The organism is Amycolatopsis mongoliensis, assembly GCF_030285665.1.
GTDB lineage: Bacteria > Actinomycetota > Actinomycetes > Mycobacteriales > Pseudonocardiaceae > Amycolatopsis > Amycolatopsis mongoliensis.
Window position 1 is genome coordinate 3084786 of record NZ_CP127295.1, and the last position, 113521, is coordinate 3198306.

The 113521-nt window shown below is 69.9% G+C and carries 110 protein-coding genes and 1 tRNA gene (1 of these 111 running past the window's edge); 64 read left to right on the top strand and 47 right to left on the bottom strand.

All coding sequences use genetic code 11. The features are described from left to right. Positions 1-109 precede the first annotated feature (109 nt). The 7 genes from QRX60_RS15080 to QRX60_RS15110 all read right to left on the bottom strand — a co-directional run bounded on the left by QRX60_RS15080 (position 110) and on the right by QRX60_RS15110 (position 5992). A complete protein-coding gene (locus tag QRX60_RS15080) occupies positions 110-1258 on the bottom strand; it encodes a DUF3631 domain-containing protein (protein WP_286001395.1) in 1149 nt (382 codons plus the stop codon). 35 nt (positions 1259-1293) lie between these two features. Beyond that, the gene (locus tag QRX60_RS15085) at positions 1294-1653 is read right to left on the bottom strand and encodes a hypothetical protein (RefSeq protein WP_286001396.1); all 360 of its coding nucleotides are present in this window, start codon (positions 1651-1653) and stop codon (positions 1294-1296) included. A 234-nt stretch (positions 1654-1887) separates the two neighbouring features. Beyond that, positions 1888-4137 (bottom strand): FtsK/SpoIIIE domain-containing protein, encoded by a 2250-nt coding sequence (locus tag QRX60_RS15090; protein ID WP_286001397.1) that lies wholly within the window; start codon positions 4135-4137, stop codon positions 1888-1890. Further along, positions 4137-5039: a hypothetical protein gene (locus QRX60_RS15095; RefSeq protein WP_286001398.1), complete on the bottom strand. Its 903-nt coding sequence runs from the start codon at positions 5037-5039 to the stop codon at positions 4137-4139. Before QRX60_RS15095 ends, QRX60_RS15090 begins: the two co-directional genes overlap by 1 nt. Beyond that, entirely contained in the window at positions 5036-5353 is a 318-nt protein-coding gene (locus tag QRX60_RS15100; RefSeq protein WP_286001399.1) for a hypothetical protein, read from the bottom strand. Before QRX60_RS15100 ends, QRX60_RS15095 begins: the two co-directional genes overlap by 4 nt. A gap of 1 nt (position 5354) precedes the next feature. Beyond that, positions 5355-5711 carry a hypothetical protein gene (locus QRX60_RS15105; protein WP_286001400.1) on the bottom strand — a complete coding sequence of 119 codons (357 nt, stop codon included), beginning with the start codon at positions 5709-5711 and terminating at the stop codon, positions 5355-5357. After that, positions 5708-5992 carry a hypothetical protein gene (locus QRX60_RS15110; protein ID WP_286001401.1) on the bottom strand — a complete coding sequence of 95 codons (285 nt, stop codon included), beginning with the start codon at positions 5990-5992 and terminating at the stop codon, positions 5708-5710. Before QRX60_RS15110 ends, QRX60_RS15105 begins: the two co-directional genes overlap by 4 nt. A gap of 119 nt (positions 5993-6111) precedes the next feature. Here QRX60_RS15110 and QRX60_RS15115 point away from each other — a divergent pair, with 119 nt between their 5' ends. From QRX60_RS15115 to QRX60_RS15130, 4 genes are all read left to right on the top strand, one after another. Beyond that, positions 6112-6438 carry a GntR family transcriptional regulator gene (locus tag QRX60_RS15115; RefSeq protein ID WP_286001402.1) on the top strand — a complete coding sequence of 109 codons (327 nt, stop codon included), beginning with the start codon at positions 6112-6114 and terminating at the stop codon, positions 6436-6438. A gap of 186 nt (positions 6439-6624) precedes the next feature. Next, positions 6625-8097, top strand: a complete 1473-nt coding sequence (locus QRX60_RS15120; protein WP_286001403.1) for a helix-turn-helix domain-containing protein — start codon at positions 6625-6627, stop codon at positions 8095-8097. 50 nt (positions 8098-8147) lie between these two features. Further along, the gene (locus tag QRX60_RS15125; protein ID WP_286001404.1) at positions 8148-9320 is read left to right on the top strand and encodes a DUF262 domain-containing protein; all 1173 of its coding nucleotides are present in this window, start codon (positions 8148-8150) and stop codon (positions 9318-9320) included. A 79-nt stretch (positions 9321-9399) separates the two neighbouring features. Continuing rightward, entirely contained in the window at positions 9400-10077 is a 678-nt protein-coding gene (locus tag QRX60_RS15130) for a HEPN domain-containing protein (RefSeq protein ID WP_286001405.1), read from the top strand. Positions 10078-12295: 2218 nt separating this feature from the next. Here the strand turns inward: QRX60_RS15130 and QRX60_RS15135 are convergent. Next, positions 12296-13611 (bottom strand): IS3 family transposase gene (locus tag QRX60_RS15135; protein ID WP_408630231.1). Its coding sequence is split into 2 segments (ribosomal slippage): positions 12296-13317 and positions 13317-13611, totalling 1317 coding nucleotides; the frame shifts between segments, so codons are not numbered across the junction. Between the two features lie 211 nt (positions 13612-13822). Here QRX60_RS15135 and QRX60_RS15140 point away from each other — a divergent pair. Further along, positions 13823-14578 carry a class I SAM-dependent methyltransferase gene (locus QRX60_RS15140; protein ID WP_285995162.1) on the top strand — a complete coding sequence of 252 codons (756 nt, stop codon included), beginning with the start codon at positions 13823-13825 and terminating at the stop codon, positions 14576-14578. 539 nt (positions 14579-15117) lie between these two features. Here the strand turns inward: QRX60_RS15140 and QRX60_RS15145 are convergent. The 6 genes from QRX60_RS15145 to QRX60_RS15170 all read right to left on the bottom strand — a co-directional run bounded on the left by QRX60_RS15145 (position 15118) and on the right by QRX60_RS15170 (position 20333). Next, positions 15118-16626 carry a hypothetical protein gene (locus QRX60_RS15145; protein WP_286001407.1) on the bottom strand — a complete coding sequence of 503 codons (1509 nt, stop codon included), beginning with the start codon at positions 16624-16626 and terminating at the stop codon, positions 15118-15120. Between the two features lie 614 nt (positions 16627-17240). Next, positions 17241-18749: a ricin-type beta-trefoil lectin domain protein gene (locus QRX60_RS15150; RefSeq protein ID WP_286001408.1), complete on the bottom strand. Its 1509-nt coding sequence runs from the start codon at positions 18747-18749 to the stop codon at positions 17241-17243. 91 nt (positions 18750-18840) lie between these two features. Beyond that, a complete protein-coding gene (locus tag QRX60_RS15155; RefSeq protein ID WP_286001409.1) occupies positions 18841-19041 on the bottom strand; it encodes a hypothetical protein in 201 nt (66 codons plus the stop codon). Then, on the bottom strand, positions 19038-19508 hold the full coding sequence (locus QRX60_RS15160; protein ID WP_286003891.1) for a hypothetical protein: 471 nt from the start codon (positions 19506-19508) through the stop codon (positions 19038-19040). Before QRX60_RS15160 ends, QRX60_RS15155 begins: the two co-directional genes overlap by 4 nt. Beyond that, positions 19418-19603, bottom strand: a complete 186-nt coding sequence (locus QRX60_RS15165) for a transposase (RefSeq protein ID WP_286001410.1) — start codon at positions 19601-19603, stop codon at positions 19418-19420. Before QRX60_RS15165 ends, QRX60_RS15160 begins: the two co-directional genes overlap by 91 nt. Before the next feature lie 199 nt (positions 19604-19802). Further along, the gene (locus tag QRX60_RS15170; protein ID WP_286001411.1) at positions 19803-20333 is read right to left on the bottom strand and encodes a hypothetical protein; all 531 of its coding nucleotides are present in this window, start codon (positions 20331-20333) and stop codon (positions 19803-19805) included. A gap of 251 nt (positions 20334-20584) precedes the next feature. Here QRX60_RS15170 and QRX60_RS15175 point away from each other — a divergent pair, with 251 nt between their 5' ends. From QRX60_RS15175 to QRX60_RS15185, 3 genes are all read left to right on the top strand, one after another. Then, positions 20585-24346, top strand: a complete 3762-nt coding sequence (locus tag QRX60_RS15175) for an ALF repeat-containing protein (RefSeq protein ID WP_286001412.1) — start codon at positions 20585-20587, stop codon at positions 24344-24346. Then, positions 24343-24690, top strand: coding sequence for an Imm8 family immunity protein (locus tag QRX60_RS15180; protein ID WP_286001413.1), 348 nt, complete (start codon positions 24343-24345; stop codon positions 24688-24690). The genes QRX60_RS15175 and QRX60_RS15180 overlap by 4 nt, the downstream gene beginning before the upstream one ends. Before the next feature lie 535 nt (positions 24691-25225). Next, complete coding sequence (locus QRX60_RS15185) at positions 25226-25474, top strand: hypothetical protein (protein ID WP_286001414.1); 249 nt, start codon at positions 25226-25228, stop codon at positions 25472-25474. 124 nt (positions 25475-25598) lie between these two features. On the opposite strand, the gene QRX60_RS15190 is transcribed toward QRX60_RS15185, so the two are convergent. From QRX60_RS15190 to QRX60_RS15220, 7 genes are all read right to left on the bottom strand, one after another. Next, the gene (locus QRX60_RS15190) at positions 25599-26135 is read right to left on the bottom strand and encodes a hypothetical protein (protein WP_286001415.1); all 537 of its coding nucleotides are present in this window, start codon (positions 26133-26135) and stop codon (positions 25599-25601) included. Positions 26136-26262: 127 nt separating this feature from the next. Beyond that, positions 26263-26817 carry a hypothetical protein gene (locus tag QRX60_RS15195; protein WP_286001416.1) on the bottom strand — a complete coding sequence of 185 codons (555 nt, stop codon included), beginning with the start codon at positions 26815-26817 and terminating at the stop codon, positions 26263-26265. Between the two features lie 1083 nt (positions 26818-27900). After that, on the bottom strand, positions 27901-28491 hold the full coding sequence (locus QRX60_RS15200; protein ID WP_286001417.1) for a DUF3558 family protein: 591 nt from the start codon (positions 28489-28491) through the stop codon (positions 27901-27903). Further along, positions 28488-29243 carry a WXG100 family type VII secretion target gene (locus QRX60_RS15205; RefSeq protein ID WP_286001418.1) on the bottom strand — a complete coding sequence of 252 codons (756 nt, stop codon included), beginning with the start codon at positions 29241-29243 and terminating at the stop codon, positions 28488-28490. Before QRX60_RS15205 ends, QRX60_RS15200 begins: the two co-directional genes overlap by 4 nt. Then, the gene (locus QRX60_RS15210) at positions 29240-29617 is read right to left on the bottom strand and encodes a hypothetical protein (protein ID WP_286001419.1); all 378 of its coding nucleotides are present in this window, start codon (positions 29615-29617) and stop codon (positions 29240-29242) included. Before QRX60_RS15210 ends, QRX60_RS15205 begins: the two co-directional genes overlap by 4 nt. Then, positions 29614-29925, bottom strand: coding sequence for a YbaB/EbfC family nucleoid-associated protein (locus QRX60_RS15215; RefSeq protein ID WP_286001420.1), 312 nt, complete (start codon positions 29923-29925; stop codon positions 29614-29616). The genes QRX60_RS15210 and QRX60_RS15215 overlap by 4 nt, the downstream gene beginning before the upstream one ends. Next, positions 29922-30383, bottom strand: coding sequence for a YbaB/EbfC family nucleoid-associated protein (locus QRX60_RS15220; protein ID WP_286001421.1), 462 nt, complete (start codon positions 30381-30383; stop codon positions 29922-29924). The genes QRX60_RS15215 and QRX60_RS15220 overlap by 4 nt, the downstream gene beginning before the upstream one ends. A gap of 1417 nt (positions 30384-31800) precedes the next feature. Between QRX60_RS15220 and QRX60_RS15225 the strand changes: the two genes are divergently transcribed. The 3 genes from QRX60_RS15225 (at position 31801) to QRX60_RS15235 (ending at position 34118) form a co-directional block, all read left to right on the top strand. Beyond that, positions 31801-31883: transfer RNA gene (locus tag QRX60_RS15225), tRNA-Tyr, on the top strand. A gap of 186 nt (positions 31884-32069) precedes the next feature. Next, positions 32070-32936 (top strand): alpha/beta fold hydrolase, encoded by an 867-nt coding sequence (locus tag QRX60_RS15230; protein ID WP_286001422.1) that lies wholly within the window; start codon positions 32070-32072, stop codon positions 32934-32936. A gap of 162 nt (positions 32937-33098) precedes the next feature. Then, a complete protein-coding gene (locus QRX60_RS15235; protein ID WP_286001423.1) occupies positions 33099-34118 on the top strand; it encodes an SEFIR domain-containing protein in 1020 nt (339 codons plus the stop codon). Between the two features lie 15 nt (positions 34119-34133). On the opposite strand, the gene QRX60_RS15240 is transcribed toward QRX60_RS15235, so the two are convergent. Further along, positions 34134-34367, bottom strand: a complete 234-nt coding sequence (locus tag QRX60_RS15240; protein WP_286001424.1) for a hypothetical protein — start codon at positions 34365-34367, stop codon at positions 34134-34136. Between the two features lie 210 nt (positions 34368-34577). Between QRX60_RS15240 and QRX60_RS15245 the strand changes: the two genes are divergently transcribed. Beyond that, positions 34578-34832 (top strand): hypothetical protein, encoded by a 255-nt coding sequence (locus tag QRX60_RS15245; RefSeq protein ID WP_286001425.1) that lies wholly within the window; start codon positions 34578-34580, stop codon positions 34830-34832. A 9-nt stretch (positions 34833-34841) separates the two neighbouring features. Here the strand turns inward: QRX60_RS15245 and QRX60_RS15250 are convergent, their stop codons facing one another. Beyond that, complete coding sequence (locus QRX60_RS15250) at positions 34842-37040, bottom strand: helix-turn-helix domain-containing protein (RefSeq protein WP_286001426.1); 2199 nt, start codon at positions 37038-37040, stop codon at positions 34842-34844. Between the two features lie 371 nt (positions 37041-37411). Between QRX60_RS15250 and QRX60_RS15255 the strand changes: the two genes are divergently transcribed. The 3 genes from QRX60_RS15255 (at position 37412) to QRX60_RS15265 (ending at position 40487) form a co-directional block, all read left to right on the top strand. Continuing rightward, positions 37412-38392: a hypothetical protein gene (locus tag QRX60_RS15255; RefSeq protein WP_286001427.1), complete on the top strand. Its 981-nt coding sequence runs from the start codon at positions 37412-37414 to the stop codon at positions 38390-38392. Between the two features lie 381 nt (positions 38393-38773). Further along, the gene (locus QRX60_RS15260) at positions 38774-39352 is read left to right on the top strand and encodes a TerD family protein (protein ID WP_286001428.1); all 579 of its coding nucleotides are present in this window, start codon (positions 38774-38776) and stop codon (positions 39350-39352) included. Positions 39353-39398: 46 nt separating this feature from the next. Beyond that, positions 39399-40487, top strand: coding sequence for a DUF475 domain-containing protein (locus QRX60_RS15265; RefSeq protein WP_286001429.1), 1089 nt, complete (start codon positions 39399-39401; stop codon positions 40485-40487). A gap of 43 nt (positions 40488-40530) precedes the next feature. Here QRX60_RS15265 and QRX60_RS15270 read toward each other — a convergent pair whose 3' ends face one another. Then, positions 40531-41733 (bottom strand): IS110 family RNA-guided transposase, encoded by a 1203-nt coding sequence (locus QRX60_RS15270; protein ID WP_286003603.1) that lies wholly within the window; start codon positions 41731-41733, stop codon positions 40531-40533. A gap of 224 nt (positions 41734-41957) precedes the next feature. Between QRX60_RS15270 and QRX60_RS15275 the strand changes: the two genes are divergently transcribed. The 9 genes from QRX60_RS15275 (at position 41958) to QRX60_RS15315 (ending at position 53104) form a co-directional block, all read left to right on the top strand. Then, positions 41958-42533: a TerD family protein gene (locus tag QRX60_RS15275; protein ID WP_286001430.1), complete on the top strand. Its 576-nt coding sequence runs from the start codon at positions 41958-41960 to the stop codon at positions 42531-42533. Between the two features lie 41 nt (positions 42534-42574). Further along, positions 42575-43795, top strand: a complete 1221-nt coding sequence (locus QRX60_RS15280; RefSeq protein ID WP_286001431.1) for a toxic anion resistance protein — start codon at positions 42575-42577, stop codon at positions 43793-43795. 4 nt (positions 43796-43799) lie between these two features. Then, a complete protein-coding gene (locus QRX60_RS15285) occupies positions 43800-44234 on the top strand; it encodes a hypothetical protein (RefSeq protein ID WP_286001432.1) in 435 nt (144 codons plus the stop codon). Next, positions 44234-44785 (top strand): TerD family protein, encoded by a 552-nt coding sequence (locus tag QRX60_RS15290; protein WP_286001433.1) that lies wholly within the window; start codon positions 44234-44236, stop codon positions 44783-44785. Before QRX60_RS15285 ends, QRX60_RS15290 begins: the two co-directional genes overlap by 1 nt. Before the next feature lie 302 nt (positions 44786-45087). After that, positions 45088-45834 (top strand): hypothetical protein, encoded by a 747-nt coding sequence (locus QRX60_RS15295; RefSeq protein WP_286001434.1) that lies wholly within the window; start codon positions 45088-45090, stop codon positions 45832-45834. Next, positions 45831-48512 (top strand): tetratricopeptide repeat protein, encoded by a 2682-nt coding sequence (locus QRX60_RS15300; protein ID WP_286001435.1) that lies wholly within the window; start codon positions 45831-45833, stop codon positions 48510-48512. Before QRX60_RS15295 ends, QRX60_RS15300 begins: the two co-directional genes overlap by 4 nt. A 21-nt stretch (positions 48513-48533) precedes the next feature. After that, positions 48534-50324 (top strand): protein kinase domain-containing protein, encoded by a 1791-nt coding sequence (locus QRX60_RS15305; RefSeq protein ID WP_286001436.1) that lies wholly within the window; start codon positions 48534-48536, stop codon positions 50322-50324. Positions 50325-50329: 5 nt separating this feature from the next. Beyond that, a complete protein-coding gene (locus tag QRX60_RS15310; protein WP_286001437.1) occupies positions 50330-52213 on the top strand; it encodes an ATP-binding cassette domain-containing protein in 1884 nt (627 codons plus the stop codon). Between the two features lie 36 nt (positions 52214-52249). Beyond that, positions 52250-53104, top strand: a complete 855-nt coding sequence (locus tag QRX60_RS15315) for an ion transporter (RefSeq protein WP_286001438.1) — start codon at positions 52250-52252, stop codon at positions 53102-53104. On the opposite strand, the gene QRX60_RS15320 is transcribed toward QRX60_RS15315, so the two are convergent. Continuing rightward, complete coding sequence (locus QRX60_RS15320) at positions 53093-53782, bottom strand: TioE family transcriptional regulator (protein WP_286001439.1); 690 nt, start codon at positions 53780-53782, stop codon at positions 53093-53095. The genes QRX60_RS15315 and QRX60_RS15320 overlap by 12 nt on opposite strands. A 29-nt stretch (positions 53783-53811) precedes the next feature. On the opposite strand from QRX60_RS15320, the gene QRX60_RS15325 reads away from it, so the two are divergent. Further along, the gene (locus tag QRX60_RS15325) at positions 53812-54789 is read left to right on the top strand and encodes an erythromycin esterase family protein (protein ID WP_286001440.1); all 978 of its coding nucleotides are present in this window, start codon (positions 53812-53814) and stop codon (positions 54787-54789) included. Between the two features lie 68 nt (positions 54790-54857). On the opposite strand, the gene QRX60_RS15330 is transcribed toward QRX60_RS15325, so the two are convergent. Next, positions 54858-57185, bottom strand: a complete 2328-nt coding sequence (locus tag QRX60_RS15330) for a chitobiase/beta-hexosaminidase C-terminal domain-containing protein (protein WP_286001441.1) — start codon at positions 57183-57185, stop codon at positions 54858-54860. A gap of 267 nt (positions 57186-57452) precedes the next feature. Between QRX60_RS15330 and QRX60_RS15335 the strand changes: the two genes are divergently transcribed. Then, positions 57453-58685: a S53 family peptidase gene (locus tag QRX60_RS15335; protein ID WP_286001442.1), complete on the top strand. Its 1233-nt coding sequence runs from the start codon at positions 57453-57455 to the stop codon at positions 58683-58685. On the opposite strand, the gene QRX60_RS15340 is transcribed toward QRX60_RS15335, so the two are convergent. Then, positions 58674-59822 carry a DUF2716 domain-containing protein gene (locus QRX60_RS15340; protein WP_286001443.1) on the bottom strand — a complete coding sequence of 383 codons (1149 nt, stop codon included), beginning with the start codon at positions 59820-59822 and terminating at the stop codon, positions 58674-58676. The genes QRX60_RS15335 and QRX60_RS15340 overlap by 12 nt on opposite strands. Positions 59823-59890: 68 nt before the next feature. On the opposite strand from QRX60_RS15340, the gene QRX60_RS15345 reads away from it, so the two are divergent. Next, complete coding sequence (locus QRX60_RS15345; RefSeq protein WP_286001444.1) at positions 59891-60511, top strand: hypothetical protein; 621 nt, start codon at positions 59891-59893, stop codon at positions 60509-60511. Here QRX60_RS15345 and QRX60_RS15350 read toward each other — a convergent pair. Further along, a complete protein-coding gene (locus QRX60_RS15350; RefSeq protein ID WP_286001445.1) occupies positions 60500-63340 on the bottom strand; it encodes an alpha-L-fucosidase in 2841 nt (946 codons plus the stop codon). The genes QRX60_RS15345 and QRX60_RS15350 overlap by 12 nt on opposite strands. A gap of 151 nt (positions 63341-63491) precedes the next feature. Here QRX60_RS15350 and QRX60_RS15355 point away from each other — a divergent pair, with 151 nt between their 5' ends. Continuing rightward, positions 63492-64373, top strand: coding sequence for a sigma-70 family RNA polymerase sigma factor (locus QRX60_RS15355; RefSeq protein ID WP_286001446.1), 882 nt, complete (start codon positions 63492-63494; stop codon positions 64371-64373). 42 nt (positions 64374-64415) lie between these two features. Here the strand turns inward: QRX60_RS15355 and QRX60_RS15360 are convergent, their stop codons facing one another. Further along, complete coding sequence (locus QRX60_RS15360; RefSeq protein WP_286001447.1) at positions 64416-67538, bottom strand: SpvB/TcaC N-terminal domain-containing protein; 3123 nt, start codon at positions 67536-67538, stop codon at positions 64416-64418. Positions 67539-67721: 183 nt separating this feature from the next. Between QRX60_RS15360 and QRX60_RS15365 the strand changes: the two genes are divergently transcribed. The 6 genes from QRX60_RS15365 to QRX60_RS15390 all read left to right on the top strand — a co-directional run bounded on the left by QRX60_RS15365 (position 67722) and on the right by QRX60_RS15390 (position 74461). Then, positions 67722-69356 (top strand): S8 family serine peptidase, encoded by a 1635-nt coding sequence (locus tag QRX60_RS15365; RefSeq protein WP_286001448.1) that lies wholly within the window; start codon positions 67722-67724, stop codon positions 69354-69356. Continuing rightward, a complete protein-coding gene (locus tag QRX60_RS15370; protein ID WP_332845833.1) occupies positions 69353-69928 on the top strand; it encodes an RNA polymerase sigma factor in 576 nt (191 codons plus the stop codon). The genes QRX60_RS15365 and QRX60_RS15370 overlap by 4 nt, the downstream gene beginning before the upstream one ends. Next, positions 69925-70410, top strand: a complete 486-nt coding sequence (locus tag QRX60_RS15375; protein ID WP_286001450.1) for a hypothetical protein — start codon at positions 69925-69927, stop codon at positions 70408-70410. The genes QRX60_RS15370 and QRX60_RS15375 overlap by 4 nt, the downstream gene beginning before the upstream one ends. Positions 70411-70665: 255 nt before the next feature. Then, complete coding sequence (locus QRX60_RS15380) at positions 70666-73212, top strand: CHAT domain-containing protein (RefSeq protein ID WP_286001451.1); 2547 nt, start codon at positions 70666-70668, stop codon at positions 73210-73212. Positions 73213-73343: 131 nt separating this feature from the next. Continuing rightward, positions 73344-73832: a DUF4232 domain-containing protein gene (locus QRX60_RS15385; RefSeq protein ID WP_286001452.1), complete on the top strand. Its 489-nt coding sequence runs from the start codon at positions 73344-73346 to the stop codon at positions 73830-73832. Positions 73833-73858: 26 nt separating this feature from the next. Continuing rightward, positions 73859-74461: a DUF4232 domain-containing protein gene (locus QRX60_RS15390; protein WP_286001453.1), complete on the top strand. Its 603-nt coding sequence runs from the start codon at positions 73859-73861 to the stop codon at positions 74459-74461. A 103-nt stretch (positions 74462-74564) separates the two neighbouring features. On the opposite strand, the gene QRX60_RS15395 is transcribed toward QRX60_RS15390, so the two are convergent. Further along, entirely contained in the window at positions 74565-75170 is a 606-nt protein-coding gene (locus QRX60_RS15395; protein ID WP_286001454.1) for a hypothetical protein, read from the bottom strand. Positions 75171-75233: 63 nt separating this feature from the next. Here QRX60_RS15395 and QRX60_RS15400 point away from each other — a divergent pair, with 63 nt between their 5' ends. Beyond that, positions 75234-76070, top strand: coding sequence for a maleylpyruvate isomerase N-terminal domain-containing protein (locus QRX60_RS15400; protein ID WP_286001455.1), 837 nt, complete (start codon positions 75234-75236; stop codon positions 76068-76070). On the opposite strand, the gene QRX60_RS15405 is transcribed toward QRX60_RS15400, so the two are convergent. Both QRX60_RS15405 and QRX60_RS15410 read right to left on the bottom strand, forming a co-directional pair. Continuing rightward, positions 76067-76639 (bottom strand): dihydrofolate reductase family protein, encoded by a 573-nt coding sequence (locus tag QRX60_RS15405; RefSeq protein WP_286001456.1) that lies wholly within the window; start codon positions 76637-76639, stop codon positions 76067-76069. The two genes, QRX60_RS15400 and QRX60_RS15405, sit on opposite strands and share 4 nt — an antisense overlap. After that, positions 76636-77610, bottom strand: coding sequence for a small ribosomal subunit Rsm22 family protein (locus tag QRX60_RS15410; protein ID WP_286001457.1), 975 nt, complete (start codon positions 77608-77610; stop codon positions 76636-76638). Before QRX60_RS15410 ends, QRX60_RS15405 begins: the two co-directional genes overlap by 4 nt. 145 nt (positions 77611-77755) lie before the next feature. On the opposite strand from QRX60_RS15410, the gene QRX60_RS15415 reads away from it, so the two are divergent. Genes QRX60_RS15415 through QRX60_RS15430 form a run of 4 tightly spaced genes read left to right on the top strand, consistent with a single transcriptional unit; the run spans position 77756 to position 80635 of the window. Beyond that, positions 77756-78178, top strand: coding sequence for a YciI family protein (locus QRX60_RS15415; RefSeq protein WP_286001458.1), 423 nt, complete (start codon positions 77756-77758; stop codon positions 78176-78178). Next, entirely contained in the window at positions 78178-78525 is a 348-nt protein-coding gene (locus QRX60_RS15420) for a YciI family protein (RefSeq protein WP_286001459.1), read from the top strand. The genes QRX60_RS15415 and QRX60_RS15420 overlap by 1 nt, the downstream gene beginning before the upstream one ends. 39 nt (positions 78526-78564) lie before the next feature. Then, the gene (locus tag QRX60_RS15425; protein WP_286001460.1) at positions 78565-79830 is read left to right on the top strand and encodes an RNA polymerase sigma factor; all 1266 of its coding nucleotides are present in this window, start codon (positions 78565-78567) and stop codon (positions 79828-79830) included. A 4-nt stretch (positions 79831-79834) separates the two neighbouring features. After that, positions 79835-80635: a hypothetical protein gene (locus tag QRX60_RS15430; protein ID WP_286001461.1), complete on the top strand. Its 801-nt coding sequence runs from the start codon at positions 79835-79837 to the stop codon at positions 80633-80635. Here the strand turns inward: QRX60_RS15430 and QRX60_RS15435 are convergent. The 3 genes from QRX60_RS15435 to QRX60_RS15445 are packed head-to-tail and all read right to left on the bottom strand — an operon-like array spanning position 80609 to position 83645. Continuing rightward, positions 80609-81160: an HD domain-containing protein gene (locus QRX60_RS15435; protein WP_286001462.1), complete on the bottom strand. Its 552-nt coding sequence runs from the start codon at positions 81158-81160 to the stop codon at positions 80609-80611. The two genes, QRX60_RS15430 and QRX60_RS15435, sit on opposite strands and share 27 nt — an antisense overlap. Positions 81161-81169: 9 nt before the next feature. After that, the gene (locus QRX60_RS15440; protein WP_286001463.1) at positions 81170-82861 is read right to left on the bottom strand and encodes an L-lactate permease; all 1692 of its coding nucleotides are present in this window, start codon (positions 82859-82861) and stop codon (positions 81170-81172) included. Position 82862: 1 nt separating this feature from the next. After that, on the bottom strand, positions 82863-83645 hold the full coding sequence (locus QRX60_RS15445) for an IclR family transcriptional regulator (protein WP_286001464.1): 783 nt from the start codon (positions 83643-83645) through the stop codon (positions 82863-82865). A 481-nt stretch (positions 83646-84126) separates the two neighbouring features. On the opposite strand from QRX60_RS15445, the gene QRX60_RS15450 reads away from it, so the two are divergent. The 12 genes from QRX60_RS15450 to QRX60_RS15505 all read left to right on the top strand — a co-directional run bounded on the left by QRX60_RS15450 (position 84127) and on the right by QRX60_RS15505 (position 91518). Continuing rightward, positions 84127-85320 carry a MurT ligase domain-containing protein gene (locus tag QRX60_RS15450; protein WP_286001465.1) on the top strand — a complete coding sequence of 398 codons (1194 nt, stop codon included), beginning with the start codon at positions 84127-84129 and terminating at the stop codon, positions 85318-85320. Beyond that, positions 85313-86020, top strand: a complete 708-nt coding sequence (locus QRX60_RS15455) for a type 1 glutamine amidotransferase (protein ID WP_286001466.1) — start codon at positions 85313-85315, stop codon at positions 86018-86020. The genes QRX60_RS15450 and QRX60_RS15455 overlap by 8 nt, the downstream gene beginning before the upstream one ends. A 29-nt stretch (positions 86021-86049) precedes the next feature. Further along, complete coding sequence (locus tag QRX60_RS15460) at positions 86050-87438, top strand: sensor histidine kinase (RefSeq protein WP_286001467.1); 1389 nt, start codon at positions 86050-86052, stop codon at positions 87436-87438. Next, positions 87438-88118, top strand: a complete 681-nt coding sequence (locus tag QRX60_RS15465; RefSeq protein ID WP_286001468.1) for a response regulator transcription factor — start codon at positions 87438-87440, stop codon at positions 88116-88118. Before QRX60_RS15460 ends, QRX60_RS15465 begins: the two co-directional genes overlap by 1 nt. A gap of 185 nt (positions 88119-88303) precedes the next feature. After that, entirely contained in the window at positions 88304-88633 is a 330-nt protein-coding gene (locus QRX60_RS15470) for a gas vesicle protein GvpO (RefSeq protein ID WP_286001469.1), read from the top strand. 17 nt (positions 88634-88650) lie between these two features. Next, positions 88651-88944, top strand: a complete 294-nt coding sequence (locus QRX60_RS15475) for a gas vesicle protein (protein WP_286001470.1) — start codon at positions 88651-88653, stop codon at positions 88942-88944. Further along, positions 88941-89672: a GvpL/GvpF family gas vesicle protein gene (locus QRX60_RS15480; RefSeq protein WP_286001471.1), complete on the top strand. Its 732-nt coding sequence runs from the start codon at positions 88941-88943 to the stop codon at positions 89670-89672. Before QRX60_RS15475 ends, QRX60_RS15480 begins: the two co-directional genes overlap by 4 nt. Then, the gene (gene gvpJ, locus QRX60_RS15485) at positions 89665-89823 is read left to right on the top strand and encodes a gas vesicle protein GvpJ (protein WP_285476983.1); all 159 of its coding nucleotides are present in this window, start codon (positions 89665-89667) and stop codon (positions 89821-89823) included. The genes QRX60_RS15480 and gvpJ (QRX60_RS15485) overlap by 8 nt, the downstream gene beginning before the upstream one ends. Beyond that, a complete protein-coding gene (locus QRX60_RS15490) occupies positions 89820-90041 on the top strand; it encodes a gas vesicle protein K (RefSeq protein ID WP_286001472.1) in 222 nt (73 codons plus the stop codon). The genes gvpJ (QRX60_RS15485) and QRX60_RS15490 overlap by 4 nt, the downstream gene beginning before the upstream one ends. Continuing rightward, the gene (gvpJ, locus tag QRX60_RS15495; protein ID WP_286001473.1) at positions 90042-90359 is read left to right on the top strand and encodes a gas vesicle protein GvpJ; all 318 of its coding nucleotides are present in this window, start codon (positions 90042-90044) and stop codon (positions 90357-90359) included. Beyond that, positions 90356-90916 (top strand): GvpL/GvpF family gas vesicle protein, encoded by a 561-nt coding sequence (locus QRX60_RS15500; protein WP_286001474.1) that lies wholly within the window; start codon positions 90356-90358, stop codon positions 90914-90916. The genes gvpJ (QRX60_RS15495) and QRX60_RS15500 overlap by 4 nt, the downstream gene beginning before the upstream one ends. A gap of 74 nt (positions 90917-90990) precedes the next feature. After that, positions 90991-91518, top strand: coding sequence for an NHL repeat-containing protein (locus QRX60_RS15505; protein WP_286001475.1), 528 nt, complete (start codon positions 90991-90993; stop codon positions 91516-91518). On the opposite strand, the gene QRX60_RS15510 is transcribed toward QRX60_RS15505, so the two are convergent. Genes QRX60_RS15510 through QRX60_RS15520 form a run of 3 tightly spaced genes read right to left on the bottom strand, consistent with a single transcriptional unit; the run spans position 91515 to position 93072 of the window. Beyond that, on the bottom strand, positions 91515-91916 hold the full coding sequence (locus QRX60_RS15510) for a CoA-binding protein (protein WP_286001476.1): 402 nt from the start codon (positions 91914-91916) through the stop codon (positions 91515-91517). The two genes, QRX60_RS15505 and QRX60_RS15510, sit on opposite strands and share 4 nt — an antisense overlap. Positions 91917-91939: 23 nt before the next feature. Continuing rightward, positions 91940-92512, bottom strand: coding sequence for a hypothetical protein (locus tag QRX60_RS15515; RefSeq protein WP_286001477.1), 573 nt, complete (start codon positions 92510-92512; stop codon positions 91940-91942). Between the two features lie 56 nt (positions 92513-92568). Continuing rightward, the gene (locus tag QRX60_RS15520) at positions 92569-93072 is read right to left on the bottom strand and encodes a VOC family protein (protein ID WP_286001478.1); all 504 of its coding nucleotides are present in this window, start codon (positions 93070-93072) and stop codon (positions 92569-92571) included. A gap of 139 nt (positions 93073-93211) precedes the next feature. On the opposite strand from QRX60_RS15520, the gene QRX60_RS15525 reads away from it, so the two are divergent. Both QRX60_RS15525 and QRX60_RS15530 read left to right on the top strand, forming a co-directional pair. Then, on the top strand, positions 93212-94012 hold the full coding sequence (locus tag QRX60_RS15525; RefSeq protein ID WP_286001479.1) for a 2-keto-4-pentenoate hydratase: 801 nt from the start codon (positions 93212-93214) through the stop codon (positions 94010-94012). Continuing rightward, the gene (locus tag QRX60_RS15530; RefSeq protein ID WP_286001480.1) at positions 94009-94770 is read left to right on the top strand and encodes a 2-keto-4-pentenoate hydratase; all 762 of its coding nucleotides are present in this window, start codon (positions 94009-94011) and stop codon (positions 94768-94770) included. The genes QRX60_RS15525 and QRX60_RS15530 overlap by 4 nt, the downstream gene beginning before the upstream one ends. Positions 94771-94826: 56 nt before the next feature. Here the strand turns inward: QRX60_RS15530 and QRX60_RS15535 are convergent, their stop codons facing one another. The 5 genes from QRX60_RS15535 to QRX60_RS15555 all read right to left on the bottom strand — a co-directional run bounded on the left by QRX60_RS15535 (position 94827) and on the right by QRX60_RS15555 (position 99966). Further along, positions 94827-95711 (bottom strand): alpha/beta fold hydrolase, encoded by an 885-nt coding sequence (locus QRX60_RS15535; protein ID WP_286001481.1) that lies wholly within the window; start codon positions 95709-95711, stop codon positions 94827-94829. Beyond that, a complete protein-coding gene (locus QRX60_RS15540) occupies positions 95711-95980 on the bottom strand; it encodes a WS/DGAT domain-containing protein (protein ID WP_286001482.1) in 270 nt (89 codons plus the stop codon). Before QRX60_RS15540 ends, QRX60_RS15535 begins: the two co-directional genes overlap by 1 nt. Next, positions 95863-96879, bottom strand: a complete 1017-nt coding sequence (locus QRX60_RS15545; RefSeq protein ID WP_286001483.1) for a wax ester/triacylglycerol synthase domain-containing protein — start codon at positions 96877-96879, stop codon at positions 95863-95865. Before QRX60_RS15545 ends, QRX60_RS15540 begins: the two co-directional genes overlap by 118 nt. 209 nt (positions 96880-97088) lie before the next feature. Next, positions 97089-99125 (bottom strand): ABC transporter ATP-binding protein, encoded by a 2037-nt coding sequence (locus QRX60_RS15550; RefSeq protein WP_332845858.1) that lies wholly within the window; start codon positions 99123-99125, stop codon positions 97089-97091. A gap of 373 nt (positions 99126-99498) precedes the next feature. After that, entirely contained in the window at positions 99499-99966 is a 468-nt protein-coding gene (locus tag QRX60_RS15555; RefSeq protein WP_286001485.1) for a DUF1579 family protein, read from the bottom strand. A 49-nt stretch (positions 99967-100015) separates the two neighbouring features. On the opposite strand from QRX60_RS15555, the gene QRX60_RS15560 reads away from it, so the two are divergent. Beyond that, positions 100016-100462: a MarR family winged helix-turn-helix transcriptional regulator gene (locus QRX60_RS15560; protein ID WP_286001486.1), complete on the top strand. Its 447-nt coding sequence runs from the start codon at positions 100016-100018 to the stop codon at positions 100460-100462. 3 nt (positions 100463-100465) lie between these two features. Here the strand turns inward: QRX60_RS15560 and QRX60_RS15565 are convergent, their stop codons facing one another. Then, positions 100466-100921 (bottom strand): winged helix-turn-helix transcriptional regulator, encoded by a 456-nt coding sequence (locus QRX60_RS15565; protein ID WP_286001487.1) that lies wholly within the window; start codon positions 100919-100921, stop codon positions 100466-100468. Between the two features lie 89 nt (positions 100922-101010). Between QRX60_RS15565 and QRX60_RS15570 the strand changes: the two genes are divergently transcribed. After that, complete coding sequence (locus tag QRX60_RS15570; protein WP_286001488.1) at positions 101011-101598, top strand: dihydrofolate reductase family protein; 588 nt, start codon at positions 101011-101013, stop codon at positions 101596-101598. A gap of 13 nt (positions 101599-101611) precedes the next feature. Next, the gene (locus tag QRX60_RS15575; RefSeq protein WP_286001489.1) at positions 101612-101995 is read left to right on the top strand and encodes a TIGR03618 family F420-dependent PPOX class oxidoreductase; all 384 of its coding nucleotides are present in this window, start codon (positions 101612-101614) and stop codon (positions 101993-101995) included. Between the two features lie 2 nt (positions 101996-101997). On the opposite strand, the gene QRX60_RS15580 is transcribed toward QRX60_RS15575, so the two are convergent. Continuing rightward, a complete protein-coding gene (locus QRX60_RS15580; RefSeq protein ID WP_286001490.1) occupies positions 101998-102579 on the bottom strand; it encodes a TetR/AcrR family transcriptional regulator in 582 nt (193 codons plus the stop codon). Positions 102580-102653: 74 nt separating this feature from the next. Between QRX60_RS15580 and QRX60_RS15585 the strand changes: the two genes are divergently transcribed. The 7 genes from QRX60_RS15585 to QRX60_RS15615 all read left to right on the top strand — a co-directional run bounded on the left by QRX60_RS15585 (position 102654) and on the right by QRX60_RS15615 (position 112147). Beyond that, a complete protein-coding gene (locus QRX60_RS15585; RefSeq protein ID WP_286001491.1) occupies positions 102654-105080 on the top strand; it encodes a beta-glucosidase H in 2427 nt (808 codons plus the stop codon). Positions 105081-105234: 154 nt separating this feature from the next. Next, positions 105235-106137 (top strand): GNAT family N-acetyltransferase, encoded by a 903-nt coding sequence (locus QRX60_RS15590; protein ID WP_286001492.1) that lies wholly within the window; start codon positions 105235-105237, stop codon positions 106135-106137. A gap of 89 nt (positions 106138-106226) precedes the next feature. Continuing rightward, complete coding sequence (locus QRX60_RS15595; RefSeq protein ID WP_286001493.1) at positions 106227-106664, top strand: hypothetical protein; 438 nt, start codon at positions 106227-106229, stop codon at positions 106662-106664. A 32-nt stretch (positions 106665-106696) separates the two neighbouring features. Further along, positions 106697-108316 carry a 2,3-epoxybenzoyl-CoA dihydrolase gene (gene boxC, locus QRX60_RS15600; RefSeq protein WP_286001494.1) on the top strand — a complete coding sequence of 540 codons (1620 nt, stop codon included), beginning with the start codon at positions 106697-106699 and terminating at the stop codon, positions 108314-108316. A gap of 5 nt (positions 108317-108321) precedes the next feature. Then, positions 108322-109743: a benzoyl-CoA 2,3-epoxidase subunit BoxB gene (gene boxB, locus QRX60_RS15605; protein WP_286001495.1), complete on the top strand. Its 1422-nt coding sequence runs from the start codon at positions 108322-108324 to the stop codon at positions 109741-109743. A gap of 8 nt (positions 109744-109751) precedes the next feature. Beyond that, positions 109752-111296 carry a benzoate-CoA ligase family protein gene (locus QRX60_RS15610; protein ID WP_286001496.1) on the top strand — a complete coding sequence of 515 codons (1545 nt, stop codon included), beginning with the start codon at positions 109752-109754 and terminating at the stop codon, positions 111294-111296. Continuing rightward, the gene (locus tag QRX60_RS15615) at positions 111293-112147 is read left to right on the top strand and encodes an amidohydrolase family protein (RefSeq protein WP_286001497.1); all 855 of its coding nucleotides are present in this window, start codon (positions 111293-111295) and stop codon (positions 112145-112147) included. Before QRX60_RS15610 ends, QRX60_RS15615 begins: the two co-directional genes overlap by 4 nt. A 52-nt stretch (positions 112148-112199) precedes the next feature. On the opposite strand, the gene QRX60_RS15620 is transcribed toward QRX60_RS15615, so the two are convergent. Together QRX60_RS15620 and QRX60_RS15625 are read right to left on the bottom strand one after the other, a co-directional pair. Continuing rightward, entirely contained in the window at positions 112200-112580 is a 381-nt protein-coding gene (locus QRX60_RS15620) for a VOC family protein (RefSeq protein ID WP_286001498.1), read from the bottom strand. A 53-nt stretch (positions 112581-112633) separates the two neighbouring features. Further along, positions 112634-113080: a MarR family winged helix-turn-helix transcriptional regulator gene (locus QRX60_RS15625; RefSeq protein ID WP_286001499.1), complete on the bottom strand. Its 447-nt coding sequence runs from the start codon at positions 113078-113080 to the stop codon at positions 112634-112636. A gap of 83 nt (positions 113081-113163) precedes the next feature. On the opposite strand from QRX60_RS15625, the gene QRX60_RS15630 reads away from it, so the two are divergent. Next, positions 113164-113521, top strand: partial view of a ring-cleaving dioxygenase gene (locus tag QRX60_RS15630; RefSeq protein ID WP_286001500.1) — the 5' end (the start) only. 608 nt of this gene lie beyond the right edge of the window; the window shows 358 of its 966 coding nt (coding positions 1-358); it begins with the start codon at positions 113164-113166; its stop codon lies beyond the right edge, outside the window.

Consider the following 113521-nt stretch of genomic DNA (forward strand, 5'->3'; position numbering starts at 1 on the left):
GGCAGTGACGGTGGTACGGCTTGAGCCGTACCAGGCGGGGAAGCCGTACCAGGGCTGACCTGCGAAAATGAGGCTGGTACGGCTGGTACGGCTACCCCGCCCGGCGGTGTCAGGCCGACCGCGCCCGGCGGAGCGGGATCGCACCTCCGGTGGCCTCGTCGCCGTCGCGTTTGGCCGGCGGATCGGCGCAGTAGCGCTCCCACGAGTCGGCGAAGTCGGCGCGGCGGTAGCCCTTGGCCTGCCCGGCACCGGGGAACCGCATGGTGTCTGAGCGGATGCCGTACTCCTTGAGCAGACTGCCGAGCTTCATGGCGGTGAGCCCGGTCGCGCCGTACTCGCGCCACGGCGACTCGTCCAGCGCGCGTAGCCGGTGCAGCAGCTCGGCGGTGGGCAGGGCGAGTTCATCACCGAACGCGGTGCGGCAGTCGGTGAGCAGACGTTGCCGGTCGTTGCTGTCGTTGTCCTCGTCGGCGGCAGCGGTGAGGGCGAGCACGGCGGTCCGGGAGCGGTCGCTCCAGGTGCCTCCGGCGTGGTCGGCGACGGCGATCAGGGGTTCCCAGGTGTCGGCGGCGCGGTCTTCCACGGGCATCTCCGGTTCGGCGGTCTCCAATGTGGACAGGTCGGCGCGTAGCCACGCGTGCAGGTTGTCGGCGAGCAGCCGCAGGGCGGGCCGGTCGCGGCGGTGCCGGTACGGGGCCACGGTTTCCCCGGGCGCGCGGCGGCGCATCCGGGCGATGACAGCGCGGTCCTCGATGGTGTCCGGCATCGCGCCGATGCCGGCGAGGGCGGCCATGGCGAACGTGGGGATGGACTCGACGCGCTGGTTGGTGGCGTCGTAGCGCTTGGCCGGCCGGTTGCGCTGGTGCCCGGCATTGAGCAGCCCGCGCAGGTCCTCGTTCCCGTCGGCCTTCGGCCCGAAGATGGTGTCCGCCTCGTCAACGAGCAAGGTGGGCGGGTCCTCGGACACCGACCGGTAGACGGCGGCCGGGCTGCTGTTGACGGTGATGAACGGGTTGTGGCAGGTGGCCTCGACGATGTCGAGCAGCCGGGATTTCCCGCAGCGCTTCTCCGGGGCGCGGATCACGAGCCGGGGCGCGTGCGCCCACGCGGGTTGTGCGTGGGTGGCGGCGATCCAGAGGGCGATCGCGTCGGCGGTCTCGGGATTGGGCAGGGCCACGTAGCGAGTGAGCGCGGTCCGCAGCGAGTCGAGCAGGGCGGCTCCGTCCAGGGTGGACGGTTCGATGTCGTAGGTGCCCATCGGTGCTCCCCCGTCGTTCGGTGTCGTGGTGGTCATCAGGCGGCCTCTCGCGTGGCGATCCAGGCGTCGACCCGCGCCCAGGACGCGGCGGCTTGTGCGCGGATCTGGTGCGGCGTCAGGGCGGGCCGAGTGGTGACGGCGCGGCGGCGTTCGAGTTCGGCGTAGGTCGGCGCGGCGGCCAGCGCGCGCCAGTCGGCGGCGGCCGACACGGCGTGGGAGGTCTCGCGCAGCGTGCGGCGGCGGTCCCACTCGATCCATTCGGCGAGGAGTTCGGCGACGTGCGGGCTGGTGTTGAGGAGGCGCCAGGCGGCGGCGTCCAGGGTCAGCGCGCGGTACTCGGCGAACGGGATGGTGACCCGGATGGTCGGGCCGGCGGCGGTGGTGTGCGGGGTCAAGGCGGGTCCTCACGTCGGTCACACGGGGTGACGGTGTGTGGGCGTGTTCGGCCGGGGCTAGGGCCGGGTGGCGAGGGCGCTAGCCTGGTTTTCCGGGTGTTTCCGCAGGTCGGAGCGAGGTGGGTCTAGGGCACTAGTGCGCTGGTCACGACCGCTGCGAGTGTCTAGAGGAGGGGTCTAGGTCTAGGGGCGGTCCGGTCTAGGACGCGCACCGCCCCTAGCCTCCACGACTGGTTACGCTCGGTTGTTCTTGGCGGTGGTGAGGGCGTCGCGGGTGTAGCCGTTGCGGTTGGCTCCCTTGCCCGTCTCCGGGTCCGTGTCCCACACCTGCTTGGGCTTCACGCCATACGGCTTGAGCGCGGTGGCGAGGTTCTGCGCGGTCCACCCCCGGTACTGGCCGGGCCGCAGCTCGGCCAGGCGGGTCACGATGGCGTCGGACCAGAGCTTGTCCTCCCCGCGCTGGAACACGGCGATGGTGTCGGCCAGCGGGTCCAGGCGCGCGGCCTCGACGTCGACGGCCTCGCCGGCGGCGTAGCCGGTGATGTTGCCCAGCGCTTCCCGCCGCGCCCGGGCACCGGCGGCGATCTTCTTGGCGTCGGTGGCGTCCTTGTAGACGCTGCGCACGATCTGCGCGTCGTCACCCTCGCCGGCGAGGTAGCCGATGCCCCGGTCGGAGCGGGCGAACATCGTGGCCCGCACCCCGGACTTGTACTGACTGGTGCCGAGAACCATGTCGTTGGCCTGCTGCCCCATCACCTTCAGGCAGAACCGCAGGATGGCGTTCGCAGAAATGCCCGTAGGCAGCGACTTCGCGTCCGGACGCTGCGTGGCCAGGATCAACGTGATCCCCAACGCGGGGCCGCGCTTGACCAGGTCAGTGCAGATCTCCTCCAGCTCCTCACCGTGCTCGGGGTGCTCGAACCACACCTGGCACTCATCCACCCCCACCACGATCGGCGCGAGCCGCAAGTCCTTGCGCGCGGCCAGCTCCGGTGTGACCTTGTTGTCCGGGCACACCGACTCCGGCAGGTTGCGGATCACCTTGGTGCGGCGGCGCATCTCCTCGCGAAGCTCCCGCATCTCCACCACCATGCGTTCGATGTCCTCAGGGTCATCGCCCACGCCATAGCCGTGCGCGCACTGCCCCAGCGGCGAGAGGTCGCCGGTGCCCTTGAGGTCGTAGGCATAGAGCACCGCGCGCGGGTCCAGGGCGGCGATCAGCAGCAGTTCCCGCAGCGTGACCGTCTTGCCCATGCGCGGGACCGCGCCGATCACCATGGACGCGAACATCAGCGTGATGGGCACCCAGCGGCCGCGCTGGTCGGTCCCGAACGGCTGCGCGGTGAACAGGTCGACCGTCGCGCCTGGCTTGGCCAGCGGCCACGGCTTCTGCTTGGCCTTGGACATGTCGACGTCGCCGACCCACAGCACCAACCGTCCTTCGTGGACCTTCGCGTCCCCCTCGGGCCACACGCACCCGATCTGGCGGCGCAGCGCGGAGGACAGCTCGTCGCGCTTGGCGATGATGTCGCCGGCCGTGACACCCAAGGGCAGGTCGACATCAGCGCGCCAGCCGTCGCCGTCCCGGGCGATCGGGTTCGGGAACTCGATGCGCTTGCCCTTGGCGTAAGCCTGGTTCAGGCCACCGATGCCCAGGGAGCAGAGCGCGTCCTCGATCATCGACGACGTCAGCTTGGGTGTCTTCACCGAGTCCACCGCGCGGCCGGCGACCGGCTTGTCCGCCGGCGCGCCCCACCAGCCCACGAGCGTCATCGCGACGACCAGGCCGGTCCAGTTCCAGAATGGCGTGACGAACGTGATGCACAGGTACACGATCGCCAGCAGCACGCACACGGCGAACATCACCGGTCCCATGCGGCGGCGCACGGTCTCGTTGCGGATCTCGCGCAGCTTCATGTACAGCTCCGCGTCGGACCGGTCGCGGGCGTTCATGCGCACCGGGTGGGACTCCGCGTCGTACACCCACGCCCGCAGCCGGGCGACCAGGCGGCCGGTCGCGCCGAACGAGCGCAGGAACGCGGTCGGCACGTACACCGGCACCCGCAGCGCGTGGAACGCGGTGGTGTGGGCGGCGTAGCGGACCAGGAACCGGGCCCGCGACTTGAACTCTTCGGCGGAGGTCAGCCAGCGCGCGACCAGCGGCCGGGCGGTGGCGTTGCCGGCGGACTCCCACCACGTCGCCTTCGTCGCCGGCGGGTCGACCAGCCGTACAACCGTGCCGTCGTCGGCGGCGGGCCGGTCCTGCTCCGGGATTTCCTCGGGGGTGCGGGCGGTGTCGGGGCGGATCGGGACGACGTTCCCACCCCGGGTCACGGCGGTGTTCGCGGTGTCGTCGCTGGTGGCGTTCACGGGCGTGGCGGCCGGGGTGTTCGTGGACGGGTCGGGCGTGCTGTTCACGGAGAGGGGCCCTTCGGGGTCGGGTCCGTTCACGGACTCGGGGGTGTGGTCGGCGGTGGTGGACATCAGGCGGCCTCCTCCTGGTCGACGGTCACGGGCTGGTCGGCGGGCACCGGCGCGACGGCCGGGCGGGCGGTTTCGGCGATCAGGTCGTCGGCGACGTTCTTGCTGGTGCCGCGCGAGATCTCCGGGCAGACGGACCGGACCCAGGCCGGGGTGATCTCGATGCCCGGTGCCCACGCGGCGCGGGCGTCGGCCAGGTAGTCCCCGCGCAGCTTCCGCGCGGGCTTGGCTGCGGGCTTGCGGGCCGGACGGCGACGCGGCCGGACGACCGGAGTGGGCGTCTCCCCCGCGCTGTCCTCCACCGGAGCGGGCGCGGCGGCCGGAGCGTCGGCGGTGGGCTGGCCGGTGAACGCGGTGCCGGCGGCGGCCATGACGGCTTCGGTGAGCTTGTCCCGCAGCACCGGCGCGGTCTCGGCGGCGAGGAACACCAGCACCGGCGGAACCGAGTGCAGCACCACCCCGGCCACGTCCAGGTGCGTCCAGGACTTCCAGGTGTTCATGACGTAGGTGGCCAGGAATGCGAACCACTTCGTGCGGTGCGCCCACCGGCCGGTGTCGACCTGGTACCGAGCGGTCACCTGCTCCGCCCGCAGCACCGCCACGAGCACCAGCGAGACCATCGGGTCGAGCAGCCATCCGGCCAGCCAGCCGAGCGACCAGGTGGCCGCGCCGGCGGCGGCGAAGGACTGGACGTTGACCATGGTGAAGGCCAGTCCGAGGAAGATCCCGAGCCAGATCACCGCGTCGATCTGGGTGCGGACCTTCTCCACTCGCAGCGCAACGACGTCGGGGTGGTTGGACAGCCGCCGGACCTGCGCGGCGGTGGCGGCGTCCTGCGCGAGCTTGTCGGCTTCGGACAGCGGCTGGTGCCGGGCGTCGGTCGGGGTGAGTGCGGTGGTGGTCATCGACGGCCTCCCCGGGTGGTGTGGACGATTTCGGTGATGGCCATCAGCCGCACGATCGTGGCGGCGGCCAACAGCGCCGGGACGACCAGCGCGATCCACGTGGCGGTGGTGTCCTGGATCTTCACGATCACCAGCCACTGGACGAACGCGATGATCGCCGTGGCCAGGACCAGACGGATCGTGTTGCCGGTCATGCGGGTGATCTCGCGGACGCCCGTCCGGGCCCGGATCGCGGATTTGCGGCCGGAGCGCCACACGGAGAACACGCCGACCAGCGCGAGGCCACCGAGGACCATCAGCATCTGCGTGGACATCTCAGGCCACCTCCGGCACGTCGAACAGGTCGGTCTGGCCGGGTGCCTGCCAGCCACCGCCGTGCCAGACAGCGTCGAGCGCGATGCCGTGTTCGGCGCGGATGACCGGCTCGACTTCCGCGAGCCAGGTCCGGCGCGTGGCGGCCGGGGCCTTGGCCCACGACCGGCCCGTGTCGGTGAACCGGCGGATCGCCAAACGCTCGATCGCACGGGGAGTCAGGGTGCTTACCATGGGAGACCTCTCCGAGTAGCTACCTGCGTGGTGGTTGTTGGCGAGACCCGACGCGGCGTGCGCGTTCTTGGCGGAGTGAGCCGCCGTGTCGGGGCCAATCGCGGGGATGACGAGTCGGACAGTCATGCGGCCTCCCCGCTCTCGGCCGTGTCGAGCCGGAGCGGCAGGACCCGCAGCGCTGCGCGGCTGGTGCGCCGGCGAGTGCGGTGGGCGTGCTGTGGGTCGGTGAACGCATGCCGGGTGCGGGTCTCCGCCACCGCCGTCGCGGTGGTCAACTCCTGGTCGACCTGGGCGATCAGCGCGTCGATGGCGGACTCGTCCAGGCCGTCCGGGCAGTGCTGGTGAGCAGCGGAGACGCCGTCAACAGCAGCACGGACAACGCGGTTGGTGATGTGCGCGGACTTCATGAGGGGCCTTTCGGTTGAGTGCCTTGCTGTGCCTTAGTGCACCCTATAGCGTTCAGGTAAGTCAAGGTCGCACGTGTGGCGCATTAGGGTGATGTTGGTTTTCTGCGTACCCTGGCGAGATGCCTATCGATCAGCAGGGAGCGCAGCCGCTAGGCGCACAGATCAGGGATGACCTGGTCCGACGCATCCGAGCCGGCGAGTTCGCGCTCGGCGAGAAGATCCCGTCGCTCAAGGCGTTGGCCGGGACGTACAACGTCGCCGAGCTGACCGTCCACAACGCCATCCGCGAGCTGCAGCACGCCGGCGTGCTCGAGTCCGCTGCCGGGCGAGGCACGTTCGTCCGGAGCCTCCCGGATGAGAGCGCGCCCGCCGATGACGTCGCCGCTCTCCGAGCCGAGGTTGCCGACCTCCGCCGGCGGGTAGAGGAGCTTGAGAAGCGGTCGTGATGTCCGGCCGTTCGGTCCGTGGTTCGTGATCATGGAGCTAGCTTCGCCCGTGAGCACCACCGCAGTCCAAGGCCGGACAGTCCTAACGCCGCTCCCGCATGACAGCCAGGCATAACCGCAGGTCAAACACCACCTAGTCCGCCCGATCGCAGTCGAAAAAGATCGAAACGAAGGGACTTGCCCCCAGTGGAAGCAGACCAGCCGTGGCTCTCGCCGAGGTCGTCAACCGAGGTCGAACTGAACACCGGACTGCTTGCCGAGGTCTTGAAGGAGTACCGGAAGGCCAACGGGCTCAACCAGGCAGACTTGGCCCAGATCCTCAACATGGACCAGTCGTACATCTCGAAGATCGAGACCGGCCAACGGCAGGTCCGAGACCTGGACACGCTGCTGCGGGTCGCTAACCAGCTCAGCATCTCGCCCGCGCGCCTCGGGCTGTCTAAGGAGTTGCTTCAGCCGGTCGCACCGCCGTCGACGTCCGCGCTGGTCAACGAGGTCGACCCGGTCGCAGTGAGCCAAGAGGAGTGGCGTCGGATGCGGCGCGAGCTCAACGGCCGGCGGCGCGAGCTCGCCGAGGCGGCCGCGTCGCTCTACCGGCCGGAGGCGCGCATCGGCAAGGCCCCGCTGATCGCCCGGCGCGAGTGGATGCCGCCGGCACCGGTGCGCCTGGAGGACATTAAGCTTGAGTGGTCGGACCACCGGGTCCCGATCACGGTCACCGGCACCGAACCCGAGGCAGACAAGGCGCTGCCACTCCGCGCGTCTGGCCGCCGCTTCGAGCGGTACACGTCGGCGATCAAGTACCTGGACCCGCCGTCGCTATTCGAGAACCGCACGAGCTACCGGCTGCTGGACGTCGACCTGTCGCCGTCGAACGAGCGCATGACGTTCGGTCTCGCCACGTACTTCGACAAGCTCGACTTGTCCGAGGCCATCGCGCACGAGCTGGCCGCCGCACAGGCACCGAACCGGAAGACGCCGCGCGCCGACTGGTCGGAACTTCCGCTCCGCAGCCTGATTGGCGACCCGTTCGACCTGGAGCGGCGGCCGGTCATGCCCGCAATCGAGACGCTGACGCTCCGCCGTCAGCGCGACACCGGCAAGGCGACGTTCCTTTTGCACTGGCGCGACCCGGCCAAGGTCGCTACGGCCGCCGGCATCTACGGCCTCATCCCGGCCGGTGAGTTCCAGCCGTCGTCCGTGGCGGCGTGGGACAAGGAGAATGACTTCGACCTGTGGCGCAGCATGGTCCGGGAATACTCTGAAGAGATCCTCGGCGAGCCGGAACGCGACGGCAGTCAGGGCGAGCCGCTCGACTATGAGAACTGGTCGTTGTATCGCGACCTTCAGACCGCGCGGGAGAAGGACCGGGTTACCGCCTACTGCCTCGGAATCGGACTAGACACGCTCACGCTCACGGCCACCATCTTGACGGTGGCCGTGATGGACGACGACGTCTTCGATGACCTATTCGGCAACGCAGTAGACGTCAATGCCGAAGGCGTACTGGTGACAGCTTCTGAAGCATCGTCCGTATCCGAGGGTGTTCCCTTCACCGAGGACAGTGTTACCAGGCTGTTGACGAAAGAGCCGATGGCTTCACCTGGCGCATGCATTCTTGAGCGCGCATGGCGCTTCCGCAAACAGTTGTTACAATAGCAAGCACGACAACCGAACGAAAAAGACGACACCTCAACACAGGAGAAATTTTGACCAAAGAGGATCCGAGTGACGAAGTTGCTCTTATTACCGATGTCGACGATGAGTTCGATGAAGATTACGAAGACCCGGGCTCACTAACCGCCGGAAATGTCGGCGGAACGGTGATCTACACTCTAGACTGGGCCGTTAGCACCGTCGTTCAGCAGATTGATGCAAATCCAGAGGATCCAGAATCCGTAGGCGTTCTGGTAACTGACCCACCATTTCAGCGCCGCACTGCGTGGACCGCAGAAAAGCAGGGGTTATTCCTAGAGTCCCTTATGCTCGGCCTACCCGTTCCTCCGCTTGTTCTCGCAGAAAGCAAGGCCAACGAGGGACAGTTCTACGTCCTAGACGGCAAGCAGCGCCTCACCTCGCTGAAATCTTTCTTCGACAAGCAAAATCCACTCAAGCTTCGCGGCCTGGAGCTCCTAAAGAGTGAACTGGCCAATAAGACTTACGGCGAGATCCGGGAGAGTAAGGATCTACGCAAGTACACTAAGTCGCTGCTAGCTCAACCGATACGGACAATTGTCGTCAGAAACTGGGAATCGCCAGCACTTCTGCACCTTATTTTCTCACGTCTCAACAAAGCCAGCGCCCCACTTGCTTCCCATGAACTTCGACAAGCCATTTACCCAGGCCCATTCACCAACTATGTGAACAAGACCAGCGCGGAAAGTGTCCAGATGCTTAGGGCGCGTCGTATTACAAAACCCGACTTCCGACTCCGCGACGCCGAAATGCTTCTCAGGTATTTCTCCTTCAAGACAAATCTGCCGAAGTATGGAGGGGTACTGCGCGACTTCCTGGACCGTGTCCTCAAGGGTGGCAACGACCACTTCGAGGAGATTGAAGGCGAGATCGATCGAATGTTCCAAGACCTTGAGTTCGCCATTGATGCGACCTTCAAGGTTTTCGGAAAGCTCGCCTTCCTTCGCTTCGACGCCGAGCGGGGCGAGTTCATGCCACGGTTCAATGTGTCTGTTTTCGAGATCATGACCTGGTACTTTGTTGACCCGACCCTGGTGGCCAAGGCAATAAAAAAACGGGAAGCAGTAAAAGAAGCCTTCAAGGAATTGTGTGTAACAGACGGCGACTTCGCTCAATATTTGACCTCTACAACGAAGACGAAGACCGCGGCCATTGGGCGGCTCAAGAAATGGGGAAGCTCTCGGTGAAACTCTAGACGAGGATATCGAGTACGAGAACTACTTTGAAGAAGTGATCCCCATTGCCGCCCGGGGCGGCAGGTGAGCAATGCAGCTCGGCGAAGAAATTCAGTATCCATGCAAACGCGGTCGTGCGGCAATTCAGCTAAGAGCGCGCATCCATGAGCTAACCACCAGCCTTAGCGTAACACCACACACGGTGCCACTAAGTCAACGCGAAGTTGACCTATTGCACGGCCTTCGAGTACTCGCCCACTCAGAGATACAAGCGTTCATCGAGAGCGTGGCTTCTACCATCCTAGAGGTAACCGAGGACAACGCCACACGCGGCCGACTGACCCACGCGGGTCATCAACTCATGGTTCACGATATGGCGGATCGCTACTTCCGCGCCACAGCATTCTCTCGCTACCCGACATACGACACCAAGCTCATAATTGCGAACTTTCAGTCAGATCCGATCCCTCTTGCGGAAGCCATCAAGCGACATAAGAAGGTAGTTAAGGAAAATAATGGAGTGAAGGAAACCAACGTCAGGCGACTTCTCCTCCCGCTCGGCTACAGAGAGTCGTTCTTCGTGCCTGGATTACTTAATGACCTCAACAACTTTGGCGCCGCCAGAGGGGACGTTGCACACGGCCCCGGCAGCACGGTAGGCCTCCAGCACAAACCTTCCGGGTCAACGGAAATTACGAGAATCAAAAAATTGGAGCACGGCCTTGAGATGCTGGAGAGATTCGCCCCTCGCCTACTGACTCCTTTGTGAGGTCCGTTCCATGTCGCAACCGAGGGAGAGTCGCCGGCGGCACTGGCTCCAACGAAGGGTTTTGAGGCGGGGGGTCACATAGTTGGCCCCCTATGGCCCCCCAGCGCCACGGCTTGGCAGTCGCTGTGCAGGTCAGCGCCAGGCTCGCTGGTCCGTTCAAAATTCGTCCAGTGCGAGCTTGAGTCTTGCTGGGTGCTCGTGACCGCCAGTGGAAGCGACGCCTGACCAGGCGTTACCTGGGCGAGCTCGATCTTAGGCGGCGTCGCGTTGGTGCCCGGTGTTCAAGGCTCCGCTCATCCTTGTATCAAGAGTGTCCTTGGCGCCGACTTGTCTGGTGTGAGCTCTCAAAAAGATTCGACGACGTCCTCGCAAGCTGTGAACCGCCAAGCGCCTGCCGTGGGTGGCGCCGAGATCGATGTGCATGGAACGGGCGACCTTTGGCGCACTCGCGGCGAGCGCTTGCTCTCGGTTCTGGCATCGCTCGTCCCGGGACTGTTTACGTACATGTTGCTCACGAGCGTACTTAGGCCGCAAGAGCGCCAGTATTTACGCGACCTGGGGGTCGACTCGCGCGACATACATGGAATTTTCACTGCCTTGTGGGGGCAGGGTAGTGTTGTTGTGTTGTGGATGTTTGCTTTTATGGGTGGCTCCTTTGGTTTCGACGTAGCTGGCTTGGGGCCTGCGCTTTTTCCGTCAATTTTCGTGCCTTTGCTGACAATTCCGGCAGTGGTGATTACAGTTGGAAGCTCCCTGCCGCGCTCCCGACTCTTGGCCTCTACTGCGAGGTGTACTCGACTGTTATGCGTTCTCGCTCCAGATAGACGACTTGTCGGTCTGGATTTTGAATTTGCCAGATCGATGAAAAATCCGATATACCAACGTCGACGAGTTGCTGGCGTCGCGTGGGCTTTAACTCGTGACACCAAGCGGCTTACGGGAGAGTCCATATCTACCGGAGCAACAGTCGGAGAGCTGCTGCTATGGTTCGGCGAGAACCCAGCAGACAAGCGTCGACGTCCAATAGTGGGTTCTTACCTGGCGGAACTGGTTACTGCTGTGGCGCAGGGAAAATCGATACCGCACGCGCAGTTTGCGCCCGCAGCACGGTGTCAGACCCGCCAACCGCGGGCGGCAGTCCTGCGACGAGTTCGCACGGTCACCACAAGCGCTCTTGTGACAGGCGTAGCCCTGGCTCTCGTCGCGGCCCTGCTGAGGGTGTGGCTCAGGTAGAAAGCGCTACTACTACGAGTCGGGACCACGGATGCCCAGGCCGATGAACCCCGACATGCGCCCCATGGGATCGTCGCAGGGGCACTTCCGTGCTGGCCAGAGGCGGTCTGGGTGTCCGTCTGCAGACCGGTTGGCTTACCTGCGGTCGTCTCAGTTTTAGTCTCGTTCGTCGGAAGCCACTGGCGGCCGCGCGAGGCTAAATGCCCCCGTGACCTGCGGTTTGTCACCTAACGAACCCCTGTGAACGACCGACCTGACAGCTTGTAAACAGAAGGTCAGGGGTTCGAGCCCCCTTGGCGGCTCCGAAAGACAAGCGTCTGGCCTGCCCGTTTCGAAGATTCGGGCAGGTTTGCTGTGGTAGGGGTTCCGGTTGGGGGCTCCGATGCGTCTCCGTTTTCACTGGCGTGCCGAACTGGTCGCCGGAGAAACGGCCGCTGCCGGCTTGGTCAGCTGGCTCGGGGATCACCGCGACTATGCGGCGGGCGCGAAGATGTCCGTGAATCGCTCTCTTGAGGAGTAGGCCTTGTCGCCGCGGACACGGTCGGGTCGAGTGGGGGCTCGGCCGCGTCCGGCCCGAGGAACGTACAGGTGACGCATGTGATGCGGGAACATCGGTGCGTCACCGGGCCTGGCCGGGCCCGACCAGAATCACCAACTGCTGGCCGTTGCCGTCGGCGGGTGGTGCACCTTGGTGCTCCACCCGCCGCGGGAGCGGCCGATGGCTTGGTTAGGCGGCTCGGCGAGTAGATCCGTTAGTTCGACCCAGCCTCTGTGGGGGTGGGTGATGTTCGTGGCGTGCTGATGCGTCCGCGCGATCGTGGATCCGCCGACACCGACCAATCGATCAGACCGGCCGAGTCTGTGGCGGTGAGCATGTCGCCTGCCAGCGTTATGGGACCACCACGTTGCCAGTCGTGGGGCCACCGACGGCAGCGCAGAAGTGGAACATGATGCGCCCCGGGTCTGGTGCAGGTCTCGTTGTCTGTCACTGAGCCCGGGCGGGCTCGAAGGGCTGATCGTAGCGTGACGCTTGGTGGCTGGCTTCGGCCTGGGCTGGAGTGCGCTGGCCGAGTTCGCCGTGGACGCGGCGATGGTTGTACCAGTCGACGTATTCGGCGACGGCGATCTCGACATCGCGAACTGATTGCCAACCGCGGCCACAGGCAGCAGGGTTATGGATCAACTCTCCCTTGAACAGTGAATTGAATGCCTCGGCCATCGCGTTATCGTAGGAATCTCCGCGCGAACCGACCGAGGCGACCACTGCTGCTTCCGCCAAGCGCTCGGTATAACGAATCGCTCGATATTGAACTCCGCGGTCGGAATGGTGGACGAGTCCGGTCACGTCTTGCCCGGCCCGTTTCCTGGCCCAGATCCCCATCTCCAGCGCGTCGAGGGCGAGATTCGTGTGCAACGAAGTCGACACCTGCCAGCCCACGACCATTCGTGAACACACATCGATGACGAACGCGGCATACACCCATCCCGAAAACGTCCGGATATAGGTGATGTCCGCCACCCAGAGCTGGTTCGGCTGGTCGGCAGTGAAGCGGCGGTCGACCAGGTCCGCCGGCGAAGGCGAGGCGGCAGCGATGGTGGTCCTGGGCCGCCTGCCTCGCCGTAGTCCCTGCAACCCCTTCTGGCGCATCAGCCGCTCGACCGTGCAGCGAGCCACGCGGATTCCCTCACGGTTGAGTTGGGCATGGACTTTCCGTGCTCCGTAGACGTCGTAATTCCCGCGGAAGACGCGCTCGATCTCGACGAGCAGTTCCGCGTCTCGCGCGGCACGTTTCGACGGTCTGCGCTTCTTGGCTGCCCAGAAACTTCTCGGGGCGATCCGCACATCCGCAGCGTTCAAGACTGCGCAGATCGACTCGACCCCGAGTTTCTTCCCCTCGACAACTCGCTCGCGGTGGTCGTCGATATAGTCGATGACCACCGCGAGCGGAACCTCCCGCTGAGGTGTGGAATCGTCAGGAGTTACTTGATTTTGCGGTCGAGCTCCGCGGCGGCGAAAAACGCCGAGGCCGTCTTCAGGATCTCATTCGCCCGCCGCAGCTCACGCACCTCGCGTTCCAGCTCGGCGATCCGTGCGGCATCATCGCTGGTGCGGCCGGGTGCCGTGCCGGCGTCGATCTCGGCGCGCTTGACCCACGTCCGCAACGCCTCCGGGTGCACGTCCAACTGGCTCGCGACACGGCGGATCGCTGCCATCCGCTGCCCCTCGGCCGCGATCGCGTCCAACGCCATCCGCGTCGCCCGCTCACGCAGCTCGTCGCTGTACTTCTTCGGTGCCGGCATGCTCTGCATCCTCCCTGGGATCAGAGCCTGCACAGAACCCGGGGCGCATCAACAGGTTACCGCGCTGACGATTGGCGAACGCTGCGTTCCCGTACGACCGAAATGCGGCATGCGCGGACGCGTTGCCCTTGCGAAAACCATTGGTGACCGACTTGCTCCGCTGATGTACTGATGGCCACCGTGAGTCTGCTGCGTGACGGAGGTAGTAGGTGTGAGCAGCTATAACGTGCTTGCCGAGGTATACGAGTGGCTCATCTCCGATGCGAAGCTGGCTCCGGCCGAGTTCGCTGCGTCGTTCGATGATGTCCTCAGTCTTCTGCCGTCGAACGCTCACGTCCTCGATTGTTCGTGCGGGGCCGGACAGTTGGCGGTTGGCCTCGCCGGTCTTGGCATGCACGTTGTCGCAACTGACGCCAGCGAAGCGATGGTTCGTCGGACTGCGGAGTTGTCTGAGGAGTTCGGGGCATCTGTTCGGACAGTGCGGGCGGACTGGGAAGAGTTGCCTGACCATTTCGATGACGCCACCTTCGACATGGTGTTCTGCGTTGGCAACTCGCTGCACCATGCCGAGGGCGCGCGAGGCAGGGTTGCTGCTCTGGAGTCGATGTCACGGCTTCTGCGCCGTGGCGGGCGCTTGGTGCTCACCTCCCGCACGTGGGAACTCGTGAGGGCCAGAGGTTCCCGACTGGACATCAGTGACCGACTCGTTCGCCGGAACGGTCGCGATGCCGTCGTGGTCTACCGCTGGGACATTGCGCCGAACTGGGAGGACGAGCACCACATCGAGATTGCGATCGCGCAAGTGGATCCGGCTGGGTCGGTTCTTGCCCGCTCGGAACTGCTTTCGAGCTGGCCCTACCGATACGACCAACTCGAAGCCGAGTTGCACCGGGTCGGACTCCAGACGGAAATGAGCACGTTCAACCTTGAGGCCGAGAACTACATGGTGGTGGCGAGCAAGGTATAGACAACGGGCTCTCAGTCCGTGGCCGGACCGCGCGGTTGCAACCAGGAGGCTTGCGTCCTCTCGTTGGCATTTCCGGACGTTTGGGTTGCCGTCGCCGTGACCTGGCTAACGCAGATCTGGAACCTGTTCTCTCAGTGGATCACCTGCAGTCGGTGGTCCACTGACTGGCAACGTGGTGGTCCCACGACGGTGGCAAACGACAGTGAGCAGGCGTTGCAGCACGGTGTCCCAGGTGCCGCCGCCGACCATCCGGCGATGCCAGCTCTAGATCTACCACGGACCGAACACCGCCGGCACATCCCGCCATGCGATCCCATACTGATACCGGTAGATGGTCTCCTCGACCATCAACCGCGCGGAGGAGTTTGGAGGGGCTGCCCGGTTGAAACGTCGTCAGGATGTATCGAACAAGGTCGACAGCCCTGAAGGGCGAGACGTGATAGCTGACCGAGGAAGGCGGCCGCTCGATCGGAATTCCAATGACCTGTTCCACTCGGCGTCGCCATCATGACGAGTTCACTGCAATGGTTGCTGGCTGGCTATCCCATCCCGGAAAGAAACGGGAAGTCGGCGAGGTGCCGGCGCAGGATCACGGCGTCGGAGGCCTCGTTGGGCACGGAAGCCCGGTAGGCGGCCTCGAACTTCTGCTGCAGGCCCGCGTCGGCCCAGTCCTTGCTCATCCAGTAGTTGAGGTGGTACTTCGACGCGAATACTGGTCCGGAGCCGGCGACGAAGGACGGTCCCTTCGCGGTCACCCAGTCGTAGGCCACGCCGGACAGGTCGATGGAGCGCACCTCGTCCGGGTCGGGGCCGGACGAGATGAGCACGACCAGCTTGACGTTGCTGCGATCGAGGAAACCGGCGTCGAGGGTGCCGTGCGCCGCCTCCACGGTGCCCAGCCCCGAGATGTCGATGACCTGGTTGCCGACTTGGTAGGGGAACACACCGACGTCCCCGACCACGATCGCGCCCGGCGGCAGTTTCGTGGCCGCCACCGCCGCGCCGAGGGCCTGGTGGGCGGACTCGAGCCGGTAGCGGTAGGCCAGCTGGCTGAGCAGGTCGCGCGGCTGGCCGAAACCGACGACCGTGGCGAGGCCGACCGCGGCGGCGAGCACCGCGACGTGAGTGCGGCGGGAGACACCGACCACGACCGCGGCGGCGACGATCCCTGCCCCGACGACGATCGCGTTGGTCGGCTGCGCCAGGTCCCAGACGAGCGCGGTCACGGTGGCCAGGGCGAGCCCGAGCAGAGTGAGGTTGCGGCGCTGGGAGTCGCTGCCGTCGTTACCGCCGGCCGAGCGGGTGATCGGGCGGCTCAGGGCGACGAGCGCGACGGGGAAGAGCAACTGCCAGTAGAAGCGGTGACCGGGATCCATCACCAGGTTCGACGGGCGGTAGACCCCCAGCACGACGAAGGCGGCGACCACCGAGAGGAGCAGCGGGACCGCGTCACGGAGCAGGTCGGCGAGCGAGCTCGTCCGGGTGGCCGCGGTCCGCCGGTACCAGGCGACGCAGATGGCGATCCCCATCAACACGGGCACCAGCAGCGGTGCGATCGCGAGGCTGAGGTCGGCGAGCTTCTGCAGCGCCGGGATGTGGTCGGTGGTTTTCTTGTAGTACGTGTTCGGGAAGAACTGGCCGAAGTACCACCAGCGCAGGCACCAGTAGGCGACCCAGCCACCCAGGACGAACACCGCGCCACGCCACGTGGCCTTGTCGCGGCGGTCGATGAGCAGGGCCCAGGCGATGGCGACGCCGGAGAAGACGATGCCTTCCGGCCGGCTCACCGCGAGCGCGGCCGCCACGACGAACCCGAGCGGGCCGAGTTTGCCGCGCCGGTGGAGCATCCCGTAGAGCCACGCGATCAGCAGGGCGAAGCTCGCGGTCTCCAGTCCCAGGTAGAGCTGGAGGAAGAAGACCGGGCTGGCCAGGGCCAGGGCCAGCAGGAGGAACTCCTGTGCGCGAGGCAGGCGGGCCTTGCGCACCACCACGACGTATCCGGCCACGATGGCGATGGACACGAGCTTGAAGAACAGTTCCGCCGACATCCCGAGCAGGGCCGGGATGATCGACAGGACGGCGTAGAGCGGGTTCGTGTAGGCCTCGACCCGCGGGCCGGAGGGGTTCCAGGAACGTCATGCCGAGCGCGGTCAAGGCCAGCAGCGAGTAGGCCACGCGCCACAAACGGCTCTGCCTGGCCCGGGTGTGCGGTTCCGGAGCCGGTCCGGAGGGTGTGCGTTCGTCGAGCGAGGCGGAAGTCATGCCGGTCTCGCCTCGTCGCGCGCCGAACCGTCGTCAAATAACACCATTGTTTCCCCCCTACGCTCCGAGGGCGGCGATTCGCCGTCGGAGAACCAGAATCAATCGAGTGCCGGAGGTCAGTGTGCTGGTCACTCACTGTGGATACTTACTGTGGTCAGCTTGGGCAGAATTCCTTACCGGCGGGTCTACGGCCTAATTCGCAGCGACGGGCTGTGACCGTGCCGGGTCGGCAGGCGTGGACCTGCCGACCCGGGGCCATCGGCACTACCCGGAGCAGTCCGGAGACGGAACGGCTCCTTTCGCCGTCGTCGACGTCCGCAGGCGGACTGCGCGGCGCAACTGACGAAAGCGCGTTCACAACAGGTACCGCATCGCGCTGGAGCGTGGACGCGCGCGGCGGTCAGTTCTGTTCGGTGAGGGTCCATTGCTGGCTGAGATTGCCGGGCTGAGTGGTGGCGATGATCACGGGCGTGCCGGCTGCGTTGGTGCGGATGTCCATGACCAGGCCGTTGTAGTTGCGGATGGTGCCGTCGGACAGCAGGCGCCACTGCTGGCTGGTCCAGCCGCCTGCCTGGCAGGTGGCGGTTCCGATGGGTGTGCCGGGGGCGTTGGAGCCCAGGTCGAGGCACAGGCCGTTGGCATTGCGGATCGTGCCGTCGATCGGGGCGGTCCACTGCTGGCTGGCCCAGCTGGCCGGCTGGCAGGTCGCGGTGATCATCGTGGTGCCGGGTGCGTTGGAGGTCAGGTCGGCGCAGAGGCCGTTGTGGTTGCGGATTTTTCCAGTGATTGCGTGCAGTTCGCCTGCTGTCCACTGCTGGCTGGTGTTGCCGGCGGCGCAGGTTGCTGTGCCGACCGGGGTGCCGCCGGCGTTGGCCCCGATGTCCGCACACAGGCCGTTGTGGTTGCGGATGGTGCCATCGGCCGCGACTTGCCATTGCTGGCTGGGGTTGCCCGCTGCCACGACGGCAGTGACCACCAGTTCACCGGGGGTGTTGGAGCCGATGTCCATGGCGAGGCCGTTGTAGTTGCGGATGGTGCCGTCGGCAAGGACACGCCACTGCTGGCTGGTGAAGCCGGCTTGACAGGTGACGGTGACGACCTTGGTGCCGGGGGCGTTGGAGCCGAGGTCCAGGCAGAGGCCGTTGGCGTTGCGGATGCTGATCGTCGCGGTCTGCTGCCGGATCCAGTCGGTGATGTTGTCGACACGGGCTTCAGTGCTGCCTTGGCGGGTTTCGTGGCTGACCAGGCAACCGTGCTGCCACGATGCGCTGTGCAGCGCGACGAGTTCTAGGGCGGCCGCGTGCTGACGGAGGGCGGGGCCGCCCGCGTCACCTTGGCAGGTGTCGACACCGTCTGCGCTGGTCAGGGCCGCTGTCGTATCTGTGGTGGTGTTCACCGTGAACGGCGCGATGCGGGCCTGGTCGGGGACCCAGGTGTCGGTGGTGCGGCCGTAGCCGACGGTCAGCAGGTTTTCGCCCGCGGCGGGCGCTGTGGTGCTCACGGTGGCCGGTGTGATTCCGGGGACCGGTGCGTTCAGCAGTCCCAGGGTGACGTCCCGGTCGGTTTTCGGGGCCACGTAAGTCACTTGGGCGATGTAGCCGGCGTTGGTGGCGGTGCGTCCCAGGGTGAATGTCGTCGGTTTGGGTGGCGCGCCAGCTTGAAGACCTGTGCCGCCGAAACACGAGGTGGCGGTGAGGATCCAGGAGCTGTCGATGAGGACGGCGCTGCAGCCGTGACCGTCGATGCCGGGCGTCCCGACCTCGAGTCGACCGGTGAACGCGTAGGTGCTGTCGGAAACCGGGGTGCCGCCGCTGAGAGCGGAGGCCGGAGCACAGGTCAGTAGAACCGCGCCCAAGACTGCGGCCAGGGCTACTGTGGCGGCTCTGCCCCGGTGACGAAGAAATGACATGAAGATCCCTTGTGTCCAGAGTTGTTGGACTGGCCGTCCGGTCGCAGCACGGATCTGCGGGCGCGATTTCCGCGCCGGATTCGCGCTGTCGTCAGGATGTGACGACCAGTTGCAGCAAAGTGGTCGGGTTGCCGTTCGGATCGGCGCCGACGCCGACCTGCGTCGTGCTGTCGGAAGGGACGTCGACAGTCGAAAGCACGCCCACACCGGCGGTCAGTGACGCCCTGAGCTTGTGTCCTTGTCCCGCGAATAGACCGTCACCGCGGATCGAATACACGGCTGGGATCTTCATGGACAGCTCGCCGCTGGCGCCCAGGACCTTGAACAGACACGGCCGTTGAGCGAGGAGCCGACTGATTCCGTCGTCTTCACCTGGATCACGCCGACGGTGTCCTGCCCGGTGGGGCAGGGCGCGTACACAATGTGGGCGTCACCGCTGATGAGCTGGACATGGTCGTTGGCGAGGATTGTCGCCGCGCCAGGATAGCTGAAATCCTCGACCACGGACGGTTGTTGCTCGGCGGTCCCGCTTTCCGACCCTTGCGCCGTGACCATATCCGCTGCGCTGGCGAGGCTGGCGGCGGTAATAACGAGAATTCCCGACAAAGCGTTCGCATTATCCCCTCTTCGATTATTTGAAATAAGTAGTTCCCTCACCTTCAATGCGGTCAATATCCGCTTCCAGATGCCATCCGCTGCCGCCGCCGAAACAGCCCATACGCCGCCTGCGAGCCATATCCAGCGGAGATGTCGCGCCACGGCGCACCGGCACGCACCCGCCACCGGATCGCGTCGATCAGCTGACGCTTGGTCCACGTCGACGGTCGTCCAGGCCGCCTCGGCTCGGGCAGCAACGGCTCCGGCGCTGCCCGCTGAGCGTCGGTCAGGTCGAACCGCCGCCCGCCACCGCTAGGGCGTCCACGAGGTCTCCGGTGTTCAGGTTCTTCTTGGTCGACGAACCCACTGCCGGAGACCTCACCTATTCGACCGCCGACACGCCCAGCACACGCTCAACGCCAGCTCAACCTTGCCGAAGCCAACTTCGATATAGCCCTAGGTCGAGGCGTCCAGCTGCAGCAGCGTGGTCGGATCTCCGGACGGGGTCGTGGCGATCCCGACCTGTGTAGTGCCGCTCGGATTGACGTCGACTGTCGAGTGTTGCCCCGCGTCCGTGGTCAGGCCGGCTTTGAGCTTGTGTCCTTGCCCAGGACTGAGGCCGTCTCCCCTGATCGAATAGACACCCGGGATCTTCAACGTCAGGTGCCCGCTCGGGCCGGTGACCTGGAAGCAGACCCACGTCGAGCGTGAACCGACCTCTTCTGTGGTGCGGACGATGATGAGACCGACCGTGTCCGGGCCTGGCGGGCAGGTGGTGTAGAGGATGTGGCCGTCGCCACTGATCAGCTGCACGTGGTCAGTAGCAAGAATTCTGTCGGCGTCCGGGTAGCTGAAGTCCTCCACCACGGACGGTTGACTGTCAGCCGCGGTTTCGGTGCCGCTGGCAGTCATGGCCGCCAGCGTGCCGATCGTGGTGGCGCCGGCTACCGCGGCGATGACGAGTAACGCTCGATTGAGTAAGCGCATAGCTCCCCCTGCTGAATGACTTCTTGGAATCTCGCAAATGCGACATTCCGCCACAACGATTTGTGTCATGTTGCTTGCTGTCGACACGGCGATCTGACAGTAGGTCACCGAATCCCAAGTCGTTCCTGTGATGTCGGAAACAGCTATTTGGCCGTTGACGGGACAGCTGTGCGTTTGGTAATTCTGAATCAGAAGGAATATTCCGGTTGTCGGCCGTTTCCTTCTTGTGGGCCAAATGAGGGGGACTCCACGTGCTTGCGGCAGGTCTCAGATTTCGTGCTGTCCTGATTCTGGTATTGACGGCGACGGTGGCCGCCGGCATGCTCACCGCTCCGCGGTCCGCTGCTGCGGCGCCCACGCACATGGAGAGCGCTCGGATCGCTGCGGCGGCGGGCGTGGGTTCGGATCGTGCGAAGGTAGCGCTGCTGTGGCGATTCGGTGGCCCTGTCACCCGCCGCGACGCGGCGCTGGCGTTGGCAGGTACCGACGCGGACGTGGCGCGATTCTTGACTACGCAGAAGGATCCCGACGCGGCAGTCGACCGGGACATTCAGGTCAACCAGCTGATGTCTGCCGGGGGCCCGGCCACCCGTAGTGCGGCACAGCAGGCGTTGAACGCGGGGACCGACGACGCGTTGAAGGCGTTCCTGGACGCCGGATGGGAGACGCCACACGGCACCGACCTCGATGTTCGGGTCAACCAGGTGATGTCGGCTGGTGGCCCGCAGCTGAAGAAAGTGGCGCAGCAGGCGCTGAACGCGGGCACGCCAGAGGCGTTGCAAAACTTCCTGGATTCCGGGTGGCAGATCTCGTTTGAGACCGACCAGACCGTGAAGGTCAACCAGGCGATGTCCGGCGGCGGACCCGAGGTGCGGAAAGCCGCGCAGCAGGCGCTGAACGCGGGCACCCTCGACGCGCTGAACCAGTTCCTCGGCATCGATCTGCCGGTCGCGCAGGCGCGGGACGCCGAAACTGCGTCGATCACGCAGCTGGTGTCCACGGCGCAGGCGGCGTCGGCGCAGGCGGCGACCGAGACACAGGCGGCGAAGCAGGAGTCGGACCGGGCGGTGGTCGAGGCGGCGGCGGCGCAGGCGGCGGCGCAGGCGGCCAAGGACGCGGCGACCTCGGCGCAGGGTCATGCGGGTCAGGCCACTGACGCGGCGAACCGAGCGGCATACGCGGCGGATCAGGCGGCGTTCACCGCGCGGCAGGCGATCGGCGCGGCGAACGCGGCTTCGAACGCGGCACACACGGCGGCGGTGGCGGCGGCGCGGGCGGCGGGCGCGGCGTCGCAGGCCGGTCGAGCCGCCTCGCGGGCGTATGATGCGGCCGCGGCGGCGATCGGTGACGGCACCAAGGCCAACGATGCGAAGGTCGCCGCGCAGACCGCGCGGGCTGCGGCGGTGAGCGCGGCCACGGCGGCGGATGCGGCGAAGTCTGCCAAGACCGCTTCACAGCAGGCCGAAGCTGCGGGATCGGCGGCCAAGGACGCCGCGACGCAGTCCCGTACCGCGGCTTTTGCTGCGGCCGACGCGGCGGACGCAGCAGGGGCCGCGGGCGCGGACGCCCGGCAGGCGAAGGCCGCCGCTGCGACCGCCCGGACACAAGCTGATCGCGCGACGGCTGCGGCGAACGCGAGCCAGGCATGGGCGCACCAGGCCTCTGATGCCGCCGGGCAGGCAGCTGACCTCGCGGCCGCGGCCGCGACCGATGCGACAAACGCGGCGGGGGCGGCGGAAGACGCGTTCGTCCATGCCGGTCAGGCCGCGGATGCGGCGGCGCAAGCCACGGCGCACGCGAACGCGGCGACGGCGGCAGCGAACGCGGCGGTCACTGCGGCGAACCAGGCGACGCAGATCGCCCAAGCCGCGCGTAAGGCCGACGACGACCGGATCACCCTGACTGGGCAGACCGCCGATGACGCCGCCAAAGCGGCGTTGTCCGTCTACGTGAACCGGCAGGTGCCGCTGCGCTGGGACCTGGACCAGGTCAGCACCTGGGACAGCGAAACCAATCGGCTGATCGGTGAGGCGACAGCGCCCGGGACCGAGCGCGCAACAGTGGTGAGCGATGCGCGCAAGGTCGCGCTCACGCTGGCAGACAAGGGCGGGTCCTGGACGAAGACCGCCGCGACCGCGGCGCTCTCGGCGACCGACGACGAGGTCGTCGACTTCATCACCACCGGCCTGGCCGCGGCCGCCGGCCAGGACGACCGGGTCATCCTCGGCGAGCTCCGTGACGCCGGCACCCCGGCGTTCAAGACTGCGGCGGACACGGCGCTGGCCGGGTCGGACACTGCGGTACGGGACTTCTTGCGCAGCCGGGACTACCCCGGCCGGGAGCAGGACGACTCGATACAGGTCAACCAGATCATGTCGGCTGCCCGCGCGTCCGGGCGGACAGTGGTGGTGCAGCAGGCCCAGCACGCGCTGGACGCGAACAGCGACCAAGCACTGCGGGCATTCCTGGACACCGGCCAGTACACCGCCCTCAGCACGGACGACAATGTCAAGGTCAACCAGGTCATGTCGGCCGCCCGCGCCGCCGGCGCGCGCGAAGTCATGGCTGGCGCGCAGGCCGCGCTGGACGGGCCGCCGATCCTGGTGCGCGAGTTCTTGACCGTTGGGCAGTACTCCGCGGCGCGGCGCGACCAGAACACGGCCGCGCACAACGCCGCGATCGACGCTCTGCTGGCCCAGGCGGCAAGCGCGGCTGCGACCGCCACACACGACGCCAACGAGGCCCAAGCCACCGCCGCCCGGGCGCGCAACGCCGCCCAGGAAGCCCAGGGCTACGCCGACCAAGCCGCGGCTGCTGCCACCCAGGCCAGTGAATATGCCAACCAGGCCCAAGCCGCTGCGGATCGGGCTGCGGTCTCGGCCCAGCAGGCGCAGGCGTCGGCCAACACCGCCAGTGCTGCTGCGGCGTCCGCGGTCGCCTCCGCCGATAAGGCCAGCCGCTCCGCAGCCTGGGCGCAACGCTCCGCGCACGATGCTGCCGGATTCGCTCAGGATGCCGCCTCCTCGGCGAAGAAGGCCTACGACACTGCGGTCCAAGCTGGCTTGGACGCCCATGACGCCGCCCTGGCGGCGCAGGACGCCTGGCAAGGCGTCGTCACCAAAGCCGAGGCCGAAAAGCAAAAGGCCGTTCAGCAGCGAAAGGCAGACTGCGACGACAACGCACGGGACCCCGAGGCAGTCAACCTGCTCAGCAACCAGGACTGTGTGCTGCTGTTCAACGGCACCAAAGCCGATCAGGAACGGGTGATCACCCACCTACAGGACATCTGCAGGCAGCACATTCCTCAGGGTGACCCCAACCTCGGTCGGTGCTTGGACCCGAACAACCTCCTCAGCCCCAACTTCATGGCCGACCTCCGAGACGGTTTCACGAACTACGTGACGTCCGGCGATGGCTCGGGTCTCGCCTTGCTTCTCAATCTGCTGAGTGTTCTGGCGTGTCCGGAATGCGAACTGGCAGGCATCTTGGGGGGTGCGGGTACCGAACTCGGTGAATCCGCAGGAGCGGCCGAACTCGCGGGTGTGGTCGACGCCGCGGCCGCGGGCAAGGGCCTGCTCGATGCCGCGGAGGCCAAGGTCGTCGCCGAACTCGGCGAAGCTCAGAGCCTGGCGCGAGAATCCTACGTGATGGACGGCCGGCTGGCTGAACAAGCAGGAGGATTGGCCGGTCCCTCTCTCGAACGAGAGATGGAGATGGGGCGAATGCTCAGCGACGCTGCCCGCCACAAGGGTTACACTGGTATGGGAATTGCTACCCAAGAAGAAGCTGCTAGAATGGGGGAAGCCTGGGTGGGGCCAGGGTATACTTTTGCCAGTGACGGGAAAATCATGATTAGCGCAAATAAGCTTCGGCAGTATCGGCCTCCTTCATTCAAGCCGCGTCGTCCTGCCAAGTTCGGCGGCCCGGGTTATCAGGCAAACTTCTCATGGCGAAATATCCCCGAGAAGGAGTGGCAAGCCAATGCTCACCTCGACATCATCGACATGCCATGAGGGCTGTCGTTCGTCACTTCATCAGTCCGGACATCGACCTCGACGACTTCCGGCCAGAGGAACCAGCCGACTTCTCCTTTCTTCTCCAAGTGCTAGTCGGGCCAAGCGACTCAGAGGGTGAGGAGTCTCTCGAGCTGATTGTCTGCACGCCCCGTGCACTGGAGCGACGTGTCGCGTCGGAGGGGGTTGTTTTCGGTCGTCCGCTGGTAATTGTCGAGTCGCCGGACATCTCTCGGATATTGAAGGCGGTAAGGGGCGCGGTGGAGCGCCTCGAGGCTCCGTCTTGGGATGCGTTGTGTGGGAAACTGGAGCGTCTGGGAATCTACGAGTTCGAAGACTGCTGATGAGTGATGTTACGTTGAGTTATTGGCGATGGCATCCGATTCTCTGTGCGTTGAAGGATACGGGCGACCGCGACCGATGACGTCGTTCCTAAGTGGGGCGAAACCGTGAAGGTGAGCGGCGCTCGATGTGAAGCCGTCGACGTGGCGGCGAAGGCCGCCGAGGTTCGTAACGGCGCTCGACGCAGCCACCACGCGACGGCATGACGCTCGAAACGACGTCGTTGTCCATCCAGGTGAGCCCGCAAGCCGCCGCGGCGCTGCGGTTGCCGGGGCGTCGGGATCGACCTTTCGGCGGTCGCGATCGAGCATGCCCGGCGCGTGTCCGTGCAAACTACCAAGCAGTAGTGGTGCTCGGCTGCGAAGACCTGCGCCGAGCCGGTTATCGACCGTTCACGCCGGTCGTTCAGGCCCGCACACGCACGGGACGGGTCAGCACAGGTGTGACGCCCCTGCTCCCCGTTCACGCGTAGTCGCGCCTACCCGGCATCGCGGGCGGGCCGCTGCTTACTCGAACGACGCAAAGGCTACGATGCCCGTGTCCGAGTTCACCTGGATGAGTCCGGGAATGCCGTCGCGGCTGCGCAGAGCGATCTCCTGCACCAAGGCTACCGCGGTGGCCTTTCTGCCCGTCGTCACCGCCGTAGATGCCTTACCAGTGAGTTTCGGCGAACCACCGATCCTCGCCCAGTTTCTCGATGTTGCTCGGGACGATCGCAGTGTTGACGCTCATCAACGGTTTCGCCGTGTCGACGTGCACGATCTGATCGGCCCGGACGGGCCTTGATGGGTTTCCACCCACAGGTCAGAAGCAGCCACGATACCCACGGTTCCCAACCGGGCTAACCGCCCTCACCCTGCTGCATGGTTGCTGGATCAGGCGTTTGGCCACCTCATCGCGGCCAGCGCATCTAGACCAGATATGTTTTGACCTCGGCCATTCGCAGGGCGACCTCGATGACAAATCCCTGGCAGTAACTGAAGTGCTCCCCGGTGGGCGCGTAGCCGTCGGGGTAAGACCGAGCCAATGGATCGCCGTAGGTTCCATCGATCGACGGCGTCAGGTTGTCGAACCGCAGGTAGCGGGGGAAGTCGATGCCCAGCGCCATGACGCGTAGCGCTGTCTGTGCTGTGGCCGCGAATTCGATGGTCGCGTCGAGCTGAGTTGCCAGGCCGCGTGGGTCTTCGTAGCCGCCGCCTTTCGAGTCGCCTCTCAGCCAGTACAGAACTGCAGCGGTGTCCCCGCCGTGAAGGCGGGCAATCGACGTCAGGTTCTCCCCGAACCTCAGCGGTGACGGGTCGACGTAGGCGTGGTGATGCGGGTTGAACAGTTCGTCGAACGCCTCCGCCAGCAAGCCCATCGCCTCGATGCGGTCACCGCTAGCCTCAGCTGCCGCTGCGGCGTGCAACTTGTCGCGAACCGGCGGCTGTGGCACGACATCTGCCATCCTGCCCGGTGGCGGGCATGGCGTTGTTCGGGCTAGCCATCGCGGTGAACGGTTGTCGGCGGCGGCAGGCCACGTGGGTGTCTGCTTCAGTCGCAATGAGATTTCGGCAGCGCCGGCGCCGCAGCTGTCACCATGGCGTGCCGCCGAGGCTGGCTGGCCCATTATCGACCACGATCAGCTTGTGGCTGGGCCATTCATGAGAGTAGGAATCAAGGTCAGCGGTCAGCCACGACTCGCCCGGCCTCGCCCGATGGAACCGGAACGTCCCGTTCGTGGTGTTCGTGCCAACGATGCAGCGCACTGCCACCGGCTTGTCCAGCCCGTTCACGAGCCGGACCACTTCCAATGCGAAGCCAAGCCCGTGCCGAAGCATCAACGCTTGGTCTTCCTCGGAGATCACCGGCTCACCATCCGGCGACGATCTGACCTTGACCGGCACTGCATCGTCAAGATGGAGGCTACTGACAAAGCACTCCCAGCCCGTCAGGTCCGGAAACCTACCCGGAGGTTCGTCAGCCCAACCAGAATATCCCGCGAACAGCAGGACCTCGCCGCGCCGAACGATGCCTTCACGGAGAGTTTCGCGCAGCATGGGCGCGAGCTCGGCCGGTGGCATGACAGCACCGGTCCCGCTCGCCTTGAGCGCGCTGGCTGCGACATCGTTCATACGTACCGTCAACACGGACGAGAGTTTCTCATCCCGTACAAACCATTATCCGCCTGTGCCCTTGGCTACGATCGCCTTACCGGATGCAACCTTGAGCCACGCGTGCGGATCGGCGAGTTCTTGACGCAGGGCGTCTTGTCCCGCGGGCATCCTCGATCTGCTCGTCGTGTCGGCCCTCCCCACGATGCCAGTCTCACACGACCTGGATGTGGCCCGCGAATCCAGGCGCACCGTTCGCTCGTCGGAATGACAGGACGTCGACTCGCACCTTTCGCCCGAGTATCCTCATCGTCCAATGAAGGCGCGGCTCTGCGGGGCCCGACGGCCTACGTGCTCAGCTGTGCACCCCGGCGAGTCGAAGATAACCGGTACGCCCAGGTCGACAGGGTCAGCCGGACCACGGTCACGAGTTCGGACGAGGCTGATCAACTTCCGGGAAGCTTCGTTGAGATTGGTCTGCAGGCCGGCGATCTCGCCGAGCCAGCCGTTGAGTTGGGTTTCCTGGACGCGGTCCCGGAGGTTGGCGATGATCTCTACGAGCCGTGGCCGGGCTGACGGTTCAGACGCAGGCTGGGGCGCGGATGCAGGCTTCTCTGAACTTCTTCCAAAGCCTCGGATCTATAGCTCCTTGAAGCCGAATTGGTGACGGCAGCGCTATCCTGAGATCCAAAAGAATCCGTCGATGGCTTTGGAGATGCTTGCGACCGTCTTTGAGACTTCGTCGACAATGGACTCGCCTGAAGGTGACGTGGAAGAAAACGAACAAGATTTGAAGCCTTAGATTGAAGCTCTTGGGTGATAGGACAACAGCAGAAAGTCCGAACCTGCTAGGCTGAGCGTATCCAGGACGTTCCAGGTGTCGGACGCCGACGGACTCACACTGGGTTAGCGGCCGCTGAGATCATCATCGCGATGAAGTTCGCTCTTCGGCATGAGCGCGCGTCTTGGCAGCCTTACCCAGCAGTAGAGAGCGTTGGTCTTGAGCCGTGCGATCTCCGCCCGGCCGCCCCGCCCTCCGTGGCTGGATGGAAATCAGCCGGCGCTTGGGGAATCCCGGTCGGTCGAGCCGGGAAACAGGCAGAGGAAAGCGCGGCGCGTTTACGCAGTCAGATTGTTGACAGTGAGGGCGGCGACCTTTTTCGCGGCGCCGCACGGGTCGTGCTGCCAAGGGCCGGCTTCGGGCTCGTCAGCGGTGGCGGCGTTGATGTAGACAAGGGTGGTGTCGTCGGCGGCGAGTGCGAGTGTGCAGCCGAGCGGGCCCTCGGTCTGCTTGCTGGGGACGTTCTCCTCGACGGAGACGATGACCGCGGGATAGATGGTTTCGACGGTGATCGGCTCCCAGTGATTGCCGGTGTCGTGGCCCAAGGCATGCTCTTGATACAGGATGCGCAGGCTGTCACCTCGCTTCGCGGTGCTGACGCTGGCGACGGCACCGAACGTGGTGACGCATCGGTTCCCGTCGCGGCGGCGTTCGCCGCCGGAGAAGCCGATAGCGGTGAGCTGCTCGACGGTGACCGCGGCGCACGGATCGGCGCGGAACCGCCCGGCCCCGCTCATCCCGATCCCGGGGATCGGCGGAATCGACACCGACGGCCCAGCCGGAGCCGGCGACCCACCGGGAGAGCAGCCGGCACCCAGCCCCAGACCCAGCACGGCGACGACAACACAGAAAGTCCGGCGACCTGTCATGAGTGAGTCGCTCCTGGCTTGACCCGCCAGCGACCCGGGTCGTCGATGACCTCGTTGCTGTCCCCGACGTCGGGCAGCCTGGCGAAGCTGGCTTCGATCGTGGTCAACTGGATGCGGTTGCCGACCAGTTTGCCGATATTGGTCATCAGCCCGCCGAGCAAGGTCAGGCAGTCGTTCCAGAATGTCGCGAACGCGGAGTTGATCGCGTCGGCGACGTCTTTGAACTCGATGATGGCCAGCGGGGGCAGGGCAGCCGATTCCACGACGGCGATGCCGATCTTCCCGCCGAGCTGGGCGAGGTTGATCGCGCATTTGCCGATGGTCATGAGCAGGTTCTTGTAGGTGTCGATGATCGTCTCGGCAACCGAGGACATGGTGCTGGTCAGGCTGATCATCGAGCTCTGGTTCTGGCCCAGGGTGGTCACGGCCTTGCCGGCGTAGGCGTTGAACTGGTCGGCGGCGTCGCCGTGCCAGGCCTTCGCCAGGGTCAGCTGGGCGGCGTTGAGCTGCTCAGCCGCTTTGGTGAGGGCCGTTTCGGTGGCGAACGTGTCGGCGAGGTGGAGGACCTTGCCGATGTCGCCGGCGATGAAGACTCGAAGCTTGTCCAGCAAGGTGATGATGCCGTGTGCACCGATGAAGTCGGCCCAGTATCGGATCTTTGCGTCGGCGTCGGTGGGGTAAGGCATCTCGGCCTGCGGCGGTGTGACCGGTGTCGGCGGGGCGGTCGACCATGACGGGGGAAAGGCGCTCACGGGAGGCCTCCTTCGAGCTTCTTGAGCCGCTCGTACTCGGCGGCATCCTGCTGTTCGTAGTAGGAGGCAGCGGTCTGCAGAGCGTGGGCCAGCTGGTGCAGTGTCTCTGCGTTTTTGCTCGAGATCCCGCGGATGGTCTCGATGGCCCGGTTGTACTGCTCGACGGTTCCCGCGCCGTTTCTGTTGGGCATGATCGTCGTCAGTGTCCCGGGCAGCCCGAGATCGAACTCGCCGAGCAGTGTCCCGGCCAGGTCCTGCTGAGCGAACGTGGTGACGAGCTCGGCGGCGGTGGTGACGTCGTCGGCGGCTTTGCGCAGGGATTCGGGGTAGACGCGGTAGCCGCGGCCGGTGATGTCGTGGGGGTCGAAGGTCATGCCAGCCCCGTTTCGGTGACAGCCGCGGCGATGGTGTCGACGCGGCGGCGTTCGGCCTGGGTCTCGGCGTCCTGGATGGCTCGCAGCAGGGTGCGGGAGAGGGCGTCGGCGGAGTATTGGTGCAGCACGGTGCCGTCGAGGGTGACGGCGGTGAGCTCGCCGGCGCCGGACACGGTAATCGACCCCAGATCACCCGGTAGCGGCACCTGCAGCGGCTGGTGCTCGATCTGCTGGGCGGTCTGCGCGACCGCCGTCGCGGCGGCGTCGATCTCGCGCGCCAAGTGGTAGAGCTCGTCCTGGTAGTTCACCAGCGCCCCCGGTCCTCGTCGTCGCTGTCGTCGTCGGTCAAGAAGTCCAGCTCGCCGAAATCCTCTTCGCCGACCTCCTCCCGCGGCCGCCGTTCGGCAGCCGGGGACACCGCCGGTGGCGGGTAATCGCCCGCGGGCGCGGGCTGGTCCGGACGGGCCCCGGCGGATTGGGGCTGCCATACCTGGTCTTTGTCCAGGACGGCGCGCATCTTCGCGAGAGCGGGGCCGGCGGCGGCGCGGCGGGCGGCCGACACCGCCTCCACCACGTCGGGACCCACAGTCTGCGGGTGCGCTCCGCGCATCACCGCCGCGCTGATTCTCAGGTCGATCAGGCGGCCGTGCCCGCTGACGACCGCGGTCACCGCGCCGTCGCGGGACTGGCCGGTGAACCGGACCTGTTCGAGCTCGGCGTCCAGCTCGTCGGCCTGGCGCCGCATCACGTCCGCGTTGAACACCACGTCGGCATCGCCTCCCCACGCTCCCGACACGCATCTGAGCACCGCTACCTGCAGCAACCACGTTTCGTCGCAGTGTAGCCAGCCTCGAGGGCAGCGTAACTGATCGGCTACTGGCCAGACGGCAAGTTGGCGGTGAAGTGGCTCGCCCACCCGCGGACGGTGTGCCGGTTTCGCTGGTAAGAACCTGCTCCGACAGCGCGATCGTGGGCCGCGACCGGATCCCACGACCGGTGATGAGAAGACGGATCGCCGAGCGCCGCAGCGTCGCTGCCTGCCGAACGGGGTGATCGGCAGCTTGTGCTGGACCGAGAAACCGCACGCCCAAGCCGCTTGGCGCTGGGCCGCCCGGCGAGACGGACAACGAATGCCGACCGGGGATTGCCGGCACACTGTCTCTGACCGTGATGAAGCGCTACCCTCCGTAGAGGCTCACGTGACGATCGCGAGGGGGCGACGGTGACCCATCGGATGATGGCCTGCCAGGTGCTGGCCGGCGCGTCTCCGATGGGGCTCCGTTGCTGGATCAGTGCGCGACACTGTGCGGTACCGCGTGGCACCCGATCGCGATGAAGGGGTCGGTTGACCTGCACTTATTGGCAGAGTGTGACCTCGGGTGACACCTGTCGCCATCGTTTTCGGGCGGACTTGTAAACAGAAGGTCAGGGGTTCGAGCCCCCTTGGCGGCTCAGACGGGAAGCCCCCTCGTGGCAGGGGGCTACCAGACGGAGATCAGGAAGCTCGGCCGGCGTAATCAGGCGGAGGAGCGCGAGGCGAAGGCCGAATGACCGTGTTGCGCCCGGATCTGACCGTCCTGCTCGCGGACGCCGGTTTCGTCGACGAGGCCGTCGCGGACGAGCACGTGCGATCGTCCGCCTACCAGCGCGTGGTCGAAGTGGCCGCTGCTTCCGAGAGCCGCGAAGGGGATCGGGCGCTCGTGGCCGCGCTCGTCCGCGACCCCGACGAGATGACGGCCAGGACGGCGGTGGTCGCGCTCGTCGACAGGATCGCGGCGAAGATGACCGACCCCGCCGAGTTCCGGCGCTGCTCGCCGAGTCCGGCCGTACGAAGAAGATCCGGAACGTCGCGAAGAACCGCGGGCGGGGAACGAGCTGAACCGCGGCCCCGGTGCATTAACTCGTTGACTCCGCTCGACGGGGTGGGCGATGATGTTTTCCGGCGAACCGGACCGAGGAGCTGGCGTGACGTATCTGCGGGAACACAATCTTCGAGGGCTCCCTCTCGTGACGTAGTGCCGTCGTCATGCCACGGGAGCCGCCCATCGGGAAACCGGTCCGGGCGGCTTTTTTCTTGGAAACTTTCCAGGGAGAGCAGACTTTTTTCCCGCGCTCGTCTCGGCCGCAATCAGTGCGGCCGACGCGAGTGCGCCCCGGCCGGGGTGTCGACCCGGCCGGGCAGCGGTGGAGACGGAGCTGTGGAGCTCCAGCCGGCCGTAACCCGGACGTCCTTGTGACACAGGGGGTTCGACTCCCCCCTCCACCACGCTCGGCACGGTGAACGCACGATTTCGCCACCCGCGCGCGGTTCGGCAACCAGCGGGACCTCATAAGTCCCGCCGACGTGGATCGACACCACGGCGCGCGACCACCTGTTCCGCTTCCGTGGAACGCCGGAACAGTCGGTACCCCGGTCTACGCTTCCCCCGAGTCCCGAACCGGGGAGGAGCCCATGACCACCACCCACGTACTGGAAACGCCCGAGGCCGACATCGTCTACGACGTGCACGGGCCCGCGCCGGCCGACAGCCCGCGGCCACCCCTGCTCATGGTCGGGCAACCCATGGACGCCGCCGGGTTCGGCACGCTGGCCTCGTACTTCCCCGACCGGACCGTCGTCACCTACGACCCGCGCGGGCTGGGGCGCAGCGTCCGCAAGGACGGCCGGGAAGACCACGTGCCCGCCACGCAGGCGGGGGACATCCACGGCGTCATCCAGGCGCTCGGCGCCGGCGCGGTCGAGGTGTTCGGGAGCAGCGGGGGCGCCGTCGCCGCACTCGCGCTCGTCACCGCCCACCCGGGGGATGTCAGCACCCTCGTCGCCCACGAACCGCCGCTCGTCGGGGTGCTGCCGGACGCCGCCGCGGCCGAGCGGGCCGCGAAGGCCGTCCGGGATGCGTACCAGGCGCGGGGCTTCGGTGCCGGCATGGCCGCTTTCATCACGATGACCTCGTGGAAGGGCGAGTTCACCGACGACTACTTCGCCCTGCCCGCGGCGGACCCGGCCCGGTTCGGCATGCCGGCCGAGGACGACGGCCGCCGCGACGACCCGTTGCTGACCGAGCGCTCGCTGGCGGTCACGGCGTACCAGCTGGACGTCGACGCGCTGAACGCGGCGCCGACCCGGATCGTGATCGCGGTGGGCGAAGAGTCCGTGGACGTGATGACCGGACGTGCCGCGCTCGCCACGGCCGAACGCCTCGGCCAGGAGGCCACGGTCTTCCCCAGTCACCACGGCGGTTTCCTCGGCGGTGAGTTCGGCTATGCCGGTCAGCCCGAGGCCTTCGCGCGGAAGCTCCGGGAGGTCCTCGAAGGCTGAAGCCCCCTCGCGCCCGGGGAGGCCGGAAAAGCTCGTCCGATGCCTCGGCGTCGGTTCTGGACAATCCCTGGACAGAACGCGGAATGTGCGCCGGATCGGCCTTCCCGATCCGGGTCCTGAGGTTCAATCGGCGTAACCAGCCGTCGCCTCGAGGGAAACGTCATGACGAGGGAGCAGCAAGAAACAACCACACCGGGTGCGGGAAAACCGCCCAGGGTCTTCGTCACCTATTCCCACGACGACGAACGGCACCGCGACCTCGTTCGTGAATTCGCGACGTTCCTGCGCGCCGAGGTGGGGATCGATGTCCGGCTCGACCAATGGGCCGACGACGGCCGCCGGGACTGGTCGCTCTGGGCTGTCGAGCAGCTCACCGAAGCGGACTTCGTGCTGGTGATCGCCTCACCCGACTACAAGCGGCGCGCGGAAGGCACCGAAGTGCCGCACCTGGGGCGCGGTGCGCAGTTCGAAGCCGCGATGATCCGCGACAACATCACCCAGGACCTGCCCCGGGCCACCCGGCGGATCCTGCCCGTCGTGCTGCCGGGCCGCCGCGTCGAGGAAATCCCGGCCTTTCTCAACGCGCACTCCACCACGCGGTACGAGATCGAAGAGTTCACGATGGACGGTGTCGCGGAACTGCTGGTCGCGTTCACCGGGGTGGCTCGCTTCGCACTGCCCGAAATCGGCACGTTCGTGGGCGCGCGGTCCCGACCCAGCTCACCGAAGGCGGCCCTGCTGACCTCTGCGCTACGCCCGGCCGCCTGCAGTTCGGACGTCCGCATGACCGGCGCGGAGATCGACGGGATGCACCGGGGCGACAGCATCGTTTACCGGCCCTCCCTCTTCGCGCACGAACCGCGCGCGGTGGTCGAATACAACCTCGGCCGCCGCTACACGGGCTTCGAGGCCGTCGCCGGGGTGCTCGACGACGCCGCCGACGCCGACCAGAGCGGCTGTTTCCAGGTCTTCCTCGACGGTGTCCCGCAGGGCCAGGTCGAGGTCCGGATGGGACGGCCGGCGTGGATGCGCCACGACGTCGTCAACGTGCTGCGGCTCAAGCTCGTCGCCTACAGGCCGGGAACCACCGCGAGTCCGCTGCTGGCGGGCGTACTGGCCGCCGGCGGGCAGTCGAACAAGCTCCCCGAGCTGGCTTGGGGGAACCCGATGCTCTTCGAGTAGCGGGTTCCACGGTGGTCAATGCTCGACGGGCTCGCTGGTGGAGACCGCCGATCCCTGGCCGGGCGTGCTCGCCGGCGCGGTGGGACCCGCCAGGGCCAGCCCGGCCACCAGTGCCAGCGTGACGAGGAACAGTGCGGTGCGGACCAGGGCGGAAAAAGAACAGACGACCATCATGGCAGGCTCCTCGACATTTCCCGGATGACCGGGGATTTCGACGGTTCCGCGGTATTCGCGGAATTCGGTCTGCATCAATGGTGCGGGCCGGGATGCCGTTGCCACAAGGCGTTTCCGTTGCCCGAAGCGGCGGAAACCGCCGACGGTGAGAACCCCACCGCACGGTGGTTCGGTGCCTGTCGAACGCGTCAGAAAGCGGACAATGCGCGGCCCGTCGCAACGCGTTCCGCCGGCGCGGCGACTGGTGGGCAGGAATGCCGAATCCAGCGTGCGGAGGAGAAACCCATGAGTTCGGAAGCGCAGTCACCCGCGGGCCCGGCGGCCGAAGTCCGCCCCTACAGCCAAGGCCGCCGTACCGGCTACAGCCTCCTCTGGGCGGCCTGGACCGTCGTCCTGACGATCGGCGGGTTCGTCGCCCTCGCCAACGGCTCGGTCTTCGCCGGGCTCATCGGCCTGACCCTGGCCGCGCTGGCCCTCCGCTACGTCTGGCGGATCTGGACCTGGCAGGCGAAACGGCTCATCTTCTTCATCGTCTTCTGAGTGTGCTGATCACTCCGCGACGGCGAGGCTGTTCCGGTACGCGGCCTCGCCGAGCACGGTCGGATCGAGCGTGACCCGGTACGCGGCGGCCTCCGCCCACCAGCGAGCCGCCGCCTGGTGGTCGCCGCGGCCGGCTGCCGTGTTGCCCAGGCCCGTCAATGCCCGCGCGCGTTCGTATTCGCTGCCGGCGTCGTCCGCCAGTTCGGCCGCGAGGCGATAACAGCGCTCGGCGTCGTCCCACTGCCCGGCGCGGAACCGCACCCACGCCTCGCCGTTGACCGACATCGCCCGGTCGACCGGCAGCTGAGCGAGCTCGACGGCCTCCCGTGCGCTGGACAGCGCTTCCGGAAACCGGTCCAGTGCCGTCGAAGCGAGCGCGATGCCGCGCAGGGCGATGACGACGTTCCGGGTCCGGCCGGTCCGGCGGTAGACGTCCAGCACCGTCGTCAGGTCGGTCAGCGTCGCTTCGGCTTCGCCGCGGTACAGGCGCGCCCACGCCAGGCTGGACAGCGCGTCGATCGCGCCGCGGTCGTCGCGGGCCTGGGCGAAGCACTCCTGGGCCTGCTGATGGAACCGGATCGCCTCGTCGACGCGACCTGACTCGATGTGCGCCATGCCCAGGTTGTTGAGAATCATCCCGGTCGCGCTGAGGTCGCCGGTCGCCCGCGCCGCCTCGAGCGCGCGCTCGTGCGTCCGGATCCACGGCTCGAACAGCTTCTCGCGGAAGAAGAACGCGCGGAGCACGAACGCGAGCTGCCAGCAGCGGTCGTGCAACCCGTGCCGGAACGCCGAGTCGACGATCTCGGCCAGCATCGGCCACTGCGCGGTCAGCCAGGCGAGCGCGCCGTCCGCGTCGGCGAACGGAACCGTGGACGACGCCGGGAGTCCCGTGTCCGGGCGGAACCGGTAGGGCTCCGCGAGTTCGTCGGCCGCGAGCGTCGTCGTCAGCGCGTGGTCGACCAGCCGGCTCACGGCGACTTCGCGGTCGTCCGGTGCGAGGCCGGGAAGCGCGTGGGTCGAGGCGAACATCCGCATCAGGTCGTGGAGCTCGACGTACCCCCGTTCGTCGCGGACGACCAGGTGGGCGTCGTGCAGCCGGTCCACCAGCCGGTCGGCTTCGCCGGGGCCGAGGCCCGTGAGCGCTTCGACGGCGGCGATCTCCGCGGTGGTCGCGGGGTGGAGGGCGAGCAGGCCGAGCAGCCGCCGCTGGTCGCCGGGCAGGGAATCGTAGGAGACGGCGAACGCGGTGGCGACGCTGCGCTCGCCGTCGTCCAGGGTGCCGAGCCGGGTCTTCTCGTCGGCGAGCCGGTCGCGCAGCCTCGTCGCCGTCCAGCCGCCGGCGACGAACCGGGCGGCCACGATGCGGATCGCGAGCGGAAGGCGCCCGCAGTGCCGGACGAGCTCGGTCGCCACACTGTCGTCGGCCGGGGCGTGCTCGCCCGCGACGGACCGCAGGAGCCGAACGGCGTCCTCGAGCGGCAGCACGTCGACCGGGAAGTGCCAGGCGTCGTCGAGCGCGGGGAGCCGGCCCCGGCTGGTCACCAGGATCCGGGACGGCGTCTCGCCCGGGACGATCGCGCGGACCTGGTCGGCGGACCGCACGTTGTCCAGCACGAGGATCATCCGCCGGCCGCGCAGCTGGTCGCGGACCAGGTTGGCCAGGCCGTCCTCGTCGGCGGGCAGCTGGCCGGCCGAGACGTCCAGCAGCCGCAGCAGCCGGCCGAGGGCTTCACCGGGCGAAAGCTCGGTCGCGCCCGGCGTGTGCCCGCGGAGGTCGAAGAAGAGGCAGCCGTCGGGGAAGGCCCGCTCGACGCGGCGGGCCGCGGCGACGGCCAGCGTCGTCTTGCCGGCGCCCGCCATTCCGTGCACCACGCCGACCCGGGCATCGTCCGGGTCCAGCAGCAGCGCGGAAAGCGCCTCGAGTTCGGTTTCCCGCCCGACGAAGAACCGGCCGCCGTCCGGCAGGCCGACAATGCCACCGGCGTTGCGGCGCGCGGACATTCCCCGTTCCGCGACCAGGGCGAGCAGTTCGCCCTTGGCGTCGAGCGCTTCGTCGCAGGCCTTGGCCAGCTCCCGGTTCACCCGGGCCTTGCCGTTCTCCACCTTGCTGAGATAGCCCTTGGTGAAATGCACGGCGGCCGCGAGTCCGGTCAGTGACATGCCGACCGACGTCCGTCGACGTTTCAATTCCGCTCCAAAGTCCTGCATCGGTCAATCATCCTGTATTCGGCGATGGGAGGGAAGGACGGCCGGCGGCCCGGGCCCGCCGGCCTGTTCCTGGTCAGCCCAGCAGGGAGACCAGCTGGCCGAGCACGATGATGAGGTGCGTGTGCATCGCGTTCACCTTTCCGGATCGAATTGCCTGGTTGTGCCGAAGGATTTCGGCGACCCAAGCTTCACCCGGCGAATTCGGTGAAGACAGATGTTTCCCGTTGCCAGGTCGGGAGTAAACGGCGCCGACCGGTTCGACCTGCCCTGTTTCCCGATTTCGGAAACAGTCGGAAACGGGTGACGTCCCCGTGGCAGGCGGGGGACGATGAGTACACTTCCCCGCAGGCGACCAACACGGAGGTGGCGGCTTGGCTCAGGAGGCGGCCGACGCGAAGATCAACACTCTCTCAACGGAGCTGAAACTGCTTCGCAAAGGTCTCGGCGTCCAAGCGAAGAACCTGCCCGGGGTCGTCGGCGAAGAGTTGCGCGCGGTGTGCGGCGTCCGCGAAGACGACAGCCCGGGAACGGTCCGCGCCAAGGTGGTCACCAGACTTCAGGCCCTGATCGGAAAACTGCCCGAATCGCAGCGGGAAACGGCGCGGATCGTGCTGGGCTTCGGCACCGGCGCGAACGAGCGTTACACCGCGCGCCTCGAACTGCTGGGCACCGGTGCCGACCGCAACATCCGCACGATGCAGCGCCGCGCCGACGACGTCATCTACCTGATCGCCGAAGCCGCGTACGAGGCGCCGGCGGCGTTCGGAGCCTCGCCGGTGATCAGCCGGGGGCCGTGGCACACGTCGGCGCTGGCGGTCCGGCTGAGCCTCGCCGGTGCCGCCGCCGAGGTCTTCGAAACCCGGCGGATCGTCAGCCACGTCGCCGGGCTCGCGGAGATCGAGCACGGGGTCTCCCTCGCGCGGCCGGCCAGCCCGGCCGGCGAGCCCGAGCTCTCCGGTCTCGGCATCGACGTCGTCTCGGGCGGGGAGGTGCATTCCGTGCGGATGGTCTCCTCCACCCGGGTGGCGTTCCGCCTGCGGCCACCGCGGGTCCTGGACGCCGGTGACCAGCACGAGTTCTTCTTCCGCATCCGGCTGGAGGAGATGCCGGCGCCGTTCTACTGCTGCACCCCGGAATTCCCGTGCGAGAGTTTCGAGCTCAATGTCCGGTTCGATCGGCGGGAGCCGCCGCAGCGGATCTGGCGCATCGACGGGGACCTCTCCAAGGACGCGGGAGACCCGGTGCCGGCCCGCAAGCCGCTCTTCCTCGACAACGCGGGCGAAGTGCACACCAGCTTCCGCGACCTCCAGCCCGCGAGGTCCTACGGCGTGGGCTGGCAGCCGGCCCCCTGACCGGCCGCGCCGGGTGCGCGCCATGCTTCTCCTTCGCGTGAGCGCCTTCTGCCACGATGCCGTATCCGGCCGGGGAAAGCCACGTCCGATCCGCGACAAAAACGCGACACTTCCCCCCGCCCGTCCGGAGGCAACCGGATGATGCCGGTTCCCGGTTCACGTCCACCGATTCGGAAATGGTGACGATCCGGTCAAGCGCTCCGCTGCCGGTAACGTGCCGAGCGGATCCCGCGACTGGGGGTGGTATCCACTGTCGATCGGTGGTACCCGGAAATGCGAAAGCGCCTTCCGGGATGTAACGGGAACCATTCTTCTGCCGACATCGGCGGGCGTGCGAATTCGCGCGGTACCGCGGGTGAATTCGGCGACCGAGGAGGAAAAATGGGCGTGAGCCTGACCAAGGGTGGCAACGTTTCGCTGACGAAGGAGGCGCCCGGGCTGAGCGCGGTCACCGTCGGCCTCGGCTGGGACGAGCGGACCACGAGCGGCGAGGAGTTCGACCTCGACGCGAGCGCGATCGCCCTCGGGACGGACGGCAATGCCTTGTCCGAGAAGCACTTCGTCTTCTTCAACAACCTGACCACACCGGACGGCGCGGTGCGGCACACGGGCGACAACCTCACCGGCGGCGGGGACGGCGACGACGAGCAGATCACCGTCGACCTCGCGAACCTGCCGGCCGAGATCGACAAGATCGTGTTCCCCGTTTCCATCTACGAAGCCGAATCCCGCGGCCAGGCCTTCGGGCAGGTGCGCAACGCCTTCATCCGCGTCGTGAACCAGGCCGACGGCGCCGAGCTGGCCCGGTACGACCTTTCCGAAGACGCGTCCACGGAGACCGCGATGGTCTTCGGCGAGCTCTACCGCAACGGCGGCGACTGGAAGTTCCGGGCCGTCGGCCAGGGCTACACCTCGGGCCTGGCCGGAATCGCCAAGGACTACGGGATCAACGCCGCCTGATCGGCCGCTGCCGGCCAAGCGGGAACACCACGGACACGGGAGTGAAATGGTGCTGAAGACATTCGGCGGATCGCTGGCGATCACGGCGGCCGGCCTGCTGCTGGCGTTCTGGTACGGCGGAACGCTCGGCCTCGCCGTCGTGGCCGTGCTCGCGGTGCTGGAGATCTCCCTGTCGTTCGACAACGCCGTCGTGAACGCCGGCGTGCTCGGGCGGATGAACCGGAAGTGGCAGCGGCTGTTCCTGACGGCCGGGATCCTGGTGGCGGTCGTCGGGATGCGGCTGCTGTTCCCGGTCGTGGTCGTGTGCCTCACCGCGAAGCTGTCGCCGGCCGAGGCCTACCACCTCGCGATGGCCGGCGGCGACATCCACACCCCGGGCACGTACGCCTTCGTCCTGCACGAAGCGCACCCGGCCATCGCGGCCTTCGGCGGCGTGTTCCTGCTCATGCTCTTCCTGAACTACATCTTCGAGGAGCGCGAGCTCACCTGGCTGTCGTGGCTGGAGCGCCCGCTCGCCCGGATCGGCCGCCTGAAGCAGATCTCGGTGGTCGTCGCGGCCGGCGCGCTCCTGCTGACCGCGGACTTCCTGGCCCCGGCGGGAAAGCCGGTGAGCGTCCTCGTCTCCGGCGCCCTCGGCCTCATCACCTACCTGCTCGTGAACGGGCTGAGCGAGCTGTTCGAACCGGCCGAGGCCGATGGGCGCGGCGGACGCCCGGTGGCCGTCGCCGGCAAAGCGGCCTTCGCCCTGTTCCTCTACCTCGAGGTGATGGACGCGAGCTTCAGCTTCGACGGCGTCGTCGGGGCGTTCGCCATCACGTCCGACCCGGTCGTCATCGCGATCGGCCTGGGCATCGGCGCCGCCTACATCCGTGCACTGACGGTGTTCCTCGTCCGCAACGGCACCCTGAACGAATACGCCTACCTCGAACACGGCGCGCAGTGGGCGATCGGGGCGCTCGCCGTGCTCCTGCTCTGCACCATCCGCTACGAGGTGCCCGAGATCGTCACCGGGCTGGTCGGCATCGGGTTCATCGGCACGGCGCTGCTGTCGTCGGTCGTCCGCAACCGGCGGCTGTCCCGGACGGGCCCGCCGGCCGCCGACCTCGGCACGCCCCGGCTCACCTCGGCCCACTGAACCGAACTTCCCTCGAAAGGACTTCCCAATGGGGATTGTCAAGTCACGCAGCCGCCGGGATCGGAGGTGAAGCGTGGTAGCGGCAGTCGTCGCGGAGCATGGCCCACAAGACGTTGAGGCGTCGGCGGGCGAGGCAGAGCAGCGCCTGCTCGTGTCGTTTGCCCTCAGCTCGTTTGCGCTGGTAGTAGGCCTTCGAGGCGGGACAGGCCGGCAGGCTGGCCATGGCGGCAAGGTAACAGGATCGCAGCAGGCCGCGGTGGTAGCGGCGAGGCCGTCGCAGGTTGCCGCGGATGCGGCCGGAGTCGCGGGGCACGGGCGCGAGACCGGCGTAGCCGGCGAGACGGTCGACCGAGCCGAACGCGCTCATGTCGCCGCCGGTGGCGGCGAGGAACTCCGCAGCAAGAGTCGGCCCGAAGCCGGGCAGGGTGAGCATCACCTCGGCGTGGCGGTGCCGGCGAAACCGCTCTTCGATCATCGCGTCGATCTCGGCGATTTCGGTGTTGAGCGCGATCACCCCCTTGGCCAGCCGTTCGACCATCGCCGCGGCCAGTTTCTGTCCGGGCAACGTGGTCTGCTGCGCGGCGGCGGCCTCGATCGCCAGATGCGCGACGATGTCGGCGTTGCGGGCCTTGCGGTGGCGCAGCCAGTGGGCCAAGCGCTGCTCGCCCAGCCTGCGGATCGCGTCGGGGGTCTGGTAGCCGGTGAGCAGCAGCAGATGTCCTTTGCGGGACAGGTCAAGGCTGCGTTCCAGCGCGGGGAAGTATTCCAGCAACTGGTGCCGGATCCGGTTGATCTGGCGGGTGCGGTCGCAGATCAGGTCGGTGCGCCGGTTGGTCAGGGTCCGCAAGTCGACGGCGATCTCGTCCCCGGCCCGCAGTGGCCCGAGATCGCGGCGGATCCGGGCCTGGTCGGCAATGACGAACGCATCCTTGGCGTCGGTTTTGCCTTCGCCCCGGTAGGTTCCGGCGGCGCGGTGGACTTTCAGCCCGGTGATGTAGACCAGCGGCTGGTCGTGGTTGACCAGCAACCCGATCAGCAGCGCCGCACCGCCGCAGTTCAGATCGATCGCCCACAGCGCATCGGCGTCGATCGCGAGAACGTCAGCGATCAAGGCCAGCAGGTCGGTTTCGTCATTGCGGACCCGCCGCGACAGCAGCCGCACACCGCTGTCGTCGATCACCACGCAGTGGTGGTGTTCCTTGCCGATGTCCACGCCGGCCCAGATCCGGGGCACGACCACCTCCATCACTTGAGCTCCGCAGTTCACCCACAGACGACCACGCCGACGCTGTCCTACACAGCGATCCCATCGCATATCCCAATCAGCGGTCGTGCCGTCACGGGAGCCCAGGCGGCCAAGTCCTTTCAGCCTTAACACCGGCGTGAGCATGAAAGCCATACCTGAGCCCCAGGGCCCACCGATCCTACGAATGACCAGTTCAGACCCAACAAAGAAGGTAGGACACGGAAATGACTGTGACACTGAGCAAGGGCGAGCGCGTCTCGCTGACCAAGGCCGACGGTCACACGCTCACGCGGGTCCGGATGGGCCTCGGCTGGGACGCGATGCGCAAGCGCGGTCTGTTCGGCAGCCGGGCGCAGACCATCGACCTCGACGCGTCCGCGCTCCTCTTCGACGCCGGCGACCGGCTCGTCGACCAAGTCTGGTTCAAGCAGCTGAACAGCACCGACGGCTCGGTGCGGCACACCGGCGACAACCTCACCGGCGAGGGCGAAGGCGACGACGAGTCGATCCGCGTCGACCTCGGGCAGGTCCCCGCCCAGATCACCACGATCGTCTTCACCGTCAACTCCTTCACCGGCCAGGACTTCTCGCAGATCGAGAACGCGTACTGCCGGCTCGTCGACGAGACGAACGAGGGCGAGATCGCCCGCTACGACCTCTCCGGGTCCGGCCGGCACACCGCCCAGATCATGGCGAAGCTGACCCGCGAACCCGGCGGCTGGGCGATGACCGCGATCGGCGCGGCCGCCACCGGCCGGACGTTCCGCGACCTGCTGCCCGCCGTTTCCCGGCACCTCTGACCGCGGCCGGCGACCCAGACCCCAGACCAGGAGGTGTTCCGATGTCGGATCTCGAGCTCGGCGGGCCACCGTCGCCGCCGTCCGCCACGCAGGCGGCCGGGAGCGGGCTGTTCCTCGCGCCGCCGGCCCCGGTCCGGGTCGTCGACCAGCAGGAGGCGGCCGGCGCGGTGCCGATGGACCCCGCGAAACGCGCGGAGCTGCGGCAGAAGGCCCGCGCGTTCGTCGCGGAGCTGGCCGAACTGGACTTCCATTCGCCGGTCTACGCCCAGAAGATCCAGGGCATCACCTCGATGGGCGATCGGGACATGCGGGCGGCGGCGGGGATGTCGAACCGGATGCTCGACCGGCCCGCCGCCAAGCTGCCCGGCAAGGGTGTGCCCCGCGACGACGCGCAGACCCGCGTGTCCGCGACGCTCATCGACCTGCGCTCGACGATCAGCGAGCTCGACCCGAACCGGGCCGACCTCAAGGGCGTGCGCAGGCTGCTGAAGTTCCTGCCCGGTGGCGACCGGGTCGACCGGTACTTCGCCAAGTACCAGACCGCGCAGTCGCACATCGACGCCATCATCCGGTCGCTCGACTCCGGTCAGGACGAGCTCCGCAAGGACAACGCGAGCATCGACACGGAAAAGGCCAACCTCTGGGCCACGATGGGCAAGCTCACCGAGTACAACGAGCTCGCCGGCGCGCTCGACGCCGAGATCGAGCGGAAGGTCTCGGACCTCCAGGCACTCGGCCGGACGGAGGAAGCGGACACGCTCAAGTCGGACGCGCTCTTCGGCGTCCGGCAGCGGCGGCAGGACATCCTGACCCAGATGGCGGTCGCCGTGCAGGGGTACCTGGCCCTCGACCTGGTCCGCCGCAACAACGTCGAGCTCATCAAGGGCGTCGACCGGGCGCAGACGACCACCATCTCGGCGTTGCGCACCGCGGTCATCGTCTCGCAGGCGCTGGCCCGCCAGAAGCTCGTCCTGCAGCAGGTCACGGCGTTGAACGCGACGACGTCGGACCTGATCGAGGCGACCTCCCGCCAGCTCCAGCAGCAGGGCGCCGAGATCAACCAGCAGGCGGCGTCCTCCACGATCGAGATCGGGAAGCTGCAGGCGGCGTTCGACAACGTCTTCGCGACGATGGACGCGCTGGACACGTTCCGGGCTCAGGCGACGGACTCGATGGCGGACACGGTCGCCGCGTTGCAGGGCCAGCTCGACCGCGCCAAGCCGTACCTCGAGCGCACCCGCCGGCACGAGGGCACGAGGTGAGCCGATGGCCTGGCTGCGCAGGGAAACCGGGCTCGTCCCCGGCCCCGAGGAGGCGCCTCCGGACGACACCCCGGAGGCGCTGCGGGCCGGGCTCGCGTCGCTGAACCGGTTCGTCAACGCGCGTTCGGGGCGGCTGCCGCCGTCCGCCGTCGTCACCGCGCGGGAGATCACCGACGTGCTGGCCGAACTGGTCGGCGAAAGCGCGATGCCGGACATCCACACGCGGGTGGCGGTCGCCGGAATCGTGACCGACCACCTGCCGACGACCCTGGAAGCGTTCCTCCGCGCCGGCGACACCGCGAGCGGATCCCTGCTCGAATCGCTGCTGGACGAGGTGATCCTGCTCCAGGAAGCCGAGCGCGGACGGGCCACCGACGCCCTGCGCACTCAGGAGACGTTCCTCCGCACCAAGTTCTCGAACTCCGACCTGGACCTGTGATGGCTGCTCTCAGACGCGGCTCGAACGTCGAGCTGACCCGCGAAATCCCGGGCCTGCCGGGCATCGTCCTCGATGTCCGGTGGGAAGCGGGCCCGGAACCGGCACTGGCCGACAGCCTGGTCATGGCCGCGATCCTCTGCGACGGCGCGCGCCGGGCCCGCTCGGCGGAGGACTTCGTCTTCTTCAACCAGCTGACCGAACCGAGCCGGTCGGTGGTGCTGACCGGGGACGACGTCGAGCAGGTCGAGGTCGTGTTCGGCGAGGTGCCCGACGAGGTCTCGCGGATCGTCGCGGTGCTCTACGCCAACGAAGGCAACGGACTGAGGCGCGGACTCGGGCGGCTCCGGACGCTGACCGTGCGCGGCCTCGACCCCCGCGACGACCGGGAGCTGGTCCGGTCGGAGAACCTCGCGCTCGCGCTCGACGGCGAGACCGCGCTGGCGCTGGGCGAGGTCTACCGGCACCGCGGCGGCTGGAAGTTCAAGGTGCTGGGCGAGGGGTACCGGGCGGGGATCACGGCGCTGGCCGAGGACTACGGGGTCCTGCGATGACCCCCGACTTCACGACTGCCGGTAGCGCGGGTGCCCGGCCCGATCTGGCATTTCTCCGGCGGCGTCGCAGGGCGGCTGCACCGGTGCCGGGCAGTGCCCCGCCGGATTCCGGCGGTGGGCGGGCGGTGCCGGGCTTTGTGTCGCTGGACCTCGATGGCGGGGCGCCGGCCGGAGGGTTGCTGGATTTGGCGGGTGCTCCGGCGGTGCCGGGTGGGGGTTCGCTGGATTTGGCGGGTACTCCGGCGCTGCCGGGTCGGGATTCGCTGGATCTGGCGGGCGCGGCGGCAGTGCCGGGTGGGGATTTGCTGGATCTGGCGGGTGCTCCGGCGCCGCCGGGTGGGGGTTCCCTCGATCTCGCGAGTGCTCCGGCGCCGGGCGGGGTTTCGCTCGACCTCGGTGGCGGCGAGATCGGCAGCGTTTCGCTCGACCTCGCCCCGCCACCGCCACTGCCCCCGCCGGACAGCCGGCCCGCGCCGCCCGCTCGCCGGGCCGGGCGGCCCGGCCGGCCGGTGGTGCGGCTCGGGGCCGGGCGCCGTCTTCAACTCGGGCCGAAAACCCCGGCCGTCACCCTGGACCGCCTGCAGAGCGCAGTCGGCCTGCTGACCGTCGAAGCGATGTGCGCGGCCGCCACACCCGCACTCGGCTGTGCCTACGACCTGGCCGACGGCCGGTCCGCGTTCCTCGGCTCGGGGACGACTGCGTCCCGCACCCCGTTCCTGGCGGTGCGCCGGCGTTCGGTTTCGGCCGATCTGCGGCAGGTCCGGCAGCTCGTGCGGCTGGTCGTGGTCGCGGTGTTCCCGCCGGCCGCGGCTCCGCCCGGGTTGCTCGTCGTGTCCACTTGGGACGGAAGCAGGCTCGAACTCCCCCTCGGGAAGCCCGCCGGCGGCCGCGTGACGGTGCCGCTCTCGATCCACAACGTGGGCGGAGAGCTGGTGCTCCGGGCAGAAGCCGGGGAAGGGCTTTCGTCGCCGCGCGCTGCCGCCGAAGCGTTCGGTTTCCACCGGATCGGCTGGCTGGACGACTTCACGTGCGCGGGAGGTGTGGCGTGACCGGGTCCTACGACATCTTCCTCAGCTTCACCTGGGCGGACAGCGTCGAGGTGAACGCGCTCCAGGATGCCCTCGAAGCCGCCGGGCTGCGGGTCTTCCGGGACAAGGAGATCCGGCGGTTCGAGGGCATCACGGAGAAGCTCGACACCGCTCTCGCCGAGTCGAAGGTGCTGCTCGCCTACTACTCGCGCCGGTTCCCGACCCGGTACGCCTGCCAGTGGGAGCTGACGTCCGCTTTTCTCGCGGCGCAGCGGCTCGGCGATCCCCGGCGGCGGGTGCTCGTGGTCAACCCCGAATCGGACGGCAACCACATCGCGCCGGTCGAGCTGGAGGATGCCGCTTACTGCGCCCCGCCGAAGAACGACCAGGAGCGCGCGATCACCGTCAAGCGGGTCGCCGAGATGGTCCGGGCGGCGGGCACGCCGCTGGGCTCGGTGCGCAGCACGGCACCGGTGCTGCCCCGGCTGCTGCGGCCTCGGCGGTTCGTCGGCCGGTACCGGCAGCTCTGGGCGATCCACAGCGCGCTGCACGCCCGTGAGCTGCCGGCCACGACGCTCCGGACGTCGTCCGCGCTCGCCGTCGTGCGGGGGATCGCCGGGCTCGGGAAGACCAGCCTGGCCGAGCAGTACGCGTTCCTGTTCCGGGACGCCTTCCCCGGCGGCGTGCGGTGGCTGGGCCTGTACGGGTCGGACGACCCCGTCGGTGCGGTCGCGCGGTTCCACTCCCAGGTCCGCGCGATCGGGGAAGAGCTCGGTGCGGATGTCGGCGACCTGCCGGCGGAGCAGGCCCGATCCGCGGTCGCCCGGCGCGTCGAAGCCGCGGGGAAACCGCAGCTGTGGATCATCGACGACGTCCCGTCGGAGCTGTCGGGTGAGGTGCTCGACCAGCTCGTCATGCCGACGTCGTTCGTCCGGACCGTGCTCACGACGAGGTCCGGCAACCCGGACTGGCCCGCTCCGGTCGTCGAGCTGACCGGCCTGTCCGAGGACGAAGGTTCCGCGCTGTACACGGAAATCGTGGGCTCCGACGACCCCGAAGAGCTCGCGGCCGCGCGCCGGCTCGTCGAGCGGTGCGGCGGCCACCCGATCGTCCTCACGAGCGCGGTGACCGCGTTGCGCGACCGCCGGGGCGCGGTCGACCCGGCCGGGTTCGCCGAGGTCCTCGACGAGGTGAAGGGCACCGGCGTGCTGGCGGACGCGGTGGCCGGCTGCGAACCGACCGCGCAACGGATCCTGCGCATCGCCGCGGCGATCTCCCGGGCACCCGTGCCGGCCGAGCTGGTGCGGCGCGTGCTGCCCGGCGAACCGGTCGACCAGGCGGTCGCCGAGCTCGCCCGGCGCGCGTTGCTGATCCACCTCGGGACCGAATGGGACATCCACGCCCTGGTCCGCGACGCCGCCGGGCTCGACGACGACCTCACGCGCACCACCGCGTCGGTCGTGCTCGAGCTGACCGGGAACACCGGACGCCTGCACCAGCACGCGGCGGCGCTCGCCGAGCACGACTGCGTGCCCGCCGAACAGCGGGCCCGGTTGCTGCGGATCGGGCTCGACTGGTTCCGCGGCCAGGGTGACGTCGTGGCCGCGCGGGAAGCGGCGAAGCGGCTCCTGGCCGCGGACGCCGGCCCGGCCGACCGCGTGGCCGCGGCCGCGGCGCTGGTCGACGCCGGCGACTTCGCCGAGGCTGCTGAGGTCTGCCGTCCGCTCGTGGACTCCGCCGACGCGTTCCACGCCCGGCTCACCTGCGCTCGTGCGCTCGACCAGCTGGGCCGGTTCGCGGAAGCCGACCCGATCTGGCCGGAACCCTCGCCGGACGACGAACGGACCGACGCGCGGGTCTTCATGGTTGTCGCGAAGCGGATGCGCGGGCGCTTCAGAGAAGCGCTCGACCTCCTCGACCCCGATGATCCGAACCCGAGGGCCCGGCTCGAAATCGCGCGGCTACGGGGTATCACCGGCGATCTCAAACCGGCACGGGCGATTGCCGAGGGAGTCATCCGCGAGCACGACTCCCCTGATCACGAGCGGCACCCGGTGCGCCTGGAGGCGATCGGCGTGCACACCGAAGTCGAAATGGCGGTCGATCTCACCGAGTTCAAGGTGCGCGACGAGAACTGGGACGCGCTGGAAGCGCAGCTGCGGTCCGCTCGCGACGAGCTGACCGGGCTGCTGGGTGCCGAAAGCCCGCTGGCGCTGGCCGCCGGCGTCCGGTGCGCGCGCACGTCCATCACCCGCGGCCGCCCGAAACGGGCCCTGCGGGAGTTCGGGGACCTCGAACCGCGGGTGCGGGAGGTCTTCCGCGACCACCACCCGCTGCACCACTGGCTGAGCTATTCCACCGCGCAGGCCCACGCCCAGCTCAAGCGGTACGACACGGTCGTCGGCATCCTGCGGCCGTTGCTGGACCGGCAGCGGGACTCGATCGGGCGGCACCACCCGGACACCATGCGGACCCAGCTCGACCTGGGCATCGCGCTCATGCTCACCGGCGACAAGGCCGCCGCCGTCCCGCTCGTCGCCGAGGCCGAGCGACGGATCGGTGAGGCACTCGGCTGGCGGGCCGAGCTCCGGAACCGCGCCTGGGTCACCGGGCTGCTGATGAACCTGCCGGTCGTCGTCTGGCAGCTCTTTCCCCACCTCGACAACCTCTTCGGGAAGAAAAGCCCCGAAGAAGACTGAACAGTTCTGGAGGTCTTCGACATGGAAAAGGCGTTGGGCAGCCGGTACCGGCTGGGCGACCAGCTGGGCATGGGTGCGATGGGGCGGGTCTTCGCCGGTTCCGACGAGCAGGGGAAGGCCTACGCCTTCAAGGTGCTGCGGGACGAACTCGTCGAGGACCCGGAACTGGTGGCGCGGTTCCTGCAGGAACGGTCCATCCTGGTCGGGCTGCGGCACCCGAACCTCGTCGGGGTGCACGACCTGGTCGTCGAGGGCGAGACCGTGGCGATCGTGATGGACCTGGTCGGCGGCGGCGACCTGCGGGCCCGGCTGACCGCGGAGAAGTCGTTGCTGCCCGCCGAAGTCGCCCGCATCGGCGCCGGGGTGGCGGCGGCGCTCGGGGCCGTGCACCAAGCCGGCGTCGTGCACCGGGACGTCAAGCCGGAGAACGTCCTGATGGACGGAACCGTGCCGCGCCTGACCGACTTCGGCATCTCGCGGCTCGCGACCGCCACCGATCTGGGGCGGCGGTCGCTGCTGGTCGGGACTCCGCAGTACCTCGCGCCGGAACTGGGCAAGGGCCTCGAAGCGACACCCGCGTCGGACCTGTATTCGCTCGGCATCTTGCTGTACGAGCTGTGCTGCGGGGTCACGCCGTTCGCCGGGCAGTCGACGTTCGCCGTGATCCGGCTGCACGAAAGCGCCCTGCCGGGGCGGCCCGCCGGGGTGCCCGACCAGCTCTGGGACGTCCTCGCCTGGTTGATGGCGAAGCGGCCGTCGGACCGGCCCGACTCGGCCCAGCAGGTCGCGACCATCCTGGACGCGCTGGTGCTGGAGCTGATGAAGGAGCCGCTCGTCCTCCCGCTCACCACACCGCCGCCCCCGGTTCCCCTCAACGAGACGGGCTTGGGCACGGAGACCGTCTTCGGCACGGCGCCGCCTCCACCACGCCGTCCCGTCGCGACCACCTCACCGAGCATGCCGACAGGAGTGACCGTGTCCCCTCCGAAACGCCGCCGCCGCGGCCGGGTCGTGCTGACCCTGGTCGTCGTCCTGGCCCTGCTGACCGGTGGCTGGTTCGCCTTCCGGCCCTCGTCGAACGCCGGTCCGGCACCGATCGCGGCGCCGACGACCTCCGCGCCGGCGAGTGTCGCGCCCGCCGTCGATGCACCTTCGGTGACCACCACGGCGAAACCCAGCGTGATGCCGGACGTGACGGGCAAGAAGCTCGCGGCCGCCCAGGACGCCCTGCCGGGCATCCAGGTGACCACAGTGGACAAGATCGACGCGACGGCCGACGACGGAACGGTGATCGCGCAGGACCCGGCGGCCGGAGCGGCGATCGGCGACACCGTGAAGCTGACGGTGGCGCGCCAGGCCCAGCTGGTCTACCTCGACTCGGGACATCCCGCGTCCGGTGAATGGAGCAGCAGTGTCCAGAACGCCAACATCGCTGGCAAGAGCTACTTGCACGCTGTTGGCATCGAGGTGTCAGCGAACACCGACACGCACGGCGTCGAATACAACATTTCGAAGGGGTTCCGTCGGTTCACCGCCACCGCGGGCGTCGACGACAACGCGGTCGACTCGACGCTGAAGATGCAGCTGGAGGTCTTCGCCGACGGCCGCGAGATCTTCAACAAGCCGGTGCCGTACGGCACCCCGGTTCCGGTCGACCTCGACATCAGCGGGGTCCTTCGGCTGCGGATCCAGTGGGAGGCGGTGTCCGGCAACCGGGACATCTGTTGTCGCAGCAGCTACCTCGTCCTCGGTACCGCGGAGCTGCTGGGCCTGCCCGGCGAGGTGCCGACGTCCCCGACCACGACCGGCTGACCGGCGTGTGGATCGGCAACCGGGTCCGGATCACCATCGGCCGGGCCTCCGACAACGACATCGTGCTGGGCGACCTGCAGGTCTCCCGCCGGCACGCCCGGCTGGAACGCGTCGGCGGGGCGTGGCGGCTGACCGACCTCGGCAGCCGGAACCCGACGCTGGTCAACGGCGTCCCGGTCGCCGGGCGGTCGCCGATCGCCGACGGGGACCGGATCACCGTCGGGGCCACCGATCTGCGGGTCGACGGCGACAACCTCGTCGCGACCGGCGGGGAGCGGACCCGGCTCGTGGCCGACGACGTCGGGTTCGCGGTCGGCGGCCGGTCGCTGCTGTCGGGCATCTCGCTCGACCTGCGACCCGGGCAGCTGGTCGCCGTCGTCGGGCCGTCGGGCGCCGGGAAGTCGACGCTGCTCAAGGTGCTCTCGGGCGAGGTGGCGCCGACCAGCGGGCGCATCACCTACGACGGCTACGACATGCACCGGCAGCGGTCGGCGGTGGCGCGGCGGGTCGGGGTCGTGCCGCAGGACGACGTCGTCCACACGCGGCTGACCGCCCGCAGTGCCCTGTCCTACGCGGCGAAGCTGCGGTTGCCCGACGACACCGGTGCGGCGGCCCGCCGGCGCCGGGTGACCGAGACGCTCGCCGAAGTCGAGCTGACCGAGCACGCGCGCAAGCCCATCCACCGGCTGTCCGGTGGGCAGCGCAAGCGGGTGTCGATCGCGCTCGAGCTGCTGACCGCGCCGTCGCTGCTGATGCTGGACGAGCCGACGTCCGGCCTGGACCCGGCGCTCGACAAGCAGATCATGGGCAGGCTGCGCGAACTCGCCGACGCCGGCCGGACGGTCGTGGTGGTGACGCACAACGTCACCAACCTCGACGGCTGCGACCTCGTGCTGCTGCTCGCGCCCGGCGGTGTCCCGGTGTTCAGCGGGCGGCCCGCGGAACTGCGGGCGCGGTTCGGCACCTCCGACTGGGCCGACATCTTCCAGCGGGTGGTCGCGGGGACCGCGCCGCCGCACCAGCCGGCCCCGGTGGGGCCCGCGCCGGCGCCCGAAGCGGCCGCCGAGCCGCCGCCGGTGCACGCCGGGCTGGGCCACCAGGTCGGCACGCTCGCCGCCCGGCACCTGCGGCTGATCTTCGCCGATCCGGGGTACGCCCTGTTCCTGCTGCTCGTCCCGGTCGTCCTGGCGGTGCTCGCGTTGGCGGTGCCCGGCCACGAAGGGCTGCGGCGGTCCGCGCCCGAGCATCCGACGGAGGCCGCGCAGATGCTCGTCCTGGTCTTCGTGGGCGCGGCGTTCATGGGGGCGGCGGCGTCGGCGCGGGAGGTCGTCGCCGAGCGGGCGATCTTCCTGCGTGAACGGGCGGTCGGCCTGCGGCCCGGTGCGTACGCGCTCGCGAAGGCCGGGGTGTTCGCGCTGGTCGCGGTCGTGCAGTCCGCGGTGCTCGTCGGCGTCGTCACGACGGTCAAACCCGGGCCGGTCGACGCGGTCCTGCTGTCCCGGCCGGTCGCCGAGCTCGCGGTCGCGGTCTGGCTGACCGCGCTGGCGTCCTGCCTGCTCAGCCTGCTCGGCTCCGCGCTGGTGCGCTCGCTCGAACAGACGACGCCGGTGCTCGTCGTGACGGTGATGGCCCAGCTCGTGCTGTGCGGCGGGATGATCCCGGTCGCCGGGCGGCCGGTCCTGGCCCAGCTGTCCTGGCTGGCTCCCGCTCGGTGGGGCTACGCCGCCGGGGCTTCCACAGTGGATCTGCCGCGGATCGGGTCGCCGGACCGCCTGTGGACCCACGACTGGCCGTGGTGGCTGGGCTCGGTCGCCGCGCTGCTGCTCTCGGCGGTGGCCTGCACCGCGCTGCTCGCGGTCCGGACAAGGCGGCTGCGGCCGGAGCGGTGAACCGGCTGACCGGCACGGTGCGTGCCATCATCGGGCATGACCACCCTTCGCGACGCCCGCGAGCCGGAGCTCAACAGCGGGATCCTGCCCGGGAACGTGCGGGCCGACGACTGGATCATGCTCGCCCTCGCCGCCGGGTCGGTCGGGTTGCTCGGGTTCATGCTGCTCAGCCCGCCCGCGCGGGACATCGGGCTGGTGATCTTCTACGTCGACTGCGGGATCTGCGGGGTCTTCCTCGTCGAATTCCTCTGGCGGTGGCGGAAACGCCGGTGGGCCAAGAAGTTCCTGGTGCGCAACTGGTACGAGCTGTTCGCGATGATCCCCGTCGCGCACCCGGTGATGGCCGCGCACAAGTTCGTCAGCGTCGTGCTGCTGCTGGTGCGGGTCGGGCGGGCCGCGGACCGGGCCGTCGGGGAGCAGTTCACCTACCGGCTCGTCGACAAGCTGTCCGATCCGATCGTCAAGGCGATCAAGAAGCCGGTGACCATCGCCGTGCTCGACGAGGTCGTCAAGGTCCTCGAAACCGGCAACTACCCCGAAAACCTGGCCAAGTCGCTCGGCGGCAACAAGGACGAGCTGCGCACGATCATCGCCGAGAAGATCGCCGAGGACCCGCAGCTGCGGAAGCTCAAGCGGCTCCCGTTCCACGACGAGATCGTGCGGACCGTGGTCGACACGTCGTTCCGCGTGCTGCTCGAGGTCCTCGTCGACCCGCGGATCGACGACTTCTTCTCCGCCGTCGTGCGCGACAACCGCGAGCAGATCCGGCAGGCCGTGCAGCTCGGCCTGCACGAAACCGACGACGAGGAGCAGGAAAAGGCCCTGCGCGTGCGCACCCAGCACTCGGCCGCGCTCGAGTACGACCGGCTGCACCCGAAGTCACGGCCGTGACCGCAGGTACGCGCCCAGCAGGCCCGCCGCGTCGAGCATGGCCACGCCCCGGGCAGTGAGCTTCGCCTGCCAGGTTTCCAGGGCGTCCACCAGGGACTCCGTGCCGCCGGCCGTGCGGACCTGGCCGACCACCGTCGCGATGTGGTCGAGGGGGTAGCCGCCGCGGCGGAGCAGGTGCGTCAGTTCCGCGTCCCGGATGTCGGCGGCGGTGAAGACCCGGTAGCCGGTGGCGGGGTTGCGGCGCGGCACGAGGATGCCGGCGCGCTCCCACGCGCGCACGGTCGCCGCGGTGACGCCGAGCCGGTGGGCGAGCTCGCCGACGGACCAGTCGGTCCCGGCCGGTTCCGGCGCCGGCCCGGCCGTCAGGGGGCCGATGGCCTTCCGCACCGCGTCGAGGGTTTCCCGGTCGCGGAGCAGCCGCAGGTGCCCGCGGTCGACCAGCGTCAGGGCGCGGCCGAGGTCGTCGTCGTGGACGGCGGTCATGATCCCGCCGGCCGTCGCGTGCCCGTACGCCGCCACCAGCGAGAGGAACGCGCGCAGCGCTGCCGCGTGGACCTCCGTGTAGACCCGGTAGCCGCTCGGTGTGCGCGCAGCGGGCGGGAGGAAGCCGTCCTGCTCGTAGTTGCGGACCGCCTGCGTGGAGATGCCGTGCTCACGGGCGAGGTCCGCAGGTCTCAACCGAGTGTTCAAGGATACGATTCAACCACATGGACATCACGGACTTCACGGCCGAACTGCTCGCGTTCGGCGAGCCCACGCACTTCGAACCGGCCTTCGCGCGGATCCGCAACGAACTGTTCGCGCAGCTGGCCGCCCACGGCTTCCGGTCGATCGCGCTGGAGACCGACCGCGTCGCCGCGCTCGACGGCGGGTTTTCGCACGGCCTGGGCGAGGTCGAAGCCAACCAGCAGCTGCTCGCTTGGCTGCACGAGTACAACGAGACCGCAGACGAACCCTTGGCCTTCCACGGCTTCGACGCCCCGACCGAGATGTTCAGCGCGCCCAGCCCGCGCCGCTACCTCGAACACGTCCGCGACTACCTGGGTCTCGACGCCGACATCGCGGCACTGACCGGTGACGACGAGCGGTGGAGCCGCTCCGAAGCGATCCTCGACCCGGCGGCTTCACCCGGCGCGTCACCCGACGCCCGCGAACTGCGGGTCATCGCGGACGACCTGCTCATGGCCCTCGACGCCCGCGTGGAGACGACGGCACGCGCAGAATGGGACCGCGCCCGGATCCACGCCACCGCCGGGCTCGACCTGCTGCGCTACCACGCGGCGTCGGCCCGGCCCGGCGACCGGGACACCAGGATCGCGCGTCTCGCGGGTGCCCGTGCGGTCATCATGGCCCGGAACCTCCTGGACATCCACGGTTCCCAGCCCGGCCGGACCCTGGTGTTCGCGCACAACGCCCACCTGGGGTCCGGCGCGGGCGCGATCGTCGCGTCACGGCTCGGCGACCGGTACGCCTTCGTCGCCGGCAGCCTCGGCCACAGCGAAGCCCTGGGCCTCGGGGAGCCGGCCGCGGACACCTACGAAGGCCAGCTGCAGCGCGACACCGAAACCTGGAAGCTGACCACGGAAATCCCGGCCGGTCACACCCGGGACGACACCGACCGCAGGTACGCGCCGCTGACCCGGGAGCTGCTCGCCGCCGCCGACGCCGTCCTGCACATCGCCTGACCACGCCACCCGCGGTCGTGAGTGTTTAGGGCGGTTAGAACCGCCCTAAACACTCACGACCAGACTGCTTACGGGTAGCTCACCACGTTCACCGGCACCGTGCCCGAAGGCGTGGTGCCGCCCGTGTCGTTGATGACGTGCGTGATCGTGCCGCGGTAGTTGAGCGACACCGACAGCAGGCTGTGGAACCGGACGCCGCTGGTGTTCGGCACCTCGAACGCGTGGTAGCTGGACACCGCCGGGTTCGTGTCGAAGAAGCAGTAGCTCCCGAGACCCCAGGCCTCATGGGACGTCACGTTCGCCCCGACCTTGTAGGCCGCGTACCCGGCGACCCCCGATGGCGCGTTCCACGACGCCTGGTTCGGCACGTCGTAGGGCATCTCGTTCTGGAAGAAGATCGTCTTCCCGCCCTGGCCGTTCCAGATCACCTGGTACTTCTGGTAGTGCTCGACGAACAGCCCGGTGGCCAGCACGTTCGCGCCGTTGACCACGAGCCCGGTGTCGGCCGTGTTGGTGGTCCAGCCGACCGTGCCCGCGTTGCCGTGGTCGGCCCGCCACGCCCAGATGTGGTCGATGATCGTGTTGGCGCTGTTGACGATCAGGCTGTTCGTCGCCTTGCCCGCGATCGAGCCGCCGATCCGGAAGAAGACGTCCTGGACCGTCGTCGGGTTCGCCGCGTGCGACGCCGACGACCCGGACTGCCCGACCGTCAGCAGGGCCTGCGAGTTCGTGGTGCCCGCGTCGAAGAGCAGGCCCTTGAGCCGCACGCCGTCCACATCGGACACCTGCATCGCGTTGACGCCGTTGTCGGGCACCAGCGTCGGGTAGCCGATGCCGAGGATCGTCGTGTTCGCGCGGGTCACGTTGAGCGTCTGGCTGAGGTGGTAGATGCCCGGCGTGAAGAACAGGTCGCAGCCCGCGGCGAGCGCGTTGTTGATCGACGCGGCCGTGTCGCCGGACTTGACGACGTAGAACTGGCTCATCGGCGCCGACGTGCCTGGGGTGCTGCCGTTCGCCCAGCTCGGACCGGACGCGTTGGTGCGCAGCGAAGGCAGGAACACGCGGTACTTGCCGGCGCCGTCGACGTAGAGGTAGGGCACGTCGCGCGAAACCGGGGTCGTCGCGAGCGTGGTCTCCGGCGGGTTCGGGAACGTGTTCGCCGGCGCGCCGCTCGTGCCGGAGAAGACCATGTTCCAGACGCCGCCGTTCCAGCTGCCGAGCTGCGAGTCGCGGGTGTACCACTGCTGCTGCGACACCGAAGCGGCCTGGCCGGCCACCTTCGAGTCGGCGATGTAGCCGCCGCTGGCGTAGCCGTAGCTCGCCGGGTACAGCTGCAGCCCGCCGCGGACGTCCATCCGGCGGAACGGCGCGGCCTGCGCGACCGCCCAGCGCTCGTTGCCACCGGAGGGCACGACGGCCAGGTTCTCCGCCGAGCGCCAGAAGTTCTGCAGCGCGACGCCGTTGTCGGAGGCGTTGAAGGCGTCCACCGTGACGTCACCGTTGATCACGACGTCACCGGGGTTCTGCCCGAGGCCGGCCACCGAGGTGTAGAAGCCGACGTTGTCGTGGACGTTGTTGTAGGTGCCCGGCTTGAACAGGTGCGCGACTCGCCGGTCCGCGAACTGCGCGGTGAGCGTGTCCTTCTGGTTGGTGAAGTCGGTGTCGAGCTGCGCCTGGATCGTCGCCGCGGACATGCCCGGGTCGAAGATCCGCACGTTCGGGCCGAAGTTCGGCGTGTCCGACTGCGTCGGGCAGCCCGCCTGGGTGCCGATCGTGTAGCTCGCGCTCGACACGGCCGACGTCGTCGACCCGGACTTGAGCGCGATCGCGTTGACCGTGCGGGAGTTCGGGACGCTGATCGGTCCGCTGTAGAGCGTCGAGGACGCGGTCGGCGTCGAGCCGTCCACCGTGTACCGGATGGTCGCGCCCGCGGTGGCGCTGCTGATGGTCACCGTCTGGGCGCTCGAGTACGTGCCGCCCGGCGGGCTGAACGTCGGCGCCGCGACCGTCGTCGAGCCGCCGCCCACCGTGTAGGTGAAGTGCGGGGTGTCGTACTGCGGACCGCTCTTCTCGTAGGTGAACCAGTAGTCGAGCGTGTTCCCGGTGCTCAGGCCGTTGACGGTGGTCCGCCAGGTGCCGGAGCCATTGGTCATCCGCACGTTCTGCTGGCCGACACCCGGGACGCCCGTGTAGTGGACGTCCACGTACAGCGCGGGGGTCGTCGGGGTGAAGTCGAGCTGCACCTGCGTCGAGCTCAGCTGGGTGACGCTCTGGGTGTAGTCGTCGGCCGCGAGGGCGGCGGGGGCGGTGAGCCCGGCGCCGAGCAACAGGGCCGCCGCGGTGAGGGCGACGGCGCCGCGCCGGCGCCGTCGAAGCTTGCCAAAGGTCCGGTTCACGCCGTGACACCTCCGCCGTTGGGGATCCACGAGCATTCGTTGTGAGTCACAACAAATTAGCTGCCGGTCAGCGGAGCATTGGTCACTTTTCGGTAACACTTGTCTGGACCAATGACTCTCCAGGGTGAGGCGGTTCGTGACCCTTCGTCCGGTTGGCCGCGCGGTGGGCGAATGACTGAACCGAGAAACATCCTTCGGACGGGTGACCTCGACCGGGTGACATGCGACGATCCCGTGCCACACCTCGTCCCCTACCGAGGAGTAGGCATGGCCCCTTCGCGGCTGCTCCGGTCCCTCGTTTCCCTCTCCCTCGTCGCGGCCCCGCTGTCGGTGGCCGTCGCCTCACCCGCCCAAGCCGCGCCGCTGCAGAGCGGCGGCGTGGTCAACTTCGGCTGCGCCACCTCCGGCAAGATGCACTGCCTCGGCAAGGCGATCCGCTCGCCCAAGGGCAACGGCCCGCTGCTCACGTCCACGCCGGTCGGCTACGGCCCGGCGGAGATCCAGGCCGCCTACAACCTCGGTGGCCTGCACGCCAACGGCAAGACGGTCGCCATCGTCGACGCGCAGGACGCGCCCACCGCCGAAGCCGACTTGGCCAAGTTCCGTTCGGCACGGGGGCTGTCGCCGTGCACGACGGCCAACGGCTGCTTCAAGAAGGTCAACCAGAACGGCGCGGCGAGCCCGCTGCCGGCGCCCGACTACGGCTGGGCGATGGAGATCAGCCTCGACCTCGACGCCGTGTCGGCGACCTGCCCGGACTGCAAGATCCTGCTGGTGGAAGCCGATTCCCCGGACACCGACCCGCTGATGACGGCGGTCGACACGGCCGCGGCGACGCCGGGCGTGGTGGCGATCTCCAACAGCTACGGCGGCACCGAGGATTCGACGATCCTCGCCGCGGACGCGCACCTGAACCACCCGGGCATCGCCGTCACGGCGTCCTCGGGTGACTCCGGGTACGGCGTCAGCTGGCCGGCGTCCTCGCCGTACGTCACCGCCGTCGGTGGCACGACGCTGAAGAAGTCGACGAGCACCGCGCGCGGCTGGACCGAGACGACGTGGAAGGGCAGCGGCTCCGGGTGTTCCGCGCTGGAGGCGAAACCCGCGTGGCAGCACGACACCGGGTGTGCCAAGAGGACGGTCGCGGACGTCTCGGCGGTCGCGGACCCGGCCACCGGGCTCGGGGTCTACGACACGTACAACAGCTGCGGCAGCTCGTCGTTCTGCGACCTGCTGCTGTCGCTGGGGCTCGCGCAGGGCGCGGACGGCTGGGTGCAGGTCGGCGGCACGAGCCTGTCGTCGCCGGTGATCGCGAGCGTGTACGCGCTGGCGGGGAACGCGGTGACGTCGGGGTCGTACCCGTACGCGCACACCGGCGGGCTGTACGACGTGACGTCGGGCTCGAACGGCAGCTGCGGCGGGAGCTACCTCTGCACGGCGGGCGCGGGCTACGACGGGCCCACCGGTTTGGGGACGCCGAACGGCACCTCAGGCTTCTGAGCGTCGCATCGGCTCTCCGAACGCGGCGGTCAGCTCGGCATCGATTCGCGTGAGGAGCTCGCCCCGGACGCAGACCGTTTCTTCCCACGGGTGCCCGAAAGTGCCCAGGCGGAGGTCACGCGTCAGGTAGCTGTGGTAATCCCCGTCCGGGAAGACGGCGCCGGGCCACCGCGGTCCGGCGCCGTCGACCCGTGCGGGGTCGAACCGGTAGCCGACGTGCTGCCAGTCGAGCCGGCACAGCTCCTCGCCGGCGACCCGCAGTCCCTTGTGGACGATGTCGTCCAGGGCGTCCAGCCGGGCGTCTTCGAGGTCGCCGACGTGCCAGGTCGCCGAACCCGCCGGTTCGGTGACGCCGGGGAACTCCCGCATGTCGGGCCGGAAGGCGAACCTCTCGCGGAAGCGTGCCCAGATCTCGTCGGCGTCCGGATCCTTGAAGAGCACGCGCACCGGCCGGGTCCGCGCGGGCTCGCCGAGGGCGGGCAGGTGGTGGCGGGTGACGGTGGTGATCGCCCGCATTCCCGCCGCCTCGAAGGCGATACGCAGGTCACCGGTGGCTTCGGCGAGGAAGTACCGCACCTCGGGATGACGCCGCCAGGCCGGGCGCGCCGGGCTGCGCCAGTCGCGAGCGGCCAGCGCGGCGGCGAAGCCGGGGTCGGTGACGCCACCGAGGACCATGAATTCGCCGGCCGCCGCCCACGCGGCGTGGCCGGCTTCGTCGAACACGACCTCGGCCGACAGCTCGCCCGGGTGCAGGTCGGCGGCGAACTCGGGGTACGAACGGCGGTGCGGGCCGGTCGCCTCCGCGAGGGCCGTGATGCGCTCGTGGTCGGTCCAGTCCCCGATCCCGCGCAACTCCGTGCGGTCCGTCCCGATCGGACGGACGAGGACCGTCCGTTCCTGCTCGGCGGCGAAGCCCGCGGCGAGCAGGCACTCGGCAAGCCCGGCGTCGCCGGCGTACACCGGCCACACCACCGGCTCGTTCCGGCGGGCGAACGCCTCGACTTGCCGGGCGACGAGCGTGTCGAGATCACCCTCGGGCAGTGGCCCGTGGCCGACCTCGCCGTGCGTGCCGTAGTGGGTCCGGACGACGGGGCCGTCCCGCGCGATCACCGCGCCGGTCGGCGGGAGTGCAGGCACCTTCCACGGACGGGTGACGTTCGCGCAGCGCATTTTCGCGGGTCGCGGAGCGGGGTAAGGATGTCTGCATGCTGGACACGGAAGTCCTGTCGCGGACACCGCCACGGGCGCTCGACGTCGTCACCCCGCTCGGTGACGTGCGGTTCGCCGTCCGCATCGGTGGCTGGGACGTACCCGCGAAACCCGAACACACCTGGGAGCTCGGCTCCGGGGCGCGGCTGTGCCGGTGGCGGCACCGGTCCGTGCGGCTCGACGTCCTGGCCGGGACCACCGCGCCCGAGCAGCCCGGCGTGACCCGGGAGACCGTCGTCTTCCGGGTGCTGGCCCGGGAAGCGCTCAGCGAGTTCGTCGTCCAGGCCGAGCTCGCCGGTCCGCCGGCCGACGCACGCGGTGGCGAAGGCGTCTTCACCGTCGAGACCGCCGAGGCCGTGGTGAGCGTCGGCGGTCCCGGCGTCGAGGCGCTGCGCCGCTGTTCCCGCGAGGGGCGGCACGTTCCGCCGTACTGGTCGGGGAAGCTGGCCGACGCCGTCGAACTCGACGGCGCGCGGATCACCTGGCAGCTGCCCGGCGTCGAGCGCGGGGACTACGCCGAGCTGTGGGTCTCCGTCGCCTGGAGCGAGGCGGGCGGGGACCCGGGCCGCGCTGTCGACATCGACCCGGCCCGGGTGCTGCGCGAGCTAACCCAGTGAAATCCGGTCCAGATCCGGAGCGCCCGAGCGGGCGTTGCCGATCCGGATCACGTTGGCGCCCGCGTTCAGCGTCACCGGGACCGAAGTGGTGTACGGCGTGCTGTTGCCGACGCCGCTGACCTTGACCTCCACCGGCGCCCCGCCGTTGACCGACACGAAGTACGACCGATCGCCGTTGACGGTGAAGTCGAGGTAGAGCCGGTACTGCCCGGCCGCGCCCACCGTCACGGCGGGGAACGTCACCGCCGCCCCCGCGCTGCCGCCGATGTTGCGCACCTTCTGCCCGCCCGAGCACGCCGAGCAGCTGGTGACACCGGCGTCGCCGATGTCGTTGGCCGAATCCTCCGCTTCGCGCATGAACACCCGGTCGGCCGGGCGCGGCGTCACCTGCACCGGCTTGCCGACCGACCTCGCGCGGCCGAGCGTGGTGAACGACGCCGTGACGGGGATGGTGACGTCCTGGGCCGCCGGCGCCGTCACCGTCCACGATCCACTCAGGACCTGGCCGAGTCCCAGGCGCGCCGCGGTCACCGGGGCGCCCTGGAGCGTCCAGCCCTCCGGGACGACCGGGGCGAGTGACACCTGGTCGACCGGGTCGTCGACGTCGAGCCGCAGGGACGCGGTGATCTTCAGGGCCTGCTGGCCCGGCGAAACCCAGTGCACGCCGGCGGGTTCCACCGTCAAGGTCGTCCTCGGCGTGGACGACTCGGGCGGCAGCGGCGCCACCGCGATCCGGTCGAGGCCCGCCGTCCCGGAGACCTTGATCGTGTTGGGCCCGCCGGTCAACGGCACCGGAACCGCCGTCGACGTCACCACGCCGGGCGCCGTCGCCGGGATCGTGACCGCGATCGGCGCGGTGCCGTTCACGCTCACCGAAAGCGAGCCCGAGCCCGTGGTGTCCAGCTGCAGCCGGGAGGGGCCGGCGGCCCGGACGTCGCGGAAGGTGACCGCGCCGCGGTCGAGGCCGGTGACCTCGTTCGTGCCGGAGCACGCCTCGCACCACACCGGCGATGCCTTGCCCTCGAAGCCGTTGCGCCACGACTCCGCCTCCAGCGGCACCTCGCCGCGGGGGTCGGGGTAACCGTAGGCGACGTCGATCTCGTCGAGCGCGAGCTGGTGGAAGAACGGCTTGGCCTGCGGGCCGGACCACGTGTTCAGCACCTCGAGCTTGAGGTAGCGCGCGTGCACCTCGCCGACGTCGACGAACTGCACGCCGCGGGTGCTCGGCAGGGCGCCGGTGCGCACCGGCGTGCCCCAGTTCTTCCCGTCGTCGCTGGCGTAGACGCGGTAGTCCTTGATCCGCGCGGAATCCTCGGCGCGGCCGAAGGACTCGCGCGCGGCCGTCGGCGACGACTCGCGCTCGTGCACCGCCAGGTAGGCCGTGGACCGCTTCTGGCCGAGGTCCAGCGTCACCGACACCGGCTGCTGACCGCCCGCGTCCCAGTAGTCCAGGTAGCTGCCGTCTGTCAGGTTCGCCGCCGGGTGCCCCGGTGCCGACGCCGACGCGGTCGCCTTGATCGTGCTCTTGTCGTAGAAGTACTGCTGCCCTGCGGTGTCCACTTCGAACACCGTGTCGTAGGTGTCCCAGTCCGTGATGTCCAGAATGGACAGATAGCCGCCGGACTGGGCGAACCGCAGCGGTTTCCCGGTGCGCACGTCGGACACGCCGGTGACGCGGTAGCCGTTGTCGCGCAGGCGGACCAGGTTCGTCGAGAGCCGGGTGACGACGTGCACGTACTGCGTCTTCGCGCCGGGCTTGACGGTGATGACGCCGTGCGCGCCGTCGTTCCAGAAGCCCGGCTGCATGCCGCCGTACAGGTAGCCGCCGCCTTCGGTGCCCTGCAGCGACTCCTTGATCGGCTGGGTCCAGGACGCCATGAAGCTGTTGAACGCTTCCTGCTGCGGCGGGAACTTCCCGTTCAGCATGGCGGTTTCGGCCATCAGCGACTTGATCGACGAGCCCGCGTTCGTGATGTAGCGGCCGGTGGAGAGCCGGACGTCGACGGCCTGGTCGCCGCCGCTGTACCACCAGTCGCCGTTGGTCGGCAGCTTGTAGTCGGCCTCGGTGAGCCGCGGCATCGGCGTGGAGATCGCCTGCGGGTAGTCGTAGGACGGCGTCATGCCGGTCTTCTGCTCGTTGCTGACCGTGTCCATGATCGGCGTGTCCTCGTTGTTGTTGCTCAGCAACCAGGACGGCCGCTTCTCGCGGATGTGCTCGTAGAGCCCGTGCTGCTCCCAGTACTCGTTGTCGTTGTCGATCCAGAACCCGGCGAGGTCGGAGTAGCGGTTCATGACCTCGTCGAACAGGTCGTAGCCGTACTCGCCGAAGCCCGGGCGGGTCGTCAGGTCGACCGGGTGGCCCTTGTACGCCGAGTAGGCGGCCGAGTCGAGCGACTCGCGGCCGGTTTCGTTGTGCCACTGGGGGTCGTCGGTCATGTAGAGCATCACCCGGACGCCCTTGGCCCGGCCGGCGGCGATCAGCTCGCCGAGGAAGTCGCGCTGCGTCGAGCAGCTGCCCGGGATCTTCGACGGCCACGGCCGCGCGTAGCCCAGCCGGCTGTGGAAGGTGGTGAGCACGACGTAGGACGCGCCGAGCTTCGTCGCCTCGTCGATCCAGTAGTCCGGCGTCCAGCCGCCGGCGGTGACGTCGTGCTCCCAGGCGGCGCAGTCGGTGTGCCGCGGCGCGGTGAACATGCCCCAGTGCAGGAACAGCCCGGCCGTCGAAGCCCGCAGCCAGTCCTGGCGCGGGTTGTCCAGCTCGGCGTGCGCGGGGGTGACCAGGCTCGTCAGCAGCACGATGACCGCGGCGAGGCAGGCTCGGACTCTCATGGCCGCTCCTTCGTTGGAGAGGTCCGATGATTGTGGGGTCATATATCATACGTCAAGGGTGGATACCGGTGGCTGGTACCCAGTCGTCCGATCTGTCACAAACTCGCCGCGCGATGCGTCAAGGTGGTGACGCAGCGAAAGGACGCACCCCGTGAACGACGATCTGCTGGCTGACAGCTTCGAAGCCCACCGCGGCCACCTGCGGTCGGTCGCCTACCGGATGCTGGGCTCGCTGAGCGAGGCCGAGGACGCGGTCCAGGAGTCGTGGCTGCGGCTGAGCCGGAGCGACTCGGCCGCCGTCGAAAACCTGGGCGGCTGGCTGACGACGGTCGTCGGGCGCGTCTGCCTCGACATGCTGCGCTCGCGCAAGGCCCGGCGCGAGGAGCCGTGGGACGTCCTGGTGCCCGACCCGATCGTCAGCCGCGACGACGCCGGGCCCGAGCACGAGGCGCTGATGGCGGACTCGGTCGGTCTCGCGCTGCTGGTCGTGCTCGACACGCTCACCCCCGGCGAGCGGCTGGCGTTCGTGCTGCGGGACATGTTCGCGATGCCGTTCGAGGAGATCGCGCCGATCGTCGGCCGGTCGGAGGCGGCGACCCGGCAGCTCGCGAGCCGCGCCCGGCGGCGGGTCCAGGGCGCCCCGGTCGCGCCGGACCCGGACCTGTCCCGGCAGCGCGAAGTCGTCGACGCCTTCCTGGCGGCGGCCCGCGGCGGCGACTTCGACGCCCTCGTCTCGGTCCTCGACCCGGAGGTCGTGCTGCGCGCCGACCGCGGGGCGGCGCTGGGCGGTTCGATCGAGGTGCACGGCCCGGCGGCGGTGGCCAACCAGGCACTGACGTTCTCCCGCCTCGGCGCGGGCGGCGGCGTGGTCCGCCGGGCGCTGGTCAACGGCGCGGCGGGCGTGGTCGGCACCCGGGACGGACGGCCGTTCTCGGTGCTGGGCTTCACGGTGGCCGGCGGGCGGATCGTGGAGATCGACATCCTCGCCGACCCCGAGCGCCTCGGCCGGCTCGACCTGGCCGTCCTCGACTGAAACCCGAACCGGTCGTGAGTGGTTAGGGCGGTTAGAACCGCCCTAACCACTCACGACGGCGCCGGTCTCGTCGGTGATCAAGGCGATGGTGTCGGCCGCGTCGAAGTGCAGGTAGTGGCGCCGGCCGTCCGCGAAGTGGCGCACCGTGCCCGCCACCACGACCACCAGCTCGCCGTCCTCGACCGCGTACAGGTCGTCCGGTGTCAGGACCTCGTGGATGCGCGTGCCGTCGGTGATCAGCGTGCGGACCCGGCGGCCGGTGTGGTCGTAGCCGTACAGCGCGTTGACGCCGTCGTCGCCGTGCACCCCGCGCAGGCGGCCGAACGCGTCGCGGATCTCGCTGCCCGACGGCGTTTCCTCGGGATCGCGGAGCGCGACCTCGTGCAGCAGCCCACCCGGCCCCCTGATGACGTGCTTCGGCGCGAAGTGCTCGCTGACGCCGTTCGCGTAGTGCACCACGGTGCGGCGGCCGTGCAGGTCGTACTGGATGGCGTCGACGAAGCCGGGCACGCTCACCAGCCGCCCGACCTCGTCGTACTGGTGGTGGACGGTCAGCCGCCCGTCGCCGGCGTCGGGGTAGACCACTTCGGACAGCCGGCCGTCCGCGCGGCGCACGACGTCCAGCCGGTACTCGACGGCCACGTGCGCCGGCCGCCAGCGCCGTTCGGCCGGGTGCCCGAGCGCGTCGTAGCCGAACAGCGTCACGCCGGATTCGTCCGCGACGCGCACCAGCCGCCCGCAGCTGTGCGGCCCGGCTTCGAGCGGCACCGGGAGCCCGCCGTCGTGGTAGGTGAACGTCGTGACCGGGGTCCCGCCGGGATCGTCGACCAGCACCGCGACCACCCGGTCGGCCGCGTCGTGCACGCGGTACACCGTGTGCCCGCTCGCGGTCCGCGTCTCGACCGGGTTGCCGGCGGCGTCCCGGGCGTGCACGGTGCCGTCGGCGTCGCGGATCTCCCGGCCGAGCAGGTCCCGCACGGCCGCCACCGGTACGTCCGATGTGGACGTCCTCAGTGGACGGCCCAGCGCGTCGTAGCGGAACTCCGCCGGGGCGCTCGGCGGGTCGCCGTCCCGGAACGCCCGGCTCGTCCGGCACACCAGGCCGCGCGCGCAGTACTCGTGGTGCTCGTCGACGACGTCGCCGAGCAGCTCGGCGTGCCGGCGCTGCAGCAGCCGGCCGGCGCCGTCGCGCAGCTCCGACGTCACGATCACCTCCGCTTCGCCGGACACCGCCCGCTGCTCGGTGGTGACCCGCGCCCCGTCGTAGCGGTACCGGACGGTCGGCAGGTCCGCCGAGTCGCCCGGCCGCACGACGGTTTCGGGGCGCCCCAGCGGGTCGAGGGTCACCGTCGTCACCGCGCCCGCCGGGTCGGTCACCTCGCACACGCGCGCCGTGCGGACGTCGTACCGCGTCGACGTCACGTTCCCCAGCGGATCCGAGGCCACCTCGGGGAAGCACCGGTCGGCCGAATAGCGCACCTCGTGGGTGTGGCCGTTCGGCCCGGTCGTCGTGGTGCGCAGCCCGGCGACGGTGTCGAGCCGCCCGTGGAACGTCGTCACCCACCAGCCGTCCTCCCCGGTGCGGCGGTGGTAGCCGTGGTGCCGGAAGTCCGGCGGGACCTGGCCGTAGACGCCGGCGACGAGCGCGTCGGTGAGCACCAGCTCCTCCCGCGCGGTGAGCAGGCCGTGGGACCCGGCGCTGCCGTCGGGTCGCTCGTCGTAGCGGAACACCGTGTCGGACAGCACTTTCCCGCCGCCGTCCAGCTCCCGCACGCGGGCGGGCAGGGCGACGAACCGGAGTTCGGGCGCGGTCGCGTACGTCGTGCGCGTCTCGCGGACCACCGGTTCGCGGCCGGGTCGCTTGGTGGTCTCCACCTCCCGGACCGGGTTGCCGGCGGCGTCGAAGGCCGTCTCCGTCGTGGTGACCGAGACCGGCCGCTCCCGGCGCTCGAACACGGTCACGACCGAGCGTGTCCACTTCGGACGGTGAGCGCGCTCCACCCGGCGGTACGGCCGGTCTTCCTCGGCGGAGCCGTCGAGGCCGTAGGTCTCTTCCTTGTCGAGGAGGCCGTCGTCGCCGAACCAGCGCACGGTCCGCAGCGTGGGTGCGTACTCGTCGCCGAGCTCGTCCTGGACGACGCGGCCGAAGCCGCCGGGGCGGCCGTCGTGGTATTCGAACTCGGTCACGCCCGTCTGCCGGGTGACCGCTTCGCGCCGCGTGACGCGCCGGACGACCGGGACCGCTTCGACCGTCGCGTACTCGACCGACGTGTGCAGCCCGAGCCCGTTGTCGATCTCGCTCAGCCACCCGGTGCGCGGGTGGTCGGCGGGCTCCAGGGAGAAGCAGGGCACGGAGTCGCCGAGCAGCAGCGCACCGCCGCCGGTCCGGGCCTTCGCCGCGAACTGGACCCGCCGCGGGGCCGGCGGTTCCCTGCGGGTGTAGGCCAGCCGCAGGGCCGGCGCGGCCGCCTCGGCGCCGTGCGAGTCGAACCCGGTGAGCGCGACCGACGTCAGCAGGGACGCACCGGTGACGTCGTCTTCGTCGTAGCCGAAGCGCCACCGCCGGACGAGCGGCCGCGCGTCCCCGGGCACCCGCAGGTCGACCCGCGCGCACCGCAACGCCGTCGTCACGAGGGTGCCGCTGCGGCCCCAGCGCAGGACGTCCGGCCGCGGCTCGTACGTGAAGTCCACTTCGTAAGGTCCGTAGGAAACGCGCGCGAGGTACGCCTGGCCGCTGTGGTGCGCCCAGCCGAACGCGGCGGCGTTGCCGAACGCGTCCTCGGTCCGTTCGAGGTACCAGGCGGTGCCGGCGGACCGGCCGCCGTCGGTCGTGCCGAGGACGTACCGGGTTCCGGATCGGGTGGTGAGCACGAAGCCGTCGCCCCGGCGGGTGAGCCGGCCCTCGACGCCGGAGCGCGCGCGGCCGCCGGCCAGCCGGACGTGGGGCAGCGGCAGCGCGAACCCGCCCCCGAAGGCGCCGTTCGGCGCGCCGGTGGTGTAGCGCAGCGCCAGCGCGGGCGTGAGGCCGCCGGGACCCGGTGGCAGGTCGAGCGGCACCGCGAAGCTGCCCTCGCCGGTGGCGGGCTCCGGGGTGAACGCGCCGCCCAGCCCCCGCACCGGCGCGGGCCGTCCGGCTTCCTGCGCGCTCACGCGGAGCGGAACCATGCTGATCTCCCCGACTCGATCCGTGACTTCCGGACGGCCAAGTGGGTGAGGCGGGCCCGCCAGATACGTCGTCACCCATTTGCCGCTCTCGTTACCCATTCGTGACGCCAGTGTCGTATCCCGGTGGCGGCTCACCGGTCTTTCCCGGGTGCCATCAGTGATCAATGGCGGAGGGTGGACCCGATGGTCGTCAAGTTCGTGCGGGACGAGACCGCGGAAGTGACTGAAGCCTTTTCGGAGGACGCGAGCACGCTCAACGAGCTCCCGACCCCGCCCAGGCAGTTGCTCGACCGGCACGGCGCGCGGGTGCTCGACCCGGCGACGGCGGTCGTCGCCGCCGGGCAGCCGGTTCCGCGCACGACCGTCTACCGGCCGGGCACCTTCCTGCTTCCCAACCGGTACCTGCGCGACCAGGAGACCCTGGCCGCGATCAACGGCGTCCTCGCCCGCATCGGCATCTACGCCGAGGCGGCCGACCGCGGCGGCGACAGCGAGGAGTTCGCCCGCGTCCGGCAGCTCGACGACGTGCCCGTCCGCGCCCTGCTGCACATCCGCGAGGACTCCGACCCCGTCGTCGTCGACTGCTGGAGGGCGCTGCAGCTGCTGCGGTCGGCCGCTTCGGGCGAGAACCCCGAGATCGACCCGGAGATCGTCCGGGAGATCTCCGTCGAGCACCTGCTCTTCACCTCGCCGGTGTTCGGCGGGGTGCCGTGGGAGACCAGCGGCCTCGGCGGCACGCCGTGGGAGACCAGCGGGTTCGGCGCGGGCAGCTCGTACGGGCGCACCCACGGGGCCAACCGGATCCCGGTGACGCTCGCCGCGGACCCGCCTTACCGCAGCAAGAAGCCCGCGCACCGGCGGCCGGTCGTCGCCGTGCTCGACACCGGCATCGGCCCGCACCGCTGGTTCGGGCTCGCAGACCGCAGCGGGCCGCCGCCCGCCGGCGCCGGCCTCACCGTCGCACCCGGCATCCAGGCCGCGATCCTGCAGGCCGAGCAGGATTCGGGCACCACGCTGCCGACCCAGCTGCTCACCGACTACTGGGACGCGCCGACGACCGGCCAGCCGCTGATCGGCGACGTCGACACCGACACCGGGCACGGCCTGTTCATCGCCGGCATCATCCGGCAGGCCTGCCCCGAAGCCGACACCCTCGCGATCCGCGTCGTGCACAGCGACGGCGTCGCGTACGAGGGCGACGTGCTGCTGGCGCTGCACCTGCTGGCCGACCGCGTCCGCACCGCGCAGGCGAACAACCGGCCCCAGGACATGGTCGACATCGTCTCGATCTCGATGGGCTACTACGTCGAAGACCCGGCGGACGTCGCCTTCACCGGCCAGTTCGCCGCGGCCATCGCGGACCTGCTCGGCCTGGGCGTGCTCGTCGTCGCGGCCGCGGGCAACGACGCCACCACCCGCCGCTTCTACCCGGCGGCCTTCGCCGACCAGCCGCTCGGCAACGGCTGCGGCCCGCAGGTGATCAGCGTCGGCGCGCTCAACCCCGACGTCGGCACCAGCAAGGCGCTGTTCTCCAACGAAGGCCCGTGGGTGCGGTGCTGGGCCACCGGCGCCGGCGTCGTCAGCACCTACCCGACCGACGTCCGCGGCAGCGCGGCCGCCGACCACGAGCTGCCCGGCCGGAACTCCTTCGACCCGGACGACTACAGCGCCGGCTTCGCGGTCTGGGACGGGACGTCGTTCGCCGCGCCGCTCGCCGCCGCCGAGATCGCCAAAGCCCTGTTCCAGTCCGGCGACCTGGCCACGGTCGACCGCGACACCGTCGTCAAGCGCGCTTGGACCGCGCTGGGCTCGTTGTGAACGTGGCCAAGACCGATCACAGCCGGGTAGCGGCACTGTTCGACGCCGCGCGGGAGGGCGACCGCGCGGCGCTGGACGAACTGGTTTCCCTGCTCACGCCGCTGCTCTGGCAGGTCGCGCGCGATCAGGGACTGGACGTCGACCAGGCCGCCGACGTCGTGCAGACGACGTGGCTGCGCCTGCTCGGCTCGTTCGCGGAGATCCGCTCGCCGGTCGCGCTGACCGGCTGGCTGATCACCGTCACCAAGCGGGAAGCCTGGCGGACCGGGGAAAAACGCCAGGTCGAACGGCCGCTTCCGGAACTTCCGGAGCGGCTGGCCGAAGCGTCACCGGCACCCGAGGAGGGGGTGCTGCGCGACGACCAGCGCGCGAGGTTGTGGCGCGCGGTCGACACGTTGCCCGAACGCTGCCGCAGCCTGCTGCGGATCGTGGCGTTCGTGCACCGGCCGGACTACGCCGAAGTGGGCGCCCGGCTGGGAATGCCGAGGGGGAGTATCGGCCCGACCAGGGGACGTTGCCTCGCGCGCCTGCGCGAGCAGCTACTCGCCAACGGCGAAGGAGATTGGCTGTGACCACCGTCGAACCACCCGGCGCGAACGAGCCCTTGGACGAGCTCGACTTCCGGCTGCTGGCCGGACTGCGCGAGCTGTGGGAAGACGCCGACCCGATGCCCGCCACGCTGGTGGAGCAGATCCGCTTCGCGATCCAGCTGGAGGATGTCGACCTCGAAGTGATGCGGATCCGGGAACAGGAGGGGCTCGTCGTCGCGCGCAGCGCGGCGGAGCAGGGCCGGCTCATCACGTTCGACAGCGAGAGCTTGACGATCATGGTGAACGTGAGCCCCGAGCCGGGCGGGACGATCCGGCTGGACGGCTGGCTCACGCCCCCGGCCGAGCACCCGATCGAGGTGCGCACCGCGAACGGCCCCCTGACGACCACATCGGACGCCGAGGGCCGCTTCGCGGTGAGCGGGGTGCCGCACGGGATGGTGCAGGTGCTGGTGCGGACCCTGGGCCGATCGAGGACGGTGAGCACACCGGCCATCGAGCTGTGAGGGGAAAACCCGCTCGCCTGGCGAAGTCGGGTGGCGCCGCGGCAGCCCGAACGACGTGAATGACTCATTCATGTCGTCGGATGAGGTGAATGGGTCATTCACTGCATCTCGGCCGCGCGACAGCACACCGGATATCGCGCCCTGACGTGAAAATCTGGCCACCCGGCGAAAACTCCCGGACCACCCGAGCCCGGAGGTACGATCCGGGACGTCCTTCTCGGCCGAGGGGGACGGCCCCGGCCGGGAGGGCAGCCTGTGGTCGCGTCGCCGAGGGCGGAAGACCGGGTACGCGACCTGCACCGGCGTGCGGTCGCCGCGACCAACAACGGCCAGCCCGTGGTCGGCGGCCGCCTGATCCGGTCCGCCGCGCGGCTTCTCGGCCTGCCGGCGACGAAACCGCCGCCCGGGTGGCCCGCCTGGCCCGACCTCGCCACGCGCGTCCTCGGCACGTACGCCGCCGTCGAAACCGCGCTGGGCAACAGCACCCGCGGCCTCGCGCTGCTCGACGAAGCCGACGTCCTCGTGTCCGACGCCGGGCGCGGGATCCTGCGCCAGCAACGGGGTCTCGTCCTCATCCTGATCGGCCGGATGGACGAAGCCCTCACGTGCTTCGACGAGGCCATCCCCCTGCTGCGGCAGGCCGGCGAGTTCGTCGTGCTCGCCCGGACGCTGCTCAACCGCGCGATGCTGCACCAGTACGCGGGGCGCGTCCGGCTCGCGCTCGCCGACCTCGACCAGTGCGAGCAGATCGGCGCCGGCCAACCCGAAGAAGAAGGCCTGGCCCGGATCTTCGCCAAGGCGGCGCACGGCCGCGGCCAGGCCCGCGTGCTCACCGGCGACATCCCGGGCGCCCTGCGGGACTTCGACGCGGCGAGCGGGTTCTACGCCGAACAGAGCGTCGGAATGCTGCCGGTGCTGGCCGTCGACAAGGCCCGCGCGCTGCTCGCGGCCGGGCTGCCGCAGGAAGCCGCGGCCGAGCTCGACGCGGCTCTGGAACAGTTCCCGCGGCTGCGGATGAACCAGGAACACGCCGAAGCCGAGCTGACCCGCGCCTTGGCCGCGCTGGCCGGCGGCGAGCCGTCGGCCTCGCGGAGCTGGGCCGGCCGCGCCGAACGCCGCTTTCGCCGTCGCGGCAACGAAACCTGGGCCGCGGTCGCGCAACTGACCGTGCTGCGCGCGGACTTCGCCGCCGGACGGCGGATCGCCCGCGTCGCCACCGAGGCGACCGCGCTGGCCGGCCGGCTCACCGGACTGGGGCTGCGCAACGACGCGGAGATCGCCGCGCTGCTCGCCGCCCGCGCGCGCATCGCCCTGGGCGACCTCGACGGCGCCCGGGCCGGCATCGCCCCGCGCGACCGGCGGACCGCGCCGCTGGAGAACCGCCTGGTCCGGCGGCTCGCGCTGGCCGAACTGGGTGCCGCGAGCGGCGACCGGCGCACCACCTTCACGAACGCGCGGGCCGGGCTGACGCAGCTGGAGCGGCACCGCGGCCGGTTCGGCAGCATCGACCTGCAGACCGGGACGACGTCGCTGGGCAAGGAACTCGCCGACGCCGGCCTCGCCGCCGCGCTCGCCCAGCGTTCGCCCGGCGTCGTGTTCCGGTGGCTCGACCGCTCGCGCGCGCAGGCCTTCCGGTTCCGGCCGGTGCGCCCGCCCGCGCACCCGGAGACCGTCGACGCCGTCGCCGAGCTGCGGTACCTCTCGATGCAGATCCGCGCGGGCGAGCTGTCCGGGAAGCCCGACACCCAGGCCGCGAAGCGGTGTGCCGCGCTGGAACGCGAGATCCGCGCCAAGGGCTGGCAGGCCGAGGGCACCGCCGTCGACCACCCGGAGGTGAAGCTGCGCGAGATCGGCGACGAGCTCGCCGAGACCGGCAGCGCGATGGTCTGCTTCCTCGCCGACCACGGCGCGTTGTGCGCGCAGGTGATCGCGAACCACCGGGTCGCGCTGATCGAGCTCGGCCCCGCGTCGGCCGTGGCCGAGCCGGTCGCGCGGCTGCACAGCGACCTCGACGCGTTGTGCGGGCGCCAGCTGCCGCAGCAGCTCGACCGGGTCATCCGCCGTTCGGTGCGGACGCAGGTCACGGCCCTGGACGGGATCCTGCTGGCGCCACTGGCTGCCCGGCTGGGCGACCTCGACGTCGTCGTCGTGCCGACCGGCGCGCTTTCGGCGATCCCGTGGGGTCTGCTGCCGACGGTGCGCGGGCGCCCGGTGACGGTCACGCCGTCGTCGTCGGCCTGGCTCGACGCGGGCCGCCGTCCGCGCCGCGCCGCCGGGGCACCGCTGCTGGTGGCGGGCTCGGACCTGACCCACGCGGAAGCCGAGGTTTCGCTGCTGGCGCCGCTCTACCCGGAGGCCGAGGTGCTGACCGGCCCGGACGCGACGGTCGCGGCGACGCTCAAGGCGTTCGACGGCTGCCGCTTGGCGCACTTCGCCGCGCACGGTCACCACGAACAGGAGAACGTGCTGTTCTCCCGGCTGAACCTGGCCGACGGGCCGCTGATGGCCTACGACGTCCAGCAGCTTGCGACGGCACCGGAACAGGTGGTGCTGTCGTCCTGCGACGTCGGCCAGGCGGTGGTCCGCGAGGGCGACGAGGTTCTCGGCTTCACGGCGGCGTTGCTCTACGGCGGCAGCCGGACGGTCGTCTCGAGCGTGGCCCGGGTCGACGACCGGACGGCCGGCGGCGTGATGCTGGCCTACCACCGGGCGCTGTCGGCGGGCACGCCCCCTGCGCGTGCCCTGGCCGATGCGGCCCAGGCGGAACCGCTGATGCCGTTCGTCTGCTTCGGCCGTAGCTGACGTTTGTCCTGACGTCCGGCGGTCTCCGAGGTTGCTTTCGGGTGAGCGACCCCATCGCGGCGCATCCCCGGGCGGGTCATGGGCATCTCTCCCAGTGAGTCCAGATGATCACGGAACGAGGGAGGACGACCATGAAGCGAACGGTTACCGCGCTGATCGCCGGGGGTCTGGCCGCCGGTGGGCTGGTCCTGGCGGCCGGGGCCGCGAACGCCATGCCGAGCGACACGCCGTGCGGGGCGTCGGACGTCCACGTGACCGTGGCGCGCGACCCGTCGAACGCCGCCGGGCACGAGGCCTACGTCCTCACCTACACCGCGGCGTCGCCGACGACGAACTGCAAGCTCGAAGGCGCGCCGACGGCGGTGACCTTCATCGCCGGCGGGCAGCGGCTGCCGGTCACCGCGACGCCGGACGGGAGCGAGTCCGTGCCGGTGAACCTGCGCGAAGGCCACCCGGCCGTGTCGCGGATCGTGCAGCGTTCGGCGGCGGCGGCCGTCGCGCCGACCGCGGTGACGTTCGACCTGCCGACCGGCCCGTACGGCCAGCCGGTGAGCGTCGAGTGGCCCGCGGGTGCGCCGCTGAAGGGCGACACCGTGCGGGTCACGCCGGTCAGCAGCTGAGCTTTTCCGACACAGGGAGGAATGTCATGAAGCGCATCTTGACGGGGATCGGCACGGTGGCGGGGGCCTTCGCGCTGGCGGCGTGCGGCAGTGCGACGGCGGCTCAGGCACCGGCGACTCCGGCTCCGGCCGCGCCTGCCGCTCAGGCGCAGGGGGCGTCCGGTGGCGGGGTGGCCCCGGCATCGTCGAAGACGCCGCGCTGCACGACGGCGGATCTCGAGGTCCTGCTGGGCAAGCCGGCCGAGAAGAACGACGCGCCGGGCCAGTTCGACATCCCGCTGACCTACCGCAACACCACGGACCACACGTGCGGCCTGTACGGCGTGCCGGGCGTCGACCTGGTCGGCCCGGACGACGCGACGTTCGGCCCGGTCTACCACCTGCCGCGCGTCGACAACGGCGTGAAGTACAACGAGGTGACCGCGGGGACGACGGCGTCGGCGACGATCACGGTCGTGAAGCCGGCCGCCGGCGAACCGGCGTGGACGCCGACCAAGCTGAACACGATCCCGCCGGGCCAGACTTCGGCGCTGACCGCGAAGTGGCCGTCGGACCTCCCGGTGCTGCGCCAGGACGCGGCAACCCACCCGGGTTCGTACGTCAACGGCATCCTGGCCGACCCGGCCTGACCCCGGCCCAAAGCCGTGAATGGCACATTGAGGGACTTCAAGTCCCTCAATGTGCCATTCACGGCTTTACGTCACTCGATCGGGTGAAGCGTCGGGCCGCGCGTCATTCTGGGCGTGGGTCTCCCTCTATCTCGGTGCGGCGGTAACCGGCCGGCACGCCCCCCGACTGGCCGGTTACCGCTGCGGTCCCGCTACCCACGGTGGACCGGTCGAGCCGGGCCAGCATCTCGTTCCTCGTCACGGCCAGTTCGGTGATCTCGTCGCCGAGGTCGACGGCGTGCGGGCGGGCGACCTCGGCGCGGATGCCGCCCACCGCGCAACGACCGCCGCACGGCGAACCAGGCGACGCCGCCGATGAGCTTCGAGGCCGTACGGCTGGACGATCACGCAGTCCGGCGCGTAGACCTCGGCGTTGCCCACGATCCGCGGCGGTCCGAGGCCGGTCGAGCACCGGTTCACCGCCTCGGCGCTGATCATGTATCCGGACGTGCTGTCGAGCCGGAGGGAACGTCAGCCGGGCCACTCCGGAGTTCAGCAACGCGAGCACGGCCGAGACCCGGTCGCTCGCCAGCGCCCGTGCGCTGTTTTCGAGGCCGGTCGTCAACGATCGCACGAACCAGTAGGACCCGAGGCCGAGGACGAGCGCCGACGCGAGCGCGGCGAAGAGGGCGACCCGCCACCGGGTCGACCGGGGCAGGAACCGGATCATGCCCAGAAGACAACCGCACCTTCGGAGACCCGGGACGGCGTCCGGGCTCCTACCGTCGAATCCGTGACGCTCGAGAAGTGGCAGGCGGTGCGCGCCGCGCTGCCGGAGACCGGCGCCCGGTTCGCGGACCTGGTGGCCGGCGTGCGGTGCGGGGACGAGACGTCGCTCGGCGAGTGGTCGATCGCCGAAACGGCGTCGCACGTGGGGATGATCGCACTGATGTACACGTCGATGATCCGCGGTGACGGCGGTCCGCTGCCGCTGCCGGGTCTCGAGGAGCCGATCGGCGCGGCCAGCGTGGACACGATCTCGCGGATGAACGCGCTGGCGCTCGAGCTCTACCCGGAACGCGACCCCGGCCGGCTGGCCGAGCGGCTGCGCGCGGACATCGCCGAGGTGCTGCTCGTCAGCGCGGACCTGGACCCGGAGAAGCCGGTGTGGTGGCTGGGCGGCTCGCGCGTGCCGGTCGCCGGCGTGCTCGCGCACCTGGTCAACGAGATGCTGCTGCACGGCCTCGACATCGCGCGGGCGATCCGGCGGCCGTGGTCGATCCCGGCGGCGCACGAGGCGCTGTTCCTGGAGCTGTTCCTGTTCGGCATGGTGCGCAACGACATGGGCCGGCTGCTCGACGACGCGACGCCGTCGCCGCGCCGGATCGCGGTCGAGTTCCGGTCGGCGTTCACGAAACCCGCGGTGCTCGCGTTGCAGCACGGCCGGTTGCGCGCGGAGGACCCGGACGGCACCGCGGACGTGCGGCTGACGTTCGACCCGGCGGTGCTGGTCCCGATGATGTTCGGCCGGATTTCCCGCGTGCGGGCGGTGCTGCGCGGCGGCGTCCGGATCGGCGGGCCGCGGCCGTGGCTGCTGCCGGCGTTCCTGCGGACCGTGCGGATGCCCTAGTTCAGGACGCGGAACGTCAGGTGCGTCGCGTTCGGTGTCTCCTCGACGCCGGTGCGTTCGAGCTTCACGTGCGTGCCGACCTCGGCGTCGAACAGCCGGACCCCGGCGCCGAAGAGCAGCGGGACGACGTGCAGGCGCAGCTCGTCGACCAGCCCGGCCAGCAGGTACTGCCGCAGAGTGGTGCCGCCGCCCATGACCATCACGTCGTCCTCGCCCGCCGCGGCTTTCGCTTGCCGCAGTGCGCTTTCCGGGCCGCCGGTGACGAAGGTGAACGTCGTCGGGCCCTTCACCACGGGCTCGTGCGGCCGGCTCGTCACGACGAAGACGGGCTTCTTGAACGTGCCGTCGTCCCCCCACGGATCGACACCGGCCTCGAACATCGTGCGCCCGACGACGAACGCGCCGATGCCCTCGAAGAGCCGGGCCGCGACCGTGGCGTCGGCGCCGGTGCCGTCGAACATCCAGTGGTGCAGCAGCTCGCCGCCGCGGCCGAGGGGATGCTCGGCGCTGGTGTCCGGCCCGGCGACGATCCCGTCCGCCGACATGCTGATCTCCGCGATGACCGTCACCAGCCGTCCCCCCATTCGGCATCCCGGGCCGCGCGGTACCGCGGGCCCTGCTTCTTCGAGACTGCCACGCCGGGCTTCAACCCGTCGGCAGCCGTGCAGAGGTCGAGCGCCACCCAGCCCTTGTGCTTCTTCGGGTGCCGGATGATCCGTGCGTCCGGCCGCTCCGGCACCGACCGCGACGCGACGACGTAGGCGAACTTCTCGTCCTCGAACCCGAGCGTCCCCGCCTTGAGCCGGCGGTGCAGGCCCGACCGCGGGAGCCGCGCGGAGAAGTGGCACCAGTCCTCGCCGGGCACGATCGGGCAGGCGGCGTCGTGCGGGCACGGCGCGACGACGTGCAGGTCCAGCTCGATCAGCCGGGCGCGGGCGGCGCGGATCCGTGCGTAGCCCGCGGGGGTGCCGGGCTCGATCAGCGCGACCGCCCCGGCTTTGCCCGCCAGCCAGCGCACGACGTCGTCGCGGGTGGCTTCCGGCAGCTCGCCGAGCACGTAGGACAGCGTGACGAGGTCGGCTTCCGGCGCCGGCGCGGCCGGGTCGACGAACCCGCGCCGCCACTCGGCGTCCCGGACGGCGGGCAGTGCCGCCCCGGCGGCGAGCCGCTTGCCGAGCCCGATGGCCCCGGCGACCTGTTCCAGGACCGTGCAGCGGGCCAGCGACGGCCACACGGCGGCGGCCGCCCAGACCGCGGCGCCGGTGCCCCCGCCGACGTCGACCTGCGTACGCGGCTCGAAGCCGGGCGCGCGCGAAGCGGCTTCGGCGAGCACAGCGTGTACGGCCGCGTAGGTGGCCGGCATCCGGTAGCCGGCGTACGCGGCGACGTCGGCTTCGGAGCTGAGGATGGGTGAGGTCGCCGCGTCACCCCGGCGGTAGCGCGTGCTGAGCCGGTCGACGGACTGGGTGAGCCGCGCCAGCGGGTGCCGGGCCAGCTCGTCGTCGAGCGCGGAGGAGAGGTCTTCGGGGAGTACCGCCACGGACGTCGATTCTTCCCTGTCCGAATTGCCCCGCCGAGGCCGCCCTGAGCTGCTAGTTTTCCGGCGCGAAAGTTTTTGGCGGACGCTGTCGATCCGGGGCGCGGCCGTTCGACGCGTAGGCGAGTGCGAACGAAGGGAGACCGCGATGCGGTTCATGGTCATCGTCAAGACGAACGAGGACACCGACGGCAAGGCCCCCAGCGCCGAGCTGCTGGCCGAGATGGGGAAGTTCAACGAAGAGATGGTCAAGGCCGGCATCCTGCTGGCCGGCGAAGGCCTCGCGCCGAGCGCGGAAGGGGCCCGGGTCGTCTTCGACGGCAAGGAGAGCCCCAAGGTCGTCGACGGCCCGTTCACCGAGTCGAAGGAGCTCGTCGGCGGGTTCTGGATCCTCCAGTGCCGCGACCGCGACGAGTGCATCGAGTGGATCAAGCGGATGCCGAACCCCGAAGGCGAGCACGGCGAGGTCGAGATCCGGCGTGTCGCGGAGGCGTCCGACTTCGAGAACATGACGCCCGAGGTCGCGGAGCTGGAGGGACGGCTGCGCGCGCAGAGCGCCGGGGAGGCCTGATGCGCTTCTTGGTGATGGTGAAGGCTTCCGAAGAGTCCGAGGCCGGGATCGGGCCCAGCACCGAAGAGCTGGAAACGATGTCGAAGTTCAACGAGGAGCTGCTGAACGACGGCCGGATCGTGCTCGCCGAGGGGCTCACCCCGAGCTCGGAGGGTGTGCGGGTCATCTTCGAAGGCAACGCCGAACCGAAGGTCATCGACGGTCCCTTCGCCGAGACGAAGGAGCTCGTCGCCGGCGTCTGGGTGCTCAACGGCGAATCCCTCGAGGACGTCGTCGCGCTCATGAAGCGCGCGCCGAACCCCGAAGCCAAGGGCGGCGTCATCGAGATCCGCGCCATCGCCGGGTAGTGGGTTGCACCGCGCCGGATCACCCTGTCTGATGGCCGGGTGACGGTTGCGGACACCCGGAGCACGGTAGAAGCGGTCTGGCGGATCGAGTCGCCGCGGCTCATCGCGGGCCTGGCCCGGATGGCCCGCGGCGACGTCGGTCTCGCCGAGGAACTGGCGCAGGACGCGCTGGTCGCAGCACTGGAGCAGTGGCCGGAGTCCGGCGTGCCGCGCAACCCCGGCGCGTGGCTGATGACCATCGCCAAGCGCCGCGCGGTCGACCAGTTCCGCCGCAACGAGCGGTACGCGGAGAAGCTCGAGGAGGTCGGCCGCGATCAGCAGCTGGGCGAGGGCGTGCTGCCCGACTTCGACGCGGCCCTCGACGACCACATCGAAGACGACCTGCTGCGCCTGCTGTTCGTCGCCTGCCACCCGGTGCTGAACACGCAGGCCCGCGTCGCGCTGACGCTGCGCATGCTCGGCGGGCTGACCACCGACGAGATCGCGCGCGCCTTCCTGGTCCGCGAATCGACGATCGCGCAGCGGATCGTGCGGGCGAAGAAGGCCCTCGCCGCGGCGAAGGTCCCGTTCGAGGTCCCGGAGGGCGACGAGCGCGTCGCCCGGCTGTCGTCCGTGCTCGAGGTCATCTACCTGGTGTTCAACGAGGGGTACTCGGCCACTCGCGGCGACGACTGGATGCGCCCGGCGCTCTGCGAGGAGGCGATGCGCCTCGGCCGCGTCCTGGCCGGGCTGATGCCGGGGGAGTCCGAGGTGCACGGCCTGGTCGCGCTGATGGAGCTGCAGTCGTCGCGCGCCAAGGCCCGCACCGGCCCGAACGGTGAACCGGTGCTCCTGCTGGAACAGGACCGCGCCCGCTGGGACCGCCTGCTGATCCAGCACGGCCTGGCGGCACTGGCCCTGTCGGAGCAGATCGCCGACGGCGCGTACGGCCCGTACTCCGCCCAGGCGGCGATCGCGGCGTGCCACGCCCGCGCCCGGACGGCGGACGAGACCGACTGGCGGCGGATCGCGGCGTTGTACGAGGGGCTCGGGAAGCTCCAGCCGTCCCCGGTGATCGAGCTGAACCGCGGGGTTGCGGTGGCGATGGCGTACGGCCCGGCGGCGGGCCTGGAGGTCGTCGACGCGGTGGCCGCCGAGCCGGCGTTGAAGGACTACCACCTGCTCCCGAGCGTCCGCGGGGATCTGCTGCAGAAGCTCGGCCGCCTCGAAGAGGCGGAGCAGGAGTTCAGGCGGGCGGCGGAGATGACGGAGAACGCCCGGGAACGCGCCTTGCTGCTGGACCGCGCGACGGCGGTGGGTCGCTGACGCCGTGCTCGCCTCGCTGCTACCCGGTTTTCGCGACGTCCGCAGTGCGCTGGTCGCGGGGTACATGTGGTTCTGCGCCGGCTGGCTGCTGATCGGCCACTACCACCCGCCGTCGGCCGGACTGCTCGGAAAACCGGCGCTGGAGCTGCTGGAGCTGTTCGGGACGGGCGGCCGGCTCGCCGCGATCAGCGTGCTGTGCCTGCTGATCGGCGAGGTGACCGGCACGCTCGTGCAGTCGGCGTTCTTCCAGCTGAGCGTCGCCTACCTGCGGAAGCTGACGCCGGAGAACCTCGACGCGCGGCCGCGCGGTCCGCTCACGGTGTTCCGGCCGCTCAGCGGACGGTCGCTCTCCCGCGTGCGGGCCCGGATCCGCCAGGACTACCAGCGGCACCAGGAGAGCACGACGTCCGACGCCACGCCGCGCAGTGAGAACCAGCACGAGATCGACCGGATCGCGCTCGACGCCATGCGCGAAGTGCAGTACATGTGGCCACGGCTGATCGTCGCGAAACCGGAGCTGTACGCCGAATTCAGCCGGCTCAAGGGCGAGAGCGAGTTCCGCGACGCGATCCTGCTGCCGCTGCCGGTCCTCGCGGTCGCGGTGTGCGTGAGCTTGTCCGCGCCGCCGTGGGTCAAGGCGCTCCTGCTGGCGGGGACCGCGCTCGCCGACGGCTACCTGTTCGCGCAGGCTCGCCAGCGGTTCCGGCAGGCGCACAGCCTGATCTCGCACAGCATCGCCGACGGGACGGTCAGGTCGGCGGCGATGGGCGACCTGGAGTCATCGGTCCCGCCAGGAGAGCGGTGACAGCGTCAACGCCGCCTCGGCGATCCTCTTCGCGGTCTCCGTCGTGAGCCCCTTTTGCGCCGAGTCGATCCACTCGTCCACCGGCCGCACGCCGATGTCCCGGTACTCCAGCGCCTGCAGCAGCATCTCCAGCTTGTCGGCGTCCTTGGCGCACCAGGCTTCGGCCGACTCGCGGGTCTCGTACTCGTCCACGGCGTCCCGCACGAGCGAGCGCGACCGGTCCGGGAGAGCCGCCGTCTGGTCGGCCGTGATCTCCCGCGGCTCGGGCTTCCGCAGGTAGCCGACGGCGGTCAGCGGAAGATCACCCGTCCGGGTCTCCTGGGTGTCGTGCCACAACGCCAGGAACGCCGCCCGCTCCGGCGACGCCCCTTCCTCCGCCGCGATCAGCGCGGCCAGCTGGGCCGCCCGCAGGCTGTGCTCGCCGACCGACTCCGGGTCGCGGACCCCCGCGTGCCACCAGCCCGACCGCCGGACCCGCTTCAGCAGGCCCAGTTCGTACGCGAAGGAGGCCAAGGATGCGCTCATCCGCCCAGCCTAGGGTGTCGGGATCATCGCCGTCAGGATCGTCGCCTGCAGCAGGGAGATCACGCCGACGACCGCGGTCAGCAGCAGCGACCAGAGGAAAGTCTGCCGCAGCAACGACCCTTCCTTGCCGCTCTGCCCGATCGCGGTCGCGCCGATCGACAGGTTCTGCGGCGAGATCATCTTGCCCATCACGCCGCCCGAGGTGTTCGTCGCGCCCGCCAGGATCGGGTTCAGGTTCAGCTGCTGGGCCGAAATCACCTGCATGGGCCCGAACAGGCTGTTCGTCGACGCGTCCGACCCGGTCAGGAACACGCCCAGCCAGCCGATGTACGCCGAGAACAGCGGGAAGACCGCGCCGGTCGTCGCCAGGGCCAGGCCCAGCGTCTGCGTCGCGCCCGAGTAGTTCATCACGAACGCGATCGCGAGGATCATGAAGATCGTCGCGAGCGCCCAGCGCATCTGGTGCAGGGTCTTCCGGTAGGTCGAAACCAGCAGCCCCGGCCGTGCGCCCATCGCGAACCCGGCGACGACCGCCGCGATCAGGGCCACCGTGCCCGGCGAGAACAGGAAGTCGACCGTGAACGTCGCCGCGTACGGCGCGTTCTTCGCGGTGATCGGGGGGTGCTGGACGACGTGGTTGTGCAGCCCCGGCCAGGCGAAGATCCAGTCCGCCTTGTGCAGCAGCTTCGTCAGGTCGAGCCAGGCGGGGAGGTTCTTGAAGATCGTGCCGATCCGCGACAGGAAGATGGCCAGGATCAGGATCACGTAGGGCATCCACGCGTACAGCGCGCCGCGTTCGACCTTCGCGGCGCCGAGGCTGGTGCCCGTGACAGCGCTTTCTTCACCGTCGAAACGCCACACCGCCGCCGGCTGCCAGAACCGCGTCAGGATCCACAGCGCGGCCATCGCGGTGAGCGCGGCGAGGACGTCGACCAGGCTGGCGCTGATGTAGTTGGACGCGACGAACTGCATGGCCGCGAACGCGAGCCCGGCGGTGAGCACCGCCGGCCACACCTCGAGCATGCGCTTCCAGCCGGCGAGCACGACGACCAGGAACGCCGGGATGATCAGCGCGAGCACCGGCACCTGGCGGCCGACCGCCGCCGAGAACAGCTCGGTCGCCTGGTCCGGCTTGAGGTGCATGATCGGCGCGGTCAGCCTGCCGAGCACGATCAGCGGGTTGCCGAGCCCGCCGAACGCGACCGGCGCGGTGTTCGCCAGCAGGGCCAGCACGACGGCCTTCACCGGCGGGAACCCGAGCGCGGCCATCATCGCCGCGGTGATCGCGATCGGCGACCCGCCGCCCGCGACGCCTTCGAGCAGCGCGCCGAAGCCGAACGCGATGAGCAGCGCCTGCAGCCGCCGGTCCTCGCTGAACCCGGCGAGCACGCGCTTGATCGCGTCGAACCGACCGGTGGCGACCGTGACGTTGTGGAAGTACACGGCGTGGAACGCGATCCAGGCCACCGACCACACGCCGAAGAGCACGCCCATCGCCGCGGAGTCGAACGCCAGCGCGGCCGGCATCCGGTACAGCAGCAGGGCCACGCCGAGCGCCGTGACCAGCGCGAGCGCCGCGGAGAGGTGCGCCGAGAAGCGGACCACGCCGAGCGCGACCAGCAGGACGATGATCGGGAGCGCGGCGAGCAACGCGGAGACCCACAGCCCGCCCGCCGGCTGGTAGTCCTGGATCCAGGTCACGTCAGCCCCTCTGCCCGCGTACGTATCCGAGCCGCAGCGACAGGGCGGCGGCGGTCCCGGCCACGGAGGCGCCGAGTTCGTCGAGGCGGCGCAGCACGCGCGGCGCGGGCCCGGCGATGCTGATGGCGGCGATCGGCCGTCCGGAGTGGTCGCGCACGGCGGCGGCGACGCACCCGACGTCCGGCTCGTTCTCGACCTCGTCGACCGCCCAGCCCCGGCGGCTGGTCCGCGCGAGGTCGTCGAGCAGCCGGAGGGGGTCGTTGATCGTCTTGAGCGTCAGCGAGTCGAGCTTCATCCGCCGGACGCGTTCGGCCCGGTCGGCCTCGGGCAGCGCGGCGAGCCAGGCTTTCCCGAGCGACGTCGCGTGCTGCGGCCGGCGCGTGCCGAGCCGGCAGGCGAGCGTGACGGCGCTGGCACTGCGTTCGGTGGCGACGTAGACCATGGTGTCGTTGTCGGGCACGGCGAGGTAGGTGGTCTCCCCGGACCGTTCGGCGAGCGACGCGAGGTACCGCGGCGCACAGCGGTGCAGATCGGTCGCGGCCATGGCCCGCGCGCCGAGCTCGACCAACCGCGTCCCCAGCCGCACCCGGCCGGTGACCTGGTCGGCTTCGAGGTACTCGAGGCTCTTCAAGGTGCCGACGATGCGGTAGGCGGCACTGCGGGAAAGCCCCAGTTGCCGCGCGATCGCATTGGTGGAAATCTCCTGGTGCCGACCCACGTGCTCGAGCACCGCGAGTCCGCGTTCGAGAGTTCCGCTGTTCTCCAGTGCGCGCTCCGGTCCCACGTTGCCCTCCGTTGGACGATCCCGGTTTCGCTCAGCGGTACGCATTTCCGCTGGGTGGGTTTGGACGGTAACACCTCCGATGTATGGGCGGAAGATCTTGAAACGTCTCAGAAGAAGACTCGGAGAATGCGGTTACTTGTGCATGCTAATTGGTACAACCTCCGATGGTTAAGTTTCCTACCTATGGCGGTTGCGGAGCCTGGGACGGGCTCGTTCGACAAGTTCGACAGGTGCGGATTCATATCCGTGAATGGGCTGTGAAGAAAGTAGAGACGGTTCCCGGGTGGCGTCGCTCGTGCGGCGGCGATGCCGTGAATGACTCATTCACGTCGTCCGGCGACATGAATGAGTCATTCACTGCACCGGGCCGCCTCGGCAAGCCCGGCCGGTGGCCGGGGTCACGGACTCAGCGAAATCACAGCGCCCACCGAGCACCATCCAGCCGGTGACCGCCCGAAACCCCCTTCGTACCCGCGCGTCCGTGACCGCCGGGCGGGCCACCGCCTGGCTCTCCCGCAACGCCGGGCTCGGCCAAGGCGGCGTCATCGGCGGCCGGGTCACTCTCGCGCTCGATCCGAAAGCCCTCCGAAGGCTCGGCCGGGAACGCACGGTCGTGCTCGTCACCGGTACCAACGGCAAGACCACGACCGCCCTGATGATCACGAAGGCCCTCGAAGCCCTCGCCGAAGTCGCCGCCAACAGCGACGGTGCCAACATGCCCGACGGCATCCTCGCCGCCCTGGCTGCCCGGCCCGAAGCGCCCTACGCGGTCCTCGAAGTCGACGAGACCTACCTGCCCTGGGTGGCCGAGCAGCTGGAACCCGCCGTGCTCGTCCTGCTCAACCTCAGCCGCGACCAGCTCGACCGCGTCGGGGAGGTCCGCTCGACCGAACGCGATCTGCGCGCCGCGATCGCCGGACATCCCGAAACCACGATTGTCGCCAATTGCGACGACGTTCTCGTCACCTCCGCGGCGACCGCGGCCGCCAAGCCGCTCTGGGTCGGCACCGGCCGCCGCTGGACCGGGGACTCGACCGCCTGCCCGCGCTGCGACGGCCGGATCGAACACGCCAAAGAGCACTGGAGCTGCGCCTGCGGGCTCGCCCGGCCCGAGCCCACCTGGACCCTCGACGGGGACCTCGTCCGCACGCCCGGCGGCCGCCAGGTCGACCTGGACCTGCGGCTGCCCGGCGACGCGAACCGGGCGAACGCCGCCTTCGCGCTCGCCGCCGCGCACCGGCTCGGCGTGCCGCCACACACCGCCGCCGCGCGGCTGCGGACCATCACCGACATCGGCGGCCGCTACCGGACGATCCGCCGGTCGCGGCACTCCGTGCGGCTGATGCTGGCCAAGAACCCGGCCGGCTGGGCCGAAACGCTGCGCGTGCTGGACGAGGACACCCCGGTCGTCGTCGCGGTCAACGCCCAGGAGGCCGACGGCCGCGACCTGTCCTGGCTCTGGGACGTGCACTTCGAGCGGCTGCGCGGCCGCCAGGTCGTCGTCACCGGCGAGCGCGGCGCGGACCTCGCCGTGCGGCTCTGCTACGCCGAGGTCGCGCACTGGGCCGAGCCCGACCCGGTCGCCGCGATCGACGCGCTGCCGCCGGGCGGTGTCGAGCTGGTCGCCAACTACACCGCGTTCCGCGACCTGGTGGGCAGGCTGCCCGGTGCGTGACTCGGTCGTCCACATCGGACTCCTGTTGCCCGAGGTGCTCGGCACCTACGGCGACACCGGCAACGCGCAGGTCCTGTACCAGCGGCTGCGCTGGCGCGGGTTCGACGCCGAGGTCGTGCCGGTCGGGCTCGGCGACCCGGTGCCGTCCACTTTGGACCTCTACCTGATCGGCGGCGGTGAAGACGGCGCACAGGCGCTGGCCGCCGCCCACCTGCGGAAGTACCGCCGGGCGCTGACGCCCGAATCGGTGGTCTTCGGCGTCTGTGCCGGCCTGCAGGTGCTCGGCACCCGCTTCCGCGGCCTCGACGGCGTCGACCACGACGGTCTCGGCCTGCTGGACGTCGCCACCGAACCCGGCGAGCGGCGCGCGGTGGCCGAGCTGGTCGCGACGTCGCCGGACATCCTGGACAACGCCCCGCTCACCGGCTTCGAGAACCACCTCGGCAGCAGCAAGCTCGGCCCCGGCAGCGAGCCGCTCGGGCAGGTCGTACGCGGTACCGGCAACGGCGACGGCACCGAAGGCGCGGTGACCGACCACATCGTCGGCACCTACCTGCACGGCCCGGCGCTGGCCCGCAACCCCGCGCTGGCCGACCTCTTGCTGACCTGGACGGCCGGGCACCCGCTGCCGCCGCTCGAACTGCCCGAGGTCGACCGCCTGCGCGGGGAACGGCTCACGCGCCGACGCCGGACGTCGTGATGGCGGCTCGCTGTGGTTACGCTGAGTTGGTGAAACTGGGCAGCGTGATCGCCGCGACCGGCGTCCGGATGCGGACCACCGCGGTGGCCGTCTTCGCGCTCGCGCTGGCCATCGCGGCCGCGCTCGCCGTGGTCGTGGTCCTCCTCGAAGAGTCGCTCGACCGCAGCGTCACCGAGAGTGCCCGCAGCACCGGCCGCCAGGTCGCCATCCAGCTCGTCCGCGAAGGCGCCCGCGACCTCAGCGCATCCGACGTCGCGAGCACCGGCGACACCGAGGCCGTCACCCAGGTGCTCAACGCGCGCGGCGTGCCGATCGCGAGCGACCCGGCGATCGTCGGGCACCCGCCACTGACCACCGCCCGTCCCGCCGTCGGGCACGAGACCATCGAGACCCTCCCGCTCGGGCTCAACGGCGACAGCGACGACTACCGCGTCGTGTCGCAGCAGGTCAACGGGCCGGGCGGGCCGTACACGGTGGTTTCCGCGCGGTCGCTGGAGCCGGTGACCGAGGCGTCGACGCGGCTGACGCTGCTGCTCGGGCTGATCTCGATCCCGCTGCTGGCGATCGCCGGGCTCGCGGTCTACCGCGCGGTCGGCTCGGCGCTGCGGCCGGTCGAGCGGATGCGCCGGACCGTCGCCGAGATCTCGACGCGCGACCTGGCCGCCCGCGTCCCGCTGCCGCCGGGCGGCGACGAGGTGCACCGGCTGGCCGTGACGCTCAACGAGATGCTCGGGCGGCTCGCGTCGGCGCAGGCGGCACAACGCCGGTTCGTCGCGGACGCCAGCCACGAGCTGCGCTCGCCGCTGTCCACGATCAGCACCGCGCTCGACGTCTCCGGGCGGCACCCGGAGAGCACCGAGGACCTGGTGCCGGTGATCGCCCGGGAGACCGCGCGGCTGCGCGAGCTCGTCGACGACCTGCTCATGCTGGCCCGCACCGACGACACGACCGACCGGCCGGCGCGCACCGAGGTCGACCTCGACGACATCGTCCGAGCCGAGGCCGAGCGGGTCCGCGGCGAGTGCGCGCTGGAGGTCGAGGTCCGGGCCGGGCCGGCGAAGGTGCGCGGCAGCGAGGCCCAGCTGCGGCGGGCGGTGCGGAACCTGGTCGACAACGCCCGCGGGCACGCGCGCTCGCACATCCGCGTCGCCAGCTCGGTACGCGGCGACCTCGCCGTCGTCGAGGTGAGCGACGACGGCCCCGGCGTCGCGGAAGCCGACCGCGACCGGATCTTCGAACGGTTCGTCCGGCTCGACGCGTCGCGGCAGCGCGAACACGGCGGCACCGGGCTGGGACTGCCGATCGTCGCGGGTATCGCGGCGCGCCACGGTGGAAGCGCACGCTACGCCGCGTCGGACGAGCCGGGCGCGCGGTTCGTGCTCGAGCTGCCGGTGCTCGAACTGCCGGAGGAGGAATAGTGCGCCTGCTGATCGTGGAGGACGAGCGCGAGTTCGCGGAGACGCTGCGGCGCGGCCTGGTCGCCGAGGGCTTCACCGTCGACGTCGCGCACACCGGTCGGGAAGGCCTCTGGCGGGCGACCGAGCAGGAGTACGACGTCGTCGTGCTCGACATCATGCTGCCCGAGCTGTCCGGCTACGAGGTGCTCAAACGCCTGCGGGCGGCGGAGAACTGGACGCCGGTGCTGATGCTCACCGCGAAGGACGGCGAGTACGACGAGGCGGACGCGTTCGACCTCGGCGCCGACGACTACCTGTCGAAGCCGTTCTCCTTCGTCGTCCTCATCGCCCGGCTGCGCGCGCTGCTGCGCCGCGGCGCGCCGGCCCGCCCCGCCGTGCTGGAGGCGGGCGACCTGCGCCTCGACCCGTCCGCCCGGACCGTCCACAGAGGACAGCAGCGGATCGAGCTGACCGCGCGGGAGTTCGGGTTGCTGGAGTTCCTGCTGCGCCGGGCGGGCACCGCGCTGACGAAGAACGAGATCCTGAGCCACGTCTGGGACGCGCACTACGACGGCGACGAGAACGTCGTCGAGGTCTACATCGGCTACCTCCGGCGCAAGATCGACGTGCCGTTCGGCACCCGCACCATCGAGACGGTCCGGGGTGTCGGCTACCGGCTGGTGGACGTTACCCGATCGTAACCTTCCGGGCGGAATCGGGAAATTGGTTCCGGTGGGCGCCGCGGTGTTGCGCCGTTTGCTCCCGCTGGTTGCCGCAGTGAGCCCATTCGTTCCCGCGAACCGGTGAAAAATGCCGTTGCGCAACGCATCTGCGGGCTGTTGTGCGCGTTGCTACGGTGGGGCACCCATCCGCGACGAGGAAAGCGATGACGGAATCGCCGCAGCCGTTCCTTGCCCCCAGTAACAATGTTCAAGAGACCCCTGAGAAGTCCGTTTCCCGGCTTCGCGCCGCCGATGCCATTCGGGAAGCGACCACCCAGTTCGGCGTGGTCACGGGGCTGGCCCCGCACGCCGTGACCGGGCTCCGGACCCGCGCCGAGGGCGGCTGGTCCGTGCTCGTCGACGTCGTCGAGCTGGCCCGGATCCCGGACTCCACCAGCGTGATGGCCACCTACCGGGTGGACCTCGACGCCTCCGGCGAGCTCACCGCGTGCGAGCGGCTGCGGCGGTTCACCCGAGGTGCCACCGATTCCTGAAAGGGAGAGTGACACGATTGGCCGCTTCGTCCGATTCATTGGCGGACATTCTGGAACGCGTGCTCGACAAGGGTGTCGTGATAGCCGGTGACATCGGCGTCAGCGTCGTCGACGTCGAATTGCTGACGCTGCGGATCCGGCTGTTCATCGCCTCCGCGCAGACCGCCCGGGAAATGGGCATGGACTGGTGGACGAACGACCCGTTCTTCTCGCCGAACGCGGTGCGCGAAGAGCTGGGAGAAACCGACCTGGCGGCCCGCGTCGCCGCACTCGAGGCCCGGGTTCCGGGCAGGAGGGACGCACTGCGGTGAGCAACCGCGATTGGCTCTGCGCCTACGCGATCACCCGCAACCGGGACGGGCTGGACCTCGGCCCGGCACCCCGGCTCGTCGGCTACCGCGACCTGGGCGTCGTCGTGTCCGAAGTGACCCCGGCGCGCTTCGACCGGATCGACACGCTCGACCCGGTGGACGGCGCCCTCGCCGAGCTGGCGCGCGAACACGACGCCGTCGTGCGCGCGGTCTTCCGGCACGAACCGGTGCTGCCGCTGCGGTTCGGCACGGTCCTCGACGGCGAAGCTTCGGTGAAACGGCTCCTGGAGATCGCCTACGACCAGGCCCGGAACTGCCTCGACGAGGTCGAAGGCCACCGCGAGTGGGGGGTCCGGGTGCGGCACGTCGAGCCCGCCGCGACCAGCCGCCCGGACACCGCGGGCCTGTCGGGCACGCAGTACCTCGTCCGCCGCCGGGAACGGCTGAAGGCGATCCAGCGCGGCCGCGAAAACGTCGGCGACGTGGCCACGCGGCTCGACGAGGCGCTGAGCCGGCACGCCGCCGACCACCTCGGGCGCACCCGTCCGCACGGCGTGCTGGTCAACACGGCGTACCTCGTCGCGAAGAGCCGGGAGGCGGCGTTCCACGCGGAGCTCGAGTGGTTCGCCCGCGAGCTGCGCCAGGCCGGGGCGACGGTCGAGACCACCGGCCCGTGGCCGCCGTACTCCTTCACCGACGTCGAGCTGGGCGTGACGGCGGATGGCTGACGCCGCCGAGGCCGTCGCGGACCTGCTCGACCGGGTCGTGCACCGCGGCGCGGTCGTCACCGGCGACGTCATCATCTCGCTCGCCGGCATCGACCTGGTGCGGCTCGACCTGCGGCTGCTGCTGCTCGGCATCGAGGAGGCCCCGGGATGAGCGAGCCCGTCCGGATCCCCGCCGACGCCGGCCGCGGGCTCGGCCACCTGGTGGTGACCGTGCTCGACATCCTCCGCGAAGTGCTCGAACGCCAGGCCCTCCGGCGGCTCGACGCCGGAACTCTCACCGAAACCCAGGTCGAAGACCTCGGCCAAGCCCTGATCGCGCTGGAGCTCCGGTTCGCCGAGATCCGCGCGGCCCTCGACGAAAGGCTCTAGGTGACCAGACCCGGACAGACCGGCGGCGGCCTCGCCGACACGCTCGACATCCTGCTCGACAAGGGACTCGTGATCGACGCTTCGGTGCGGGTGTCGGTGATCGGGATCGAGCTGCTGGCGATCGAGGCCCGGATCGTGATCGCCAGCGTCGACACCTACATCCGCTACCTCGAAGCGATGCAGCGGCTGCAGAACACGCCCGTGCCCGGGCAGATCTCGCAGGGGCTCGGGCAGACGACCGGGCTGATCCCGCCCTCACCGCCGACGCCCGCGGTGGCGGTGCCGGTCGAGCCGGCCGTCCCGGTCGACCAGCCGTGACGCTGCAGCTCTACGGCGTCGTGCGCGCCGGGCACCCGCGAGCGCCGTGGACGGTGTGCTGGGAGGACCTGGCGATGGTCGTCGGCGAACCCGAGCCGGACCCGGCGCTGCACCTGGCGGTGGTGTCCGCGCTCGTCGAGGGCGGTCCGGTGCTGCCGGTCCGGTTCGGCACCGTGGCCGACGACGAGGAGGCCGTCCGCGCGGACGTGCTGGCCCCCGCGGCCGACGCCTACCGCGCCGACCTCGACCGGCTCGACGGCCTGGCCGAGGTGCACGTCTGCCTGCGGTTCACCGAGCCCGGCTCGGCGTGGCGGTCGGCCCGGTCCGACGTGCTGCTCTCCGAGGTCGCCGAGCGGGCCCGCGACTCGGTGGCACTGCCGGCCGGCGAGTCCGCCGACGAGCGCTGGGCGTTCCTGGTCGGGATGGGCGACCTGCTGGTCGTCCGGGACGCGGTCGCCGGGCTCGCCCGCGGCGAGGGCGTCCACGCCGACTGGATCGGGCCGCTGCCCGCGTACAGCTTCCTGGAGCGGCGGACGTGCGCGCGGTGGAGCTGGTGAGCGAGGGCGGAACAGTCGCTGAACACTCTTTTCGACGCTGGCCGCCGTGGCTCGCGGTCGGCGATCCTGGCGGCGTGGCCACCAGTGAAGTCGCGGCGCTCCCGCGCGCGTTCGGCGGGCCCGGCGCCGGCCCGGGCCAGTTCCGCGCGCCGTCCGGGATCGCCGTCGACGGGCGCGGACGCGTGTGGGTGGCCGACACCGGCAACGACCGCGTGCAGGCGTTCACGCGCGACGGCGCGCTCGTGCGCGTGCTGGCCGGGCGGCTCAAGGCGCCGGAAGGCCTCGCGGTCGACGCGGCGGGCAACGTCTACGTCGCCGACACCGGCAACCGCCGCGTGGTGCAGTTCTCGTGGTGGGGCGGGTTCGTGCGCGAGTTCGGCGGCCTGGTCCGGCCGCGCGCGGTCGCGCTGGACCGGGACCGGCGGCTGCTGGTCGACGACACCGGACGCGTCGCGCGCTTCGACACCCGCACCGGCGCGGCGCTGGCCGACACGACCGAGCCGATCAGCTCACCGCGGGACGTCGCCGACGACGGCGTGGGCGGTGTCTGGGTGGCCGAGACCGGCAACCACCGCATCGTCCACTTCGGAGCTTCCGGCTAGTTCTTCGTGATCGCGGCCGTCGCGCGGACGACGGCGGTGCAGCGGTTCTCCACGTATCCGAGCCCGCCTTCTTCGGCGATGCGGCGTGCTTCGGCGGAGACGATGCCCTGCTGCAGCCACAGCGCCTTCGCGCCGATCTCGACGGCGTCGCGGGCGATGGCGGGCGCCTCGGGCGAGGGCCGGAAGACGTCGACGAGGTCGACCGGCTCCGGGATGTCCTTCAGCGACCGATAGACCTTCTCGCCGAGCAGCTCGGTCGCGCTCGGGTGCACCGGGATGATCCGGAAGCCGTGGGCCTGCAGCACCGCGGCGACACCGTGGGCGGCCTTGGCCGGGTCGCGGCTCAGGCCGACGACCGCGATGGTCTTCGCGTCCGCCAGGATCTCTTCTGCCTTCATGCCGGTGGAACGCCCGGCGCGGCTCAAAGCTTCCAGAGGCGCAGGCCGCGCACGCGGTAGACGGGCCAGATTACGTGCCACGGCTTGCGGCGGGCGAAGGTCGCGGCACAGGTGAGGATGTTGCGGGCGGACGTCGTCGTCACCTCGTGGCGGTCGGGCCAGACCTCGCCCTTGGCCCCGACGGCGATGCGGAAAACCGTCAGCAGGCCGCGGCCCTGGAGGTCGTACTTCGCGCCGGTGTCGCCGGAGCCGGGGGCGAGCTCCGCGACTTCGGCGCCGAACGCGCGGGCCGCCTGCGGCGCCACCTCCGCGGGAACCACGCCGACACTGCGCAGGATCGCCTTGCCGTGCAGGCGCCGCGCGTACCGGAACAGCAGCGACCGTTCCCACCACGGGAGCAGCCGGTGGTGGGCCAGCAGTGCGGCGCACTCGCCGTGCCCGATCGCGAAGATGCTCGTCAGCTCGTCGTACGCGCCGTTCGTCGCCGGCTCGTTGAGGTGCAGGCGGACCTCGAACCGGGTGCGCGCGGTGAGTTCGTCGAGCTGCTCGCGGCGGTCGAGCCGCGCCTTCGCGCGGGAGAGGGACCAGTCGGACATCGGACCTCCAGGCGTCGCGCACAGGGTATGCGGCGCGCGGCGCCCGGCACAGGAGTTCAGCCGATCTTCTCGCCGTACATTTCGCCGAGCGGGTCGGAGATCAGCTCGACGCGGGCACCGTCCGGATCGGACAGGTAGATGGAGGTCTTGCTCTCCAGCAGGTACCGCACGCCGGCCTCGTCGAGCTTGTCCTTGATCGCGCTCCACCGTTCGGGCGTGACGGAGAGGGCCAGGTGGTGCAGTCCACCGAGGACTTCCGCGTACGGGCCGAGGTCCAGACCGGGCAGGTCGAAGAAGGCAACGGCGTTGCCGTTGCCGACGTCGAAGAAGAAGTGGCTGGAGCCGGGGTAGTCGCGGTTCTCGATCAGCTCGGTGAGCGGGAAGCCGAGGATGTCCTGGTAGAACTCGATGGTCCGCTCGACGTCGCTGGAGATCAGCGCGGTGTGGTGGATGCCGCGCCCGTTCGTCGCCGGTCGCTCGGCGGCCGGGCGCAGGTGGCGCTCGCGCAGCTCGTCGCGGATCTCGGCGAGCTCGGTGACCTCGGCCTGGGTCGGTGCCATGTCCCTCACGTCCCTTCCTGGTGGTGCCTCGAACGGTACGCCCGGTTTATCTCGCGCGCAAGAGGTTGCCTGGCGAGAGGTCCACTGGGCGGAACGTCGAGGCTTGTGCGCGGGGTGCGCTCACGGCAGAGTCCCGGGCGTGGACGTCAGCAAGGTGCAGGAGGCCGCCGCCGTACTGGCGCAGGCCTACGCGACCCGCGAACCGATCGAGCCGCTGATCAAGACCTACCCGGAAGCGGGGGTCGAGGACGCGTACCGGATCCAGCAGGAGCAAGTGCGGCGCTGGGTCGAGGGCGGTGACGCGGTCCGCGGGCACAAGGTCGGGCTCGCGTCCGCCGCGATGCAGCGGCAGATGGGCGTCGACCAGCCCGACTACGGGCACCTCACCGGCAGCATGTTCCACCTCGAGCACCAGGCGATCCCCACGTCGGTGTTCCTGCAGCCGCGGATCGAACCGGAGATCGCCTTCGTGCTCGGCTCGGCGCTGCGCGGCCCCGGCGTCACGGTCGCCGACGCGGTGCGCGCGGTCGACTTCGTGCTGCCGTCGCTGGAGATCGTCGACTCGCGGATCCAGGACTGGAAGATCTCGCTGTTCGACACGATCGCCGACAACGCGTCGTCCGGCGGTGTGGTGCTGGGCAGCAGCCCGACGGCGCTGGGTTCCGTGGACCTGCGGCTGGCCGGCTGCGTGCTCTACCAGAACGGTTCGGTGGCCGCGACGGGCGCGGGCGGCGCGGTGCTCGGCTCGCCGCTGAACTCGCTGGTGTGGCTGGCGAACACGGTGGGACCGCTGGGCGTCACCCTGGAACCCGGGCACGTCGTGCTGCCGGGGTCGATGACCCGGGCGATCCCGGTGTCGCCGGGCGACACGGTCGTCGCGACCATCGCCGGCCTCGGCAGCGTCACCGCGGTCTTCGCCCCTGCTTCGGAGGAATCATGAACGTGCGCGAGGCGGCGGCTTCGCTGCTGGGGACGGTTTCGGAGCGTTCGCCGCTTTCGGAGGACTGGCCGGGGCTGGACGTCGACACGGCGTACGCGATCCAGGACGAGGCCCTGCGGCTGCGGCGGGCCCGCGGCGAGACGCTGGTCGGGGTCAAGCTGGGCCTGACGTCCCGGGCGAAGCAGCAGCGGATGGGCATCGATTCGCCGCTGCTGGCCTGGCTGACGGACGCGATGGTCCTGCCGGCGGGCGCGCCGCTGCCGCACGACGCGCTGATCCACCCGCGGGCCGAGCCGGAGCTGGTCTTCGTGCTGGGCGAACGGTTGGCGGGCCCCGGCGTCACCGCGGCGACCGCGCTGGGTGCCGTCGACCGGGTGTACGGCGGCATGGAGGTCATCGACAGCCGGTACGCGGACTACCGCTTCACGCTCCCGGACGCCGTCGCGGACAACGGCTCGTCGGCGTACTTCGGCGTGGGCCCGGTCGGCCTGCCGCCTGCTTCCTTGGACCTCTCCCTGGAAGCGGCGCTGCTGGAGGTCGACGGCCAGATCGTCGACACGGCGACGGGCGCGGCGGTCCAGGGCCACCCGGCGGAGGCCCTGGCCCTGGCGGCGAACGCTCTGGGCGCGCGAGGCCTGGCCCTGGAACCGGGCTGGCTGGTCCTGACCGGCGGCATGACGGACGCGGTCCCGGTCCGCCGGGGCTCCCGCGTCGCGGCCCACTTCTCCCACCTGGGCTCGATCACGCTCTCGTCGTAAGCCGTGATGCCCCGCCAATCACGCGAGATGCGCGTCCGATCACGCGAGTCACGCGCTCAATCACGCGAGATCGGCGTTTCCGCCCGGTCGGCGATCCGCGTGATGCCCGTGACCACCCGTGGCCAGACCGCGCGGGGCAGGTCGTGGCCCATGCCGGGGACGATGTCGAGGTCCGCGCCCGGGATCGCGCGGGCCGTCGCACGGCCGCCGGAGACGTTGACCAGCGGATCGCGGGCGCCGTGCACCACCAGCGCCGGTACCCGCACCTTGCGCAGCCGCGGGGCGCGGTCGCGTTCGGCCATGATCGCCGCGAGCTGGCGCAGCGTGCCGTCCGGGTGGACGCCGCGGTCGAACGTGCGCTCGGCGCGGTCCCGCATGCGTGCCTCGTCGAACGGGTAGCCGGGCGAGCCGATCAGCCGGAACGTCCGCACGAGCATCTCGACGTAGTCCGCGCGGTTGCGCGGCGGGGCGCTGAGCAGCATCGACATCGCCTTGCCGCTCGGCCGGCCGACCAGCCGCCCGCCGGTGCTGGACATGATCGACGTCAGCGACAGCACCCGCTCGGGGTGCCGGATGGCGAGGGTCTGCGCGATCATCCCGCCCATCGACGCACCGGCGACGTGCGCGGCCGGGATGCCCAGCACGTCCAGCAGCCCGGCGGCGTCGGCGGCCATGTCCGCCAGCGAGTACGGCGCGCGGTGCAGCAGGTACGCCTGCGCGAGGTTGGCCCGGCCGCGCATCCGGCTGGACCGCCCGGCGTCCCGGTTGTCGAACCGGATGACGTAAAACCCTTGTGCGGCCAGGGTTTCGCAGAACTCCTCGTCCCACCAGATCATCGGCGCGCCGAGTCCCATGACGAGCAGCAGCGGCCGCCCGCCCGCGTCGCCGAACGTCTCGTGGCACAGCTCGACGCCGTCGACCTCCGCGACGCGCTCCGTCATCAGGCCTCCCGGGTGTGCTCGGCGGCCAGCTTGGTGAGCTCGGCCAGCGCGTCGTGCAGGTGGCCGATCAGGTCCCAGACGTCCGGGATCAGCTCGCGGCACGCGACGAACCCGAAGTCCAGCTTGCCGTCGTAGGACATCACGGTGATGTTCAGCCCGCCACTCGCGTCGGTGATCGCGGACACCGGGTAGTTCGCGAGCAGACGCGCGCCCGCGAGGTACAGCGGGCGCTGCGACCCGGGGACGTTCGAGACGACGAGGTTGACCACCGGCGCATCACGCTCGCGCACAGCGCCATCACCACGTCGTTCACCGTGACGCCGAAGGCGTTCTTGACCTTCTTGACCTCGTCGAGCGGCAGCGAGCCGTACGCGAAGCGGCGGTGCGGGCTGATCGGCCCGTTGAACGGCGTGCCGGGCGCGACGAGCCGCGGCCGGTCGGCCTCGTGCCGTCCGGAGCCCTGGCGGGTGACGCGGTTGAGCACGCTGCCGGCCTTCGCGAGCAGCCCGACGCCGGGGTAGCGGCCGAGGCCGGGGACTTCGTCGAGGTGCTGGAGGAGTTTCGGCACCTGGAGGGCGGTTTTGACGGGGTGCAGCGCGAGCCGTTTCACTCCGTTGAGGGCGAGTTCCGCGCCGCTGGGCACGGGCTCCTTCTGCGGCGCTTCCGGCGGTTTCCCGGGTGGTGGCTCGGCGGTGGTGTCCATGAGCACGCCGATGAGCTCGGCCCCGGAGACGCCGTCGATGGCGCTGTGGTGGACCTTCGTGTAGACGGCGACGTGGCCGTCCCGCAGGCCGTGGATCAGGTAGGCCTCCCAGAGCGGGCGGCGCCGGTCGAGCGGCCGCGCGGTGAGCCGCGCGATCTGCTCGGCGAGCTGCCGCTCGTCGCCCGGCGCGGGGAGCGCGATCTCCCGGACGTGGTACTCGAGGTCGAACTCGGGATCGTCGATCCAGTAGGGGTGGTCGAGCCCGAGCGGCACGGGCAGCAGCCGCCACCGGAGCGGCTTGGCGAGGTGCAGCCGCGAGCCGATGAGTTCGCGCAGGTCGTCGAGGGTCAGCGTGCTGTCCGGCGCGGTCGAGGGGTCGAGGATCGAGAGGCCGCCGACGTGCCCGGTCGTGGTGGTCGATTCGGCGTTGAGGAACTGCACGTCCAGGGCGGTGAGCTGACGCATCGGGCCTCCTCGGGCTCGGCAGGCCAGTCTGCCTCGCGGGATCGGCGGGGGTAAATCCGCTGGCCGGGTGCGGGAAGTGGCGCAGGTGGCGCACCCTGTCCGCCCGCGCCGGACCGTTGCGACGGGTCGTGCCGCGGAGAGCGGAGTCGGTGGTTGTGGTCGGCGGTTGGGCTAGGCGTGGGGGTTGCGGCTGGTTCGGCGAGGGTGAGTCAGCTGGTGGCCGCGCTTAGCGTCGGGTCGCCGGCCGGTTTGGCGAAGGGCGAGTTGGGCCGGCGTGGCCCTGCGCAGCCGCGGACGTCCGGCGATGCCTCCCTCTGTTCCGGCCGTCTGGGGGCGCGGCCCGGGGTTCCCGGTGCCGGGCGTTGGGCGGCGCGGGGTGCCGGGACCTCCGTGCCGTTCCGGTACGCGCGCGCCTGGATTTCGTACAGCTCGTGGTAGGTGCCGCCGGCGCTGATCAGCTCGTCGTGGGTGCCCTGCTCGATCAGTCTTCCCTTCTCCAGCACCAGGATCCGGTCCGCCGAGCGGATGTTGGCCAGCCGGTGCGTCACCAGGACCGTCGTCCGGCGGCCGTGGTGGGACGTGCTCGCGTGCTGGAGGCCGGCGAACACCCGGGCCTCCGCGCGGGCGTCGAGCGCCGCCGTGGGTTCGTCGGCCACCAGGACCGACGCGTCGCGGTAGATGCCGCGGGCGATGCCCATGCGCTGCCACTGGCCGCCGGACAGGTCGTGGCCCTCGTCGAACTTCTTCGACAGCACCGTGTTCTCCTTGGCGGGCAAGGACTCGATCACCTCGTCCGCGCCGGAGTAGTCCACCGCTTCGCGCCACGCCCGGCTGTCCGGGTCGGCGCGGCCGAGGCGGCCCACCGTGATGTTGTTCGCCGCCGTCATCGGCCATTCCGCCGGTTCCTGGGCGATCACCGCGATGTTCGCGTGCACCGACGCCGGGTCGGCGTGCGCGAGGTCGACGTCGTCCCAGCGCACCACGCCTTCGTCCGGTGGGTAGAGCCCGGTCAGCAGCTTGCCGAGGGTGGTCTTGCCCGACCCGTTTTCCCCGACGAGCGCGACCACCTCGCCGCGCTTGATCGTCAGCGAGATGTCCCGCAGCGCCGGGCTTCCCCGGCCCGGGTAGGTGAACGTGACGCCCTCCAGCCGGATTTCGCCCGGGTCCGCGGGCGCGGTCAGCGCGGTCGGTGGCGGCTGCCGCTGCACCGACTCCACCAGCAGCTGGTTGTAGAACCCGATGTAGAACGAGTCCTCGTACAGCGAGTTGACCGCGCGCATGGTGTTGGACAGCGCCGTCGACGCCGTGCGCATCGCCAGCACCGCCGTGCCGGCCAGCGCCAGCTCCATCCCGCCGGAGTAGAGCAGCCAGCCGAGCACCAGGTACGCGACGGCGGTGCCGAACCCGGCCGCCGCCCGTCCGGTGGTCCGCACCAGGTTGCTGCGGTGCGCCAGCCGCACCTCCTCCCGCACCAGGCTGCGCGAGATGCGCCGGTACTCGCCGAGCAACGGCTCCTGCAGCGTCAGCGCGTGCCGTTCGAGGGCCATCGACCGCCAGGTGGCGACCTCTTCGACGACCGACTTGCGGATGTTGCGCCCGACCGTGTCGAGGAAGTGCCGGTAGTTCAGCTTCGCGACGCGGGCGGCGGCCCAGCCGTCGGCCGCCGCGGCGAGCAGCAGCACCGGGGCCAGCCACGGGTTGAGCAGGCCCGCCGTGAGCATCGCCGCCGCGAGCGAGATCGCCGACGACGTCAGGTCGGCCACCCGGCGCAGGCTGGTCTCGATCGCCCGGACGCCGAACCGCGCGCCCTGCCGCGCCAGTTCCCGGAAGTCCGCGTCCTCGAACGCGATCAGCCCGACGCGCACGACCGCCGCCGTCACGGCGTCGTCGGCCGCGGCGGTGACGCGTGGCCGCAGCGCTCCCTCGACGGCGGCGACGGCGGCATCGAGCAACGCGCGCGCCGCGTACGAACCGGTGACGACCGCGATCGCCGGCAGCGACTGCAGCACGCGGTCCGGGGTCGGGCCCCGTTCGAGCAGCGCGGTGAAGACGTTCGCGGTGGCCAGCAGCCCGAACGCCGTGACGCAGCCCGAGACGACGTGCACGAGGCCGGCCAGCAGTGTCAGCGGCGGTGACGTCCGCCAGGCCAAGCGCAGCACGACGGCGATCGCGGCCGGCAGCGCGCGCACGGCCTGGCCGAACCCGGCGTCGGCCACGCGTTCGTCGACGCGTGCCCACTCGGGCATCTTCACGTTCTCGACCCCGATCAGCGGGGCCGGTTCCGTGGTGTCCTGGGGTGTTCCGGCGGATCTGCGCACCCCTCCATCTGTACTCCGGGGGTCCGACAATTCCGGGCGCCCGCGCGGCGGCGGGCACCCGGCAGGCAGGTGGGACGCTAGGCCGTTCGAGTGAAAGTAAACGTTTTCACTGGGCCTTCGGCGGACTTCGGGGACACACTCGCTGCAAGGGCGGAAACGAGCAACGCGGAATAACTAACAATTGTTGTGTAATTAACCATTCGCTGGGCCGCCCGAGGTCGGCAGGTCCGCGGATGTGGTGGCGCAGACCGGAAACAGGCGACGTCCTCGTGCGAGGGGGAGGGGCGTCGCCTGTTTCCTCCTATCCGGTTTCCCGGGTGTACCGCGCGCGCAGAAATGGGCTGAATTCGCGGTCTTCGCCCATCTTGACGTCGATTTCGTGCGTCAGGGTGTCACCGTCCGGGGTGAGCCGGTGCCGGGCCACCCCGCGAGCGGTCTTCTTCTCCAGGACGAGCGTGCCGCCGGTCCAGCCGCCGCGGGCGGGTGACTCGGGCGGGAAGCCGTAGCTGTCGAAGCCGTACCAGAGCGTTTCGCCGGTCTGCGGGTCGACGGTGAAGACGTTGTGCCCCAGGAACTCCGCGCCGTCTTCGCGGTGCTGGCGGTAGTCCTGGACCAGTGCGAAACCGTTGAGCGCCAAGCGGTATTCGCAGCCCGCGCGCGCGGTCGAGGCCGGCGCCCACGGCGAAGCGGCGAGGTTCTCGGTGCCGGTCCAGTCGCCGGCGAACGCCTTCAGGGCGTCGTGCGCGGGGCCGAGGGTGGGCATGTCCATGGTCGTCTCCATTTCGACAGGTGCCTGTCAATATGTGAGACTAGCACGCATGCGATCCCTTCGAGCCGAGACGTTCACCCGGGTGATCGACGCGGTCTTCGCGTGCAACGGCGGCTTCCTGGCGGCGGGCGACGCGCTGACGGAGCCGGTCGGGCTGACGGCGGCGCAGTGGCAGGTGCTCGGCTTCCTCGAGGACGGCCCGGCGACCGCGGCGGAGGTCGCGCGCCGCCGCGGGCTGCGGCGCCAGAGCGTGCAGGAGACGGTGAACCGCCTGCTGCGCAACGGAATGCTCGACCGCCTGCCGAACCCGGCCGACGCGCGGGCGCCGCTGTTGTCGGTGACGCGGCGGGCGAAGGAGGCGCTGCGCGAGCTGGGGGCGGCGCAGACCGAGTGGGCGGAGGACGTCGCGGAATCCGTGTCCCAGGAGGACTTGGAGACGACGTTGCGCACCTTGCGGCGGCTGCGGGAGGTCGTCGCCCAGCCGCGGTTGCGCTGAGGGCTACTTCCCCGCGCCGGGGCCGGGGAGAGCGTCGATGTCGCGTGCGTGCATCGGCTCGCCGCAGTGGGTGCAGCGGAGGTCCACGGTGGTGATTTCGCCGCACGCGTGGTGCCGGTAGAGCACCGGTGGGCCGGCCTCGCCCGCGAGCCACTTGTCGCCCCAGCGGGTCATGACCATGAGCATGTCGACGAGTTCGGTGCCCTTTTCGGTCAGGACGTACTCGTAGCGCGGCCGGCGGTCGTACGGCCGCCGCTCGACGATGCCCTGGTCGACGAGGTGGTTCAGGCGCTCGGTGAGGACCTTGCGCGAGATGCCGAGGTCGGCCTGGAGCTGTTCGAACCGGCTGAAGCCGACCCACACGTCCCGCAGGATCAGCGGTGACCAGGGCTCGCCGATGACGTCGAGCGTGCGCGCGATCGAGCACGCGGCCAGTTCGCTGAAGTTCGTGCGCTGCATGAGGCCACTTTACCACTTGGGGTTCCCTTAGGGAACTTGAGCTGCTACGGTTCTGGAGTCTCCTCAAGGAACTTGGAAGGATGGTGGCGATGAGCAAGGTCTTCAGCGCCCACGCGGTGTCGGTCGACGGGTACATCACCGGCCGCGACGCCGGCCCAGGGCACGGCCTCGGCGACGGCGGCACGCTTTTCGACTGGTACACCGACGGCGACACGCAGAGCCGGGTGTTCGACTTCTTCAAGCTCAGCGAGCCGAGCGCACGCGTCTTCGACGACCTCGCCGGCCGCGTCGGCGCGGTCGTGGCGGGCCGCAACACCTACGAGGACTCGGACCACTTCGGCGGCGGCAGCCCGCACCCGGGCGCCCCGCTCTTCCTCGTCAGCCACCGGCCGGCGCCCGCATTGACCGAGCGGCAGCGCCTGTTCGGCGACGTCAAGGAGGCCATCGAAGCCGCTCGAGAAGCGGCCGGCGGGAAGGACGTCGGCCTGATGGGCGGCGGTGTCCTGACCTCGGCGCTGGCGGCGGGGCTCGTCGACGAGATCGTCCTCCACCAGGTGCCGGTCCTCCTCGGCGCCGGGCGGCCGTTCTTCCAGGAGCTGCCCGCACACGTCCGGTTGCGGCTCGTCGAAGCCGTCGCCGCGCCCGGTGTCACCCACCTCCACTACGCAGTCATCTGAAGGAGAACTCGCCATGATCGACGCCGACATCCGCCGCATCCTCTCGACGAACGTGGTGGCGCACCTCGCCACCGTCCTGCCCGACGGCGCCCCGCACTCGATCCCGCTTTGGGTCGACCCGGAGGGCGACCACATCGCGATCATGACCGGGCCGGACTCGCAGAAGGCCCGCAACCTGCGCCGCGACCCGCGGGTGGCGCTGTCCCTGACCCCGGCGGAGAACCCGTTCGAGCCGGTGATCATCCGCGGCCGCGTGGTCGAGTGGGTCGAGGGCGACGCCGCTTGGGAGATCGTCGACCGGATCGCGACGAAGTACATCGGGCAGCCCTATGGGCGTGACCAGCTGCGCGTCGTCGGGCTGATCGAGGTCGACCGGCAGCGCATCGGCATGGGCTGACCTCAGTCCGGCTTGATGCCCAGCAGCGTCAGGAACGTGCGGAATCCCGCGGACATGTCGACCTGCTCCGGGTCGAGGAGCCACTGCAGCTGCAGGCCGTCCAGGACCGCGATCGCGATCGGCGCGAGCTGTTCCGGTGTCGCCCCCGAGGGGAGCTCGTCGCGGTGGCGTTCGAGCATCTGGGTCATGCCTGCCCGCACCCGCTCGTAGCGGTCGTGGAAGTACTCGCGCGCCGGGTGGTCCTCCGTGACGCTGTCCGCCGACAGCACCGTGTACGTCTGGACGATCCCCGGCCGGGTCGCGTTGTAGTCGACCAGTTCGGCGAGCTGGTTGACCGTCATCGCCGACTCGTCGCCCGGCGGGGCGTGCCCGAAGTGCAGCAGGTCCCACTCGTCGCGGGTCTCCAGCACCGCCGTCAGCAGGTCCTCCTTCGTGGGGAAGTAGTGCATCAGTCCCTGCTGGGTCAGCCCGACGCGGTCGGCCACCGCCGCCAGCGAGGTGCCGCGATAGCCGCGTTCGGCGATCACTTCGAACGCCGCGCGGACGATGCTCGCTCGGCGGTCGGCGCCCCTGGCCCGGGTCATGATCCCGAGCCTACGGGACAAGCTGTCACGGAACCATAACGTTCACTACTCGTCGCCAGGTAGAGTAGGTGTCCATGAGCTTCGACGTCGACGCGCTGCTGGCCGAGCTCGACCTGGACGCCAAGGCGAACCTGCTCGCCGGCCAGGACGTCTGGAGCCTGCCCGCGCTCCCGCGGATCGGCCTGGAGTCCTTGGTGCTCTCGGACGGCCCGGTCGGCGTCCGCGGGGTGCGGTGGAGCCCGGACGACCCCTCGGTGACGCTCCCCAGCCCGACGGCCCTCGCCGCGAGCTGGGACCCGCGGCTGGCCGTGCGCGCCGGCCGGCTGCTCGCGCAGGAAGCCCGCCGCAAGGGTGTGCACGTCCTGCTCGCCCCCACGGTCAACCTCCAGCGCTCGCCCCTGGGCGGCCGCCACTTCGAGTGCTACTCGGAAGATCCCCTCCTCACCGGGATGATCGGCGCCGGCTACGTCACCGGCGTGCAGGACGGCGGGGTCGCCGTCACGGTCAAGCACTTCGTCGCCAACGACTTCGAGACCGAGCGCTTCACCGCCGACGTCCACGTCGGCGAGCGCGCGCTGCGCGAGCTCTACCTCGCGCCGTTCGAGCTCATCGTCCGGCGGGCGAAGCCGTGGGGGATCATGGCCGCCTACAACAGCGTCAACGGCGTCACGATGACCCAGCACGCCGAACTGCTCAACGGCGTGCTGCGCGGCGAATGGGGCTTCGACGGCTTCGTCGTCTCCGACTGGCTGGCCGCGCGCGACACCGTCGCCTCCGCCAACGGCGGCCTCGACGTCGCGATGCCCGGCCCCCGCACGGTTTTCGGGGACCAGCTCGCGGAAGCCGTGCGCGGCGGCGAAGTCGACGAAGACGTCGTCGACGAGATGGTGCGCCGCGTGCTCCTGCTGGCCCACCGGACCGGCGCGCTCGGCGGAGGTCCCGCCCCCGGGCAATCCACTGTGGACGGCGACGCGATCGCGCGCGAGGTCGCGCACCGGTCGTTCGTGTTGCTCAGCAACGAAACCGGTGTCCTCCCGCTCAAGCAACCGCAGAGCATCGCCCTGATCGGCGCGCTGGCCGCGGACCCGAAGATCCTCGGCGGTGGCAGCGCCACCGTGTTCCCCGACCACATCGTCTCCCCTCTGGACGGCCTCCGGAAGGCCGTTCCCCCGGGCACCGACCTCACGTTCGCCATCGGTGCCGATCCGCGAACGACGCTACCGCCGGCCACCGACAATTTCCGGCTCCGCGCCACCGCCAAGGCCGCGGATGGCACCCGAATGGCTGAATTTCCGCTCAGGGAAGCCAAAATCACCTGGATCGGCGAGCTGCCGAAGGGGCTCGACATGGCCACGCTCGCGTCGGTCGAGATCGAAGGCACCTACCTGCCGGAGCGAAGCGGCACGCACACCTTCGCCGTCACCGGCCCCGGCGACCTCCGCCTCACCGTCGCCGGCCAGACCCTCTTCGACGGCGTCAACCTGCCCGAAGGCGGCGACGTCTTCACGTCGATCATGCAGGTGATCGAGCAGCGCCGGGAGATCGAGCTGACGGCGGGCGAACTCGTCGACGTCAGCCTGACGTACTGGATCCCGTCGGAGATGGCGGAGTTCGCCCGCGGCACGTTCGCCTGGGTCACCTTCGCGCTCGGCCACCGCGGCCCCGTGCTCGACCCCGACGCCGCCCTCGACGAAGCCGTTGCGCTGGCGGGGAAGTCGGACGTCGCGGTCGTCGTGGTCGGCACCACCGCCGAGGTCGAAAGCGAAGGCTTCGACCGGACCTCCCTCGCCCTGCCGGGAAGGCAGGACGAACTCGTCACCAGGGTCGCGGAAGCCAACCCGAACACCGTGGTCGTCGTCAACGCCGGTTCCCCGGTGGAGCTGCCGTGGCGCGACGACGTCGCCGCGGTGCTGCTCACCTGGTTCCCCGGCCAGGCCGGCGGCGACGCGCTCGCCGACGTCCTCTTCGGCCGCGAAGAGCCCGGCGGCCGTCTGCCGACGACCTGGCCGGCGCGGCTCGAAGACGCGCCGGTCACCGACGTGACGCCGGAAGAGGGAGTGCTCGAGTACCGCGAAGGCGTCTACATCGGCTACAGCGCCTGGGCCCGCACCGACCGGCAGCCCGCGTACTGGTTCGGCCACGGCCAGGGCTACACGACCTGGGTGTACGAAGAACTCGACGTCTACCCGGACGACGAAGGCGGCGCGCGCGTCCGGGTCCGCATCCGCAACTCGGGGACGCGCAAGGGCCGCGAAGCCGTCCAGCTCTACCTGGCCCCGACCGAGCGCGGCGACCGGCCGCCCCGCTGGCTCGTGGGTTTCGCGAGCGTCGAAGCGGGACCCGGCGAGGCCGTCGAGACCGACATCGTCCTCCCCCCGAGGTCCGCCGAAGTCTGGCGCGACGGCTGGCAGCACATCGCCGGCGAGTACGTCCTGGAGGCTTCGCACTCCTACGCGCAGCCCCGGCTGAGCACGAGAGTCGTCCTCCAGAAAATCCGTTGACGCGCGACGCGGAGGCCCGCTAGCTTCAGCGGCGCACCCCGGAACGAGCGAAAGGGAGGTGGGTCCGATGATCACGCAATCGATCACGCGCTCCCACCTCGCCTCGAGGGTGCCGGGTTTCTGACCGGGAGCGCGTACTCCCGGAAGGACTTCCATGACCGATCTGGTCGTGCGCCCGCTCGAAGCGGGCGAAGAACCACTGTTCACCTCCCTGCCCGACCGCGGTCTCGTCGGCCGCAAGCTGCTCGGCAACGACTTCGCCGAGATGGCGGCCAAGGGCGAGTACCGGCCCGGCTGGGTCTGGGTCGCGCTGCGCGACGACGTCGTCGTGGCGCGGGCCGCGTGGTGGGGCGCGTCGAAGGACGAGGAACCGATCGCACTCGACTGGTTCGACTTCACCGACTTCGACGCGGGCGTCGAGCTGCTGAAGCGGGTCCCGTTGCGCGCGGAGTACTCCCTGACCACGCCGCCCGGCTGGCAGGACGACCCGGACGTCGTGCACGAGGTCACCGTCCGCGTCGAGGCGGCCGAGAAGGCGGGCTACCGCAAGCTCGTCGAGCGCCACCGGTTCTGCTGGACCCCGGAAAACGGCCTGCCGGAGAGGCCGGGACGGCTCGAGTTCCGGCCCGAGCCGGACGACGACGTGGTCCTGGACGTCTTCAGGCGGGTGCACGTCGGCAGCCTCGACGCGCACGTGCGGAAGACGATCGAGGAGCACGGACTCGACGCGGCCGCGCGCGAAGACCTCGACATCATGCGGTGGATGCCGGCCCCGCGGGACTGGTGGCGGCTGGCGTACACGCCCGAGGGCGAGCTCGTCGGGCTCACGCTGCCGAGCCGCAACGCCTACGACCCGGTGGTCGGGTACATCGCCGTCGTGCCGGAGCAGCGCGGCCGCGGCTACGCGTACGACCTGCTGGTCGAGGCCACGCACGACCTCGTCGGGTACGGGGCCGAGCAGATCGTCGCGGGCACCGACGTCGGCAACGTCCCGATGGCCAAGGCGTTCGCCAAGGCGGGCTACCCGGTCACGCAGCACCGCATCGACCTGGTGTGACGACCCCGGCGGCCGCGTCTTGCCCGGCGCGGCCGCCGCGCGGTACCGTCGCTAGAGCGATCTATCAAATCGGCTACAGGGGGCCCGGGATGGACGTTCTGCAGGAGAAGGGTCTGACGCCGCTTCGCGTGATCCTCGGCTTTTCGCTGGTCAGCACCGCGATCCACTACGCGCACAACGCCATCCGGGTCGCGGACTACCCGCAGCTGCCGGGTGTCCCGGCGACGGTGGCGGGGATCGGCGTCGCCGTCGGCTGGGTGCTGCTCACGACGTTCGGCTGGCTCGGCTACCGCGCGTACCGCCAGGGCCGCTATCCGCGGGCGCTGGCGTTCCTGCTGGTCTATTCACTCGCTGGGATGATCACGCTCGGCCACTTCCTGACCGGCGTGCCGCAGATCCCCGCGTTCTTCTTCGCGACGATCTTCACGGATGCCGCAGCGGGTCTCGCGCTCTGGGTGTTCCTCGCCTGGGCGTGGGCGACGCTCAACCGGGTGACCTCGCGAGATCAAGTTTCTACACAACATTGACGTTCGTCGAAACTATGTAGACACTCGGGTGAGTGACCACCACCACACCGGTGACCTTCGACCGCCGTCCGGACGAGTACCGCCACTGGCGCCTCCACGTCGACGGGGAGGTGGCGTGGCTGGAAATGGACGTCGACGAGCAGGGCGGGCTCGTCCCGGGCTACGAGCTCAAGCTCAACTCCTACGACCTCGGGGTCGACATCGAGCTGTACGACGCCACCCAGCGGCTGCGGTTCGAGCACCCCGAGGTCCGCGTGGTGGTGGTGACGAGCGCGAAGGACAAGGTCTTCTGCGCCGGCGCGAACATCCGGATGCTCGCCGCGTCCGAGCACCACTGGAAGGTGAACTTCTGCAAGTTCACCAACGAGACCCGCAACGGCATGGAGGACGCCACCGAGCACTCCGGCCAGACGTACGTCGCCGCGGTGAACGGCACCTGCGCCGGCGGCGGCTACGAGATCGCGCTGGCCTGCGAAAAGATCCTGCTGATCGACGACAACTCCTCCACCGTCGCGCTGCCCGAGGTGCCGCTGCTCGGTGTGCTGCCCGGTACCGGCGGCCTGACGCGCGTGGTGGACAAGCGGCGGGTCCGGCGCGACCTCGCCGACGTCTTCGCGACGCGCCCCGACGGCGTCAAGGGGAAGACCGCGGTCGACTGGCGCCTGGTGGACGAACTGGTGCCGCGCCAAGGGTTCCGCGAGGCCGTGGCCAAGCGGGCCCGGGAGATCGCGCGCGAGTCCGACCGGACCGGTGAGGGCGGCATCGAGCTGACCCCGCTCGAACATCGCTATGTCGACACGGACGTGACCAAGGACCAGGTCACGATCACCATCAAGGGGCCCGAGAACGACCCGGGTGACCTGCACGAAGAGGGCGCGAACGGCTGGTTCCTCGCGATGACCCGCGAGCTGGACGACGCGATCCTCCGGCTGCGCACCAACGAGGTCGAAGCCGGCACGTGGATCCTGAAGACCCAGGGCGACCCGGAGAAGGTGCTCGCGCACGAGCAGGCTGTCTTCGGCGCGAAGGACTGGCTGGGCAACGAGATCACGCAGTACTTCAAGCGCACGCTCAAGCGCCTCGACGTCACCAGCCGCAGCCTGATCGCGCTGATCGAGCCGGGCAGCTGCTTCGCCGGTTCGCTGCTGGAACTCGCGCTCGCCGCCGACCGCCAGTACATCCTCGACGGCCCGCCGATCGACGACGAGGACAGCGACGAGCGGGCGACGATCAGGTTGTCCGAGGCCAACTTCGGGCCGTTCCCGATGGGCAACGGCCTGACCCGCCTGCAGGCGCGCTTCCACGGCGACGACGACCACCTCGCCTGGCTCGCGCGTGAAAAGGACCACGAGCTGAGCGCGGCCGAAGCCGTCGAGCTCGGCCTGGTCACCGACGCCCCGGACGACCTCGACTGGGAGGACGAGATCCGGATCGCGCTGGAGGGCCGGGCGTCGCTTTCGCCGGACGCGCTCACCGGCCTGGAGGCCAACCACCGGTTCGTCGGTCCCGAGACCATCGAGACCAAGATCTTCGGCCGGCTGGCGGCTTGGCAGAACTGGATTTTCACCCGGCCGAACGCATCCGGGCCGGAAGGCGCGCTGCGCCGATACGGTACGGGTCAGAAGGCCGTCTTCGACAGGAAGCGGGTCTAGCGCAGATGCCCGAGAAGATCGACTACGACGCCAAGATCCCCAACAACGTCAACCTCTCGGAAGACCGGCGGCTCCAGCGCGCGCTGGAGGGCTGGCAGCCGAAGTTCATGCACTGGTGGGGCGAGATGGGCCCGACGCTGGAGACCCAGGGCGTCTACCTGCGCACCGCGGTCAGCGTCGGCCGGGAGGGGTGGGCGCACTTCGACCACGTCAACGTCCCGGACTACCGGTGGGGCATCTTCCTCGCCGAGCGCGACCCGGACCGGCGGATCGCCTTCGGGGAGCACAAGGGCGAGGAGGTCTGGCAGCAGGTGCCCGGCGAATACCGCGCCGACCTGCAGCGGCTGATCGTCATCCAGGGCGACACCGAACCGGCGTCCGTCGAGCAGCAGAAGCTCCTCGGGCTCACCGCGCCGAGCCTCTACGACCTGCGGAACCTCTTCCAGGTCAACGTCGAAGAAGGCCGGCACCTGTGGGCGATGGTGTACCTGCTGCACGCCTACTTCGGCCGCGAAGGCCGTGACGAGGCCGAAGGGCTGCTGCTGCGCAACTCCGGCAGCCCCGACGCGCCCCGCATCCTCGGCGCGTTCAACGAGGAGACCGCCGACTGGCTGGCCTTCTACATGTTCACCTACTTCACCGACCGCGACGGGAAGTACCAGCTCGGCACGCTCAAGGAGAGCTCCTTCGACCCGCTCTCGCGCACCTGCGAGTTCATGCTGAAGGAGGAGGCGCACCACATGATGGTCGGTACCACCGGCGTCGACCGCGTGGTGACCCGCAGCGCCGAGCTGATCCGTGAGCACGACACGCTCGACATCGGACCGCACGGCGGCATCCCGCTGGACATCATCCAGAAGTACATCAACTTCCACTACACCGTTTCGCTCGACCTGTTCGGCAGCGAGACGTCGACGAACGCGGCGAACTACTACACCGCCGGGCTCAAGGGCCGCTGGCAGGAGACCCGCCGCAAGGACGACCACAAGCTCACCGACGACGCCCGCACGCTGGAGAAACCGGCCGCCGACGGCACTTGGACGTCGGAGGAGATGCAGGCGATCCTGTTGCTGAACCTCGACCTGCGCAGCGAGTACGTGGCCGACTGCCAGACCGGCGTGAAGCGCTGGAACAAGATCCTCGCCGACGCCGGTGTCGATCACACGTTCCGCTTGCCGCACCCTGGCTTCAACCGCGAAGTCGGCATAAACTCCGGCCACCACGTCACTCCCGACGGCACCATCGTCGACGAGGCGACCTGGCAGGCCGGCAAGAGCAAGTGGCTGCCCACCACCGAGGACCTGACGTTCGTCCGCTCGCTCATGCACCCGGTGTACGAGCGGGGGAAGATCGCGAGCTGGGTGGCCCCGCCGCGGCAGGGCATCAACGGGAAGCCCTTCGACTACGAGTACGTCTACCTCACGTAGGAGGTCTGGTGGCGACAGGGTTCAATGCCGCGGAGTACCTGCTTTCGGCCGGGCACCCGGACGCGACCGCGGTCGTGTCTCCCCGCCGCACGCTCACCTACGCCGAGCTGGCGGCCGAGTCCCGGCGCGTCGCGGGCGGGCTCGCCGAGCTCGGCGTGCGGCCCGAAGAGCGCGTCATGTTCTGCATGGTCGACGACGTCGAGCTGCTCACCGGCATCCTCGGCGCGATGCTGGCCGGCGCGGTCGCCGTGCCGGTCTCGACCATGGTCACCGGGCTCGAGCTGGGCAAGATGCTGGCCGACTCGCGGGCGCGCCTGCTGTGCGTGTCCGGCGAGTTCGCCGAGCAGGCGGTGACCGCGCTGGGGTTCGCGCCCGAGGTCACCGACGTCCTGCTCGACCGGTCCGACGCGGCCGGGTTCGGCGTCCGGACGCACGAGTGGGCGTCGCTGAGCGGTTCGTTCCGCAGTGGACGGACGTGGGAGGACTCGCCCGCGTTGTGGCTGTACACGTCGGGGACGACGGGGCAGCCGAAGGGCGCGATGCACCGGCACGCCAGCATCCGCGCGGTGTGCGAGACGTACGCGCGCGGCGTGCTGGCGACCACTCCGGCCGACCGGTTCCTGTCCGTGCCGAAGCTCTTCTTCGCCTACGGGCTGGGGAATTCGTGCTTCTTCCCGCTCGGCGCGGGCGGGACCGCCCTGCTCGAGCCCTCGCGCCCGACTCCGGCGTTGTTCGCCAGACGGGCCCGCGAAGAAGCGCCTTCGCTGTTCTTCGCCGTCCCGACGTTCTACGCGGCGCTGCTCGCCAGCGACGTCCCGGACGACTCGTTCGCTTCGGTGCGGCACGCGGTTTCGGCGGGCGAGCCGCTGCCGGCGTCGCTGTTCGAACGGTTCCGCGCCCGCTTCGGGCTGGAGATCCTCGACGGCATCGGGTCCACCGAGGCGCTCCACATCTTCCTGTCGAACAAGCCCCGCGCGGTGCGGCCCGGCAGCACCGGCGTCCCGGTGCCCGGGTACTCCGTGCAGATCCGCGACGAGGCGGGCGCGGTGATCGACGCCGCCGGCAAGCCGGGCGAGCTGTACGTGGCCGGCCCGTCGACGGCGACCGGCTACTGGGCGCGCTACGACGCGACGAAGCACGTGTTCCAGGGCGAGTGGCTGCGGACCGGCGACAGCTACGTGCGGAACGAGGACGGCACGTACAGCTGCCTGGGCCGGTTCGGGGACATGCTGAAGGCGGGCGGGATCTGGGTGTCACCGTCCGAAGTGGAGGAACGGCTGCGGCAGCACCCGGCGGTCGCGGAGGTCGCGGTGGTCGCCGCGCCGGACGCCGACGGGCTCGACAAGCCGGTGGCGTGCGTGGTCGCGGCACCCGGTTTCGCGGTCGACCCGGACGAGCTGATCGAGTTCTGCCGCGAGGGCCTCGCGGCGTTCAAGCGCCCGCGCGGAGTGGTCGAACTGGCGGAACTGCCGAAGACGGCGACGGGCAAGATCCGCCGCAACGTGATCCGCGAGCAGGTCCGGGACGCCCTGCGGGTGGTGCCCAGCACGTGATCGACGGCTACTTCGTGGTGGACGCGCACGTCCACGCCCCCCGGCTGCCGACGCTCAAACCCGCCTGGATGCAGTGGGCGCACGACTTCGCGGGTGCGTACCCGTGGCGTTCGGTGTACGCCGAAGACGGCTCGGTGGTCCCGTCGGCGATGGACGAGCTGATGGAGTCCGAGGGCGTCGACCGGGTGCTGCTGTTCTGCGAGTACAGCCCACGGGCGACGGGGATCCAGCCCATCGAGGACAACCTGCCGCTGGTGGAGCACAATCCGACGCGGTTCCGGCTCGTGGCCAACGTCAACCCGTACCTGCACCACCCGGCGGCCACGGAGGTCGCGCGCCAGCTGGACCTGGGTGCGGTGGCGTTGAAGATCCACCCGGTGCACGGCGCGTTTTCCCCGGCGGACAAGGAGATGTACCCGGTCTACCAGCTGTGCGCCGATCGTGGGGTGCCGGTGATCCTCCACTCGGGAACGTCGAGTTTCCCGGGGTCCCGCACGAGCTTCGGGAACCCCGAGCTGATGTCCGACGTGGTCGAGGACTTCCCTTCACTGCAGTTCGTCTTCGCCCACGGCGGCCGCGGCTGGTGGTACGACGTGGCGGCTTTCCTCGCGCTGGCGCGGGAAAACGTCTGGCTGGACCTCGCCGGGCTGCCGCCGAAGAAGCTGCCGGAGTACTACCAGCGGTTCGATCTCGGCCGCCTGGCCGGGAAGTTCGTGTTCGGGACGGACTGGCCCGGGGTGCCGAGCGTGGCGAAGAACGTGCGGACGCTGATCGGGCTGGGGTGGCCCGAGGACGTCCTGAACGGCGTCCTCGGGGGCAACGCGGTGAAGCTGATGCCGTCGCTCGCCTAGGGGTCGTGAGTGAGAAGCGGTGTTCTAACCCTGTTTCTCACTCACGACGGTGTCAGGTGAGGACTTCGTGCAGGCAGAGCACATTGCCTTCGGAGTCGGTGAACCAGGCGGCCCGCTCGTTCCCCAGCTCGGCGATGTGGTCGGCCGTCTTCAGGCCCTCCAGGTCGAAGTCCTGGAACTGCACGCCGCGGTCTTCCAGGGCTCTGACCTCGGTCGAAAGGTCCGAGACCTCGAAGCTCAACGCCGTGTTCTCGCTCTGCGCGCCCGCCGGCATGGTCCGGAGCCCGATGGCACCCGCGCCCGCCGCGAAGTACAGCGTTCCGTCTTCGCCCTTCCCCGTCTGCTTCAGGCCCAGGGAGTCCGCGTAGAAGTGGCCGGCGCGTTCGCTGTCGGTCACCGGGAGCATCGTCGTGATGGTGGATTCGGTCAGCATGGCTCCCATGGTGCGCCGCGACGCGCACCGCTGTGACCACGACTTTTTCACCGTCAGCCGTTGAACGCGCGCAGTGTCCGCATCGCTTCCGCGAGTGCCGGGGCGTCGTCACCCAGCGGGGTCAGCACGATGCGGCGCAGAATCTCGGCGGCCGCCTCGCGGGCCTTGTTCGCCATCTCCAGACCGTGCTCGGTCAGGGACGCGAACGTGACGCGGCGGTCGTCCGGGCTCGGGACGCGGCAGATCAGGTCCGCCGCCACCAGGCGGTCGGCGACCTTCGTGAAACCGCCGCTGGACAGGGCCGCCTCCGTGGCCAGCTTGGTCATCGGCATCCGGTGGTCGGGCGAGCGGACCAGCCGCAGCAGGATGTCGAACGACGCGGGCGCGAGCCCGAGGCGGTCGGCGATCTCGCCCATCAGCTTGTCCTGCGTGGCCAGGTAGCCCTCGATGACCAGGCCCCACCACGTGACGATCTCGTCGTCGTCGGTCTTCGGATCCACCGGCCCAGCTTACCGGAAAGTCTGCACGGAATATATCTTGCTCGCGAGAGGTTCTGGGGTTACCTTGAATCCAGGAGGCAACCATGGCGATCAAGACGTCCGGCCTGCACCACGTCACCGCGATCGGCGGCGACCCGCAGCGCAACGCCGACTTCTACCTGCGGACCCTGGGCCTGCGGCTGGTGAAGACCACCGTGAACTTCGACGACCCGGGCACCTACCACCTCTACTACGGCGACAGCGCCGGCAAGCCCGGCTCGCTGATGACCTTCTTCCCGTGGCCCGACGCGCCGAGCGGCCGCCACGGCACCGGCCAGGCCACGACCACGTCGTTCTCGATCCCCGAGGCCTCCATCGGCTGGTGGAAGCAGCACCTGAACGCCCAGCAGATCGAAACGGGCGAGATCCGCAACGCCGACGACGAGGACACGCTCACGTTCC

Bases quoted from the DNA above. Each gene is read 5' to 3' on its own strand.
- QRX60_RS15105 (WP_286001400.1), bottom strand. From the start codon at position 5,711: ATGACTGTCCGACTCGTCATCCCCGCGATTGGCCCCGACACGGCGGCT.
- QRX60_RS15520 (WP_286001478.1), bottom strand. From the start codon at position 93,072: ATGGCACCGACCCAGGCCGAGGTCACCGAGCTCGCCGAGATCCGCGAC.
- QRX60_RS15350 (WP_286001445.1), bottom strand. From the start codon at position 63,340: ATGAGAGTCCGAGCCTGCCTCGCCGCGGTCATCGTGCTGCTGACGAGC.
- QRX60_RS15550 (WP_332845858.1), bottom strand. From the start codon at position 99,125: ATGCCCGAGTGGGCACGCGTCGACGAACGCGTGGCCGACGCCGGGTTC.
- QRX60_RS15360 (WP_286001447.1), bottom strand. From the start codon at position 67,538: ATGGTTCCGCTCCGCGTGAGCGCGCAGGAAGCCGGACGGCCCGCGCCG.
- QRX60_RS15365 (WP_286001448.1), top strand. From the start codon at position 67,722: ATGGTCGTCAAGTTCGTGCGGGACGAGACCGCGGAAGTGACTGAAGCC.
- QRX60_RS15585 (WP_286001491.1), top strand. From the start codon at position 102,654: ATGAGCTTCGACGTCGACGCGCTGCTGGCCGAGCTCGACCTGGACGCC.
- QRX60_RS15335 (WP_286001442.1), top strand. From the start codon at position 57,453: ATGGCCCCTTCGCGGCTGCTCCGGTCCCTCGTTTCCCTCTCCCTCGTC.
- QRX60_RS15170 (WP_286001411.1), bottom strand. From the start codon at position 20,333: ATGCGCTTACTCAATCGAGCGTTACTCGTCATCGCCGCGGTAGCCGGC.
- QRX60_RS15245 (WP_286001425.1), top strand. From the start codon at position 34,578: ATGAGTTCGGAAGCGCAGTCACCCGCGGGCCCGGCGGCCGAAGTCCGC.
- QRX60_RS15200 (WP_286001417.1), bottom strand. From the start codon at position 28,491: ATGACAGGTCGCCGGACTTTCTGTGTTGTCGTCGCCGTGCTGGGTCTG.
- QRX60_RS15095 (WP_286001398.1), bottom strand. From the start codon at position 5,039: ATGACCACCACCGCACTCACCCCGACCGACGCCCGGCACCAGCCGCTG.
- QRX60_RS15470 (WP_286001469.1), top strand. From the start codon at position 88,304: ATGACGGAATCGCCGCAGCCGTTCCTTGCCCCCAGTAACAATGTTCAA.
- QRX60_RS15390 (WP_286001453.1), top strand. From the start codon at position 73,859: ATGAAGCGCATCTTGACGGGGATCGGCACGGTGGCGGGGGCCTTCGCG.
- QRX60_RS15180 (WP_286001413.1), top strand. From the start codon at position 24,343: ATGAGGGCTGTCGTTCGTCACTTCATCAGTCCGGACATCGACCTCGAC.
- QRX60_RS15420 (WP_286001459.1), top strand. From the start codon at position 78,178: ATGCGCTTCTTGGTGATGGTGAAGGCTTCCGAAGAGTCCGAGGCCGGG.
- QRX60_RS15110 (WP_286001401.1), bottom strand. From the start codon at position 5,992: ATGAAGTCCGCGCACATCACCAACCGCGTTGTCCGTGCTGCTGTTGAC.
- QRX60_RS15115 (WP_286001402.1), top strand. From the start codon at position 6,112: ATGCCTATCGATCAGCAGGGAGCGCAGCCGCTAGGCGCACAGATCAGG.
- QRX60_RS15620 (WP_286001498.1), bottom strand. From the start codon at position 112,580: ATGCTGACCGAATCCACCATCACGACGATGCTCCCGGTGACCGACAGC.
- QRX60_RS15265 (WP_286001429.1), top strand. From the start codon at position 39,399: ATGGTGCTGAAGACATTCGGCGGATCGCTGGCGATCACGGCGGCCGGC.
- QRX60_RS15235 (WP_286001423.1), top strand. From the start codon at position 33,099: ATGACGAGGGAGCAGCAAGAAACAACCACACCGGGTGCGGGAAAACCG.
- QRX60_RS15535 (WP_286001481.1), bottom strand. From the start codon at position 95,711: ATGACGGAGCGCGTCGCGGAGGTCGACGGCGTCGAGCTGTGCCACGAG.
- QRX60_RS15260 (WP_286001428.1), top strand. From the start codon at position 38,774: ATGGGCGTGAGCCTGACCAAGGGTGGCAACGTTTCGCTGACGAAGGAG.
- QRX60_RS15595 (WP_286001493.1), top strand. From the start codon at position 106,227: ATGGACGTTCTGCAGGAGAAGGGTCTGACGCCGCTTCGCGTGATCCTC.
- QRX60_RS15090 (WP_286001397.1), bottom strand. From the start codon at position 4,137: ATGTCCACCACCGCCGACCACACCCCCGAGTCCGTGAACGGACCCGAC.
- QRX60_RS15100 (WP_286001399.1), bottom strand. From the start codon at position 5,353: ATGTCCACGCAGATGCTGATGGTCCTCGGTGGCCTCGCGCTGGTCGGC.
- QRX60_RS15305 (WP_286001436.1), top strand. From the start codon at position 48,534: ATGGAAAAGGCGTTGGGCAGCCGGTACCGGCTGGGCGACCAGCTGGGC.
- QRX60_RS15250 (WP_286001426.1), bottom strand. From the start codon at position 37,040: ATGCAGGACTTTGGAGCGGAATTGAAACGTCGACGGACGTCGGTCGGC.
- QRX60_RS15155 (WP_286001409.1), bottom strand. From the start codon at position 19,041: ATGAAGATCCCAGCCGTGTATTCGATCCGCGGTGACGGTCTATTCGCG.
- boxB (WP_286001495.1), top strand. From the start codon at position 108,322: ATGCCCGAGAAGATCGACTACGACGCCAAGATCCCCAACAACGTCAAC.
- QRX60_RS15555 (WP_286001485.1), bottom strand. From the start codon at position 99,966: ATGGACATGCCCACCCTCGGCCCCGCGCACGACGCCCTGAAGGCGTTC.
- QRX60_RS15325 (WP_286001440.1), top strand. From the start codon at position 53,812: ATGGACATCACGGACTTCACGGCCGAACTGCTCGCGTTCGGCGAGCCC.
- QRX60_RS15080 (WP_286001395.1), bottom strand. From the start codon at position 1,258: ATGGGCACCTACGACATCGAACCGTCCACCCTGGACGGAGCCGCCCTG.
- QRX60_RS15590 (WP_286001492.1), top strand. From the start codon at position 105,235: ATGACCGATCTGGTCGTGCGCCCGCTCGAAGCGGGCGAAGAACCACTG.
- QRX60_RS15415 (WP_286001458.1), top strand. From the start codon at position 77,756: ATGCGGTTCATGGTCATCGTCAAGACGAACGAGGACACCGACGGCAAG.
- QRX60_RS15580 (WP_286001490.1), bottom strand. From the start codon at position 102,579: ATGACCCGGGCCAGGGGCGCCGACCGCCGAGCGAGCATCGTCCGCGCG.
- QRX60_RS15315 (WP_286001438.1), top strand. From the start codon at position 52,250: ATGACCACCCTTCGCGACGCCCGCGAGCCGGAGCTCAACAGCGGGATC.
- QRX60_RS15270 (WP_286003603.1), bottom strand. From the start codon at position 41,733: ATGGAGGTGGTCGTGCCCCGGATCTGGGCCGGCGTGGACATCGGCAAG.
- QRX60_RS15575 (WP_286001489.1), top strand. From the start codon at position 101,612: ATGATCGACGCCGACATCCGCCGCATCCTCTCGACGAACGTGGTGGCG.
- QRX60_RS15190 (WP_286001415.1), bottom strand. From the start codon at position 26,135: ATGGCAGATGTCGTGCCACAGCCGCCGGTTCGCGACAAGTTGCACGCC.
- QRX60_RS15510 (WP_286001476.1), bottom strand. From the start codon at position 91,916: ATGAAGGCAGAAGAGATCCTGGCGGACGCGAAGACCATCGCGGTCGTC.
- QRX60_RS15385 (WP_286001452.1), top strand. From the start codon at position 73,344: ATGAAGCGAACGGTTACCGCGCTGATCGCCGGGGGTCTGGCCGCCGGT.
- QRX60_RS15290 (WP_286001433.1), top strand. From the start codon at position 44,234: ATGGCTGCTCTCAGACGCGGCTCGAACGTCGAGCTGACCCGCGAAATC.
- QRX60_RS15210 (WP_286001419.1), bottom strand. From the start codon at position 29,617: ATGACCTTCGACCCCCACGACATCACCGGCCGCGGCTACCGCGTCTAC.
- QRX60_RS15435 (WP_286001462.1), bottom strand. From the start codon at position 81,160: ATGAGCGCATCCTTGGCCTCCTTCGCGTACGAACTGGGCCTGCTGAAG.
- QRX60_RS15280 (WP_286001431.1), top strand. From the start codon at position 42,575: ATGTCGGATCTCGAGCTCGGCGGGCCACCGTCGCCGCCGTCCGCCACG.
- QRX60_RS15565 (WP_286001487.1), bottom strand. From the start codon at position 100,921: ATGCAGCGCACGAACTTCAGCGAACTGGCCGCGTGCTCGATCGCGCGC.
- QRX60_RS15150 (WP_286001408.1), bottom strand. From the start codon at position 18,749: ATGTCATTTCTTCGTCACCGGGGCAGAGCCGCCACAGTAGCCCTGGCC.
- QRX60_RS15545 (WP_286001483.1), bottom strand. From the start codon at position 96,879: ATGCGTCAGCTCACCGCCCTGGACGTGCAGTTCCTCAACGCCGAATCG.
- QRX60_RS15560 (WP_286001486.1), top strand. From the start codon at position 100,016: ATGCGATCCCTTCGAGCCGAGACGTTCACCCGGGTGATCGACGCGGTC.
- QRX60_RS15145 (WP_286001407.1), bottom strand. From the start codon at position 16,626: ATGTCGGCGGAACTGTTCTTCAAGCTCGTGTCCATCGCCATCGTGGCC.
- QRX60_RS15240 (WP_286001424.1), bottom strand. From the start codon at position 34,367: ATGCAGACCGAATTCCGCGAATACCGCGGAACCGTCGAAATCCCCGGT.
- QRX60_RS15530 (WP_286001480.1), top strand. From the start codon at position 94,009: ATGAACGTGCGCGAGGCGGCGGCTTCGCTGCTGGGGACGGTTTCGGAG.
- QRX60_RS15570 (WP_286001488.1), top strand. From the start codon at position 101,011: ATGAGCAAGGTCTTCAGCGCCCACGCGGTGTCGGTCGACGGGTACATC.
- QRX60_RS15395 (WP_286001454.1), bottom strand. From the start codon at position 75,170: ATGATCCGGTTCCTGCCCCGGTCGACCCGGTGGCGGGTCGCCCTCTTC.
- QRX60_RS15130 (WP_286001405.1), top strand. From the start codon at position 9,400: ATGCAGCTCGGCGAAGAAATTCAGTATCCATGCAAACGCGGTCGTGCG.
- QRX60_RS15230 (WP_286001422.1), top strand. From the start codon at position 32,070: ATGACCACCACCCACGTACTGGAAACGCCCGAGGCCGACATCGTCTAC.
- QRX60_RS15285 (WP_286001432.1), top strand. From the start codon at position 43,800: ATGGCCTGGCTGCGCAGGGAAACCGGGCTCGTCCCCGGCCCCGAGGAG.
- gvpJ (WP_285476983.1), top strand. From the start codon at position 89,665: ATGGCTGACGCCGCCGAGGCCGTCGCGGACCTGCTCGACCGGGTCGTG.
- QRX60_RS15515 (WP_286001477.1), bottom strand. From the start codon at position 92,512: ATGTCCGACTGGTCCCTCTCCCGCGCGAAGGCGCGGCTCGACCGCCGC.
- QRX60_RS15490 (WP_286001472.1), top strand. From the start codon at position 89,820: ATGAGCGAGCCCGTCCGGATCCCCGCCGACGCCGGCCGCGGGCTCGGC.
- QRX60_RS15275 (WP_286001430.1), top strand. From the start codon at position 41,958: ATGACTGTGACACTGAGCAAGGGCGAGCGCGTCTCGCTGACCAAGGCC.
- QRX60_RS15345 (WP_286001444.1), top strand. From the start codon at position 59,891: ATGCTGGACACGGAAGTCCTGTCGCGGACACCGCCACGGGCGCTCGAC.